At 44.7% G+C, this 115343-nt stretch carries 84 protein-coding genes; 41 read left to right on the forward strand and 43 right to left on the reverse strand.

The features are described 5' to 3' along the window. Window positions 1-475 precede the first annotated feature (475 nt). Complete coding sequence (locus tag B0I21_RS13385; protein WP_133640986.1) at window positions 476-1141, reverse strand: response regulator; 666 nt, start codon at window positions 1139-1141, stop codon at window positions 476-478. Window positions 1142-1154: 13 nt separating this feature from the next. Further along, window positions 1155-2819, reverse strand: a complete 1665-nt coding sequence (locus tag B0I21_RS13390; protein WP_133640987.1) for a tetratricopeptide repeat-containing sensor histidine kinase — start codon at window positions 2817-2819, stop codon at window positions 1155-1157. Between the two features lie 661 nt (window positions 2820-3480). On the opposite strand from B0I21_RS13390, the gene B0I21_RS13395 reads away from it, so the two are divergent. The 3 genes from B0I21_RS13395 (at window position 3481) to B0I21_RS13405 (ending at window position 8529) form a co-directional block, all read left to right on the forward strand. Beyond that, window positions 3481-4488, forward strand: a complete 1008-nt coding sequence (locus B0I21_RS13395; RefSeq protein ID WP_133640988.1) for a hypothetical protein — start codon at window positions 3481-3483, stop codon at window positions 4486-4488. 409 nt (window positions 4489-4897) lie between these two features. After that, window positions 4898-8179: a CheR family methyltransferase gene (locus B0I21_RS13400; protein WP_133640989.1), complete on the forward strand. Its 3282-nt coding sequence runs from the start codon at window positions 4898-4900 to the stop codon at window positions 8177-8179. Further along, on the forward strand, window positions 8176-8529 hold the full coding sequence (locus B0I21_RS13405; protein ID WP_133640990.1) for a response regulator transcription factor: 354 nt from the start codon (window positions 8176-8178) through the stop codon (window positions 8527-8529). Before B0I21_RS13400 ends, B0I21_RS13405 begins: the two co-directional genes overlap by 4 nt. Before the next feature lie 185 nt (window positions 8530-8714). Here the strand turns inward: B0I21_RS13405 and B0I21_RS13410 are convergent, their stop codons facing one another. After that, a complete protein-coding gene (locus tag B0I21_RS13410; RefSeq protein ID WP_133640991.1) occupies window positions 8715-10178 on the reverse strand; it encodes a magnesium chelatase in 1464 nt (487 codons plus the stop codon). Window positions 10179-10348: 170 nt separating this feature from the next. Beyond that, window positions 10349-11470 (reverse strand): vWA domain-containing protein, encoded by a 1122-nt coding sequence (locus tag B0I21_RS13415; RefSeq protein ID WP_133640992.1) that lies wholly within the window; start codon window positions 11468-11470, stop codon window positions 10349-10351. A 324-nt stretch (window positions 11471-11794) separates the two neighbouring features. Here B0I21_RS13415 and B0I21_RS13420 point away from each other — a divergent pair, with 324 nt between their 5' ends. Further along, entirely contained in the window at window positions 11795-12181 is a 387-nt protein-coding gene (locus B0I21_RS13420) for a (deoxy)nucleoside triphosphate pyrophosphohydrolase (RefSeq protein ID WP_133640993.1), read from the forward strand. Between the two features lie 1134 nt (window positions 12182-13315). On the opposite strand, the gene B0I21_RS13425 is transcribed toward B0I21_RS13420, so the two are convergent. The 3 genes from B0I21_RS13425 to B0I21_RS13435 form a co-directional block, all read right to left on the reverse strand. Next, window positions 13316-13783, reverse strand: coding sequence for a DUF2721 domain-containing protein (locus B0I21_RS13425; RefSeq protein WP_133640994.1), 468 nt, complete (start codon window positions 13781-13783; stop codon window positions 13316-13318). A 197-nt stretch (window positions 13784-13980) separates the two neighbouring features. Further along, a complete protein-coding gene (locus tag B0I21_RS13430; RefSeq protein ID WP_133640995.1) occupies window positions 13981-15549 on the reverse strand; it encodes a RagB/SusD family nutrient uptake outer membrane protein in 1569 nt (522 codons plus the stop codon). Window positions 15550-15594: 45 nt separating this feature from the next. After that, window positions 15595-18579 (reverse strand): SusC/RagA family TonB-linked outer membrane protein, encoded by a 2985-nt coding sequence (locus B0I21_RS13435; RefSeq protein WP_133640996.1) that lies wholly within the window; start codon window positions 18577-18579, stop codon window positions 15595-15597. A gap of 604 nt (window positions 18580-19183) precedes the next feature. Between B0I21_RS13435 and B0I21_RS13440 the strand changes: the two genes are divergently transcribed. Then, on the forward strand, window positions 19184-20455 hold the full coding sequence (locus B0I21_RS13440; protein ID WP_133640997.1) for a response regulator transcription factor: 1272 nt from the start codon (window positions 19184-19186) through the stop codon (window positions 20453-20455). Between the two features lie 54 nt (window positions 20456-20509). Here B0I21_RS13440 and B0I21_RS13445 read toward each other — a convergent pair whose 3' ends face one another. Together B0I21_RS13445 and B0I21_RS13450 are read right to left on the reverse strand one after the other, a co-directional pair. After that, window positions 20510-20899 (reverse strand): response regulator, encoded by a 390-nt coding sequence (locus B0I21_RS13445; RefSeq protein WP_133640998.1) that lies wholly within the window; start codon window positions 20897-20899, stop codon window positions 20510-20512. 915 nt (window positions 20900-21814) lie between these two features. Further along, the gene (locus tag B0I21_RS13450; RefSeq protein WP_133640999.1) at window positions 21815-22762 is read right to left on the reverse strand and encodes a phytanoyl-CoA dioxygenase family protein; all 948 of its coding nucleotides are present in this window, start codon (window positions 22760-22762) and stop codon (window positions 21815-21817) included. Window positions 22763-22917: 155 nt separating this feature from the next. Here B0I21_RS13450 and B0I21_RS13455 point away from each other — a divergent pair, with 155 nt between their 5' ends. From B0I21_RS13455 to murI, 3 genes are all read left to right on the forward strand, one after another. Beyond that, window positions 22918-23769 carry an AraC family transcriptional regulator gene (locus B0I21_RS13455; RefSeq protein ID WP_133641000.1) on the forward strand — a complete coding sequence of 284 codons (852 nt, stop codon included), beginning with the start codon at window positions 22918-22920 and terminating at the stop codon, window positions 23767-23769. Window positions 23770-24084: 315 nt separating this feature from the next. Then, window positions 24085-26547, forward strand: coding sequence for a glycoside hydrolase family 95 protein (locus B0I21_RS13460; protein ID WP_133641001.1), 2463 nt, complete (start codon window positions 24085-24087; stop codon window positions 26545-26547). A 215-nt stretch (window positions 26548-26762) separates the two neighbouring features. Next, the gene (murI, locus tag B0I21_RS13465; protein WP_133641002.1) at window positions 26763-27581 is read left to right on the forward strand and encodes a glutamate racemase; all 819 of its coding nucleotides are present in this window, start codon (window positions 26763-26765) and stop codon (window positions 27579-27581) included. Window positions 27582-27663: 82 nt separating this feature from the next. On the opposite strand, the gene B0I21_RS13470 is transcribed toward murI, so the two are convergent. Beyond that, on the reverse strand, window positions 27664-28089 hold the full coding sequence (locus B0I21_RS13470) for a SufE family protein (protein ID WP_133641003.1): 426 nt from the start codon (window positions 28087-28089) through the stop codon (window positions 27664-27666). A gap of 6 nt (window positions 28090-28095) precedes the next feature. After that, the gene (locus tag B0I21_RS13475; RefSeq protein ID WP_133641004.1) at window positions 28096-29319 is read right to left on the reverse strand and encodes a cysteine desulfurase; all 1224 of its coding nucleotides are present in this window, start codon (window positions 29317-29319) and stop codon (window positions 28096-28098) included. A gap of 177 nt (window positions 29320-29496) precedes the next feature. Here B0I21_RS13475 and B0I21_RS13480 point away from each other — a divergent pair, with 177 nt between their 5' ends. From B0I21_RS13480 to B0I21_RS13505, 6 genes are all read left to right on the forward strand, one after another. After that, complete coding sequence (locus tag B0I21_RS13480; RefSeq protein WP_133641005.1) at window positions 29497-30492, forward strand: acyl-ACP desaturase; 996 nt, start codon at window positions 29497-29499, stop codon at window positions 30490-30492. 77 nt (window positions 30493-30569) lie between these two features. Further along, the gene (locus B0I21_RS13485; protein WP_133641006.1) at window positions 30570-31010 is read left to right on the forward strand and encodes a MarR family winged helix-turn-helix transcriptional regulator; all 441 of its coding nucleotides are present in this window, start codon (window positions 30570-30572) and stop codon (window positions 31008-31010) included. After that, window positions 31007-32011 carry an NAD(P)/FAD-dependent oxidoreductase gene (locus B0I21_RS13490; protein ID WP_133641007.1) on the forward strand — a complete coding sequence of 335 codons (1005 nt, stop codon included), beginning with the start codon at window positions 31007-31009 and terminating at the stop codon, window positions 32009-32011. Before B0I21_RS13485 ends, B0I21_RS13490 begins: the two co-directional genes overlap by 4 nt. A 2-nt stretch (window positions 32012-32013) precedes the next feature. Beyond that, on the forward strand, window positions 32014-32343 hold the full coding sequence (locus B0I21_RS13495; protein WP_133641008.1) for a 2Fe-2S iron-sulfur cluster-binding protein: 330 nt from the start codon (window positions 32014-32016) through the stop codon (window positions 32341-32343). A 173-nt stretch (window positions 32344-32516) separates the two neighbouring features. Continuing rightward, window positions 32517-33830 (forward strand): NAD(P)/FAD-dependent oxidoreductase, encoded by a 1314-nt coding sequence (locus B0I21_RS13500; RefSeq protein ID WP_133641009.1) that lies wholly within the window; start codon window positions 32517-32519, stop codon window positions 33828-33830. Between the two features lie 5 nt (window positions 33831-33835). Beyond that, window positions 33836-35515, forward strand: a complete 1680-nt coding sequence (locus B0I21_RS13505; RefSeq protein WP_133641010.1) for a DNA polymerase/3'-5' exonuclease PolX — start codon at window positions 33836-33838, stop codon at window positions 35513-35515. 85 nt (window positions 35516-35600) lie between these two features. Here the strand turns inward: B0I21_RS13505 and B0I21_RS13510 are convergent, their stop codons facing one another. The 4 genes from B0I21_RS13510 to B0I21_RS13525 form a co-directional block, all read right to left on the reverse strand. Beyond that, window positions 35601-36404 carry a M48 family metallopeptidase gene (locus B0I21_RS13510; RefSeq protein ID WP_133641011.1) on the reverse strand — a complete coding sequence of 268 codons (804 nt, stop codon included), beginning with the start codon at window positions 36402-36404 and terminating at the stop codon, window positions 35601-35603. A gap of 47 nt (window positions 36405-36451) precedes the next feature. After that, complete coding sequence (plsY, locus tag B0I21_RS13515) at window positions 36452-37099, reverse strand: glycerol-3-phosphate 1-O-acyltransferase PlsY (RefSeq protein WP_133641012.1); 648 nt, start codon at window positions 37097-37099, stop codon at window positions 36452-36454. 26 nt (window positions 37100-37125) lie between these two features. Beyond that, window positions 37126-37980 (reverse strand): carboxylating nicotinate-nucleotide diphosphorylase, encoded by an 855-nt coding sequence (nadC, locus tag B0I21_RS13520; RefSeq protein ID WP_133641013.1) that lies wholly within the window; start codon window positions 37978-37980, stop codon window positions 37126-37128. 82 nt (window positions 37981-38062) lie between these two features. Next, window positions 38063-38458, reverse strand: coding sequence for a DUF4783 domain-containing protein (locus B0I21_RS13525; protein WP_133641014.1), 396 nt, complete (start codon window positions 38456-38458; stop codon window positions 38063-38065). 165 nt (window positions 38459-38623) lie between these two features. On the opposite strand from B0I21_RS13525, the gene gpmI reads away from it, so the two are divergent. Together gpmI and B0I21_RS13535 are read left to right on the forward strand one after the other, a co-directional pair. Further along, entirely contained in the window at window positions 38624-40159 is a 1536-nt protein-coding gene (gene gpmI, locus B0I21_RS13530; RefSeq protein WP_133641015.1) for a 2,3-bisphosphoglycerate-independent phosphoglycerate mutase, read from the forward strand. Next, window positions 40146-40709 carry a hypothetical protein gene (locus tag B0I21_RS13535; RefSeq protein WP_133641016.1) on the forward strand — a complete coding sequence of 188 codons (564 nt, stop codon included), beginning with the start codon at window positions 40146-40148 and terminating at the stop codon, window positions 40707-40709. The genes gpmI and B0I21_RS13535 overlap by 14 nt, the downstream gene beginning before the upstream one ends. A gap of 103 nt (window positions 40710-40812) precedes the next feature. On the opposite strand, the gene B0I21_RS13540 is transcribed toward B0I21_RS13535, so the two are convergent. Genes B0I21_RS13540 through B0I21_RS13555 form a run of 4 tightly spaced genes read right to left on the reverse strand, consistent with a single transcriptional unit; the run spans window position 40813 to window position 44974 of the window. Then, complete coding sequence (locus tag B0I21_RS13540) at window positions 40813-41343, reverse strand: adenine phosphoribosyltransferase (RefSeq protein ID WP_133641017.1); 531 nt, start codon at window positions 41341-41343, stop codon at window positions 40813-40815. A gap of 7 nt (window positions 41344-41350) precedes the next feature. After that, window positions 41351-42250 (reverse strand): helix-hairpin-helix domain-containing protein, encoded by a 900-nt coding sequence (locus tag B0I21_RS13545; protein WP_133641018.1) that lies wholly within the window; start codon window positions 42248-42250, stop codon window positions 41351-41353. Window positions 42251-42277: 27 nt separating this feature from the next. Continuing rightward, window positions 42278-43597, reverse strand: coding sequence for an efflux RND transporter periplasmic adaptor subunit (locus tag B0I21_RS13550; RefSeq protein ID WP_133641019.1), 1320 nt, complete (start codon window positions 43595-43597; stop codon window positions 42278-42280). Between the two features lie 12 nt (window positions 43598-43609). Next, entirely contained in the window at window positions 43610-44974 is a 1365-nt protein-coding gene (locus B0I21_RS13555; protein WP_133641020.1) for a TolC family protein, read from the reverse strand. 58 nt (window positions 44975-45032) lie between these two features. Here B0I21_RS13555 and B0I21_RS13560 point away from each other — a divergent pair, with 58 nt between their 5' ends. After that, the gene (locus B0I21_RS13560; protein ID WP_133641021.1) at window positions 45033-45647 is read left to right on the forward strand and encodes a polysaccharide deacetylase family protein; all 615 of its coding nucleotides are present in this window, start codon (window positions 45033-45035) and stop codon (window positions 45645-45647) included. A gap of 11 nt (window positions 45648-45658) precedes the next feature. Here the strand turns inward: B0I21_RS13560 and B0I21_RS13565 are convergent, their stop codons facing one another. From B0I21_RS13565 to B0I21_RS13580, 4 genes are read right to left on the reverse strand one after another with little or no spacing between them, the layout of a single operon-like run. Beyond that, window positions 45659-46459: a DUF4249 domain-containing protein gene (locus B0I21_RS13565; RefSeq protein WP_133641022.1), complete on the reverse strand. Its 801-nt coding sequence runs from the start codon at window positions 46457-46459 to the stop codon at window positions 45659-45661. 11 nt (window positions 46460-46470) lie between these two features. Beyond that, window positions 46471-48786 carry a TonB-dependent receptor gene (locus tag B0I21_RS13570; protein ID WP_133641023.1) on the reverse strand — a complete coding sequence of 772 codons (2316 nt, stop codon included), beginning with the start codon at window positions 48784-48786 and terminating at the stop codon, window positions 46471-46473. A 10-nt stretch (window positions 48787-48796) separates the two neighbouring features. After that, a complete protein-coding gene (locus tag B0I21_RS13575) occupies window positions 48797-49609 on the reverse strand; it encodes an alpha/beta hydrolase (protein ID WP_133641024.1) in 813 nt (270 codons plus the stop codon). A 26-nt stretch (window positions 49610-49635) separates the two neighbouring features. Further along, on the reverse strand, window positions 49636-50523 hold the full coding sequence (locus tag B0I21_RS13580; RefSeq protein ID WP_133641025.1) for a hypothetical protein: 888 nt from the start codon (window positions 50521-50523) through the stop codon (window positions 49636-49638). A gap of 264 nt (window positions 50524-50787) precedes the next feature. Here B0I21_RS13580 and B0I21_RS20180 point away from each other — a divergent pair, with 264 nt between their 5' ends. Further along, a complete protein-coding gene (locus tag B0I21_RS20180) occupies window positions 50788-50925 on the forward strand; it encodes a hypothetical protein (protein WP_166637853.1) in 138 nt (45 codons plus the stop codon). Between the two features lie 54 nt (window positions 50926-50979). Here the strand turns inward: B0I21_RS20180 and B0I21_RS13585 are convergent, their stop codons facing one another. Further along, complete coding sequence (locus B0I21_RS13585; protein ID WP_133641026.1) at window positions 50980-51618, reverse strand: hypothetical protein; 639 nt, start codon at window positions 51616-51618, stop codon at window positions 50980-50982. Window positions 51619-51664: 46 nt separating this feature from the next. Continuing rightward, window positions 51665-54589 carry an FAD-binding and (Fe-S)-binding domain-containing protein gene (locus tag B0I21_RS13590; protein WP_317130183.1) on the reverse strand — a complete coding sequence of 975 codons (2925 nt, stop codon included), beginning with the start codon at window positions 54587-54589 and terminating at the stop codon, window positions 51665-51667. Between the two features lie 235 nt (window positions 54590-54824). Between B0I21_RS13590 and B0I21_RS13595 the strand changes: the two genes are divergently transcribed. The 4 genes from B0I21_RS13595 to smc all read left to right on the forward strand — a co-directional run bounded on the left by B0I21_RS13595 (window position 54825) and on the right by smc (window position 60967). Beyond that, window positions 54825-55304 carry an Lrp/AsnC family transcriptional regulator gene (locus tag B0I21_RS13595; RefSeq protein WP_133641027.1) on the forward strand — a complete coding sequence of 160 codons (480 nt, stop codon included), beginning with the start codon at window positions 54825-54827 and terminating at the stop codon, window positions 55302-55304. A gap of 1 nt (window position 55305) precedes the next feature. Next, window positions 55306-56406 carry a DMT family transporter gene (locus B0I21_RS13600; protein WP_133641028.1) on the forward strand — a complete coding sequence of 367 codons (1101 nt, stop codon included), beginning with the start codon at window positions 55306-55308 and terminating at the stop codon, window positions 56404-56406. A gap of 94 nt (window positions 56407-56500) precedes the next feature. Then, the gene (locus tag B0I21_RS13605; RefSeq protein WP_133641029.1) at window positions 56501-57208 is read left to right on the forward strand and encodes a DUF4397 domain-containing protein; all 708 of its coding nucleotides are present in this window, start codon (window positions 56501-56503) and stop codon (window positions 57206-57208) included. Between the two features lie 216 nt (window positions 57209-57424). After that, window positions 57425-60967 carry a chromosome segregation protein SMC gene (gene smc, locus B0I21_RS13610; RefSeq protein ID WP_133641030.1) on the forward strand — a complete coding sequence of 1181 codons (3543 nt, stop codon included), beginning with the start codon at window positions 57425-57427 and terminating at the stop codon, window positions 60965-60967. Window positions 60968-61138: 171 nt separating this feature from the next. Here the strand turns inward: smc and B0I21_RS13615 are convergent, their stop codons facing one another. The 7 genes from B0I21_RS13615 to B0I21_RS13645 form a co-directional block, all read right to left on the reverse strand. Next, complete coding sequence (locus tag B0I21_RS13615) at window positions 61139-62395, reverse strand: MFS transporter (protein ID WP_133641031.1); 1257 nt, start codon at window positions 62393-62395, stop codon at window positions 61139-61141. A 395-nt stretch (window positions 62396-62790) separates the two neighbouring features. Next, window positions 62791-65850 (reverse strand): efflux RND transporter permease subunit, encoded by a 3060-nt coding sequence (locus B0I21_RS13620; RefSeq protein ID WP_133641032.1) that lies wholly within the window; start codon window positions 65848-65850, stop codon window positions 62791-62793. Window positions 65851-65859: 9 nt separating this feature from the next. Further along, entirely contained in the window at window positions 65860-66927 is a 1068-nt protein-coding gene (locus B0I21_RS13625) for an efflux RND transporter periplasmic adaptor subunit (RefSeq protein ID WP_133641033.1), read from the reverse strand. Beyond that, a complete protein-coding gene (locus tag B0I21_RS13630) occupies window positions 66927-68285 on the reverse strand; it encodes a TolC family protein (RefSeq protein WP_133641034.1) in 1359 nt (452 codons plus the stop codon). The genes B0I21_RS13625 and B0I21_RS13630 overlap by 1 nt, the downstream gene beginning before the upstream one ends. 34 nt (window positions 68286-68319) lie before the next feature. Continuing rightward, complete coding sequence (locus B0I21_RS13635) at window positions 68320-68958, reverse strand: TetR/AcrR family transcriptional regulator (RefSeq protein WP_133641035.1); 639 nt, start codon at window positions 68956-68958, stop codon at window positions 68320-68322. 102 nt (window positions 68959-69060) lie between these two features. Next, a complete protein-coding gene (locus tag B0I21_RS13640) occupies window positions 69061-69504 on the reverse strand; it encodes an Hsp20/alpha crystallin family protein (protein WP_133641036.1) in 444 nt (147 codons plus the stop codon). Between the two features lie 168 nt (window positions 69505-69672). Further along, complete coding sequence (locus tag B0I21_RS13645) at window positions 69673-70053, reverse strand: dihydroneopterin aldolase (protein ID WP_133641037.1); 381 nt, start codon at window positions 70051-70053, stop codon at window positions 69673-69675. 132 nt (window positions 70054-70185) lie between these two features. Between B0I21_RS13645 and B0I21_RS13650 the strand changes: the two genes are divergently transcribed. Both B0I21_RS13650 and B0I21_RS13655 read left to right on the forward strand, forming a co-directional pair. Next, a complete protein-coding gene (locus B0I21_RS13650; RefSeq protein ID WP_133641038.1) occupies window positions 70186-70923 on the forward strand; it encodes a 3-keto-disaccharide hydrolase in 738 nt (245 codons plus the stop codon). Window positions 70924-71004: 81 nt separating this feature from the next. Continuing rightward, window positions 71005-73176, forward strand: a complete 2172-nt coding sequence (locus B0I21_RS13655; protein ID WP_133641039.1) for a S9 family peptidase — start codon at window positions 71005-71007, stop codon at window positions 73174-73176. A gap of 186 nt (window positions 73177-73362) precedes the next feature. On the opposite strand, the gene asnB is transcribed toward B0I21_RS13655, so the two are convergent. The 3 genes from asnB to B0I21_RS13670 all read right to left on the reverse strand — a co-directional run bounded on the left by asnB (window position 73363) and on the right by B0I21_RS13670 (window position 78130). Then, window positions 73363-75051, reverse strand: coding sequence for an asparagine synthase B (asnB, locus tag B0I21_RS13660; protein ID WP_133641040.1), 1689 nt, complete (start codon window positions 75049-75051; stop codon window positions 73363-73365). A 235-nt stretch (window positions 75052-75286) separates the two neighbouring features. Continuing rightward, complete coding sequence (locus tag B0I21_RS13665; RefSeq protein ID WP_133641041.1) at window positions 75287-77125, reverse strand: UbiD family decarboxylase; 1839 nt, start codon at window positions 77123-77125, stop codon at window positions 75287-75289. 141 nt (window positions 77126-77266) lie between these two features. Then, on the reverse strand, window positions 77267-78130 hold the full coding sequence (locus tag B0I21_RS13670; protein ID WP_133641042.1) for a Rossmann-fold NAD(P)-binding domain-containing protein: 864 nt from the start codon (window positions 78128-78130) through the stop codon (window positions 77267-77269). 233 nt (window positions 78131-78363) lie between these two features. Here B0I21_RS13670 and B0I21_RS13675 point away from each other — a divergent pair, with 233 nt between their 5' ends. The 5 genes from B0I21_RS13675 to B0I21_RS13695 all read left to right on the forward strand — a co-directional run bounded on the left by B0I21_RS13675 (window position 78364) and on the right by B0I21_RS13695 (window position 86363). After that, window positions 78364-79605: a deoxyribodipyrimidine photo-lyase gene (locus tag B0I21_RS13675; RefSeq protein ID WP_133641043.1), complete on the forward strand. Its 1242-nt coding sequence runs from the start codon at window positions 78364-78366 to the stop codon at window positions 79603-79605. Window positions 79606-79777: 172 nt separating this feature from the next. After that, on the forward strand, window positions 79778-82507 hold the full coding sequence (locus B0I21_RS13680) for a 2-oxoglutarate dehydrogenase E1 component (RefSeq protein ID WP_133641044.1): 2730 nt from the start codon (window positions 79778-79780) through the stop codon (window positions 82505-82507). Between the two features lie 48 nt (window positions 82508-82555). Beyond that, window positions 82556-83800: a 2-oxoglutarate dehydrogenase complex dihydrolipoyllysine-residue succinyltransferase gene (gene odhB / locus B0I21_RS13685; RefSeq protein WP_133641045.1), complete on the forward strand. Its 1245-nt coding sequence runs from the start codon at window positions 82556-82558 to the stop codon at window positions 83798-83800. A 76-nt stretch (window positions 83801-83876) separates the two neighbouring features. Then, window positions 83877-84905 (forward strand): hypothetical protein, encoded by a 1029-nt coding sequence (locus B0I21_RS13690; protein WP_133641046.1) that lies wholly within the window; start codon window positions 83877-83879, stop codon window positions 84903-84905. A gap of 348 nt (window positions 84906-85253) precedes the next feature. Further along, window positions 85254-86363 (forward strand): type 1 glutamine amidotransferase domain-containing protein, encoded by a 1110-nt coding sequence (locus tag B0I21_RS13695; protein ID WP_166637854.1) that lies wholly within the window; start codon window positions 85254-85256, stop codon window positions 86361-86363. An 87-nt stretch (window positions 86364-86450) separates the two neighbouring features. Here B0I21_RS13695 and B0I21_RS13700 read toward each other — a convergent pair whose 3' ends face one another. Further along, window positions 86451-88325, reverse strand: a complete 1875-nt coding sequence (locus B0I21_RS13700) for an LTA synthase family protein (protein ID WP_133641048.1) — start codon at window positions 88323-88325, stop codon at window positions 86451-86453. A 169-nt stretch (window positions 88326-88494) separates the two neighbouring features. Here B0I21_RS13700 and B0I21_RS13705 point away from each other — a divergent pair, with 169 nt between their 5' ends. From B0I21_RS13705 to B0I21_RS13720, 4 genes are all read left to right on the forward strand, one after another. Then, window positions 88495-91110 (forward strand): valine--tRNA ligase, encoded by a 2616-nt coding sequence (locus tag B0I21_RS13705; protein WP_133641049.1) that lies wholly within the window; start codon window positions 88495-88497, stop codon window positions 91108-91110. Between the two features lie 252 nt (window positions 91111-91362). Further along, complete coding sequence (locus B0I21_RS13710) at window positions 91363-91647, forward strand: DUF4342 domain-containing protein (protein ID WP_133641050.1); 285 nt, start codon at window positions 91363-91365, stop codon at window positions 91645-91647. 34 nt (window positions 91648-91681) lie between these two features. Continuing rightward, the gene (locus B0I21_RS13715) at window positions 91682-91879 is read left to right on the forward strand and encodes a YqaE/Pmp3 family membrane protein (protein ID WP_133641051.1); all 198 of its coding nucleotides are present in this window, start codon (window positions 91682-91684) and stop codon (window positions 91877-91879) included. A gap of 473 nt (window positions 91880-92352) precedes the next feature. After that, window positions 92353-92646: a peptide chain release factor family protein gene (locus tag B0I21_RS13720; RefSeq protein ID WP_166637855.1), complete on the forward strand. Its 294-nt coding sequence runs from the start codon at window positions 92353-92355 to the stop codon at window positions 92644-92646. A 25-nt stretch (window positions 92647-92671) separates the two neighbouring features. Here B0I21_RS13720 and B0I21_RS13725 read toward each other — a convergent pair whose 3' ends face one another. Then, the gene (locus B0I21_RS13725; RefSeq protein WP_133641053.1) at window positions 92672-93088 is read right to left on the reverse strand and encodes a Dabb family protein; all 417 of its coding nucleotides are present in this window, start codon (window positions 93086-93088) and stop codon (window positions 92672-92674) included. 170 nt (window positions 93089-93258) lie between these two features. Between B0I21_RS13725 and B0I21_RS13730 the strand changes: the two genes are divergently transcribed. Beyond that, entirely contained in the window at window positions 93259-95163 is a 1905-nt protein-coding gene (locus B0I21_RS13730; RefSeq protein ID WP_133641054.1) for a DUF3857 domain-containing protein, read from the forward strand. Window positions 95164-95203: 40 nt separating this feature from the next. Here the strand turns inward: B0I21_RS13730 and B0I21_RS13735 are convergent, their stop codons facing one another. From B0I21_RS13735 to B0I21_RS13755, 5 genes are all read right to left on the reverse strand, one after another. Continuing rightward, on the reverse strand, window positions 95204-97183 hold the full coding sequence (locus tag B0I21_RS13735) for a DUF3857 domain-containing protein (RefSeq protein WP_166637856.1): 1980 nt from the start codon (window positions 97181-97183) through the stop codon (window positions 95204-95206). 156 nt (window positions 97184-97339) lie between these two features. Then, window positions 97340-97774 (reverse strand): PepSY-like domain-containing protein, encoded by a 435-nt coding sequence (locus B0I21_RS13740; RefSeq protein ID WP_133641056.1) that lies wholly within the window; start codon window positions 97772-97774, stop codon window positions 97340-97342. Between the two features lie 27 nt (window positions 97775-97801). Next, window positions 97802-98245 (reverse strand): PepSY-like domain-containing protein, encoded by a 444-nt coding sequence (locus tag B0I21_RS13745; RefSeq protein ID WP_133641057.1) that lies wholly within the window; start codon window positions 98243-98245, stop codon window positions 97802-97804. A gap of 81 nt (window positions 98246-98326) precedes the next feature. Further along, window positions 98327-99625 carry a sensor histidine kinase gene (locus B0I21_RS13750; RefSeq protein ID WP_133641058.1) on the reverse strand — a complete coding sequence of 433 codons (1299 nt, stop codon included), beginning with the start codon at window positions 99623-99625 and terminating at the stop codon, window positions 98327-98329. Between the two features lie 2 nt (window positions 99626-99627). Beyond that, window positions 99628-100305, reverse strand: coding sequence for a response regulator transcription factor (locus B0I21_RS13755; protein ID WP_133641059.1), 678 nt, complete (start codon window positions 100303-100305; stop codon window positions 99628-99630). Window positions 100306-100547: 242 nt separating this feature from the next. Between B0I21_RS13755 and B0I21_RS13760 the strand changes: the two genes are divergently transcribed. The 4 genes from B0I21_RS13760 to B0I21_RS13775 all read left to right on the forward strand — a co-directional run bounded on the left by B0I21_RS13760 (window position 100548) and on the right by B0I21_RS13775 (window position 109838). Next, window positions 100548-105869 (forward strand): translocation/assembly module TamB domain-containing protein, encoded by a 5322-nt coding sequence (locus tag B0I21_RS13760; protein WP_133641060.1) that lies wholly within the window; start codon window positions 100548-100550, stop codon window positions 105867-105869. After that, entirely contained in the window at window positions 105859-108144 is a 2286-nt protein-coding gene (gene tamL / locus B0I21_RS13765) for a translocation and assembly module lipoprotein TamL (protein WP_243836134.1), read from the forward strand. The genes B0I21_RS13760 and tamL overlap by 11 nt, the downstream gene beginning before the upstream one ends. Before the next feature lie 205 nt (window positions 108145-108349). Continuing rightward, window positions 108350-109288: a malate dehydrogenase gene (locus tag B0I21_RS13770; protein WP_133641062.1), complete on the forward strand. Its 939-nt coding sequence runs from the start codon at window positions 108350-108352 to the stop codon at window positions 109286-109288. Between the two features lie 106 nt (window positions 109289-109394). Then, a complete protein-coding gene (locus B0I21_RS13775) occupies window positions 109395-109838 on the forward strand; it encodes a retropepsin-like aspartic protease (protein ID WP_133641063.1) in 444 nt (147 codons plus the stop codon). Here the strand turns inward: B0I21_RS13775 and B0I21_RS13780 are convergent. Then, the gene (locus B0I21_RS13780; RefSeq protein WP_133641064.1) at window positions 109794-111044 is read right to left on the reverse strand and encodes an MFS transporter; all 1251 of its coding nucleotides are present in this window, start codon (window positions 111042-111044) and stop codon (window positions 109794-109796) included. The genes B0I21_RS13775 and B0I21_RS13780 overlap by 45 nt on opposite strands. 122 nt (window positions 111045-111166) lie before the next feature. Between B0I21_RS13780 and fsa the strand changes: the two genes are divergently transcribed. From fsa to rnr, 3 genes are all read left to right on the forward strand, one after another. Next, window positions 111167-111826, forward strand: a complete 660-nt coding sequence (gene fsa, locus B0I21_RS13785; protein ID WP_133641065.1) for a fructose-6-phosphate aldolase — start codon at window positions 111167-111169, stop codon at window positions 111824-111826. Between the two features lie 354 nt (window positions 111827-112180). Further along, window positions 112181-112627 carry a Fur family transcriptional regulator gene (locus B0I21_RS13790; protein ID WP_133641066.1) on the forward strand — a complete coding sequence of 149 codons (447 nt, stop codon included), beginning with the start codon at window positions 112181-112183 and terminating at the stop codon, window positions 112625-112627. Window positions 112628-113129: 502 nt separating this feature from the next. Continuing rightward, window positions 113130-115259: a ribonuclease R gene (gene rnr / locus B0I21_RS13795; RefSeq protein ID WP_133641067.1), complete on the forward strand. Its 2130-nt coding sequence runs from the start codon at window positions 113130-113132 to the stop codon at window positions 115257-115259. The last annotated feature ends 84 nt before the right edge of the window (window positions 115260-115343 follow it).

Raw genomic sequence — 115343 nt, forward strand, 5'->3', positions numbered from 1 at the left:
AATCGTTAATTCCTAGCAGTTGATACAAAAGTAGGTGATGGATATCGTGCTTCTTTACGGGAACCCGTAAATGAAAAAAAGTCAACAAGCACCCAATACCTTGGTTATCAAACAAAAAAAGGGGACTGCCCGAAGACAGCCCCCAACCATGCGCACTATTAGGTTAACAACGGAACACTAAACTCTTGCTAGCGGGAATGACACTCACGGGTACAGGTTTTGCATCCATCCACGCTATGGTAATATTTTTCAGCGGCGCGTATAGCTTCCTGGCAACATTCGAAACTTCCAATACTAATCCTATTTTGCTCTTTTGGCAAATAGATACAGTATTCATGGTGAAGTTCATGTTCTCCATTTAGCTGTGCACGCGTATGTATGTAGTATTGCTTCATCAATATCTTTGCGATGCTACAAAGTAAGGTAATAATACACATCAACCCTTACGGGAAACCGTAAGATGCTACAGCGTTTATTACAAGAGACCGATATCTTTGCAATAGGCAACCAGCTGCTCATTTTTTGAGAAGTCAAGCACTTCCCGCATCAGGTTTAATCGTTTCTCTACGCTGCTGAGCCCTGAAGGTTTGATATTTTTCTGCTGCAGGTAATAAGGAATATTTTTTTGCTGCACCCCCTGTGCGAGTAGAGAGATGATGTGCATATCGAATGTGGTAAATTCATGGCTATTTTTTACGCGAGAGCTATCCGCAGAGTCGGGGGATTTGTAAGTTTTGTTCGCGTACACCGATTTTACAGCCTCACTCAGGTATTGTGCGTCGCGACGCGCCTTGCGGACGTAGCCATCGATGGCGTGTGTTTTAAAAAGATCGTCGACAACTCCAGAACGGCTCTCGGCAGAAAGAACGATAGTCTTGATGTCCGGCTGAATTTGTTTAACGGCCTGAACGAGCTGCACACCATTGCTAATCTGCTGTGGCGTATGATCGTCCTCAAAAATCAGATCGGTTATCAAAAGATCATAAGGATCGCCATCACGCTGTGCATTTTTGATCCAAGTGACGGCATGGTCGCAATAGTAGACGTATTTCGCGTCGCGTATACCTAAATCCTGTAAGGTCTTTTGGACGGAGATGTTTGCAATCTCGTGATCCTCAGCAATCAGTACTTTTTTAAACATATGTTTCGTCTTGTTAAAGTGTAGGGATAATGACTTCTACCCGAAGCCCCTTTCCTGGTTCACTGGCAAATGTAATGTCGCCGCATATGTTTTTTATACGGTTTCCCGTACTGACCAGCCCATTCCCCCGCTTCATCTCCACAGGAAGCCCCACGCCATCGTCTTTATAGTGAATATGTAAATCATGATGTACCATAGAGAAACGTATGACTACATTTTCGGCTTGGCTGTGTTTTTTCATATTGACCAGCAACTCTTGCAAGACATGCTTTATCTCCTGCTGCACGTTAGCCTTTACGGATTGCCAAAGCTCCGGATCGTTGCCCGCGATAATGATTTTTTGATGGCGCCCCGCGAAAGATTGTAGCAGATTCGTGATTTCCTGATTGAAAGGCTGATCTACACGCTCAATCTTCTCCGCTTCGTAAGATATGTCGCGCGATTTATGGTACATATCTTCGAGCCGATCAAGAATACCGTTTCGGTCTATATCATCTTTATGCTCGATTTCGGTCATGACGCGATAGATGCCATTTGCAACCACATCATGCACCTTGCGCGATGTTTTCAGGTGGCTCGCCTTAATCTTGTTCTGCGTTTCCAGTTCTAGGCGTTGCTTTCTTTTTTTATACCAAAGAATGCTGCCCGCTCCCAGGAGCGCAAAAGTGATGGAGAGACCGATAAGACGGTTTGTTGTTTCCGCATTATCTTTTTGTAGCTTTAAGTTCTCGGACTTATTTTTCTCAACTTCGTAGCGGATCAGTGCAAATTGATTTCTAGCGGCGGCACGCGCCTGTTGGATACTATCTGACAATTGCTGATAGGTGGCAAAATAAGTTGGAATTGAATCTACAGGATTTAAACGAATGAGTCTTTTTAGTGCCTTCACTTGATCCTTAGGGCTGTCAATCTCTTTCGCCAAAGCATACTGCCGCTTAGCGAAATACAAGGAAGAATCGGGATTTATCTTTGCGTAATAGTCAGCGAGATGCGCGTAGCTGGAGTTCTGTCCCCACATATCTTTTTCTTTCTTCCGGATATCAAGTGCATATTTTAATTCAGGTATTGGATTATAATTCGCTCTATACTGCCACATCGCCGTCGCATAATTGGTTAGCACCCGCGCAAATTCAACGGAGTCCAAATCGGGGCTTTTCAATATGGATTCATAAATAGAAATGGCTCGTGGATAATCTTCTTTATCTTGATAGAGCAGGGCTATATTGTTCAAATATGTTCTCACATTATTCGAATCTGCCGAAAATTTAATAGCCTCATTATAGAAGGTAATTGCTTTATCCATTTCGCCGAGCTCGCCTGTCGCCGATCCCAAATTATTAAAATTATTACTCAGCGTCTCGAAATGATCGGGATCTTGCGTACTTAGGTAATTGAGCGCCTCGAGCGCTGTTTCCTGTGCCCCGAAATAATCCGCTTGTTGGTTTTGGATGATGGCCATAATAACCAAAGAATTGGCAACGCCAGTACTATCCTTATTGTCTTTAAACACCTCCTCGGCACGACTGAAGTTTAAAAATGCGCTATCTCTTACGTGTTCAGCGTAGAAATCATAAGCACGATAGTAATATGGATTTTCAATTTTAGAAATTTCTTCTGCCTTTTTCTTAGAACAAGAAAAGAACGCAATACTAATTAGGTATATGTGTAGGTATTTCAAACTGGTTTGTTTTTCCCAAAATTACTCAAAGTGTGAAGTTAAATCAAAAAAATAATAAAAAAAGGGCAACTCACGCTGCCCTTTCGTTATGAAAAGCTCATTCTATTTTTTTGGTGGACGTGGAGGAGGAATAGGTAAGCCTGTATCCCCGCCATCTCCATCATCTCCGTCACCCGGATCAGTATTGGTTTGCACCGTTGATTGTCCTGGATTGATAGCACCTGTTTGTCCGCCTTGCCCAAATAAAAGAGCTAAAATTAAATACCACATTTTGTCAAAAAATTAAAAGTCAAAAACTTGCTAGGTCCGCGTGCTCCGTGCACGGGATTGCTATAAATTTTTCAGAAGGCCTTCTGAATTTTTTGGGAAGTGGGAGTGTCACTCGCGGGAGGCCGAAGCTGCTTCCCAAACCGGCTAAAGACTACCGCGAGATCTTCTCATTGTGAAATCTGTTTTGTATATTAGCCTCATAAACTAATCGACTATCATCTGACTTCGGAAACAAAGTTATAGCAGCTAAAAACCTTTTTATCAAGTCGTTCCGATAATTCCGAAAAGTCTGATAAAATTCCAGTCATTCTGAAAATTCCGATGTATTGACTGATTATTCGTTTACGGGATTCCGTAAATTCCGATTTAGAATTAGTTTATTTTTGACGCCATGCCTGAGTTTAAAGATTTCAAAGTAGAGGTGCTTGCCCTTTATGAAGCCAAGAAAAGTAGAAATGAATTGGATGATTTACTTGCAAATCCTTCCCCTGCAAATTTGCGGGACTACTGCTTAATTAAGCTATCGGAAGAACCGCCGCCTACGGATATTGAGGTCTTTCAAAAATTCTTCAACCCTTTTAAGAAAAAGGAGAATATCGAGGTCGCAATCAAAACTTTCAATACTGGTTCGCTTAGAGCGCTACAGAAATTCATCCTTGGTCAAACACAGAAGCCAGACGATCTCTTGGTAAAACTACTTTCGATATTGGTAGACTATCAACCTAGGCCTTTTCAATACGGCAAAGAAAACACGCAAACCAAACCTGAAGAGCTTGACGACAAGGGAATAAGAGCAGTTGAAGGTGATCAAAAAGACGAGGACGACTTACGATCAGAGGAAACAAACCAAGAGGGAAGTGAAATAAGTATTATAGAAGATTTTTCAAAGGAAGAGGAAGAAACGAAAGGAAACTCATCAGGTGGAGACATTCCGAAACCTAAAGACCCAGAAACAGGAGATATTGATCTACTGGATGAAGAAAATAGATCTACAAAGAAGCGGAAAGTTGCGCTGGGCGGTCTAACCATTGTGATTATCACCTCTTTCGTAGGGCTTATTTATCCGAAAAAAAACTGTATGTGTTGGGACGGCGATAAATTTGTTGCCGTATATTGTCAAGACAAGACGCAACGTAACCAAATCGTCGGGTTGGATAAAGATAAACTAGCGTTTTTTCGCAGAATCACACAGCCTGATACATTAGGTCTAAAAGATGTCGGTCATGTATGGTACTCCAAGATTGACAATGAGGTCGAGTTTTTCACCCAGCCAGGCCTGCATCCTATAAAAGTTGATCGATCGTTAAAAATTGCTACCGAACATATTATTGAAAATCATGCTGGACCAAAGAAAAAGGCCACAAAACAAATAATCGAAACCCTAGCCGACGTGGAATAGCAATGATTAAAAAAAATTGTTTATAAATTTTTTTAAGAACCTTAAAGCATTACTGTAACTGCACTCTCCTTTATGAAACGCTATGTCGCATCGAAAGCTTTGCAATATGTATCCGTTCGCCTTCGCACAGCCCCTCCCTGCAAAGGTTTCAAGCGACGGACTTTTGCTACCTTTTGGTCTTCAAAAGTAGTGTCCTGCCGCGGCATGTGGCGGAGGGAATGAGGGTTGGAAAAAGCTTCAACAGCATGCAAAAAACTCCGACGTACAAACGTTATACCTGCCGTGGCAGACAACTTGAAACGCCATGAAGTCACATCGTGCTCCACGAATTAAACAGCTTCAAACAGATTGCGCTAAATATTGTTACCTTTACGAGATACGGCCTGCTGGAATGGGGCTGTAATTCTATATGACTTTAAACAAAGACTTACCCCCCGATAAAGGCAACAATTTCCCGGTAATAGGTGTCGGCGCATCTGCAGGTGGACTGGATGCTTTTAAGGCGATGCTGAAAGGTATCCCCGAAAGCTCAGGAATGGCATTTGTACTGGTGCAGCACTTACTGCCTGGTAAAAACAGTCTTTTGCCGGAGCTGCTTCAAAAGATAACGAATATACCCGTGGTATCCATTACGGAGCACCTCCCGCTAGAGCCCAACCATATATACGTGATTCCACCCAATAAATTGGTAACCGTGGCAGATGGTTTCTTGAAGCTTGACCTTCGCCCTGTAAAGGAAAAAAGCAACAGGGCCGTCGATGTACTGTTCCACTCCCTAGCCACGGCCTATGAGGCCAGCTCCGCTGCGGTGATCTTATCAGGAAGTGGTGAGGATGGTACGGACGGACTGATGGCTATTCGCGAATGTGGCGGACTAACGATCGCGCAGGATAAAAGCGCTGAATTTCCAGCCATGCCGAACCACGCGGTAGACGCCAACATCATTGATTTCGTGCTTCCTCCTGAGCAGATAGGCGAAAAGCTTGCTACATTCTTTGGTTTCGTACGCGAAGATTGGGCGTTGAACATGGAAGATCGCGAAGGAGACGAGGAGAATACTTACCGAAAGATCTTGGTAGAGGTACAAAACCGTATGGGCGCCGATTTTAGCCTATATAAACAAACAACGATTAGACGGCGGATCGTGCGGCGAATGTTGATGTTAAAGTTGGCCGACATCCACGCTTACCAAGGCTACTTGGCAGAGAACCCAGCCGAACAGGAGTTGCTGTTTTATGACTTACTCATACCGGTGACAAGCTTCTTTCGAGATCTTTCGGCATTTGAAGCCTTGACCCGCAAGATTCTGCCCCAACTTATGCAAAGTAAAAAGACAGATGAACCAATCCGCATCTGGGTAACAGGGTGTTCTACGGGGCAAGAGCCCTACTCGATCGCCATGGCGTTGGAAGAGCATTTTGGCGAACGCCTATCACAACAGCGTGTGCAGATCTTTGCCACGGATATCTCAGAAAAATCTGTTAAAAAAGCACGGAGCGGCAGCTACTCGAAGAAAGAGCTGACAGGATTGAGCGCGCAACACCTCTCCCGCTATTTCGAAAAATCCAACGATCAATATATTGTTAAAAAGCGGATCCGTGATCTGTGCGTTTTTGCGGTGCATAGCTTTCTCAAAGATCCGCCATTTGCACGCATGGACTTGATTTCCTGCAGAAATGTAATGATCTACTTTAAACCATTCTTGCAGAAGAAAGCACTTACGACCTTTCACTACGCCCTGCGCGACAAAGGACTATTGTGGCTGGGGAAATCAGAAACTGCAGGAACCGCATCGGACTTTTTCCAAGCACTAGACAAAAAGAATAAATTCTACACGCGTAAATCAGTTACCCGAAAATATATCACAGTAATGGGTGAACGCAAGGAATCAGCTTACAAAGAAAACAATGACATTCTCCGCAAAAACGATATGAAAGTAGAGGATTACCAAAAAAGTGCGGATGAGCTGATGCTGAACAAGTATATGCCTGTAAGCGTAGTCGTAAACGAGCAGTTTGACATCGTGCAGTTTCGTGGTTCGTCTGCAAAATTTTTAGAACCACCCTCTGGCAAAGCAACTTTTAACCTGATGAAAATGGCCAAAGAGGGCTTATCCTTCGAACTTCGTAACGCCCTGCACCGCGTAAAAAGTTCGCGAGAGCCTTTCGCGAAAGATAACATCTCTTTCGACATGGGCGAATCATTAGTTTCTATAGAGGTGTTGCCCCTGCTGAACACTATCGACCTGTACTACCTTGTGGTATTTAAAGAGCCCGCCCTGACATCTCCTCGAAAGCGTCTTAGCGCCAAGCTTAAACGATCTGCCGATGAGGAGCGGATTATACAATTGGAGTATGAACTGGCTCAGGCGCGCGAAGATATGCGCACGATTACCGAAGACCAAGAAATGACCAATGAAGAACTCCAAAGTTCTAACGAGGAGTTGGTAAGCGGAAGCGAGGAGTTACAGAGCTTGAACGAGGAACTGGAAACCAGCAAGGAGGAACTACAGAGCACGAACGAGGAGCTGCTCACGGTGAACCAAGAACTGTTTGACAGCAATGAGGAGTTAACCTCGAGTAGAAAGCTATCAGACGCTACCATTGCAGTGCTACATGAGCCCCTACTGATGCTTGATAAGGACATGATCATACAGTTAGCCAACCATGCTTTTTGTCGCACGTTTAAGATCAAGGAATCGGCTGCCGTTGGTACAAGCCTTTACCAATTGCAAGATGGGGCATGGAATATACCGGGACTGACCAAAGAATTTACCAAGATTCAGGCGCTGGATGAAACAATGATCGAGAAAGAGATTGCGTTTACATTCCCATCCATAGGCGAACGCATCATAAAATTTAATATACAGCCGATCAGTAAACCCAACGGCGAGCAACTGATCTTATTGGCCCTAGACGACATTACGGCACGAAAAGCCGATATCCATGAGCAAAAGGTATTTGCCGAGGAGCTGCAGAAACAGATTAGCGAGAAGATAAAACTGGAACGCCAAAAGAATGATTTCATCAGCATGGCTTCGCACGAATTAAAAACGCCGGTAACGAGCATCAAAGGATATACGCAGGCGCTACAACGCCGTTTTAGCAAGGCGGGGAATACAGAGGCGGAGACTTTCCTGATCAAGATGGATAACCAGATCAACAAGTTGACATCCCTGATCGGTGACCTGCTGGATGCTACAAAAGTGACGGCCGGGCAGCTGCAGTACAATATCGAAGATTTTGATTTTAATGAGCTGATCCAAGAGATTACCGAGGAGATGCAGCAGACATCCCGCAAGCATCAAATAAAATTGACACTGGACAGTAACGTCCTCGTCTCCGGCGATCGGAACCGCATTGGCCAAGTAGTGACGAACCTGCTCTCCAACGCCATCAAATATTCGCCCAAAGCAAACGAGGTATTGATCCACACCAAGGTGTCGGCCCGGCAAGTCACCGTAACGGTGGAAGACCATGGAATCGGTATATCGCAAAAAAACCAACAAAATGTATTTGAACAATTCTTTCGCGCCAGCGGATCATCGGACAATACTTTTGCTGGCTTGGGACTAGGGCTGTTTATCGCTTCAGAGATTATTAAACGCCATAGCGGCGAAATTTCGGTGAGCAGCGAGGAAGGTAAGGGATCTTCCTTTACGATTACACTTCCGATAGAACGCTTGCTATGAAAAAGATATTTGTAGCTGACGATAACGACGGCATATTAGATATGCTGCGTGTAGTCTTGGAAGCTGAAGGTTTTGAGGTAATCGTGTCGGAAGAGCCAGAAGACATATTCGCGTGGCCTGCGGAACTTCCTGATCTTATTATACTGGATATATGGATGTCTGGCGTAGATGGACGCGATATATGCAAACAATTGAAGAACGGCCCCCGTACAAAGAAGGTTCCCGTCTTGCTGATGTCGGCGAACAATGAAGTTGAGCAGATGGCTAACGACGCTGGCGCAGACGGTTTTATCGCAAAGCCTTTTGAAATAAGTGACTTCTTAGAAAAATGTGTTGCCTTAATCGGTTAATAGGATTTAAAAACAAAAACACGGGAATCAATACCGGTGGAATCATCAGCATTAAACGACATCTCGCATCGAAAGATTTGTGATGCAAAGTATTTGGTAGTGCATGTTAAAAAGCAATAAGAATGTTAAGAAAAGCGGCCGCCTACGATCCAATCACACAGGCGGCCGATTAACAAATCAATTTATTACAAATTATTTCTCAAATAGCCCTGAAAGTTATCTTGGAACTGCAGGCCATTATCGACACGGTATTTGCTGAGTTTATTAAACAGCGTCAATCCCCACAACACGAACTCGCTGAGGAAGTAGCGATCTTCTTCGCGCGTATCGGGTTGGTACTTTTGAATCAGCTTCTGCAATACATCGATATTGTCCAACGCTTGTTGGTATGCTTGATCCGACAACTCGTCCGCCAGTTGAATGCCCTCTGAATTGAGGAACCAGCGAACAATATCATCATAGGGATATTGTTCGTTTTCGCGCTCTAGCTTTTCAATTTTTGGAAAAAACGTCGGGAACAACGTCTTTATCGCATGTTCGATCAGCATGATAGCCACATTGGAAGCCCCCTCTTGCTCGCCTTCATAAAGCAGCTCAACTTTGCCCGTAATGGCAGGCACGATCCCCATAAAGTCGCTCAGCCGCACAGCTGTTGCCGTTTCGCCATTTTTCAACATCCGAAGTTCGGCGGTGCTCAATAGATTTTGAAAGGCCGTAATCCCGATACGTGCGCTGACACCGCTCTTGGCGTCGATAAACTCACTTTCGCGCGCTTCAAAGCTGATCTGCTCCAGGATGTCACGCGCCAGCTCCGGAACATAGATCTGCTCCTGCCCGGCTTCCAAGACAGCCTCTTGCTTGGTGATTGTTTTCGCTACAGCCACGGAACTCGGATAGTGCGTCAGGATCTGCGAGCCAATACGGTCTTTCAGTGGTGTAACGATACTTCCCCTGTTGGTATAGTCTTCCGGATTAGCGGTAAACACAAATTGCAAATCCAACGGCAGGCGAAGCTTAAACCCACGGATCTGTATATCGCCCTCCTGTAAAATATTGAAAAGTGCTACCTGTATACGCGCCTGTAGATCGGGCAACTCATTGATCACAAAAATAGATCGGTTAGCACGTGGAATCATACCGAAATGGATAACCCTATCATCGGCATAACTCAACCGTAAATTAGCGGCTTTGATAGGATCCACATCACCGATGAGATCGGCTACGGTTACATCGGGCGTAGCCAGTTTTTCTGAAAAACGCTCGCTGCGATGCAACCAGCTGATGGGCGTTGCATCGCCCCGCTCCTGCAGCAGCTCCAAGGCATAGCGCGATATGGGCTTAAATGGATCGTCATTGATTTCAGAGCCATCCACTACAGGAATATATTCATCCAGCAAGTTCACCATAAGCCGCGCCAAGCGTGTTTTCGCCTGTCCGCGAAGGCCCAAGAGGTTGATATTGTGCTTGGAGAGGATGGCCCGCTCCAGTTCTGGAATCACGGTATCCTCATAGCCATGCACGCCTTCAAAAACCGTTTCGCCTTGACGAATTTTTTCTACAAGATTCTGACGCAGTTCTTCTTTTACGCTCTTCGGCGTATAACCTGCCGCTTTAAGCTCACCAAATGTTTTAATCGTTTGATAATCCATGTTGTTTTTTTATGCTTTTATTATATATACACCCGGCAGCCCCAACCAGCTGATCATCCGCAAAGCGTCACCAGTTGGTATTGGCTCCATTCTTGATGGCCGAATAAACAGCTTGAAAATTGTGTTTGCAGGGTGCAAATTCATCTCTTTTTTCTTTTCATTACTTGTGTCTAGCGAATACGCTTCTTTCGGTTATCCTCGTAGTCCGTAAAGATCATTTCGCCTAAATTACCCAAACCGGTATAATAGGCTTTGCCACGATTGGAAGCCGTAAACTCGTCGACAAACTCCTGCAGATACGGATCGGAGGTGATCATAAATGTCGTAATAGGAATACCCAGTTTACGCGCCTGCGCAGCCATGCTGTAGCATTTGCTGGTGATGAAGGGGTCCAAACCCATCGGGTTTTTGTAGTAACTTCCATCCGGCATATTTAAGCAGCTAGGCTTGCCGTCTGTGATCATAAAAATCTGTTTGTTGGCATGGCGCTTACGCCGCAGAATATCCAAGGCCAATTGCACACCAGCCACTGTATTCGTATGAAACGGCCCTACCTGCAAATACGGCAAATCCTTGACTTCTATAGGCCAAGCATCGTTTCCAAAAACAATGACATCTAACGAATCTTTCGGATAGCGTGTAAGAATAAGTTCTGATAGCGCCATCGCAACTTTTTTGGCCGGCGTAATCCGATCTTCGCCATACAAAATCATGCTGTGGCTAATATCGATCATCAAGACCGTGCTCATTTGCGATTTGAACTGGGTATCTTCAACGACCAAGTCGTTTTCAGACAGGCTAAAATCGCCGATACCGTGGTTAACCTGTGCATTTTTTAAGCTTTCGGTGACGGATATTTTCTCTACACTATCGCCATACTGGTAGCTTCGCAGATCACCACTACTATCATCACTGCGCCCGCTATGCTGGGTTTTATGATCTCCCGACTTACCTTTTCGCATGTTGCCGAAGATCTGATCCAGCGCGTTTTGCCGCAAGGCTTTCTCCATCTTCGAACTGATATCCACGCCTCCACTACCATCGCCATCGACCCGCTCAACGATATACCCTTTGTTTTTTAGATCTTCTATAAAATCATCAACAGTATACGCTGGGGTCGTCAGCTTAAATTCTTTGTCTAGCTGGCGCAACCAATCGATAGCCTCATCAAAATCGCCGGAAGTATGGGTGATAAGTTCTTTGAAAATCTCGAACAATTTATCAAAAGGCGTTTCAAAGGGCGCTTCGTACTGCTTAAAGACGAAACCTTTGTTTCTGTTCGCTTCTCTCATCGTATTTTTGTTTTTCTTGGAAACCGTTCGCAACAGTCAAAAGACCTGAATTCGGATTGCTGCCGAATTGAATGGCGAATTGGAATCTTGCACGCCACAACTTCAATGGATTGCATCGCGGTTTCATACGTTAAATGTACAATATTATAATCCGTATTTCGTCGGCAGAAAGCAATAATATCAGTGCAAAAAGACATGCCGATGGATTTGACGGTTCAATAGCGTGCCGCTTTTGTCGATATGCAGCGTCTGTCAAAGCCTCAAGATGCAAAACGCGATGACCGTTCTCGTAGCTATTTGTGCCGCATTTGCTATCTTTACTGCATGCTAGAAGTAACTTGTGCCCTGATCGAACATCAGGGAAAAATCTTGATATGCCAACGGGCGGCAACGATGAAGCTCCCGCTGAAATGGGAATTTCCGGGTGGTAAAAGAGAGGTGGGTGAGACACTGTCGGCATGCCTGGTTCGAGAGATAAAAGAAGAACTCGGTCTAGACATTGTTTTGGGACGAGAGCTCCCCGCTGTGCAGCACAGGTACGACGATTTTAGCATAACACTGTTCCCATTTTTGGCTACGAGGACGGGCGGCACACTTACCCTTGCGGAACATGTGCAAGCCCTGTGGGTTGATCCGAGTTCGCTGCAAGGATACGATTGGGCGGCAGCTGATGTGCCGGTGGTAAATGCCTATTTGGCACTACGGCAATAAGACAATGTGTACCGCAAAATGTCAAAGCTGCCTAGTTGAATAGTATGTCCGCGCAAACACAGCAACATTCCTGTTATCATCTTCCTAAATCGTAAGCGTTTCCGCTGTTTGGCATAGCATTTGTTACGATATTAGTATTCATAATTTAGGTTAATAATTGGTTAGTTAGTAAAAATCCTGAGGCTCCCCGCTTCAGGATTTTTTGTTTCTGTATTGTTTAATATTGCGTAGTGAGTAATTCGAATTGAGATATTGCGTGTGATAAAAGCTTCGTCCTTGTGAGGAGGAGACACGCCGACGCGGCAATCTGTTAGTATTGCGTAGTGTGTAATGAGCTATGAACAGGGAGTATTTAGATTTTAGTATTTAGTATGTAGAATGGACTGCCGTGTCGTGCCTATTGAATAATATGCCACACAAAGTAATCGCACTTCCCTTAATTAGCCGAAATGTCGCCTCAGTTTTGTTGCGTCTGTAGCCATTTGCCTTTGCACTATCCAACGGGGATGCAACAAAAATAAGCGACGGACTTTTGCTACTTTTGGTCTTCAAAAGTAGTGCACTGCCGCGGCATGCGGCGGAAAGGGTTGTGGGAGGATTGTTGGTAAAAGGTATTGCGTAGTGAGTAATGCGAATTGAGATTTTGCGTGTGATAAAAGCTTCGTCCTTGCGAGCCGGAGGTACGACGGCGCGGCAATCTGTTCGTATTAAGCAGTGTGTAGTGCGTAATGAGCTATAAACAGGGAGTATTTAGATTTTAGTATGTGGAATGGACTGCCGTCTCGTGCGTATTCAATAATATGCCACACAAAGTAATCGCACTTCCCTTAATTAGACGAAATGTCGCCTCAGTTTTGTTGCGTCTGTAGCCATTTGCCTCTGCACTATCCAACGGGGATGCAACAAAAATAAGCGACGGACTTTTGCTACTTTTGGTCTTCAAAAGTAGTGCACTGCCGCGGCATGCGGCGGAAAGGGTTGTGGGAGGATTGTTGGTAAAAGGTATTGCGTAGTGAGTAATGCGAATTGAGATTTTGCGTGTGATAAAAGCTTCGTCCTTGCGAGCCGGAGGTACGACGGCGCGGCAATCTGTTAGTATTGAGTTGTGTGTAGTGCGCACCATGATAACCTGAATTACTTTTTACGTGCATCCGTAGATCGTTTTCGTTGATCAAATGTTTTCTTGATATACTTTACCAATGATGGATCACCATCGTTCTCCATGTCACTTAGCTCCAGTTCCAAAGCCTTATTGCTTAACTGGATTTCCACAAAGGAGATCAGCAATGAAACGGCAAAGAACAACAAGCTGAGTGCAAAACATATTTCGGCGAGCAGCGCATTTTCGAGGTATATAAAATACATACACACGATACAGGTGATAAAGCTTAACACACCCATCCCTTGCATATGACGGAGAAGCTGCAAACGATAGCGCAGATTACCGATTTGCCCATGCAATACCCCCTCTTTATTATGTTCCAAGTACTTGGCATGCAGACTACGCACCAACGCCGCCAGTGCTAGAAAACGGTTGGTGTAAGCCAGCATGATCAAACTGATCGCGGGAAAAAGTAAAGCTGCGGTATTGTATGTTATCATAAGCCAAACAAGGTCTTGATGTATATTGCATAGCAATTAAGCTACTACCAAACTTACAAAAAATAGAGCAGCAAACACAATCAACTTCCTCGCTTTATAGATCGCGTGCATATGCCTCCCGTATCATCTCGGTCCCATACAAAACAGTCTCCAAACCGTTAAGGCTGGAGACTGTGATAGATTGATGTAAGGCAACCTTAGTAACCTGGATTTTGGGTGAGGTTAGGGTTTACGGCAATTTGTTGACTTGGGATCGGGTACACCAGCGTTCGCGGACTTGGATCTGCCTCTTTTTCCTGCCATGGCTCCAGGAATTTGCCAAAGCGGATGAGATCCTGCCGGCGCCAGCCTTCCCAATACAGCTCACGGGCGCGCTCATCCAGTAGATTATCCAACGTAAGGCTAGTCATCGCCGGTACACCGCGATTGGTACGAATGCTATTTACCAGCGTCAGTGCATCTGCCGCGGAGCCAGTACCACCACGCAACGCAGCCTCGGCCTGCATCAACAGTACATCGGCATAGCGAAATACGACCCAGTCGTTGTTGCGTTGGCCGGTAACAGCATAGTCAAACGCATATTTAACGGGGCGTATACCCGCTACCTCTAGTGTCGCGCCCGATGTACGGATAGTAACTTCGCGGGTAAATGATAAAGGTGCATTGGCCGGATTACGTGCCATAAGCGGCTGGTTAGTGCTCCAGTTATATTGTTGACCTACAAAGAAACCGACGTTTTGCCGACGATAACCACGACGTCTGTTACCCGTCGTGTCGGCGGGGTAATCGTAGTATATCCCACGACGTTCATCGCTCTCCGAAAATTTATCGTAATAGTCTGATAACGTACACCAACCGTTCCAGCCGCTTGGTCTCATGTTATAGTGGGCTATAGTAAACCATGTACGGTCGATGGCTCCACCCCGTTCTCCGTTTCTATTGAATAGGGTAAAGATATTTTCTGTCGAGCGCACATCGTTATCCGGCGCGAAGTTGTCAAAATAGCGGCCCGCAGGCGAAACGCTATAGCGCCCGGATGCTGTAATCTGGCCCGCAAGCGCAATCACTTGGTTCATATCCTCGACCGGGAATGTTGGCGACTCCCTATTGATAAAGGTTCCCTTGTTCAGGTAGATCTTCATCAGCAGCGTGCGCGCCGCATTTTGGTTAGCCACATAAGCGGCACCTTCCGCCGGTAAGCTGTCGATGATGGCTCGCAGGTCGTTGACCATATAGTCAATCGCTTGTTGCGGTTGCAACACTTCTGGCGGGATGCGGAAATCTTCCAGCGACTCCCCTTCCCGGATCGGCACAACGCCGTAAAGATCGAGCAGGTCAAACATCGTCAGTGCGCGAATAAACCTAGCTTCCGCCTCTTGCTGTGCACTTGGGCTGAAACGAAGCACGTTGATGGCATTGTACATGGCCGTACCCAGGCTAACGAAGGTGTTATTCATGTATCCGTTATCTGCATTCCAAGTGTGTAGGTGGATGGCGCGGTGCATACCGTTATCATCCCAGTCACCGCCACGCGTAGGTGCCATCGCCGCATCGGTGGAAATTTCCTGCATGACCCAGCGTTGCTCTTGCTGGTAAGGCACATTGAGGGAACTATAGGCATTGATCAGCAAAGCTGCCGGATCGACATTACCCGATTCTGCCTCTTCCAGTTCGCTTCGAAACTCTTCGTTCAACTTGGTACAGGAAGACATGCTTGCTGAAAAGCTTCCCAGTAATGCTATATATATAAGTGATTTTAATTTCATCTGTCTATCTAATTTAAATATTATCCATGATCTGCTGCTGTGTCACTACAGGGCGAAATTGACTCCCAGTAAAAAGTTCCGCGATGGTGGGTAAGGCAAATATTCTATACCCAGCGACGGAATCCCGTTGCTCGAGCCGTCCGTATTGACCTCGGGGTCAAATCCGGTGTACTTCGTAATGATAAAAAGATTCTGCCCGGTAAGGGATACGCTGAGGTTCTTGAAGGTTTTTCCTACATCGCCCACGGCGTAGCTCAGCGTCAGGTTTGCCAATTTCAGGTAATCACCCTTTTCGAGGTAACGCGTCGATGGCGCCGAAGAATTGGATGTGCTCTCGCGCACCGAGGTATCAAAGAAAGCAGAACCTATATTACGGGAAGATAGATTGCTTAGTCCAAGTACGGTAGCTGCAGAGTTATTAAACAAATAGTGTCCCATCGCACCGTTCATATTGGCCGCTAGTGCGAATTTCTTGTAGTTTACATTGGTACTGATACCCAGCAACGTCGTTGGGTTGGGGCTATTGGCGTAAACCTTGTTTTCGGCGGGGTCGTTGGCGCTGCTGATGCTTCCATCCAAGCCGCGGTACATGCTTAGGCCGGTTTGTGGATCGATGCCTTCATACTGTGCGAGATACCACACGTTCAATGGCTGTCCATTGACCATTCGTTGCCCTAATACGCCAGAGAACCCCTGTCCACGCAGGGCACCCGTTTCATAGTAGCCCACGAGGCCGCTCACACTGTTTTTCAGGAAGGTCGCATTGGCCGTAAGATCCCAGGTCCAGTTCGTATTTTTTATGATAGTACCCGTCAGGGCAATCTCCACGCCTTTGTTTTCGATCTCACCATCCAGGTTTACCCAGATACGCCCCGCTGGTGCTGGCTGCGCCAGTGTTTGCTCGAACAGGGCATCGGTAGTCTTTTTATTGAAAAAGTCAATCGATCCGTACAGGCGGTTGTTGAGCACCGCGAAATCGATACCCGCATTGATAGTTGTCGATGTTTCCCATCGCAAGTCCGGGTTCCCGTAGTTAACCTGGTTTGCACTTTGGTTGTCGAAGACAATTCTGTCCAAGGACGCTCCCGAGGTAAACTCCTGGTTACCGGTGCTTCCATATCCGACCCGCACCTTCAGTTGGCTAAACAAATTGCTGGACTTCAGGAACTCTTCCTCGGCAACGTTCCAAGCGACAGCCACCGATGGAAACATCGCATATTTGTTGTTCTGTCCGAATTTGGTCGACCCATCCCGGCGTATAGTAGCTGTCAGGAGATAGCGGTTGAGATAGTTTACACCACCCCGTGCAAAAAAGGATTGCAATTGGTTGGTCGGGCTTCTGTAGGAGGAAACCTGACGGGTATTGACCGCAGAATATTGCAGGTAATCGAAGTAATCAAGACCGATGTACCGAAAAGCGCCACCGAAGGATATATTGTTGCGGAAATCGTAGTTCAGGTATTCGTAACCAACGAGCGCATTGACATTCCAGTCTTCATTAATTTGCTTATTATAAGATAGGGTATGCGTCATCTGGATATTGGTCTCGCCGTTGTTGGAGATGAACGCTTCTTCGTTTTCCACCGCAGAGGGATCGATCAGGCCCGCGCGGTACATCCCCTGCCGACTACCTGTTTGGCGCATGGCGCTGTAGATCATGCGGTACTCCAGGTCATCCGTTATCTTATAGTACGGCGCCACATTCACCACCATGGTATTGGTCGTTGCCAGATCCTTGAACGCATCGATACTTGTTAGAGGATTGCGGGTTGTGGTACTTACAAAAGTATGGTTGCCATTCGCATCGCGCAAAGGAAGGGTTGGATTCCACTGCATGGCTTGGGAAATAATGTTTCCCTCGGAGCCCACGGTCGCATTTATCGGAGCATACCGATTATCCAATTGCGTGACGAAGAGTGAAAAATCGAGGCCTAGGCGCTTGTTTTCCAAAAACCGAAAGTTCCCGGTGAAGTTTCCGGTGTATTTTTTGAGCTGCGAGCCGATGATAACGCCGTTCTGGTTCAGGTAACCTCCTGACAGGCGGTATTTTCCGTTTTCCGTGCCTCCTGATACATCACCGTAATAATTCTGAGTGACGGCCTGTCGCGTGATCGCGCGAAATGCATCTTCATTCCCGCCAAAGTCGGCATTGGCAATTTCACCCGGGGTATAGTAATTGAGCGCCTCTCTGAAGCGTGCAGCGTCCAACACATCTGGGTATTCACGCATGCCCGAAAGACCTGCCGAGGCACCCAGGGAAATTTTTGGCTCGCCGGGCGTTCCCTTTTTTGTCGTGATGATAACGACCCCGTTCGCGCCGCGCGATCCATAGATGGCGGTGGCAGATGCATCTTTCAGGATATCCATGCTGGCGATATCACCCGGGTTCAGATAGGTAAGCGGATTTCCCCGATCGGATGAAAAGCCGCCCCGCCCTTCGGGAAGCGGCGAATTACCGGACATCGGCACACCATCCAATACAAAAAGTGGGTTATTGCTGGCCCGGATAGACGAGTTACCGCGGATCCGAACCGTGACCGAGCCCCCCGGTTGTCCGGTGTTGTTGATCACCATCACGCCGGGCGTCTTGCCCTGGATCAACTGGTCCGGACTCGTCATGATTCCCTTATTGAAATTCTTTTCGGCAATCGTGACCATAGCACCCGTCAGATCCTTTTTACGGGCTGTTCCATAGCCCACCACAACGACCTCCTCCAGATCTTGGTCGGCATTGGGTGCAAGCTGTATATTCAGCTCGGTACCCACGATCGGTGCGTCCTTTGTGCTGTAACCGATAAAGGATACTTCCAGGGTTTGTGCCGTAGTGGGCACCTCGAGGCTAAAGGCACCGATCTGGTCCGTAGTGGTTGCTGCAGTGCCGCCTTTTACCTTTACCGTGGCACCAACGAGTGGACTCCCCGCCTCATCCACCACACGACCTGTCAAGGTCTTTTGCTGGGCGAAGAGAAATTGCGATACAAGTAATAGCGCGAGCGTCATGACGCTTTGTACAAGTAATTTTTGTTTCATACCGTTTAAAATTGATGATTGAATTGATTATTAATCATGTGCGACACAAGCGAAATGGTTAAATCATAAAATTCGTTGTGCTGCTGTTTAGTTTATGTGCTTAGTTATACGGCAAACGCACGCTACCGCGTCTTGCTCCTGAACGTTGAATGCCTATCCAACACGTTTTTAAAAAAAAGGAAACGTTCCCGGAAAAGGGGTAATTGACGGCACAGTATATTGCTGATCGAGACATACGTTTATAGTTGGTGAATTGTACACCCTAAAAATCAATAAATATCAGCGCCCCATTCAATCATAGCGTCTCATTTTTATATCACAGCGTCTCAAAATCTAAACACTGTCGTCGTGTATGTATAAAAAACAAGGCTAGAAGTCAGGCTTCCCGACTTCGCCATCGGCGTCAAATGCACATAGACAGCTGTGTAGAACGTATTTATAAATTCAAACTAATTTGGCATAGGAATAGCTAGACTTCGTGTGCATGGTACACCTCGCTATTACAATATGCTGGGGTAAGGAAAATGCTAACCTGAAGTAAATCGTAGTGATGCACGATGTACAACAATGACTAAACTAAACATGATACTCAAATACGCCTACCATGGACTTAATGTTTGTAAAAACGGATATAAACCAGCTGCTTGCAGAAGCCTGCCATGATTTAAAAGCACTCATGAACGAACGCGCCATAGCATGCGAACTTTTGTTGCCGCCTATGCACCTCAGTACCCCCATCGACTCTGCGCTCATCAAACAAATGTTCATCGAACTCATGCGGCATACCGTATACTCCGCAAGCCATACGGTTCGTTTTAAATTCCTGACTTTTACGAGTGATGATACCGTATTTCGCATACAGTTTTTTAAAGATCCGCAGACTGATACCATGGTGACAAACTCACCCCCTCCGCGTGGCCTAGCAGAGCAAGCCTTTCCCGATCTCCATGCCATACAAAAACGAGCCGCTTGTTCAGGCATAACCTTTAGTACGGCAGAAAACGGTATCATCGTTTCCATACCCATTATGTATGCCAGCGGTTCCGAAGTGGCGACAAGTTCAGGTGACACAACCGGCATTCATGACCCATATACATTGGAGTCTTCCGAGAACCCCGCCCTGTTACTTGTGGAAAGTGATCGAGAAATATTCGCTTATCTCAATAAGGAGCTCAAAGGTTCATATCGTATTTTGTGCGCCGGCAATGCTACTGAAGCCTTGGAGCTGTTGGCCAACAATACGGTGCAACTCGTATTGACAGCACACCTAACACCAACCTTGGACGGCATTGGTCTGTGTAGGCATATTAAAGCAAGTAGAGACTATGGGCATATACCTGTACTTTTCTTAACTCCAGCACAGGCTGTAGAACCAAAGATACAAGCTTTGATGAGCGGCGCAGATGCTTGTGTGGAGAAACCTTTCGCAGCGGATTTTTTACTTGCTCAAATTAACAACATTTTGGTTAACAGACGAATAATACAAAAGCATGCCTTCCATAGTCCAAAAAGCAGCGACGTTAATGTATTTAACGAAGCGCCTACAGACAACTTTATCGCGCGCTTGCATGCTATTATACAAGAACACATTGCCGATATTGATTTGACAGTAGATGAACTGGCCAAACGCATGAACATGAGCCGACCCACATTTTACCGAAGAGTTAAGCAGTGCTCTGCGCTCACGCCCAATGAAATCATCCATATTTCAAAACTTCAGAAAGCCGCCGAGTTGTTGGCCGAGCGTAAATACACCATTGCCCAAATAGCCGCCATAGTAGGTTATAGCGTGCAATCTAATTTTTCGAGAGACTTTCATAAGCATTTTGGCACACCGCCCAGTATCTATCCAAGCAGAAAGATTGATGTTGCTTAAGATGTTGGATACAGTATCCATACCGGGGCGTTTTGTTCGAACAAACGCCCTGCTCTATCCAACTGTACTTTTTGGAAATTTTGTTTTGAGCACATTTTCCACGATCGCAATAATGTCATCCATATCAAAAGGCTTGGGCAAAATCATATTTGCTCCGGCTTCCAATGCGACATCACGCCCATCGTCTGTGGCGGAGATGCAAAGAATAAATGTCTTTTTTAACTGCGGTGTCTTCCGGATCATCTTGATCAATTCCTTACCCGAAACCACGGGCATGTTTAGATCCACAATAACGATCTCCGGCTTTAGCGAAACGATCCGATCGTAAGCCCGAGCGCTATCGGTCTCGATAATCGTCTCAGAATCCACCATTTTAAAAATTAGATCTAACGTACTGGCGATGCCAATATCGTCGTCACATATAAAGACTTTGTTTTTAACCATTGTTTGTATTACCTTAATCAACCCGCCTTGTCCCTACAAAGCAATGAGATTTGCGAAAGCATTCTACGCATCTCCTCTATAACAAATACAGTTCCATTTTATCCCATACACAAACGCTTCCCCGACCTAGCGACGAGATCTGTATCCTGCTATTTTCACGCTACAATCGACATACCAACATGGCGAGCTTCTTATCTACCTATCTATCAACCTATCTGGAGCACACACACCTTCACGCATTCAAGCCAAAATCGGCAACCGTGGAAATCTCCACCGCTGCCATTTTGCTAGTGACGCTGCCAACAGGTTGACTGCATGATCATCAATCTGTATATCTCTTCCTTTGCGTAACAATTTGCAGGAGAATAAGCATAATATGGAGCCTTTCGCAGCAATTCACGCGAGCAGGAGAAGCTATGGCACGGTATTTGATCATTAGACAGTATTCATAATTTAGGTTAATAATTGGTTAGTTAGTAAAAATCCTGAAGCTCCCAGCTTCAGGATTTTTTGTTTTATCACCGAAATCTATTTTTAAAAGCAGCCCTGTTGACAATAGGTGCGTAAACTCCAGCATGCATCGCTAGGCTCATGTGGTTGATGATAACAGGACGCATAGGCTATGGTGATTATTGAGCTGTTCGCATTTTTGTAACATCCTAAATACATATAGAAGGTATTCGATTTTTTTAAAGAATTGGCACAGCATTTGCGAATAAGCTAGTATTCATAATTTAGGTTAATAATTGGTTAGTTAGTAAAAATCCTGAGGCTCCCCGCTTCAGGATTTTTTATTTCATTTGCTCAGGCTATCCTAGATTATAACTCCCAAAGAAAAAGCCGAAACTCCCTTTTTGACAAGCTAAAGCTCGCACAGAACAAGCCGACACCCTGGATGTTTCTCTTGCTAGTACCTTACCACTTTTGCAGGCCCAACAATTTCTTTCCCAACGCCGAGAGCTCCGCAATCGGGTATTTTCGTTCCCGTTGTAAGGGATCGCCCGGGTATGCGTCGTCATCTGGCGCCAACCGATCATGCCAGGCATTGATTCGCCAAGACCGCAGTTCTTCGTTCTCTTCATCTGCAGGAACCATGGTGATATATTGTGCCACACGCACCTTATCGCTATGATTCGGGCGGATGCCGTGGGGTTGCGAACTGTTGAAGATCAATAAATCGCCAGCTTCCATTTTTACTTTCGTGGTGGTAAATCCTGTCGTATCCGGTTTGAAACGATTTCTATCCGCCGGTTGACTCAATTTCCAAGTGTCATAGGTGCGGTATAGCTCCGGTATACATTGAAAGCCGCCCATATGCTCATCCGTTTGATCAACCAATGCTAATACACCCTGAACGTATTGCGGCTTGGTTTCTGGATCATAGTCCCAATGAATAAACCCTGTATATTCGTAGCCAGGCTTGACAGGAAAATTGAGGTTTACCCGATCGATACTTACCCAAAGTTTATCTGTGCCCCAAACATCCGCAAAGGCCTGATGTATCCTTTCGCTCTGCCGATTATTCCAGAGGACCTGGTTGTTATACACCTCCACCATACCGGAATTATTTAACTCCAGCATTTTGTGATGCGTATCCGCAACCTTATACCAGGTTTGTTGATCTTCGGGGTCTTTGCCTTCGAAATCCCATACAAAGGCAGCGCTATCGGCGGCCTGCTGTTTTGAGATCGCATTTTTAATGATGACATAACCGTTATCCAACCAAAACTGCCAATCTGCCTCTGACAACACACGCAGTGCTTCACCATTAGCTCGCGTAGATAAGCGCGGATTGTTTTTTGTTCTCATCGAAGGATCGCCCGGCATCACCTGGGTTTTTCCATTTTTCATTGCTTCCATCATATCTATTGATTTTAAAATTAGTTATGCTTTTATGCTATGTACCTTACAAAATTGACCAGAAACAGGCACACAACTTTTAACACTAATGACCAATACTTGCTCTGTATTGATGTTTTTTTTCATATATTTACATCAACCCATTATAATAAAGGCTTATGAAAATTGTGAAAGAAGAAATAGCAATTGATAGCAACCGGTCCTTCAAAGTTTTCTCTCCGAGACTAAAAAACTATTTTTACTGGCATTACCACCCCGAGATCGAGTTGGTATTCGTCGAAGCAATCAATGGGATTAGGCATGTTGGTAAAAGTATTTCGGGGTTTGTCGAAAGTGACCTGATCCTTATCGGCCCTAATGTGCCGCATCTCAATTTCGATTACGGGATAGAAACTGATTACCAGCAGATCGTCGTACAATTCAACAATAAGTTTATAGAAAACAACATCGCAGCCGTACCCGAATTTCACGCGATCAAAAAACTGCTGGACAAAAGTTACCTAGGCCTCTCTTTTTTTGGCGAGACGAAGTTGAAAGTGGCGAAAAAACTGAAAGAAAATGATCATCACCATACGTTTTCATCGCTCATCACGCTTATGGAGATCTTACAGATCCTTGCTTTATCTAACGAATATGAAACACTCAACAAAGATGACACGCGGATAAGGTTCTTCCTACATGATAAGATACGCATGGGAACGATATACGATTACATCCATGAGCATTTCGATAAAAATCCCGATGTCAATGAAATTGCTACAATCGTGCATCTCAGTACCGCAGCATTTTGCCGATACTTTAAAAAGCAAACCGACATGACATTCACCGATTTCGTGAACGGTTTTCGTATCAATCAAGCGAAAACCTTTTTATTGCAAGAGGCTTCGATAGCGGAAGTGTGTTATCGCGTTGGCTACAACAGCATCTCCTATTTCAATAAACTTTTCAAACGGCAAGTCGGCGAAACGCCCTCAGCATTTAAAAAAAGATATGCGCCGATAACTTCATAGCATTTTGCTAACTACTTCGCGGCGTTACCCATCCGCTGCTTCCTAAAACAGCGAACCAGCGACAAAATTTATTCGGCAAAACGGCCCACCCCCATATTCTACCATTAACTTTCTTTCATAAATATATTTTTATCGATATATTTGAATTGCATTATCAGCAGTTACAATTCATGCAAAGCGAAAGATGCTAACCACAAGTCAATACAATCGAATGCGTAGTAAATAACCTCGACACGTGCAGTAGATAATGGTCAAAAAAATGCAGAATATTCTTTTACATACACACATACAGGAAAAACTATTAAAACGAATTCTATGGACGACATTGTAAATGACATGCAAAACGCTGCGCATGGGAAATCTAACATGGGATGCCCTGAAAAACACCATGGCTGGACAAAAAAGACGCCACCCCTAACGAACAAACACATCAGGTTTTGGTTAGGAATTATGTTTATCGTCCTCACGGCAACGCTAAGGGGGCAACATCAAGACCACGTATTGTGGTACGATTCGCCTTCTAAAATATGGGAAGATGCCCTCCCGGTCGGTAACGGACGCTTGGGCGCTATGGTATTTGGGACCTTAAATACGGAAATCATCCAGCTGAACGAAGAGAGCCTTTGGGCTGGTTCCAAGAAAGGAGCCGATGCCGACGCGGCGCCGCAGATGCCGGAAATAAAACGTTTATTGTTAGCGGGAGAAATTGCAAAGGCAGCGGAACTTTCAGAAACAGCATTGAAAAGCGATCCTATGCGTATTCGTTCTTACCAACCGTTTGGCGAGTTCCGCATCGACTTCGGCGGCGAAAACCATACAGCGGAGCACGTGACGAACTATCGGCGGGCCTTGGATTTACAAACCGGGATAGCAACCGTCGTGTACGAAGTTGCCGGCGTACAATACAAACGGGAAGTTTTCGCCTCTGCACCAGACAATATGCTCGTCATTCGGCTCTCGGCAAGTAAACCTGGGCAACTTACATTCAAGCTTTCTTACACGCGACAGCAAGATGCGACCGCCTTCCCTGCCGGAGAAAAGGAGTTGATCATCCATGGCCAAGTAGCCGACCTGCCATTGGATGGTGCCGGTGAATCCGGATTGCATATGAAATTTGCAGGGCTGCTACGTGGCACGCACGATGCTGGAAGCATGGTGACCAATGCCAACTCATTCTTCGTCGAAAATGCCAGCGAAGTCGTGTTCTATTTCACCGCTGCAACAGACTATAATTTTTCAAAACTTGATTACGACCGTACGATCAATCCGCTGAAACGATGCCGTGAAATATTGGACGCTACGCAAGGCCTTCCGTTTGAGCAAGCGAAAATCCGCCACACGGCAGATCACCGCAAAATGTTTGATCGTGTGGTGCTCAACATGGGAAGTCCAGAAAATCTGCCTACAGACCAGCGTTTAGAGAAGGTAAAAGCCGGAGATATTGACCTGGCTTTGATTAGCCTTTACTTTCAATACGGCCGTTATCTCTTGATGGGATCATCCCGTACCCCCGGTGTGCTGCCCGCCAATTTGCAAGGCATCTGGAATAAAGATATGCAAGCTGCTTGGAATTCGGATTTTCACACCAACATCAACATACAGATGAATTACTGGCCGGCAGAAGTCTGTAACCTCCCAGAAACCGTAATCCCCTATTCGCATTTGATTACAGCCTTGCGCGAACCTGGACGCATTACCGCGCGCAAAACCTACAATTCCGCCGGCTGGACAATGAACCACCTAACGGATGTTTTCGGAAGAACAGCAATAACCGATGGCGTAGGCTGGGGAACATTTCCCATTGCCGGGGCATGGCTGGTCCTGCACCAATGGGAGCATTATCTCTTCACGAAAGATTTAGACTATCTTAAAAATGAAGCTTGGCCATCCATGCGTGAGGCCGCAGATTTTATCCTGGACTATGTAGTTGAAGACAAGAATGGCAATTTGGTCACGGCTCCTTCCAATTCGCCAGAAAACAACTACCGCCTACCAGATGGCAGCACCTTTATGCTGACTTACGGCGCTACGATGGATACGCAAATCATCAGGGAGTTGTTCCGAGCATGCATGCAAGCAGCCAAACTCACCGGAGAGAAGCCCGACTTTACGCGTAAGCTAAAAACAGCGATAGACAAATTGCCGCCAACTAAAATCAGCAAGCGGTATAATACCATTCAGGAATGGATTGAAGACTACGAAGAAGTGGAGCCTGGCCATCGGCATATTTCACACCTTTTTGGTCTGTATCCCGGCACGTCGATCACGCCTAAGCAAAAAGAAATTTTTGCAGCCGCTAAACGGACCATTGAACGCCGTCGCCAATACAATGAGCATGAAGACAATAGAATGGGAACCTACACCGGATGGAGCCGGGCCTGGATGATCAATTTCTATGCTCGTTTGTTAGACGGCGAAGAGGCTGGAGCCAACGTGCAGGAGCTCCTTGCCAAAACCACACTCCGCAACCTATTCAACACGCACCCGCCATATCAAATCGATGGTAATTTTGGCGGCACAGCGGGCATAGCCGAGATGCTGATCCAAAGCCATAACGAGGAGATCCACCTATTGCCTGCGCTCCCATCCTCATGGAAAACCGGAGAGATCAAAGGCCTTCGTGCGCGTGGCGGACTGACAACGGATATAAAATGGGAAGACGGCAAATTGGTATCGGCGATACTATACGCTGACGAAGACAGCCACCTGACTATACGCTACCAAGATCAGACGAAGCAGGTCAAGGTAACGGCCAAGGATTCGGTATCTTGGTATTAAAACTGCAGGTAGCGTCCAGCATGCCCTGCCGGCAGTCAGCAGGCAACATTTTTACCAAGCATAAGGATGGGAAGCTATGCTTATCTTGTATAAAAACGCTTCTACTTGCAAAACATACAAAGAAAAGCCATCTTTGTTGCGTAAAAGACGATTGGACCGAAAAATCAGAAAAGGTCAATATCCCGCGTTTTTACATTGACTAGGATATATTAGCTATGCAACAAGGCCCTATTGGCATATTTGACTCCGGTTTCGGCGGCTTGACTGTCTTTCGAGAAATCAAAGATCATTTGCCGCAGTATGACTATATCTATTTGGGTGATAATGCCCGTGTACCCTATGGCACACGTTCGTTTGAAACCGTGTATGAGTTTACGAAAGAATGCGTATTCAAACTATTCGAACTGGGCTGCAACTTGGTTATCTTGGCCTGCAATACCGCATCGGCCAAGGCCCTACGTAGCATACAGCAAAACGATTTGCCACCGGGCAAAAAGGTATTGGGTGTAATCCGGCCTACCACAGAGTCTATCCATCGTTTCACGACCTCGAAGGAGATTGGTGTACTGGCTACGCCAGGGACGGTCTTATCCGAATCTTACAAAATCGAAATCAACAAATTTCATCCTGAAATCAAGGTATTTCAACAAGCCTGCCCCCTTTGGGTGCCCCTGGTCGAAAACAACGAGATCGATACGCCCGCAGCCGATTACCTGGTGCAAAAAGACATTAATCAATTGCTGTCGCAAAGTCCTCATATCGATACACTGGTGTTGGCCTGCACACATTATCCGTTGCTGCTGCCCATTATCAGGAGGCACGTGCCGTCCGCGATACATATACTACCGCAAGGGAAACTTATTGCTCAAAGCTTGACGAACTACCTGCAACGCCATCAGGAAGTAGAAATGTTTTGCTCGCGCCACGGCGGGATGACATTCTACACAACGGACGACAATACGGACTTTGAAAACAAGGCAAAGATATTTTTTAAGGAGCGCGTGCAGGCCACGCACATCCGGGTAGCCTATTAACGTGCTACCGCACGTTAGCCATAAAAAAACCTCCCACGTCTAAGATCACGTAGAAGGTTTTTTTTGCTACAGTGCAACAAGACTAGAGCTGACCTTTGGCTTTCAGCGCAATAGCATACAGCTTCATCTGTTTGACCATCGATAACAGGCCATTTGCCCGCGTTGGCGAAAGATGCTCTTTCAGCCCTATTTGATCGATAAAGTACAGATCCGCGGCCGCAATCTCCTCCGGTGTGTGCCCTGAAAGCACCTTCACCATCAAACTCACCAAGCCTTTTGTAATGATAGCATCACTATCTGCAGTAAAGGTAACTTTCCCCTCTTCAAGTTTCGGGTAAAGCCACACTTTAGATTGACAGCCTTTAATGATGTAATCATCCGTTTTATAGTCTTCCTGTATAAGGGGCACTTCTTTCCCCAATTGAATGATGTACTCATACTTTTCCATCCAGTCTTGATAGAAAGCAAAGTCATCGATCAGTTCATCCTGTATTTCGTTAATCGTCATGTCTACTTATTTAAGCATCGCAACCGCGCGTTCCAATCCCGCGATCAAGATATCTACTTCTTCTTTTGTGTTGTACATGGCTAAAGACACCCGTACCGTTCCTGGAATACTAAACTGGCTCATCACGGGTTGAGCGCAATGGTGTCCTGTGCGCACGGCGATACCCAACTTATCTAAGATAACACCGATGTCGTACGGATGAATTCCATCCACGACAAATGAAATGACAGAAGATTTATGCGCTGCCGTACCAATGAAACGTATGCCATCTATCTTCGCCAATTCCTGGGTGGCATAATCTAAAAGGTCGTCTTCATACGCCTTGATCGCATCCAGTCCGATGTCCTGAATATAGTCTATAGCTTGTGTCAGGCAGATGCCTGCTTCTATGTTGGGTGTGCCCGCCTCAAATTTGAAAGGAAGATCATTGTACGTGGTCTTCTCGAAGGTGACATCCCGAATCATATCGCCGCCACCCTGATAAGGCGGCATCTTATTCAATAACGCTTCTTTTCCGTAAAGTACGCCGACCCCTGTTGGGCCATACATCTTATGTCCGGAAAATGCGAAGAAATCGACATCCAGTTCCTGAACATCTATGGCAATGTGCTGAATGGCTTGTGCAGCATCAATCAATACCGGTACATCATGTTTATGCGCTATGTCAATCATTTCTTTCACCGGATTGATCGTTCCAAGCGCATTCGATACATAAGTAAAAGAGACGATTTTTGTACGTTCTGAGAATAATGCCTGATATGCCGCGATATCCAGTTCCCCTTTTTCATCCATTGGTATTACACGAAGAACGCATCCCTTTTCATCACAAAGCATTTGCCAGGGAACGATATTGGAATGGTGTTCCATAGCAGAGATGATAATTTCATCGCCCGCACCAATGAACGGCCGCCCATAGCAACTGGCAATGATGTTGATGGATTCCGTCGTCCCTTTTGTAATAATTATTTCATGCTCATGCTTCGCGTGGATAAAAGCTTGTACTTTCCGCCGGGTTACCTCAAACGCATCGGTGGATATCTGACTAAGATAATGCACGCCCCGATGAATATTGCTATTCATTTGTGCATAATAATCGACAATGCCGTCGATTACCTGTTTCGGTTTATGCGTGGTCGCCCCATTATCGAAATAGATCAAAGGTTTGCCATTCACTTCACGTTTTAAAATCGGGAAGTCTGCCCGTACTTTTTGTATATCAAAATTTCCCAAAAGTATTCTCCTTAAATGATGTACAAAGGTACTACAATTACGTTTTAAATAGGTCAATGCTGTGTATTCTTTTCATTCATATAAGAGGATTTTCTCGATCAGATTTAATCACCGCAGTGTATTTTATCAAAATATAGCGTCGTAATTTATTGGCAATTGGTTAACTTTGCAACATATATGCAAGAATTACCATTAAATATACCAGAGGGATCGAGAAAAGAGGTCATGGCTTATTTAGAACCGTTCATGTTAAACGAAATGAGCGACTACCTCAAGCCTGTCGAAGAGATGTGGCAACCGGCAGATTTTTTGCCTGATTCTTCACGCGATACGTTTTTCGAAGAGGTGAGAGATCTGCAAGAAAGTGCGAAAGAACTGCCTTACGACTTGGTGGCTGTATTAATAGGTGATACGATTACCGAAGAGGCTTTACCGACCTACGAATCTTGGTTGACCATGGTAGAAGACGTGGAAAAGAATGAACAAGGCGGATGGATGAAGTGGGTTAGAGCATGGACTGCAGAGGAAAATCGCCATGGTGACTTGTTAAACAAATACCTGTACTTATCTGGCCGTATTGACATGCGTCAGTTTGAAATGTCTACCCAATACCTTATCCAGGATGGGTTTGATATCGGCACGGGTGCGGATCCTTACCGAAACTTTATATACACTTCTTTTCAGGAGCTAGCCACCAATGTTTCGCATAGACGTGTGGCCGGTATCTCGAAAAAATCTGGAGATAAGCTATTGGCAAAAATGTGCGGTGTTATCGCAGCGGATGAGGCTAGACATGCGAAAGCCTATATGTCTTTCATCTCGCATGCCTTAGTCGTCGATCCAAGCGAAGTTATGATTGCTTTTGAAGATATGATGCGTAAAAAAATAGTCATGCCTGCACACTTCATGCGAGAGGCCGGCGAGCCGCAGGGTGAAGCCTTCGCGCATTTCTCGGATGCGGCCCAACGCCTAGAAGTGTACACTGCGCTGGATTACGTGGAAATCTTGAACACCTTAAACCAGGATTGGCAAATTGATAAGGTCGGTGGACTCAATGAAAAAGGTGAAAAAGCACGGGATTACCTGATGAAACTACCAGATCGCCTAACACGACTTGCAGATCGGATCAAAGTTCCCGAGATACAATATAAATTTAAGTGGATACACGGATAGGGCTTGCGTTAAAAACGCAAGCTTTTTTGTTTGTTAGTAAACTTTTTACGAAATTAGTTGTCACACTAATAATTGATATGCTAAAGGAAAAATATAACCAGTACTCTTTTATCTTGGACCGAACGGCGCGACGTGTAAAACAGTTTGCACAAAGTTCATTTTCGCAAGGTGCTTTCGACGTCACTATCGACCAATGGAGCATCCTAAAGATTTTATATAAGGAAGATGCTATGACACAAAAGGAGATCGCAGAGAAATCTGGAAAAGATCAGCCCACGCTGACGCGCATTGTGGATATTCTTATCAAGAAAAGGCTCGCCCAGCGGGTAGAACACCCGCAAGATAGGCGCTGCTTACAGCTCAAACTCACGCCAGAAGGGAAACAGAAGGTCGAAGAACTATCTCCTGCAGTAAAGGAAATACGCATGAAGGCTTGGGAAAATTTGTCTGAGGATGATTTCGAAAACTTCACGCGGATACTAAATACCATTTATACGAATTTAAATCAGCAAGTATGATACAGACAGATATATGCATTATAGGCGCCGGACCAGTCGGCCTGTTCGCGGTTTTTGAAGCAGGCCTTTTAAAAATGCGCTGCCATTTGATTGATGTATTGCCCCAAGTTGGAGGGCAGCTTTCAGAGATATATCCGCACAAGCCCATTTACGATATCCCTGGCTATCCAACGATAAAAGCGCAAGAACTTATTGACAACCAGATGCTGCAGATCGCACCTTTCAAACCTACGTTTAGTTTAGGCGAACGCGTGGAGCATCTGGAAAAACAAGAGGATGGCTCTTACCTCGTTACGGGTTCAGATGGAACGGCGATCCACTGCCAGGTTGTTGTGATCGCTGGCGGGCTGGGCTGTTTTGAGCCGCGCAAACCGGATGTCTTCAACCTGTCTCTATTCGAAAAAGCACATGTGCACTATATGGTTAAAGATCCTGAAAAATTCCGCGACAAAACCATCGTTATTGCTGGTGGCGGGGACTCTGCGCTCGACTGGACTGTATTTCTTGCTAATGTTGCCAAGCAGGTTACGCTCGTCCACCGCAGCGATTCTTTCCGCGGTGCACCAGACTCTGCCGAGAAGGTTTATGAACTCGCACAGCAGGGCAAAATAAACCTCTTGCTGTCACACAACTTGATGGCTCTGGAGGGTACTTCTGCCCTGCAACAGATTCGATTGATCAACAAAGCGAAAGAAGAAGTTTTTGCGCCTGCCGATCACTTTATCCCGCTTTATGGGTTAAGTCCGAAATTAGGTCCTATTGCAGAATGGGGATTGACGATTGATAAAAATGCCATCGAAGTAAACACGTTTGACTATTCCACGAATATAGAACGCATTTACGCAATTGGCGATATCAACACCTATCCGGGGAAACTAAAGCTGATATTATCGGGTTATCACGAAGCAGCCTTGATGTGTCAAAGTGCGTTCAAGTATGTATATCCGGAACAAAAACTAAGTTTTAAATACACAACCGTAAACGGTGTAAATGCTTTTTAGCTATGGAAAATATAATCAGTATTACGATTGAAGACAGAGACGGTACTGTACAGGATATTGAAATCCCGACCGATGTGAATCTAAGCTTAATGGAAATACTAAAGGCTTCGGCGTATGATATTCTGGCCACCTGCGGCGGCATGGCACTATGTGCGACCTGCCATGTGCAGATTACCGAAGGCTTGGATTTGCTTAATGAGCCGTCTGATCAGGAACTCGATATGTTGGATACGTTGCCAGATGCCAGCGACGAGAGCCGGTTGGCCTGCCAGCTTCGTTTAGGAAATAAAAATCAAGGCCTTAAACTTGCCATAAAAGGTGCATTGCAATGATCCTATTATAAAGTGTACAAATCACACTAAGTTTTCGTATTTTTGCGTGTAGAGAAGAGATAGTAGCGTAAGCATCAAGTTTACATAAATAGGAGAAAAAGTTCATATTATCCTAACTAAACTATGCGGATATTTACGGCCTATCTCAAGTATTGGAACAAAATTAGTTTATTATGTTATTAGATCGTTCTGAAAGAAGTTTTCCGAGAGTTATCATCATTGGCGGTGGTTTCGGAGGCGTTGAGGCGGCCAAACAGTTCAAGGACAAGGAAGTTGAAGTTTTATTAATCGATAGAAACAATTTCCATACGTTCCAGCCCCTCATGTACCAAGTTGCTACAGGTACGCTGGCTGCCGATGCAATTTCTTTTCCCATCCGCAAGATGTTTAAATCGCAGCAAAATTTCAGATTCAGAATGGCCGAAGTGTTAGAAATTAATTCCCAACAAAAGATCGTCAAAACATCTGTCGGGGATTACGACTACGACTATTTGATCATCGCGACAGGTGCCACGTCAAACTTTTTCGGCAACAAGCAAGTGGAGAAATATGCGCTTCCGATGAAAAGCATCCATGAAGCGCTAAACATACGAAGCTATGTGCTTCAAAATTTTGAAGAAGCGGTATTGCGTAAGAATGCGCACGATAGGGAGCGATTCCTAAACTTTGTGGTAGTCGGTGGCGGCCCCACAGGCGTCGAACTATCCGGCGCCATTGCCGAGATTCAATTGCATATGCTAAAGAAAGACTATCCAGAGCTTTCTAAAAGCGAAATGACCGTATACCTTGTCGAGGGTATGGGAAAAATCTTAGGTGCACTTTCCGAAAAATCGTCGAGAGATGCCGAGCGCTATCTTAAAGAACTGGGTGTAAAAGTTATGCTAAACACGCAGGTGACAGGATATGATGGCAACACAATCACGCTTTCAAACGGAGAGAGTATCCCGACAAGAACCGTTATTTGGGGAGCAGGTGTGATGGGTCAATTTCCAGAAGGCATTCACCCTGAAATCATCCAACGTGGAAATCGGATCAAAACGGATGGCCAATGCCGCATTGAGGGTATGGACGGCGTTTACGCGATTGGCGATGTTGCAGCCATGATTACAGAGCAAACACCACGTGGTTTGCCAGGCGTAGCACCCGCAGCCCAGCAGCAAGGAAAATACGTAAGCAAGCATATTTTAAATAGCATGAATGGGCAAGGCTCACCAGACTTCAGCTATTTCGACAAGGGGTCTATGGCCACCGTCGGCCGGAATCGCGCCGTCGTCGATATGGGTAATTTTCATATGAAAGGATTTTTAGCCTGGATGACTTGGATGTTTGTGCATTTACTTTCTATCTTTGGTTTCCGCAATAAATTGGTCACCTTTGTAAACTGGACCATAAAGTTTTTTACTAAAAATAGCGGCATTCGCCTTATCATCAATAAAGCACAGCGACCGGAAGCTAAAAAAGACGAAGAACTGGCCTATCAAGACTAATCACCATGGAAAATAAAGCAATAGCCAAAGCATTTAAATTGTGCAGCCAATTGATGGAGCTGTTCAACGAAAATCCGTTTCGAACCAAAGCGATGGCGTCTGCTTCCTTCAAAATTGATAAGCTCCCCTTCCCCGCCGTAGACGCTAGCTTAGAAGAACTTAGCGAGCAGCCGGGCATTGGAAAAAGCACAGCAGACAAAGTATTGTCATTGATCCATAATGGCTCTTTCCCTGAGCTTGACAAACTGATCGCTAAAACCCCGACCGGGATTATGGAGATGCTGTCCATAAAGGGATTAGGGCCAAAAAAGATACAGATTATCTGGCATGATCTGGGTATAGAAACTGTGGGAGAATTGTTATATGCTTGCAATGAAAACAGATTGGTAGAAGCCAAGGGCTTTGGTTTGAAGACGCAAGAGGAGATTAGAAAGGCGATTGAATTTGCCAATGCAGCGCAGGGCCTTTTTCTTTATGCAAAAGCAGAAAAGGTAGCCATGCCGTTTATGCAACGTTTAGCCACGACATTTCCAGACGCCATGCATACCTTCACAGGTGAATTTAGGCGTAAATGCGAAATCATCTCCAGCGTTGATATATTGACCAGCGCACCGATCGCGGAAGTTGCCCAAATGTTGGCAAACGACGACAGCTATACGCTGCTAGAACAATTTGATGCTTCCATACAGTTTACCGATGTATACGCCGGCAAATACCAATTACTTTTCACGTCTGCAAAGGAATTTGCGATTGACCTTTTGATAAGTACGGGTAGCGACGCACATCTGCAGCAGCTTAAAGCGTTGCAGGATCCATTACCCAACGGCCAGACAGAAACAGAAATCTACCAAGCGTTGGGCTTAAAGTATATTGCACCCGAACTGCGGGAAGGGTTGCGGGAAGTACAGTGGGCGAAGGAAGATAAACTGCCAGAACTTATAAATTTTGCTGACCTGAAAGGCACGTTGCATAACCACTCTACCTACAGCGATGGCGTCCATTCGCTAGCGCAAATGGCTAGCTATTGTAAAGATCAACTTGGATTGGAATACCTCGGCATATGCGACCATTCGAAAACTGCCGTCTATGCAAATGGGCTAAGCATCGAACGTTTGGCCGAACAATGGAAAGAGATCGACCTCCTTAACGAGCAATTAGCCCCATTTAAGATTTTTAAAGGCATTGAGTCGGATATTCTTGCTGATGGATCGTTGGATTATCCAGACGAAATTCTGCAACAATTTGATTTTGTTGTTGCGTCGGTACACAGTAACCTGCGCATGGATGAGGAAAAAGCGACGCAACGTCTTATAAAAGCAATCGAAAACCCTTATACCACTATGTTGGGCCATCCCACTGGGCGTTTGCTTCTGAGCCGGGCCGGTTATCCGCTCGATTTTAAAAAAGTAATTGATGCGTGTGCTGCGCATGCTGTCGTCATTGAAATTAATGCCAATCCACTCCGTTTGGACTTAGACTGGCGCTGGCAACAATATGCATTGGAAAAAGGGGTTATCCTGTCAGTCAACCCGGATGCCCATCGCACCGAAGGCTTACTAGACATGCATTATGGCATTTATGCGGCCAGAAAAGGTGGTCTTTCTGCCCCGCATTGTTTGAATGCCTTAACGAAAGATGAAATCGAAACCTATTTTAGTAATCGTAGAAAAAACAATACGAAATAGACCAGGCTTGTTCGAGTCGATAAGCGCCCATAAAAAAGTCGGAAACATGAATATGTTTCCGACTTTTTTATACTGTTATATCCTATTACTTCTTGTAATACTGCATAGCTTTAGGAATTAATTTTTGAATATCATTGATACGGCGTGCATCACTGGGGTGGGTACTCAAAAATTCCGGTGTGGAATTTGCCGCTTTCGCAGAAGCCATCCGTTCCCAAAAGGCAACCGCGCTTTCCGGGTTGTATCCCGCCATCGCCATAAACACCAAACCCAGTTGATCTGCCTCCGACTCGTTACTGCGCGAATATTTCAACATGGCCAATTGCCCGCCAATACCATACGCGTTGTTAACCAATCCCTGGATCAGCGTATTCTTTCCCGCAGTGGCTACACCAAGAACTTGCGCGCCCACCTGCACGGCATACTGATTTGACATCTGCTCCATAGAATGGCGTGCAATAGCGTGCGCAATTTCATGTCCCATAACGGTCGCCAAACCTGCTTCATTTGCCGTGAAAGGCAAAATACCTGTGTAAACCGCAACCTTACCGCCCGGCATACACCACGCGTTCACGTCGGAACTTTCCACCAAATTAAATTCCCAATTGAAATTATACTGCTGTGCCAAGCCTTGACTAGCCAGATATTGATTAACCGCTGCCGCGATTTTATTCCCCACATTCTTTACCTGAGCCGCGCTGGATGTTCCAGTGATGACTTTAGTCGATGATGCATTTAAAAACTCCTTGTAGGCGACCGAGGCCTGCTGTTGGATTTGGTCATCGCTTACTAAGGAAAGCTGTCTGCGCCCGGAAACGGGTACTGTAGAACAAGACGCTAATGTCGCAGCTAACAACGCCAACGCCGTATATCTAAAAATCTTTTTCATGGTTAAATTGCTTTTGGCATAATGTTGCAAATCCTATGCCTAAACGCCTAACCCTTGCGTTTCTTGAACAAATAAATTTTAGACTCATGCCCCTTTAATAGTCTTTCGATGTTTTTTTGATGGGTCACAAGAATCAACGCGCAAATAGCAATACCATACAGCACCACCGCGGGAACAGAGGTTTGAAAGATGAAAGCAACCGTGAATGGGAAAGTAAAACCAGCTAATATAGAACCTAAAGAAACGTAGTGCGTGATCAAAAGCGTTAGCAAAAAAACACTCACACAACACAGCGCTGCAGGCGGATGTATAGCAATAACCATCCCGAAAAGGGTAGCTACGCCCTTCCCCCCTCTAAATCCGGCAAAAATAGGAAAGAGATGCCCTAGCACGGCTATCACACCTAAGGCTAATTGAAAATTTACGAACTGCACAGAATTCGGAATACCAACGATCGTGGAATCGAGTAAATGAGGCAGGTTTGTTGCTGTCCAGCCCTTTAAAATATCGACAAACATAACGATAGAGCCGGCTTTTTTACCGAGAACGCGGAAGGTGTTTGTTGCACCGGCATTCCCGCTACCATATTCCCTTACATCAACTCCGTAAAAAGCACCGCCAAACCAAACTGCCGAAGGGATAGATCCAAAAAGATAAGCTAATATGACTATCCCCACTAAATATATTGAAATCATATATGTTTATACCTTCTGAATAACCATTATAGAACTGTAGCTTTCAAGCTTAAATCCATGCTTTTAACAGAGTGTGTTAGCGCCCCCACCGATATATAGTCGACGCCAGCTCGGCCGTAGTCGGCAATGGTTGCCAGGGTTATCCCGCCAGATGCTTCGGTGACTAGTCGTCCGTTAACGAGCTCCACCGCTTTACGCACATCATCGGCTGTAAAATTATCAAACATCACCCTATCCACCGCTTCATTTGCCAAGACCTCCTCAAGCTCAGCAAAGTTACGTACTTCTATCTCGATCGCTACATCCAAGTTGTTTTCCGTACGGTATGCATGTGCTTTCTGTATCGCTTGACTGATGCCTCCAGCATAGTCTACATGGTTATCCTTGATCAGGATCATATCATAAAGGCCAAAGCGGTGGTTCGCCCCTCCACCGATCAATACCGCATCTTTCTCCAAAAAGCGCAATAATGGTGTCGTTTTCCGAGTATCCAGCACCTGGGCATCTGTGCCCTCTAGTTGCTGGCTATATTCTTTGGTGCGTGTAGCAATGCCCGACATGCGCTGCATCACGTTTAATACCAATCGTTCGGCTTTTAAAATACTGTGAATACTTCCGTGAACATAGAAGGCAATGTCGCCTGGCTGAACCGCCTGCCCATCATGAAGCCGCACGTCTACCGACAAGGTCGGATCAATCAAACGAAAAATTTCCTCTGCAACCGCCACTCCCGCCAAAACGCCCGCATCCTTAACCAAAAGCTTCGCATCACCTTGCGCCCGCTCCGATATGGTTGATAATGACGTATAATCACCCCCCTTAACATCTTCTTCCAGCGCTAACTCAACAAATTTTTTAAGTTTATCCAACTCAACTGCCATGTATCCTATGTAAATATTTAAGCGAAGATGCTCAAAATAAATTTTATTATAAAATATTAAGCTATTTTTTACGACAAGCTAGCTATTCGATTCGCATTTCCACAACTTGGAATTGCTTGTTATTATTGGAAAGCTTTATAAACACCCGATACGTAGACTTGTTTGTTTTTAAAGAGAAAACAATGTATGAATTTGATGAGTTATTGACGCGCTGCAGCTCTTTGAGGTGTTCGACTTTATTGGATCGAAAAAAATCTTCCAGCAAGAGCTCCGCTTGAAATTTTGTGTAGGTGCCATCCTCCCTTTTTACCGATAGGGTCAAGCTATTTGCAAAGGTGTTGCTCAATTTCTTCGCATGGCCAACCTTCAATGCGGAAGCTACCTCTTCCACGAGCTCGTCAAAGCCAACAAACCAAGGGGCAGAGGCGTGTACCAATAAGGATACGCAACACAAAATAACGGTCAAAGTTCGCTTCATCTTCTTCAATACTAACCCTTTTTTACACGCATTTAATATATTATCGTTTTGTTCAAGACTTACAGTGCCAAAATTATGCCAATTACGATAGGTAGCCGGTGCGCAATTTTACACAAATAACGCATTGAAATTTAGATATTTTTCCATAAATGGATATATTTGCGTGTGAGTAATTCAGAAAACAAAAGAGTAGCGCTATTAATCCTGGATGGTTTAGGATATGGCAAAGACGATAGTTCAAATGCGGTGCGTGCCGCAAAAACCCCGTTTTTAGATCACTTGTTAAGCACCTATCCGCACGCCAAGGTCGAAGCCTCGGGTGAGGCTGTAGGGCTTCCTGCTGGGCAAATGGGAAACTCCGAAGTGGGGCATATGAATCTTGGAGCTGGCCGCGTGGTGTATCAAGAATTAGGACGCATCAACAAAGCAGCAGCCGACGGCGTGTTTAATGAGAACACCGTGATTCAACAGGCGTTTGATTATGCTAAATCGAATAACAAGAAGGTGCATTTCATCGGTTTACTCTCCGACGGCGGAGTCCACGCACACATTACCCATGTAAAAGCGTTGTGTGATGCCGCGCAACAGGCCAATCTGAAAAATGATCAAGTATTTATTCACGCTTTTATGGACGGGCGTGATACCGATCCAAACGGCGGGCTAGGTTATGTCCGTGATCTAGAGGCACACCTCACCCACTCGACAGGTCAAATTGCTTCTGCAATAGGCCGCTATTATGCTATGGATAGAGATAATAGATGGGAACGTGTAAAGGAAGCCTACGATTTATTGACAAAAGCGGTTGGAACATCCACAAATAACCTGCAGCAGGCTATCGAAGACTCCTATGCCGATGGTGTAACCGATGAGTTTATAAAGCCGATCGTAGTGGTCGATGATGCTGGACAACCGGTAGCTAAAGTTGAGGAAGGTGATGTTGTTTTCTGTTTCAACTTCCGGACGGATCGCGGTCGCGAGATCACGATTGCGCTTACGCAGGAAGCTTTCCCAGCGTACGACATGACGCCACTACCGCTCTATTACGTGACCATGACATCCTATGACGATACGTTTAAGAATGTACATGTAGTTTTCCAAAAAGATAATTTAACCAATACCTTGGGCGAGGCCCTGAGTGATCAGCAAAAAACGCAGGTGCGTATTGCAGAGACCGAAAAATATCCGCACGTAACGTTCTTCTTTTCGGGCGGGCGGGAAGATGAGTTCGCTGGGGAACGTCGCTTGCTAATCCCTTCACCGAAAGTAGCCACCTACGATTTGCAGCCCGAGATGAGCGCATTCGGTATCACAGAAGCTATTTGCAAGGATATCACAGAAAATAAACCCGACTTTATTTGTCTGAACTTTGCAAATCCCGATATGGTTGGACATACCGGGGTTTTTGAAGCCGTTGTACAGGCTGTGGAAACAGTAGATAGCTGCACGAAAAAGGTCGTCGAAGTAGGCTTAGCAAACGGCTACTCGTTTATCATCTTGGCAGACCATGGCAACTCAGAATTCATGGTCAATGATGACGGCACACCGAATACAGCGCATACCACAAACCTAGTACCTTGTGTGTTAATAGACGATACGTATACGCATATTAAGGATGGTAAACTTGGCGATATAGCGCCTACCGTATTACGCTTACTTGGGGCTACGATCCCTTCAGAAATGACTGGAAATGTCTTGGTATAAAAGAGATTTAACTCCGTATAAAGCAGCAATGGCCAGTGCCCTTGCTGCTTTGTTCTTTTCGTGCGCAGAGACGCCGCCTTCTGCTGCGCGAAAGCAAGATACAAGGTTTGATATCCCCGGCTACTTTAAAGCGGAGATTGCGCGCTTGAATCAATCCCTCCCAACAGTCAACAAAACGGTGGTAAAAGATAGCCTTTCGGAAAGCAAAACACTAAAGATCAGCAATTGGACAGATGAGCTGGCAAGCTTTTCGACGGTTGACCTGAACAAGCCGGCCTATTCAGGCTTGTTGAAAAAGGATAGTACGGCCAACAAAATTGTATACACAGCCACCGACCCGAAAATAGACATATCGAAAGTAGAAATTACCTTTACGTCAGAGAATAAGCCAAAGGCTTTTGTTATTGAACGCACCATTAAAAATTCGCTGTACCAAACAAAAGAAGTACTGAAATACCAGGCGGATAGCGCATACAGTTTAAACAAAAGTCAATCCGTTTTACTGTTGGGCGATAGGCAATATCAAATTGAAAGCGCCTTTGTCCATTAAGCGGACGACCCAGAGAGAGAGAGCAATCTTCTTCATGTAAAGAATACTGCCCTTTCTCCAGGTTTTTGCAGGCGATTATCCTGCCCTTACAATCCCTACCAACCTACTCGTATCTGGCAAGCGCAATAATGTTATCACTGAAGCGGGTCAACCTACCCAGGCTTTGTAAAAAGTCCAAGCTGATGACAAACGCATAGCCAACAACCACACCTTCCAATTTTTCAATAAGCTTGGAGGCCGCAACAACGGTGCCGCCTGTCGCCAATAAGTCGTCATGAATTAAAATGCGACTCCCCGCCGTAAAGGCATCTTCATGCATTTCAATCGTGGCCTGTCCGTACTCCAACTTATACGATTCGCCAATGGTTTTGGAAGGAAGCTTACCTTGCTTGCGGATCGGAATGAAAGGGATGTTTAATTTGTTTGCCAACATCATCCCGAATAGGAACCCTCGGCTCTCCACCCCCGCAATGGCGTCTATTTCCAATCCGTTTAAACGATCGACGAATTCTTCTACGATTGCCGTGCAAAGTTCCTGATTTTGTAAAACGGGAGTAATATCTTTAAAAACTATTCCAGGTTTGGGGAAATCTGGAATATCCCGAATCACTGCCTTCAGTTCATCTATTACCATACTGTTTTCAATTGAATTTTAAATACGGTTCAATTTTACGCAAAAAAACGCTATCCAGCGTATAAATTTGCGCAAGATCTTCCAGTGATGTAAATGGGCCGTGCTGGCCTCTGTAGCGAATGATACGGCTCGCATGGCGCTTGCTAATATAGGGATGGGCGGCCAGCTCTGTTTCTGTCGCCAAATTTACAGCTAGCTGCTGAACGCCGTTGCCGCCGACGGATAGCAAGCCCTTGAGCTTCTCTAGCGTTTCGGCGGGCAATCCATAAACCTCTTGAAGCTGCTGTAAGCTATGGAAACCTCCGAGACTATTGCGGTATTTAATCATTCGGGTGGATAATACAGGACCTATGCCCGGTAGAGCGACAAGAGCAGCAGAATCCGCGCTATTGATATCGACGACCGTACGTGCTACGGTGGCTTTCGGAGGCGATGAAGAAGCTGCCGGGCGCTGTGGAGCATCCAGCACGTCAAAACGCAGAAACGGAGCTATCCGCTGGAATTCCGCCGCCGATATCGAATACATCTTCCGCACATCTTCGGCCTTATAAAAGCGTCCACCTTTACTTTCATAATTTTTGATGACTCGAATTTGCTTATCCGAAAAACCCATCGCCCGCCATTGGGAATCAGGAAGATTATTCGGGTTAAAGGGCGTGAGCGTAAAAGATTTGCTGGCAACGTCTCGCCCTTGCTCCGGCCTTTGCAAATCTTCCGAAGGAGAGATCGACAAGCCTTGCGGATCGGCATCTACCCACGAGATTAAAGGTTCAGCTGGATTTGCATTATAAAATAAGTAACGGTAGAGAAATGGCGTATAGTAAACCAGGACAACAAGGAGTAACAAAACCAGAAAACCCCGGCGTTCATTATGCGTTAAACGGAAGAATGCGCTTAGTTTTTTCATACGTCATCATTACGCCCTGTAGGTGTATCACTTCAGTTCATTTGCGGTCACTTTTTTTACTTTTGTCCCATCCTGTAAAATTTTGGAGATGGCGTTGAACGGCCTAGAAACTACCTCTTCCCCAGCTTTCAGGCCCGCTTTCACGATGATGTTACTATCATCTTGTATTCCTGTTTTTACCTCGACCATTTTCACGGTTTCTCCCTGCAAGACAAAAACGTATTCCTTTACTTCTTCCGCATTGCTGGTAGAATCTGCACCATTCTTATCGGCCCGCACAGTCACGGCTTGAATCGGTACAATAAGCCCTTTATCCGACTTCGTGTGTATCTGCACCGTGGCGGACAGGCCCGGCTTGAAAGGCGAGGCACTTTCGTTATGTTCGTTTCGCAAATCTGCGTACGATGCGGGTTCAATGCGCACCTTGACGTTAAAGTTCGTTACTTGTTCTGCCGTACTGGTCGTTGTCGCTGTCGCCCCTGTTGAGGTCGACGAGCTGGAGATCTCGGTCACTTCTCCTTTAAATTTGCGCCCCTGGAAGGCGTCCACTTCTATGCTAGCGGTGTTACCTACCCGCACCCTGTTAATGTCATTTTCGTTCACTTCCACATTCACTTCCATGGTTGCCATATTGGCGATCCGCATGATTTCGGTTCCGGCCATCTGCGCTGTTCCCACTACGCGCTCGCCCAATTCGATGGAAAGAAGCGAAATGATGCCATCTGCAGGTGCATAAATGGTCGTACGCGACAAGCTATTCCCTGCCTCTTGTAGCTGCGCTTGCGATTGGTTTACGCCAAAACGTGCAGCAACCACCTGCTGACGTTGAGACTCCAGCGTTGCACTTGCACCTTCGTAGTCAGCCCGCGCCTTATCCATCTCCGACGCCGATATCACGCGTTTATTGAACAGCTCCAAGCTTCGCTTATACGTTGCTTCGGTATTCACAAAGTTAGCTTCTTGCTGCTTGAGCACCTGCTGAGATACCGCGAGGTTGGCTTGTTGTTGGCTAACCATAGCGGCGACTTGATCGTAACCAGATTGTAACAGGTCTGGCCTCACCCGGCACAGCACCTGTCCTTTTTTCACAACATCACCTTCCCGAACATTTAACTCTATAATCTCTCCTGATACTTCCGAACTTAACTTCACTTCAAACTCGGGTTGCACCTTTCCACTTGCTGAAACGAGCTCAGATATTGTTTTTTCGACAACAGCATCTACAGCCACTGGCTGGGCAGCACCGTCGCCAAACCAACCTAACGTACTGCCCGCTATAACGATAATAAGGATCGCTACCGCAGAGAAGGTCAATAGTGTAGGAAGTTTACTTTTCTTTTTTGTCATGGATAATTAGGGTTAGAATGTAATTGGATTGCCGATGTAATAATCAATCACTTTACCACGGAAAACCATTTCATATTTTCTGCGGATCATATCAAATTCAGCTCTGTTCATATTTGTCTGCGCCGTAAACATCTCGATAGAATTTGCCATCCCGACATCATACCGCTCCTTGATAGCCTCGAATGCCACGCGCGATGTGTTAAAGGCGACCTGCGACGTAAAATATTGCTTATTCGCAAACTTAAGATCTAAAATGGCTTGACCAATAGTCCTTTCCAGGTTTCTACGCTCGATTGCATCCGCTGTTTGCGCCTGCAGATAGCTCAGTTTCGCTCGGTTTATGTCGGCTTTAATTCTACCATTATTAAATATGGGTACGGTCAGGCCTATTCCCCCACGAAAAGATTTATTTGCATCCACTTGGTCGAAAAAAGGCCTTAAAACGAATGTTCCAGGCAACTCTCCAGCCGTAAGTGCCCGCGATGAATAATTTGTTCCGTAGGAGCCAGATAAACTTAACGTGGGGTAATATCCTCCTTTAGCGATATCGATATTTTTCTTTGCCAAGGCAATGTTGTAGCCAGCTTGTTCAATGTTTGGTTGTGTCTTTAGCGCCTTTTGAAATACATCGTCGAAGGATAATACCGCGTATTCAGCCATGATTTCGGCAATATTGGGCTTTTCTAGTTCAAATGTGGTATCGGGCGACATCTCCATCAGTTGCTTGAGATTGAGCATCGAAAGCTCATAGGCATTTTCGGATGTCATGATACTCAGTTCATCTGTAGCCACTTGGTTTTCAGACTGTGATATATCAGCTATCGTTTTGTTTCCCACTGCAAACTGGATACTGTCTTGTCTCAATTGTTCACTGGACAAGCGTACCTGCTGTTTTGCTGCTTCATAAAGCTCATGGTTCGTAATAGCTTCCAAATAATTAGTGATCACAGATAGTGTCAGGTCGTTTTTCACTTTATCTACCTCGGAGGCATCGATAGCCAGCTGAATTTTGTTAGCCCGTATCTGGTTCACTTTTTGAAAACCTCTGAAAATCTCTACGCTAGAAATAACTTGCGCATTCGCATAGCTTGTCCACGCGTCGCCCTGAATCAACTGCCCGGATGTTTGGTCAAAAGTTAATCCATATATATTGGTATTATCAGCACCAAAAGATAGACTCGGATAAAGCTCTTTTTTCGATTGTATTAAATTCTGTTCGCTGATATCATAACCGAATTGCGCTTGGCGAATCTGCATATTACGCTCGAGCATAGTCTGGATAGCCTGTTGCAAGCTCACTTGCGCGCGAACGCTTAGCGCCCCGTTACAGAACAGAATCAGCCAAAGAAAGATAGCGGATGATAATTTTCGTATCATTTCGTAATTTAAGTGTAAATGATTCCTAAATTTGGTACAAAAATCTGAGATTATCAATATGTATTTTGTCAATGCACCGTTTTTTTTGCGCTGGTTTTATCCTCAAGTGACCTTCAACAGGTCTCGAAAGGAAAAGAAAATATACCTGACGTTTGATGACGGACCCATTCCAGAAGTCACACCATTTATTTTGGACACGCTCAAAAAGCACAACATTAAAGCAACTTTTTTCTGTGTGGGCGAAAACATCATAAAACATCGCGATATTTTTGAACGACTACTTGCGGAGGGACATGCTATTGGAAATCACACACACAATCATTTAAAAGGTTGGGAAACAGAAGAAGAGCATTACTTACGGAATGTGGAACAGTGCCAACAGCTAACGAAAGCATCGCTATTTCGCCCTCCCTATGCACGGGCCAAAAAATCGCAACTCAAGCAGCTTTATCCAAAATTTGAAGTGGTGTTTTGGGATGTACTCTCGGGTGATTTTGACCAAACATTGCCTCCTGAAAAATGTTATCAAAACGTTGTTCGACATAGCAAAAATGGATCAATAATTGTTTTTCACGACAACCTCAAAGCCATCCCGCGTGTCACCTATGCACTCCCCCGGGTGATCGAATATTTACTGAAGAAGGGGTTTTCTTTTGAAAAACTGACCGCATAGCAGCAGCACGTCTAATCCTCTGGAAGTATGCCCACGGGTATGCGAAGACCAAATTCTTTCACGGAAGCAACGGAAAAATAGCCAAGCGCATTATTCGAGATGTTGGATGTGGGGTTTCCCGGGGCCGCAGTTCCAGGGTTCGTAGACTGAAATTCGTTCCAATATTCATACACCCTCCTATCCACGCAATACCGGCGCACCACGATGCTATCGCCGGGAGCCATATCTGTATTCAGATCGGATACTTGGTGGGTTACGTAAAGTCCATCGTTAAATTTATCGCTGAAGGTACTTGCAAAGCGAAAAGCGGCATTATTGATGGACAGGTCATACTTGTAATAATTTGCCACATTGGCGGGATCCTGAAACTTAAAGGTTGCAAAATAATAGTTATCGCCAAAAACCGTTTCTTCCAATACGCCTACCGAATCAACCTCAACATAAGGAGGCATCACGCACGAGGCTTCATACCGCTCCCCTTCCACATCCACCAGGAGATCATAACTGCGGCTGGCCACAGGTCGAAAGCTTCGGTTTACATAGTACCCATTTTCCTCATAGCTGAATTCGAATACCCGCCCCCGGTTATCGGTAATACGTACTGCGGCGCCCTCTACGGGCCGGGAGTTAATGGATTCGGTAAATGCCACTGTTTTTGATACCCGAATACGCTGCTCAGCTCCCAAGTCGGATATTTGCGCCTCAATCACCACCCGTGGATCGGCCTCGTTAAGATCAATATCAATAACCTCCTCGCAAGAGGCGAAGAGGGTGCAAAGGGCTATTATATAGCGATAAAGGTATATTTTCATCTTTTCTTGATCTAAAATTTAAAGTTCCACGTAACCGACGGGATAATTCCAAAAAGTGCAACTTGATAGGCCTCGGTTGCGTTGGGCGTTGTTTCACTATCTCGGAAGTCAATGATGTAGGCATTACGTCGGTTGTAGGCATTGTAAACACCGAAGGTCCAGCTCGAATTAAATCGCTTATGCGTTTTGTTCGGTTCGTATGTAGCCGATAGATCTAGGCGATGATAGTTCGGCATACGATAGCCGTTACGTTCCGTGTAATAAAACATGGATTTTCCATCCACCTCATACTTGCCACTTGGAAAAGTAACCGCATTTCCGGTATTGAAAACAAATGTGGCACCTAAGGTCCAGCTTTTCGATAATTCATACATCCCAACAACCGATAAGTCATGCGTGCGGTCTTGCCGTGCGCTAAACCAATTGCCATTATCGATCTCTGCAAATTTGCGTTCGCTTTTTGCTAGGGTGTAGCTGATCCAACCATTCAGCTTGCCTACATTCTTCCGAAAATACCACTCGAGTCCATACGCGCGACCAATCCCAAAGAGCAACTCGCCTTCTAATAAACGGTTTGCCTGCAAATCTGCACCATTTCTAAAATCGATTTGATTTTGCATGTATTTGTAGTACGCTTCCATCGAAAACTCGTAGCCATTATCCAAGAAATTCCGAAAATAACCTACCGCCGCCTGATTGGCAATTTGAGGTTTTATATTCAAGCTACTTACCACGTATTGATCCGTCGGCAAGCTCGATGTCGTGTTAGTAAGCTGGTGTAGGTTTTGTGCTATACGGTTATACGATGCCTTCACGCTGCTTCGCTCATCAAGCAGGAAACTCGCAGAGAGCCGCGGTTCAATATTGAGGTAGTGTTTCACGACCTGATTGCCATATTCCGCCTCACCGGTAGATTCCCCATCGGTATCAAAATCGTAAAACGTTCCAGGCCCCATAACCATGAAGTCGTTTAACCGGACACCATAGATCAACGATAGACGGTCGGAAGGTTTCCATTCGTGGGACACATATCCGGAGATATCAATGCCCTGCCGCGTATCAACGACTATAGAATTGACATTCGAGCTTTCCGACGCATTTAACGCTGCCGGATGAATCGATTGCCGCAGCACATTAAGACCAAAACGCAAGGTGCTATTTGATCGTGCGTAATAAGAAAAATCTTGTTTAAGGTCAAAATTGCGAATCTTGGAAGCAATGCTAAAATCCGTATCATCGCTAGATACATTAACGTTGTAAGTAAAGTCACTGTAGATTAACGAGGTATTACTAAATAGTTTATCGTTAAAGATATGGTTCCAGCGCACAGTAGCGGTAGTATTCCCCCAATCAAAACTAAACAGATCCGAGTAACCAAGATCATCCTTTCCGAAATAACCAGAAAGGTATAAGGTGTTGCGATCGTTCAACTTAAAATTGAGCTTGGCGTTTAAATCATAAAAGTAGAGCTTACTTTGCTTGACATCCTCGTCATTCGATAATTTAAGAAACATGTCGGCATACGTTCTTCTTCCGCTAAGCATGAAGGAGCTTTTGTCTTTCACGATGGGGGCTTCTACTTTTAGCCGGGAAGCAATTAGGCCAATGCCGCCCTCCGTGGAGAATCGCTTTTGATTTCCATCCATCATAGAAATATCCAATACCGAAGAGATGCGTCCCCCATATTGCGCGGGAATACCGCCCTTGTACAATTGGACATCCTTGATAGCATCAGAATTGAAGGTCGAGAAAAAGCCTAACAAGTGCGATGCGTTATACACGGTAGCTTCATCGAGCAGAATAAGGTTTTGATCAGATCCACCTCCTCGGACGTAAAAGTTAGACGTACCCTCGCCACCACTTTGTACGCCCGGTAACAGCTGTATGGTTTTCAGTAAGTCTTTCTCCCCGAATAGCACGGGGACATTTTTTATTTCCTCCATGGTCATGTTAAACGCACCCATCTGTGCATCGCGCACGTTACCATCTTTTCGCTTTGCTGAAACCACCACTTCGTCCAGTACGTTATCAAGGGGGGTAAGTTCGGCATTGAGGCGCTTACTACTAGACAGATCCAGCTCTTCGACGCGCGTCTTATAGCCCACATAGCTTAGCAATAGCCGATGTTTACCCGCTGGTAACGTTAAGGAGTAAAATCCGTACGCATTCGTACTTGTTGCCGGTTCGCCGTTTTCTACGGAAACAACCGCTCCTATCAAGGTCTCGCCGGTATTGCTATCACGCAGCACACCACTCACGACAAATTGCTGTGCGAAAACCTGCATGCTGCACAGGAGCCCCATCGCAGCTAGAACTATTTTGATCATCCCTCCCAACTTATTTTGTCTTAGATGTAGCTTGAAAACACTGATTAAAAAAGGCCATCTGGTAATCTATAGATCGCGACCAATACTTCCAGTCGTGCTTACCCGGTAGCGTCAGGTAGTGATGGGGTACATTCAGGTAACTTAACTTTTCATGCAGCTTGTTATTCACGCCAAAGAAAAAATCTTCTGTACCACAATCAATAAACAGCTGTAGATTGCCGGGTTCGATAAGGTTGGTTAATTCCATGACGGTATGTTCATTCCACGCTTTTTCATGATCATGATAAGCCCCGATGCGCCCCTTAATATTCCAGTTATTGGGGAACGGCCGAATGTCTACACCGCCCGATGTACTTCCTGCAAACGCAAAAAGATCCTGATGCCGAAAAGCAAGATAAAGTGCACCATGCCCGCCCATACTCAAGCCGGTAATTCCGCGATTTGTTCGTTCGCTCGCTATACCATATTTGGCTTCTACAAACGGAATCAACTCGGTGGTAATAAACGTTTCGTATTGATACTCTTTATCCGCCGTGTCCCAGTACCAGCTGTCGAAGCCGCCGTCTGGACAAACCACTACATAGCCATAACGATCTACCAAATCCTTAATATGCGGCACATTGTTGACCCAGTTTGCGTAGTTTCCGGAATAGCCATGCAGCAGATATAAAGTCGAGGTCGGCTTATTGCCTTCCGGCAGGATCACCACCGTTTTAATGTTCTTGTCCATCCGTTTGCTAAATACGGATAACGTATCGACCTGCGCAGCATCAAGCGTTGAGCAGATGAAGAAGGTTGCGACTAGGAAAAGAATAGACTTCATAAGTACGATTTAAGTGTGAGTAACATTTAGTGTAACGAGGGTGAGGTCTGCATTTGATAGCGGTATAGGTATGCTTCTAGCCCAAGCGGGCGCTCGCTAACCGTGTAGAAAACGTAATCGTTGGCGCCAAAGCATATGGCCTCTCCTTGGGGCTCGGGCCGATAATATAGCGAGCGAGGTGGCTGAACGAGAGTTTCGTGAATAGACATGCCTTTTGTTCGTTGCCAAAGAAACACCTGCCCGATATTTTTAATAATAATATGGCTCCCATCCGTTGATATATCGGCCGCCGTAATAAACGTCATGGGTAGGGTTAAGCTGCGCTTCAAGCTTAGGCTGCTACCCGAGGGTGCATGTTGAAAATCGATCGGGTAAACGCCTACCCGCAGGTCGCGCTTAGCGATCAAGTACGCTTTCTTATCCGTTGGATCCACAAACAATGCTTCGGCGTCACGGGCCTTATCTTCGTACCGCATGTTTATGCGCTTGATTGCCTGTTGCGGAATAGTGACATAGGCCTCGCCCTCACGGCATGCCGGCTCTTCGAAATGATACAGTTGGATGTCTTGGCGTACCCCGCGATTGTCGCCGATATCAGCGAGCAACAAGTACGATTTTCCATCCTGCTCATACCAGGCGATATCTTCCACATCGACAGCATCTACACCTTCCAACGAAACTATACAACGCAACTTGGCTTGGCTATCGATCAAAAAAATGCGAGCACTATCACCGCTGTCATTATGTGTCCAGAACATATTCGGCATTTTTCGAGAGGCGACAATACCGGATAATTCATTCAATCTACTGTCTTTAATCTTTCCTAAAACCTCCCGATGTACCATCTGATCCTGTCCCAGAACAGACAACGTAATGATGCAAAAGAAAACGATGCTCAAAAAACGATTAATCATGCGATGAAGATAATTAAAAACTCTCGGAGTTCGCATGTAAGAGCTGACCTTGTTTGAAAAATTTAGGAAAGAGATGTTAAAAGGTAATAGGGTATTAACGTAAACGTAACAAAGGTTTGTATCGTAAACGCATTGAGCATTCGCTTACCGAGAAAAATGGCTCTTTTGCCGATGGATAGGGATTACTGGCCTAAAGAGACTTTATATGCACCCTCCATCCCTATAACTTCACGTCTAAAATAAACAGCACATATTCATCACATCATGCCAAAATTCATTATTTCGTTAGTTGCTGGTTTCGCTTTAGCGCTGTCTAGTTACTGTTTTTCGGAAGAGTCCTCGCCTACCTATACGGTAAGCGAAAGCACAGCCGAGCAAAAGGAGCCAGAAAACTCCAACTAAAAAGTCGACCCATTCTTGGTGTCGACTTTGTTTACATCTTGCATCACCGCGCGGCTATTTATCTTGAAATGCGGATAATACACGCTCAAATTGGGTAGTATCGCGAGCTTTCAATTCAAATAAACGACGGTAAAGATCCAGAATAGCGAAGACTTCGGCCTCTGCACCGGCCTTATTTTCCATAAACAGCTTGAAAGAATAGGTACCATTCTTAGCAAGGTCTACGGCTTGTTTGTTTGATGAAAAAACCAATGGCGCGATGGGCATTGTTGTCATAGTGCCTTCAGCTGGCTTTCCATAGACCTTACCTAAAGCCTGTACAAAAGCATCAGATTCCTTCCCTAACGAAGAAAATGTAATAACCCCTTTTTTGAAGCCTTCCTTTTCGTCTGGATTTCCATCTGCGCTTACGCCAGCCTGAATATTTTTTGATACTTCAATCTGCATCCCTACCGTATCATTTTCATACAGCGATTTGGCGGTATACAGCATAGAGGAATCCGTCTCTTGGGTATCTCCGAGGTAAAAATAAACCGAAGGATTTTCCGTATCCGTGTTAACCATCTTCCCGAGTTCAGTTTTTGCCGAAGCCGTTCCTTCTTTCTTTGTATCGTTGCCGGATTGGTTTCCGCAGCCCATGGAAACGATAGATAGTACCGCGACAACCGCTGCGTAACTGTATATTCTTTTCATGCCTTAAGCCTTTTTTATAAATAACAACGTAGCTATACAATTGTTTTTATTGCGCAAGTAGTGCATCGTAGATAATCTCCACCGGATGGTAGGATGTACGCTGAGCACCATCTTTAATTTGGTGCCTGCACGAGGTTCCTGCGGCCGCGATAAGTGTGTCCTGATCTGTCTTGCGGACGGCCGGAAGCAGCACTAATTCTGCGACCTGCATAGATACTGTGTAATGCTCCTTCTCATAACCAAAAGAACCCGCCATACCGCAACATCCCGACGGAATGACCTCGACTTGATAATACTGTGGAAAGGAAAGCAGTCGCTCCGTGTAGCCAACCAAATGAAACGCTTTTTGGTAGCAATGCCCATGCAGTTTGATGTGCTTTTTTGCCGTCGTAAACTGTTCTTGCCGTATATGTCCGGCTTCTATCTCGCGAATCAAAAACTCATCAATCATCAGGGCGTTTTCGGCCAGCTGTTGTGCTTGCTCTCGTTTCGATGCGTCCACCAAATCGACATATTCATCGCGAAACGTCATGATCGCTGAGGGCTCAATGCCCAGCAGCGGACGCTCAGTAGAAACCAAGCCGTGAAGCAAATCAACATTGCTATTTGCAATCTGTTTTGCCTTCTTAACAAAGCCTTTTGACAGGTAGGTACGGCCGCTTTCCACATGTTTCGGAACAATAACCTCGTACCCGAGCTGGCTTAAAAGTTTGTATGCCGTAATCCCAACGGCCGTGTCATTGTATTCGGTAAATTCGTCGCTAAACAGATACACCTTTCTTTTGCTTGGCTTCGATGGTTGTTTACGGATCCAGCGCGACAGTGTGGTAAATTGCACCGTAGGCAAAGACCGTTTCGGAGCAAAACCCGCTATGCGTTTTACCATACTGGAAAATACGGGCGACGCGACGATAAAATTGTACAACGGCGCCACATAGGAGCCCAATCGCTGGCTTTTGGTGAAATTGGCAATCAGCGAAGATCGGAAAGATGCGCCGTGAACATCATAGTAATGCTGCAGAAATTCGGCTTTCATCTTGGCCACGTCAACACTCGACGGGCACTCGCTTTTACAGGCTTTGCAACTCAGGCATAAATCCATCACCTCCTTGATTTCCTCATGGTCAAAGCGGTTCTTTTTGGTGGAGTTTGTTAAAAACTGCCGAAGCATATTGGCTCTTGCGCGCGTGCTGTCCTTCTCGTCGCGAGTAGCCATAAAGGATGGACACATCGTGCCACCCGTAATTTCGCTCTTGCGGCAATCACCAGACCCGGAACACTTCTCCGCTAACCGCAGCACACTTTCCTCTTTAGAAAAGTCAAAATACGTGGGAATAGCGCCCCCATCGGTCACCGTGTCATAGCGCAGCGCCGTATCCATTGGCGGTGTATCGACAATCTTATGCGCATTGAATACTCCCTTAGGATCAAAGAGCATTTTCGTCTGCTGCAGCAATGCATAAACCTGTTCACCCAGCACTTTGCCAATAAATTCGCCCCGTAATCGCCCGTCACCATGCTCGCCGCTCAACGAACCATTATATTTCAATACCAGATCAGTCGTGCGATCCAAAATCCTTCGGAACTTACGCTTCCCCTCGGCTGTTTTTAAATTAATAAAGGGCTCAATGTGCAGTTCGCCGGCCCCGGCATGCGCGTAGTAAGACGCGTGCACACCTTCTTCCTGAAGCAGCAACTGGACATCGGCCACATAGGCCGGCAAATCTTCAGGAGAGACAGCGCAGTCCTCGATCAAATTGACCGGCTGCTCATCTCCCGGCAAATTCCGGATCAGCCCTAAACCGGCTTTTCGTACATCCCAAACCAAGTTTGTTTCCGTGCTGCCGGTAACAAAAGGATACGCATATCCAAGTCCCTGCGCTTGCAGATCGCGCTGCAACGCATCGGCTTTGTGCTGCAAAGTTTCGCGATCATGCGCCCTGAATTCAACGATTAATAGCGCCTGCGGGTCGCCGGCAATAAAAAAGCGATTATGCTGATACGTAGGATGACCTACCGTGAAATCTAAAATATATTTATCAACCAGCTCCGAGGCCTCCGGCCGGTGCGTCAGCGCAACAACATTGCCCCGCATACATTCCACCATATCCAAAAAATGAACACAAAGCAGCCCTACCTCTTGCGGAGGCAATGGCATCAACCGTAATTTCGCTTCCGTTACGAGTGCGAGCGTGCCCTCCGACCCCGCCAAAAGTTGGCAAAAATTAAAGGGCCGATCGTTCTCGGCCAATAAATCCAGTGCATAGCCGGTATTGCGCCGGGTTAGTGTCTTTTTCGGATAACCCGCGTGTATAGCCGCTCTATTTTCAGGCTTATGCAGTAGTTGGTTTACGGCCCGGTACAGGTCTCCTTCCCGCGATTTGGCCGATAGCTTCTGAAATAACTGCTGCTCGTCGAGTTCCTCAAACGTAGTCTCAGTCCCGTCATCCAGCAATACGGTCGCTGCCAAAAGATTTTGGCGCGTATCGCCCCAAACGATAGAATGCAACCCTGAAGAATTATTCCCGATCATTCCGCCGATCATCGCCCGGCTTGCGGTACTTGTTTCTGGCCCGAACATCAACCCAAAAGGTTTGAGATAACTATTCAAATCATCGCGGATTACGCCCGGTTCCACCCTTACCCAAGCCTCTTCCATGTTGAGTTCCAAAATACGATTGAACGATCGAGATACATCCACCACGATGCCGGCACCTACCACTTGTCCAGCTAATGATGTGCCCGCCGTACGCGGAATCAGCGTTACGGCTAAGTCGCGCGCAAATTGGATCAGCTTCTTTAAATCATCCTTATTTTTGGGGATGGCCACCGCTAAGGGTATTTCCTGATATACTGATGCGTCCGTAGCATACGCCAAACGCATTGTTTGGTGTTTGGGCAGCGTTGGATCATAAAATAATTCACCGTCTAGTCCCAAGGAAAATTGACGAAGCTTCTCGATTATGTGCACGTTTTAGTATTTTTATAGCTAACAAAGCTACCTAATTGTTGGTTTATTCCACAACAGTTTAAGCCTTTATTCAAACATTGTGTTAAAAAACGCATAAACAGGCATAAACAACAACTTCTTATCAATCAATTCAATAGAGCTGATTATTCTATAATAATGTCATAATTATGAATATTATTCAAATAATAACATAATATTTTGAACATAATTCTTTTGTGATTACCTTTGCACCATTATGGCAAAACTTGAATATACTTTAGACCAAATCGACTATCAGATTCTGCGTATTATGCAAGATAACGCGCGCACCAACAATGCCGATATTGCGCGTGAGTTGGGCATGGCACCTTCCGCTATTTTGGAGCGCGTCAAAAAGCTGGAGCAGAAGGACATCATCTTGCAATACAATGCCAAGATCAATCCAGATGCCCTAGACCAAAAGATGCTGTCTTTTATATTTATAAAAGCTCAGGATATCATAGGTGTACAGAAGGTCGGGCTTTTACTTGCCGAAATTCCTGAGGTGCAAGAGGTGCATGATATCGCCGGAGACGACGGCTATCTTATCAAAGTACGCACCAACGATGCCGCAGGACTTGTGGATCTTATGCGTAATTCGCTAGGAAAAATAGAGGGTATTATTTCTACCCGCACAACCATTGTATTAGAAACAGTAAAAGAGGAACAAAAACTGGTTATTCCAACCAAAAAATAACATGACAAGAGAAAGCCAAGGCACACCGGCAGTAGCAAGCATCGTATTTGCCTACCTGGTGGTTTACATTGTTTGGGGATCTACCTTTTTCTTTATTGAAAAGGCGTTGCGGAGCTTTAGCCCATTCGTATTGGGCTCTATACGTTTTTTCATTGCCGGATCGATGTTAATGAGCTTTTGCTGGATTCGCGGCTACAGATTGTATATCAAGTCTGCCGTCAAAGATGCGCTATTTATCGGATTTCTTTTGCTTTTTGTCGATATGGCCGCTATCATATGGTCTGAGCAATACATATCCAGTGCCATTGTTACTATTTTATCATCTGCCGCAGCGATTTGGTTTATCATTTTCGACAAACCAAGATGGAAACAGAACTTTTCAAGTCCTCCTATTGTCATCGGTTTAATCTTTGGTTTTATCGGCGTCATTATGTTGTTTGCCGAACAGCTCTTTAACGATGAAGCTACCGGGCAGCATAAGGACATGAAATTGATCGCGATGATTGTTCTTATGCTAGGCACTATAGGCTGGACAGTGGGGTCGTTGATATCCAAGTATAGCAAAGAAAAGCAGGACCGGGAACGGGTTGGCGAACAAGAGGATCTACATGTGATGGTGAAAACGGCTTGGCAAATGGTGTCTGCGGGCGTCGCCTTTACGCTTGTAGCTCTTCTCAGCGGTGAGTATGCGCGTTTCGATATCGCAGCTGTAGTTCCAGCAGACTGGGGAGCCATGGCCTATCTGGCTAGCATGGGGTCTATCTTGGCTTTTGGCAGCTACATCTGGTTATTGCAACATCGGCCTGCCACCGAGGTGAGCACCTACGCCTATATCAATCCAATAGTTGCTTTGGTACTCGCACATTACTTCACCAGTCACCATGTTACTAGATTGCAGATTATGGGGCTTGTTGTGGTGTTGTGTAGCGTTCTACTGATGAATTGGAATCTGTATCGTGACAACAAACGATTCAAGGTCTACAAGCGGGCGAAACGCATCAAAAGGCTTCGCGAAATGGCTCCTAAAAGTAGCATTCCCCGTATTATGGAAATTGTAAACTTCAACGATAAACACGAAAAAAAAGAAAATCGCAAAGGATAAGCTTGGCAGGCTTCACTCTTTTTATGCAGATTTTTTTTTCTTTCCTGTAGCAATTCCCTACCATGCAGCGTATTACTTTCAAAACACACGAAGCATGAAAAAGTTATCTTTACAATCATTCATTTATCTCTTTTTTGGCCTATTTATTTTTAGCAGTTGTTTGAAAGATAATGATGGGTATTACGATGGTCCTTTACAGCCTGCGGCGTATATGACCTTCATCAACGCTTATCCGGAAAACGACTTCTTATCATTTGATCTACACGCGCAGAATAGCCCGTTTCCGCTACAGTACAAATCGTACCATCGGCCGCAATTTGGCGTATTTACGGGCGAGAGAAAATTGACCATCAAAGCGCCCACAGGAAGCGCAGCACTTATCGACACGGTATTTACGGTGCGCGACAGCTCGGCCTACTCTACCTTTATATATGGTACAGCTTCCAATCCACGATTTGCACTAACGCAGGATCGCACCATTCAGAATTTGGGGGACAACACCGGAATCCGCTTTTTTAATTTAGCGAATATCGATGGCAACGTCAACCTTGTCGTGGGCAATGCCGATACGGCAGCCTTCGCCAATCGGCCTATGGAGACTGGTGCCACCGCCGTGCAGCACCAAGTTTTTCAGCCAACAGCCAGCGGCTCGATTAATCTGCAGGTAACCGATGCAAGCGGCAACGTCTTAGCCAGAAGAGATAACTACGAATTGAGGAAAGGCTACTACTACAGTGTCTTTTTGACTGGCAACGCAAGTGGCGGAAATTACCCACTTTATTTGGGTGTTGTGTATCATTAAATAGACGCTACACACATCGCAAAAAGCTCGGACACGCTCGTGTCGGAGCTTTTTGGTTTATACCGTTTTACCTCCCTGCATCGAATGCTCTGTATGAAACAGCGGCTTGGGCAAAATCGCCGCTGTAAAAACAGCAAAGTTTAGCGCATATAATTTCAGTTCTGTTTAAAAATCTGTATTTTCGTCCTTCAATTTTTTTGAGTAATTAGGCTCTATATGCAATTAACAAAATTAGAGATCAAAGGCTTTAAAAGCTTTGGCGATAAGATCACCATCAATTTCAATGAAGGGGTCACCGCCATTGTGGGGCCAAATGGTTGTGGAAAATCTAATGTCGTAGACGCTATCCGTTGGGTGTTAGGCGAACAAAGCACCCGGATGTTGCGGTCAGAAAAGATGGAAAACATCATCTTCAACGGAACGGCAAATCGCAAGCCGGCGAACCTTGCGGAGGTTTCGCTAACTTTCGAAAACAATAACAACCTATTGCCTACTGAATTTTCTACGGTAACCATTACGCGTAAGCTATACCGCAATGGCGACAGCGAGTATCGGCTGAACGATGTAAAATGCCGTCTAAAAGATATTACCGATCTCTTTTTGGATACGGGCTTAGGTGCCGATTCGTATGCCATTATCGAGCTCAAGATGATTGACGAGATCATCAACAACAAAGAAAATTCACGGCGCAACCTCTTTGAAGAAGCCTCAGGCATATCGAAATATAAGGTTCGCAAAAAGCAAACGCTGGCCAAGCTAAAAGATACTGAAGGCGACCTGTCTCGTGTAGACGACCTTCTCTATGAAATCAATAAGAACCTGAAGCAGCTTGAAACGCAGGCAAAAAAAGCGGACAAATACTTTCAATTGAAGGACGAGTATCGCGAGGCAAGTGTCGGACTGGCCTACCACAGGCTGGATGGCTTTAGCAATGATCTGGAGCGCATCACCGAACAAGAACAAACGCAGCAAAGGCTGATCCAAGAGAATAGCGATACTATCGAGAGCAGCGAGAAGCAACTAAAGGCACTGCGCGAAGACATTTTATCAAAAGAAAAGAATCTGGCTACCCAGCAAAAAAGCACAAACGAATATGTCAATAAGATCCGCGCTTATGAGTCGGATAAAAAAATAAAAAACGAGCAGCTGCGTCACCTGCAAGACAAAGAAGCGCGTTTGACGGCTGAGCTGAACCATGATAAAGCACAGCTCGAGCACGTTACCCAAACATTAAAAAGGCTGAACGAAGAATTGTTTCAAGAGCAATCGACATTGGACGTTTGCCAAAGCGACATCGAAAAAAATAAAAGCGAGGTCGAGGAGCTTCGTGCGCAGCAGCTGTCCTCACGGAGTAAGCTAGACGCCTTTAATGCGAAAACGGCAGCCATGCAAAACGATATCTACAAACTGGAAAAGGATATTGCGGTGTTAAACATCCAGAAAGACGCCTTGCAGCAGGAGTCCATGCGCACCATATCGGATGCCAGCAGCAAAGAAGAAGAGCTATCGCAGTTTAATGGCGCCGTTACGGATCTTGAAGACCGTGTAGAACAGCAACAAGCACAATACGACGAGGCGCTTCAGACGGAAGAGGAATTGCAACGCAATGTACAATCGGTAGAAGTTGAGCTCCAGGAAACGCGAAACCAGATCAACCGTGAATCCCGTTTGGTAGATGCGAAGCAAAATGAATATAACCTGACCAAATCCCTAGTCGATAACCTGGAAGGTTTTCCCGAATCTATCAAATTTCTACGGAAAAATGCCGGATGGAAAAAATCTTACCCGCTATTCTCTGATATTCTGTTTTGCCAAGAGGAATACCGGGTGGCAATAGAAAATTACCTGGAGCCTATCATGAATCATTATGTGGTAGAAAACCAGCAGGAAGCGGTGCAAGCCATTCAATTACTGAGCGATGCTTCCCGGGGACGGGCAAACTTCTTTGTACTGGATGCTATCCAGCGCCTCGACACGAAAAGAACGGTAGCCACATCGGATCGAATGATACCTGCCTTAGCGGTTATTAAAGTCGATAAAAAATATGCGGAGCTCTGTCAGCACTTGTTGCAGCATGTTTTTTTATTGAAGCCAGATGCCGCTGATTCACTTCAGCAGGAACTGCCTGCTGACGATATTGTCGTTCTACATCCGGAAGGCAAGTTTGCTAAGAATGTATTGGGCTTGAGCGGCGGATCGGTCGGCTTGTTTGAAGGAAAACGTATCGGTCGTGCTAAAAATTTAGAAAATCTAAGTAAAGAAATTAAGGAGCTCAACCAACAGATCGAGATACTGCAACAGCGCGAAGCGGATGCTGTGGATCAATTGGCCACACTGCGCATATCCTCTCGGAAAGACGTGATTGATGAATTGCGTAACATGCTCAACCGGCTGCACAACGAGTTAATATCGGTTAAGACGAAACAAGAGCAATATCAAGCATTTATCACCAATAGCAAGAACCGAAAAGAAGATATCGAAAACAGAATCGCAACGATAAACACGGATCTGCAACGTGCAGAACCGCAACTGCAAGAACTAAAAGCCGAACAGCAAAGCCACCAACAGCAATTGTTGGAACTGCAAGAGGCGCATAGCGAAATATCCGACGTCCTGAACGAAAAATCGACTGTTTTTAATCAAGAAAACATCCGGTACCATCAGCAACAAAACAAAGTTTCTAGTTTGCAAAAAGATGTGGAATACCGGGAGAGCCAACAAGAGACGTTTGACATCCGGATTCAAAAAAACAATGAAGAATACGATCAGGTAAAAATTGACATGAAGTCGGCGGCTACCTTTACCGATAACAACGACGAGGATTTAGTTGCCATGTATACGCAAAAAGAATCGTTGGAAAAAGGTCTTCAAGAAATTGAAGAGGATTTCTACACAGCACGTAAGGTCGTGATTGATTTGGAAGAAGAAATTGTACAATCTCGCCGAAATAAAGACCAGAATGATTTTTTGTTGACTCAATTGAAAGACAAGAAAACCGCATTGCAGATCGAGCTAAACAGTTTGAAAGAACGACTGTCGGTGGAGTTCAATATTGATTTGCAGTCGCTTTTAGAGGCTGATGCTCCCGAGATACACCTGTCACAGGAAGAACTTGTTGCCTTGTGCGACAAATTAAAAAAACAGTTGGATGCTTACGGCTCGATCAATCCGATGGCTAAGGAGGCATACGACGAAATGAGCGCGCGGCACACCTTTATAACCAAAGAAAAGGACGATCTTTTGGAAGCAAAAGCCTCATTAATGGCGACGATCAACGAAATCGATCAGACGGCTAACGATAAGTTTATGCATGCGTTTAATACGGTGCGTGAAAACTTTATCCATGTGTTCCGCTCGCTCTTTAATCAAGAAGATTCCTGTGATATGATTTTAACGGATCCAAATAATCCGTTGGAATCTGATATTGATATTATCGCGCGCCCGAAAGGAAAACGCCCCCTATCGATCAACCAGCTATCAGGAGGTGAAAAAACACTCACCGCAACGGCCCTGTTGTTTTCCTTATACCTATTGAAACCAGCGCCGTTCTGTATTTTTGATGAAGTGGATGCCCCACTCGATGATACCAACATCGATAAATTCAATAACATCATCCGTGATTTCTCTGCAAACTCGCAGTTCATCATCGTATCGCATAACAAGCGCACGATTGCCAGTACCGATATTATTTACGGGGTAACTATGGTCGAGCAGGGCGTTTCACGTGTTGTTGCTGTAGACTTGCGGGACGTCGCGTAACGATAGAATAACGCGGAAAATAGACTTTCTATTAAATAAGATTGCTTCGTCATCGCAAGAAAGAGGAACGATGATGAAGCGATCTACCGTTGTAAAAATGCAGACGGGTTGTTCATCTGAACGAAACGCGAGACGCAATCAAGAGCATCTGTTACCGTTCTGCCCCTTCCCTTACAGTCCCTCGTCCGAGAAAGGTACTTTTGATTTCTTTTTACCTATGCCTAGTTTAACTAACGAACGGCTAAAGAATGAACATATCCCAATCAAAACAATGATGCCCCCTAACGCAATAAAAAGGCGATTTACACCAAAGGCATCTGCTGCCCAACCTGTACCCAGCAACCCCAAGACCGTAGGAATGATCGCAATACTGAAATAGAGAGAGAACACCCTTCCCATCAGTTCGGGCCGCACCTCTTCTTGCAGCACGGTCATAAAACAAGCGTTGTATACGGCTGCTGCGATGCCGCCGATAATCGTCAATCCGACGAAGATGTAAAACGCACTGCCTGGAAGGTAGCCGGACAAGCCCAAAGAACATCCCAGAACAATATAGGTGCAGTTGATCAGCACCACTTTCGAAAAAGAGGGTTTAAAAATACCGATCATTCCGCCCCCAACAAGCATCCCTACACCCCACATCATCTCGATCACGCTCATTTCCCATTTCCCACCGTGAAAATGATTTAGGGTAAGCAATGGAAAGAGTACCGCAATAGGCAGGATGCAGAAGGTCACAACCGTGGAAAACAGAAAAAGCCACATCAGACCTTTATTACGCATGATTTCGAAAAATCCACCGCGCAGATCGTTCCATACCTGCGCAAAACTTGCTTTTGCTTTTTCAGCAAGCTGCGGGTTAGGAATATGCACCAGCAACAAGGAGCCCACCGCGATAATAGCCCCAGCAATATCCAGCAAGAGTACATTGCCGATCGACATAAACGAAATTGCCAAGGCACCCAACGCAGGGCCAGCAATGGCGGATATCGATTGTATAGTTTGGTTGATGCCTGCAATGCGCAATAACTCCGATTCTGGAGCAATCATTGGAATGGCGGCCTGCATGGCCGGCATATGGAAGGCAGATCCTACCGACCGCAAGCCCAGCATCAAATAAATAAGAGCTAAACTTTCATAACCCATATAAAAACTGATGGACATCACCAGGGTGCAGGCGGCCACGAATGAATCGGCCAGCATCATCGTCTTTTTACGATCCCAACGGTCAATGTAGACGCCGGCAAAAGGCCCAATGATAGCTGCCGGAAGCATACCGGCTATCGCGCTAAATGCCAAAACCTCAGCCGACTTATGCGCTATACTCAGCCAAATAATAATGGCAAAATTTACCGCGGAACTGCTAATAAGGGATACAAATTGGCCGACCCATATCAATAGGAATTTCTTTTTCCAATTCTCTTTCATATAATACGTTGTTAGCGCCTTTTACAAACGCTTCTTTAAATAAAACTACTATAATTAGGAATAAACGAGAAACCGCTTACTCATCACCGGAACGCTAGGTCTGGAACCTAAGCACTACGCTATTCTGATGCGAATAGTTAAAATCCTGTATAGTGATATGAACTTCATGATACACAAAGGTATAAGAAAATTTCAGGAATGCAAGGGCCGAACTGATCATGCTGAACCACAACAAAGTCTTTTTCAAAAGCCTTGACACATTACAAACCATAATGCGACACATCAGGATGCGTAATCAAAAAAAGCTTGTCGCTATAACAAAGCATGCCTCGCCTCAGCTATAGCAACAAGCCAATTTAGTATCCCCAATCTCTGCCCTAAGAAACAACTCGATTTTACGCCTCGTCTTCCTTCTCGATCGTTGGCGGGATCAATTTGTACACGACTGGCGTAACGATGCGGGATAACAAAGTCGAGCTAATTAAGCCGCCAATCATCACGATGGCCAATGGCGATATAAGCGGGTTGCTGGACCATGCTATGGGTAAAAGCCCACCGATGGCGGTGAAAGATGTTAAGATAATCGGCAAAAATCGTATCTCCCCAGCCTTTTCGATCGCTTCATTAAGTTCCATCCCCTCTCGTCGCAATTGGTTGGTAAAATCAACGAGTAGAATGGTATTTTTCACTTCGATTCCGGCCAAGGCGACTAAACCAATCGTGGCGACGAATGATAATGTGTTGCCCGTCATCAAGAGCGCCAATACCGCACCCACAATGCCTAACGGTATCACGGACAATACAATTAACGTACTTTTGAACGTCTTAAATTCCAATACCAACACGGCGATAAATAAAAATACCGTCACCATAATAATGGTTCCAAAGCCACCGAAGGCCGTCTGCCGACTCTCCACCTCGCCCCCCATTTCATAAGAATATCCGGTAGGAAAGTCAAACTTATCCATTTTCTCGATAACGGCGTGGATAACCTCATCGTTCGTATATCCCTTGGCAACCGAGGAATTTACAGAGACCATGCGTTGCTTATTTTGGTGGTAAACGTTAGAAGGTGATGTCTCGAACGTCAGCGTCGCAAGTTGGCTCAGCGGGATCGCGGTCCCTTCGACATTGTTGACGAAAATAGCATCGAATACATGAATGTCTGGACTGTTTCCGCGCGGCACGGTAACGGTAATCCGGTAATCGTTATCATCCACATCGGGATCGGTATAAACGCCAGCGACATAGCCAGCCAGCGCTACACGGATGGTCTGATCGATACGTGCAGTTGGCACCCCAAGCGCCATCGCTTTCTCGCGGTTTATTTGGACCCTTAGATCCGTCTTTTTGTTCTTTAATGGGTTATTGACGTATACATTTCCAGCGGTCGCTTGTAACATTTCTTCCACATCGGCAGCAAGCCTTTGCAATGTGTCCAAGTTGTCGCCAAACAAACGCACCTCCACGGGTGACAGCACAGGGACACCCTGTTCAAAATTTTTGACTTCAACTTTAGCGCCCAGATAAGAAGACCACCTACTGCGCAGTTCATCAATAAGCTTTTCCTTTTCTTTGGCCTTGACATCGGCATGTAATTGGACGAAAATATCCGCATAGGCGACATTCTCACTACCTTGCGTCATGTTATAGTAAATCCGCGGATTTCCCTTTCCTACATTACTCGTAAAATACTTTACGGATGCAATCGTATGGAGCTGCCCTTCAATCTCACGCGTAATACTATCCGTTGTCTGGATATTGCCTTGCAACGGACTGGCAATATGAATCATGAACTGCGGCTTCTCGGAGGGCGGAAAAAGAGAGAAGCCCACAAGCGGTATGAGTCCGGCTGCACCCGCGAAGATCAACAAGGCAATTACTCCCGTGCGCTTCGGATGCTGCAGCGCCTTGTCTAACCATACGGCATAGGTGCTGTGAATAATCTTCTGTAATCCGCGCAAGATAAAATTACCCTCTTCCGAAGCATGGGGCTTCAGCAATTTGCTCGCTAAAAAAGGAACCACCAAAAGCGCCACAAACATAGACCCCACGACAGAAGCAATCACCGCGGTCGGCATACTCCGAATAAAGTCACCCGCCATCTCTGGCATAAACATCAAGGGTAGAAAAGCGATAACAAGGGTTACCGTACATCCTACTACGGCTAGCGCAATCTGGCTCGTCCCCTTGATCGCGGCCTCCACGCGGGAGTAGCCGTCACGCATCCATCGCTCAATATTTTCGACAACGACAATACTATCATCCACAACCAACCCCAATGCCACCACAAACCCGACAATACTCAATTGATTAAGCGAATAACCGATAATATTTAAGGTGACCAATCCTAAACCCAAAGATAGTGGAATGGCTATCATAACGATTAAGGAAGCCCTTGTTCCCAAAGGCAGCAGGGTGAACAGCACCAAGGTAATGGCGATTACAAAATCTACGCCTAATCCACCTAGTCGCGTGTTTACTTGATCCGCTTGATCGAAGCTCACTACAAAGTCCACGTTCGCTGGTAAGGTTTTACGAAATTCCTCCAATATTTGTTTGTATTCTTTTTGCGTCTCGGTAATATTCATACCGCTTTTTTGCGCGGCATTGACCAACACTGCCTGGTAGCCGTTTAGACGCGTGATATGGTTTTTTTCCGCAAAGGTAGGATATACATCAGCAATATCGCTCAGCCTGATATTACGCCCTTGCGCGCTGCCGACAATCGTTTGTTGAATTTCTTCAATACTTTGGTAGGCACCGCTGGTCTTTACGCTGAATGTTCTTCCACCCGCGACGACGCTACCGCCAGGCACGTTCTGGTTCTCGCTTTGTATGGATTGTACCACCCGATCCATCGGTATCTTCAGGTTAGCCATCCGCGGAAGATCCAAGTCTACACGTACCAGCTGATCTGGAAGCCCATTGATCTCCACATCTTTCAACGCACGCACTTTCTCCAATCGACTTTTCAGATCGTCGGCCAAGCGCTTCATGGTAGAGAGCGATGCATTCTCTGAAACCAAGGCCGATTGAATAACACTGACGCCCGTAGGGTCTATCTTCCGCACCTCCGCGCTATAGATATTTTCCGGCAATTCTGGTCGTACGGCACTCAGCTCGCGTACCAACTCTTGGTATTTGGCATCGTAATCCTCTCCATACACATACTCAACAAACAATAGCGCAATGCCATTTCCGATGGTGGTTTTGATACGCTTGATACCGTCTAGCGCATAGAAACGACTCTCTAAAGGCTTGACGACAAGTTGCTCCATATCCTTGGGGCTAGTGCCCGGATAAATAACGGTCACCGGAAAATTTACAGGTTTCATTTCCGGATCCTCGGCCCGCGGCATGGTCAACACTGTGCTGAATGCCACTACAATAACCATCAGCACCATAATAAGGGTGAACTGATAATTTCTAATTGGATATTTGATCAGACTCATAACAAAAGATTATTTTTTGCTGACCACTTTTATAGGGGCACCATCAACCAAATATGGACTGCCTGATACTATTAAAGCTCCTGCGCCATCTAACCCGCTTAGGACTGTCACTTGATCCGCGGCTATGGCTCCCAAACTTACCTTAACGCGCTTGGCGGTTTTATGATCATCCGTAACAAACACGTAGCCTTCCTTGCCGTTGCCATCAAGCAACGCCTCATACGGGATATTCCAGACCGCATCTTGCTTCGCACGTTTGCGAATTTCTGCCCGCGCAAACACGCCAGACGCCAATTTATTCTTAGGTACCTGCTCGAGGCGCAAAAATATGCTGAATGTCCCGGTGTTCGGATCCAAACCTTCTGATTTACGGCTCACAAAAGCACGAAATACTTGATCGCCAAACACATCGGCGCGAACGCTCGCTGTATCACCAATCGCTAGCATGGACCATTGCCGGTCCGATACGCCCACTTTCAGCTCCCAATTTCCTTCATTGGCACCGTTAATTTGGAACACCGGCGTTCCTGGGCCGACGACTTGTCCTTCCTGCGCCAAGCGAGCCAGTACATAGCCATTGCTGGTCGAGCGTATCTCTGCATATTGCTTATTAAACTGGATGGATTTTAAATCTTGCTGGGCTACACGGAGTGCCGTTTCCGCATTTTGCATCTGCTCCAACGTTGTTACGCTATCGCGATAAAGCTTGCTGGCCCTATCGTAATCACGCTTTGCTTTCTCTACGGCTAAACGAGCCTGCGATGCATGCGCATCTATTTCATCCTGATGCACACGCGCTAATAGTTGGCCTGGACGCACCGCATCCCCTTCGCGTACAAACATCTTTTCGATAACGCCCCCACTTTTAAAGCTCAGCAAGGTTTCATCATCCGTACTGAAGGTACCGGTGGCTTCTACGGTAATCGCTGAAGCAGCGTTGTGCAAAGAGAGCAGTGCGACAGGGATCGTATCCGTATGCGGAATTTCCGTGGATCGATCGGGCTGATGGCAGGATTGTAGGGTTGCGGCACCGACAAGTGCGACAAGCATAAAATAGGTGCGAATAGATATTTTCATTACTGGACGATTTGGAAGGTTGCAGATTCACGTTCTAAAGAAGCTAAAGCCATTAAAATCTGTAATTTACTAACGGTTTCTGAAAGCTTAGCGGTCGTATATTGGCTGCGCGCATCGATGGTTTCCATATAGGTATTGACACCGGCGGCAAACCCCTTTTGAATTAAGCGTTGATAGGAAGAAGCGGTTTCCAACTGCACCTTGGCTTTCTCAAAGTTTTTAAAGGACGAAAGGACTTCATTTCTTGCCATCTCAATCGCCATAGCCAATTGTTGCTCGGCTTGAGCCTTTTTATTTTTGGATACAGCAAGGTCAACTTTTGCTTCTTGTATTTTCAATCGATTTCTATTGCCCTGAAAAATGGGCATTTTCATCGTTAATCCAACCATAAAATAGCGGGAGTTGTCGTTAAACTTTAACCCCTCTGCTTGAGAACCTAGATCGAAAAAGCCGCTTATTTTTGGGATAAGGTATTGCTTATTCATCTTAACGACCGACTCTTGTATGGCGATCCCGGTCGTTAACGATTTCAACTCTTCGCGATTGGAAACGTCAACATCTTCCCATTGCGCTAAGGACCACACGCTCTCCTGTGCCAAAAGGTCGTCCTCCAGAATGGCAGAACCCGCCTCTCGATTCAACAACATATTAAAATAGAGCGCCGCGTTTTTGATATTTTTTTCCGCGTCGGCCAATTGTGCTTCGACAGCGGCAATTTCAGAATTTGCGCGGATGACGTATGCAGGTAAACCTTTCCCGGCGTCGAGTAATTTTTGGTTGACGCGCAGTCCCTCTTGGGCAAGGCTTAGCGACGAGTTATATACCGCCTTGATTTGTACAGCTGTCAAGTATTTGTAGTACGCGTTCTTAATTTCTTTGATGAGCTCCCGCTTATAAATTTCCACTTCATTTTCTTGAAGCGTCACAGTGGCTGCTTTGATCCGCTCGTTGTAACCTATGTCGGTATTCAACAAAGGCATCGTCGTGCGAATCTTGGCGTCGTAATAATTTTGAGGTAGGAAATTGATTGTTTCATTACCAATTTGTGGAAAAGCTTGTGATTGCGTTAGCGCATTCAAGGTATTGTAAACCGGATTCAAAAGGTCGCCGATGGGCAAATCTATCGAACGACCACCTTTGGCATGTGAATAGGCTACATCCAAGTCTACGGCTGGTAAGTACATTGACTTTGCCACCTGCATCGCATGTAATGCCCGCTGCAAGGAAAGGTTTTTTTCTTGCAGCACCAAATTGTTGTCCAAGCCTTCATCAAGATACCTGTCCAATGCCTTGGATTGCGCATGGACAACGGAGACGCTGATCGCCATCACCATCAAGGCTATAAATAGTGTTCTCATTATTAACAGCGTTAAGTATATACCTAAATTTTTTTTATTTTGTCAGTTCCAGATAGTGTACGAATACGCGGAAGGCTTTTTCAACCATCGCCTCCTGCTCATTGGTATCCAACACCACCTCCATCATATTCCGCAAATGGCCAGAAACATACAATGAGCAAAGCCCATGCACCGAAGACCAAGCCTGTACGGCTACCTCTATCGTGTCAAGCCCCTTAAAATAGCCATCCTGTTGGCAGTCGCGAATCGTTTGCAGCAGCAAATCAAAAACACGTTCGCCCTCTGCCCACTCGCCATCCACGCAGTGTATCTCCAAATATTTCATCGGATCTTTCATCATGAACATCACCTCATAAAAATCTGGATGCGTCATCCCAAAACGCAGATAGCATTTACCTATAGCTTTTAAGCGCTCGTAAGGCGATTCGACCTGCATAAGCGGCTGAAAGTCTTGACGAAGCATCAGAAAACCTTCTTGATGCAAGGCGTAAATGATGTCGCTCTTATCCTTATAGTACAAATAAATCGTTGTGGGACTGAATTCAATTTCCTGTGCGATTTTACGAATAGACGTTGCTTCGTAGCCAGCCGTAACAAAAAGTTTTTTTGCCGCTTCCAAAATCCGCTTACGTAAATCTTCTTTATGCCGTGTCTTTCTCTCTTGAATTCCCATTACACCGCAAATTTAAAGAACAGTGTTAACCTGTGCAAATATTATTTCATAAAAAAGAGCCCCTACGTATGTAGAGGCTCTCCAACCTTAAAACTTAAACACTTACTTTACTTCAATAAGTCTCTTTGCAACAATCGCATCTTCCTTCTTCCCCACAGAGACATTCAATACACCGTCGGTATACGTTGCATCGATGCTATTGTAATTGACCGATTCGGGCAGCGAAAACGAGCGCGTAAATGAGCTATAGCTAAATTCTTTTTTGCTATACAACTTGTCTTCAGTAACGCTTTCTTCTTTTTTCTCTACCGAAATGGTTATTAAATTCTTATCAACGTTTATTTTAAAATCTGATTTTTGTAATCCTGGCGCAGCCAACTCTATAGTATACGAGTCCTGCGTTTCAGCAATATTTACGGCTGGAACGCGGGTTACCAAGCGATCAGTGATAAATGAATCGTTGAATAAGTTGTCGAAAATGCTGTTTACATAAGGGTTAACAACATCAGAATTAACAGTTTTTGTCGGAAATTTGATTAATGCCATTTTTATGTCCTCCTAAATTTTTTTTGTTTTAATGATGTTAACTCATTTACAAACTGCGTACCGAACGCTTTTCACCACAAAACAAGCGACATTATGTCGGTTAACAAATAAATTAAGTGACAAATTGACTTAAAACAAATAAAACAGCGTCCGAATTGACCTGCACTATCAGAAACCGATAGACTCCGCAGAGTAGGTTAACGAAACACGAGTATGGATGTGATCGACGCCAAATGGTGGGGTTGTCTTGCGGATGGAGACCATAATCTTATTGGCAAATGCATAGCGACTGCGGGAAATATCCATAATCTCCTTTGCTGCAGACTCCAGCAGTTTACGCTCTTTTTGCATGACGTCGCGGAGAATAGCATATAGCTCTTCATAATTTAAAGTCTGCGTCAACGCTTCGGCGTCGCCCTCTTCATAAGGAAAAGTTACGCAGAAATCGACAAAAAATTCATTGCCGAGCAATCGCTCTTCGGCATAATAGCCAATAGGAGAAAAAAAACGAACCTCCTGTAAGGCGACGTCTTGTGTGATGATACCCATACTACAAACATAGCAAAATAGCGCGAGAGAAATTCGAGGGTGAATGTCGACCTGATGCTTGCGTAAAAATTTTGTATCATGCCACGTTAGTGATGATAAATCTGTATACTTGTTATGCTAAAATAGGATACGATGAGACATATCAATCTATTACATACTGCCCTTTTCCTGGCTCTTTCTTCAGCCTGTATGGCCCAAACGAAATTTAAACCGGAAGACACTGAATTTTACGAACCGAAGCCACGCGTTGTGATGAACAATGCACAAGTACCCAATGATGCCATCGTACTTTTCGATGGCAAAAATTTAGATAAATGGGAAAGCAAAAACAATCCTTCACAAGCGGTCCCCTGGACGATCAAAGATGCTGTATTGACAGTAAAACCGTCTACCGGCGACATCCAAACAAAAGATAAATTTGAAGACTTTCAGCTGCATATAGAGTGGAAAAGCCCAGAAACGATCAAAGGCGAAGGCCAAGGTCGCGGCAATAGCGGTATATTTTTGCAAGGAATGTATGAGGTGCAGGTGTTGGATAATGATGACAATCCTACCTACGTAAACGGACAGGCCGGGAGTATCTATAAGCAGCGCCCACCTCTTGTGGAAGTACGCAGCGATAAGGATAAATGGCATCGCTATGATATCATCTACAAAGCACCACGATTTAATATAGATGGTATGCTGATCAGTAAAGCCACGGTAACCATATTGCACAATGGCGTTTTAGTACAAAATAATACCCAAATTGAGGGAACGACAGAATATATTGGACTGCCGAAGCTGCAGGCACATGGCCCTGGCCCCATTGTTCTGCAGGATCATGGAGACTTGGTGCACTTCCGCAATATTTGGATAAGACCCCTGTAACATTACTTCTGTGATTATGGAAGAAATTTTAGATTGCCATTCATTTTCCTATTTTAGCAACCTTTAACTTTTTTCCATAACATGAAGAAACTTCTGATACTGTTCCTTCTCGGATCGTCCCTTGCCTATGGGCAACGTAATTTTACGATTGAGGAGACTGTGCTTGGCCCTAGGCAATTTGCCGCACAAAATTTTGCACGCACACAATGGGTGCCTAGCGCCGACGCTTTCACACACCTGGACAGCAAATTCCAAAACCTGCAGGTTCGGGAGGCGACAAACAACTGGCAGCCGAAAAATATCCTATCAGCAAACGAACTTACGGAAGCGTTAAAAATAGCCATCGGTCAAGCAGCGAAATTATCCAATTTCCCTGTGGACTACCATTGGGTTGACAGCACTACGCTGAGCTTTTCTTATCAAACCTTGGAAAAGCTATACCTACTCCAATACGATCTACGCACGAAGAAAGCTAACATACTTGCGGAAACACCGGCCGCCGGCCGCAATGTGGAACGCAGCAATGACTATAGCAAAGCCGCCTATCTAATGGGAAACAATATCGAGATCATTGATGCGGCTGGCAACGTGACGCAAGTAACCAATGATACGGTTGACGGCATTGTCAATGGTAGCGATTACACCCATCGTCAGGAATTTGGGATCAACAAAGGGATGTGGTGGAGTCCGGATAATGAGCAATTATTATACTACCGTAAAGACGAAAGCATGGTTAGCAACTATCCCTTGGTGCAATGGTCGGATCGCGTGGCTACCGTGAAAAATATTCGTTATCCGATGGCCGGCATGAAAAGCGAAGAAGTAAGTCTTGTCGTGTACAACACCCGCAGCCAACGAAAAACGACGTTAAAAACAGAAGGACCCAAAGAGCAATACCTCACGCTGTGTACGTGGGATCCATCCGGTAAGTTTGTTTACGTCGGGATCCTTAACAGAGAACAGAATCACCTCAAGCTGAATCAATATGATGCTGCAAGTGGCGTTCTGGTGAAAACACTCTTTGAAGAGCAATCCTCATCATGGGTAGAACCGTTACATGCGCTGACTTTTGTCCCAACCACAAATGATCAATTTCTTTACCAGACCGACAAAGATGGGTATAACCAACTTTACCTCTATAATACCGCAGGCAAACTGATCCGTCGGTTAGGCGATAAAGATGTCATTGTAGAATCGCTGGGTGATTTTTCAGCAGATGGCAAGAAAATAAGCTACACAGGAATTACCCATAATGGTCTTGATCGGCATCTGTTCCAAGTAGACATCCACTCGGGCAAAACGCAACAGTTAACGAGTGAATCAGGTACACACGCGGCTAGCCTAAGCTACAATGGCAAGTATCTGTACGACCAGTACAGCAGCATCACCACAGTGAACGACATCTCAATTCGCGAAATTCGCAGTAACCGAAGGACGGCATTACTAGAAGCAGCCAATCCTTTCGAAGGAAAGATTGATCTACCGAAGATAGAAGCAGTGGCACTGATCTCTGCCGATGGCAAAACACCGCTAAATGGACGGATTATTTATCCGCCAGATTTCGATGCAACGAAACAATACCCCGTACTCTATTATTTGTATGGCGGCTCGCACGCACAGTTGGTTCAAAACAAATGGCTATATGGAGCAGGTTACTTCGATTTATACATGGCACAACAGGGCTACGTAGTGTTCACGATGGATAACCGGGGCTCGGACGCACGTGGTCGTGATTTTACACGCGTAACACACCGCCAGCTAGGCAAAGCAGAAATGGCAGATCAGCTGCAAGGAATCGCCTACCTCGAGAGCAAACCTTTTGTCGACAGCAAACATATGGGTATCTTCGGATGGAGTTTCGGTGGTTTTATGACAACTTCGTTTATGGTACAGCAGCCCGACATCTTTCATACAGGCGTTGCGGGCGGACCGGTTATCGACTGGAAGTTTTATGAAGTGATGTATGGCGAGCGCTATATGGATAGCCCACAAGAAAATCCCGAAGGCTATGCAAGCACCTCATTGCTGGATAAAGCGGATCAGCTTAAAGGAAATCTTATGATTATCCATGGTGCCCAAGATCCGGTGGTCGTCCAGCAGCACAGTATGGAATTTATACAAGCATGTATTAAAGCCGGAAAGCAGGTTGACTATTTTCTCTACCCTACGCACGAACACAATGTCTTGGGCAAGGATCGTATCCACCTATATGAGAAAATTGCCAACTATTTCGATATGCACTTGAAGAAGTAAAAAGGAGAAAGATCTTCCAAAAAATTAACCGCTGTACAGGAAAGCATCATAGCATGAAAATAGGACGGAGCAATCTTATGTGAGTAACATAGTGATTGCTCCGTCATTATGGTTCTACCTCAGTACGAGGATCAGATTTATTTTTTCGGACGTTAGACCGTCCATCTTTCAAGTCCGCGACGCCTTTTACGCAATTTGCGTAGCCTTCCCGTAACTTTCATTATGCACATTCGCAACGGCGCGACCCGATGGATCGTTCAAGTTTTGGAATGATGCGTCCCATGCCAAGGCCTCCGGTGTACTGCAAGCGACAGATTTTACGGAAGGAACCGTTTTTGCGGCAGCCTCTGAAGGGAAATGCGATTCAAAAATCGTGCGATACAAAAACTCTTCCTTGTTCTTCGGCGTATTTACTGGAAAGCGAGATGCTGCTGTTTCAAACTCGACGTCCGTCACTTTCAATTCCGCCTGTTCCTTCAAGGTATCAATCCAGCTGTAGCCTACCCCGTCAGAAAACTGCTCTTTCTGTCTCCAGGCAATGCTCTCAGGCAGATAGTCTTCAAATGCTTTTCGAACAACCCATTTCTCCATGCGACCGTCTTTAATCATCTTATCGGCAGGATTCAATGTCATGGCCACATCCATAAATTCCTTATCCAGGAACGGAACACGTCCTTCTACACCCCACGCAGCCAACGACTTATTGGCTCGCAAACAGTCGTATAGATAGAGTTTCTTTAGCTTGCGTACCGTCTCCTCATGAAATTCCTGCGCGTTGGGCGCTTTATGAAAATACAAATATCCGCCAAACAACTCATCAGATCCCTCCCCGGAAAGCACCATTTTTATACCCATAGACTTGATGACACGTGCCAACAAGTACATCGGTGTCGACGCTCTGATAGTTGTCACATCGTACGTTTCTAAATGGTAGATAACATCACGAATAGCATCTAAGCCTTCCTGAATAGTAAAGTTAATTTCGTGGTGAATCGTGCCGATATGATCCGCAGCTTTCTGTGCCGCGATTAAATCTGGTGCCCCTTGTAATCCTACGGCGAAGGAATGCAGTTGTGGATACCATGCCTCTTCCGTTCCCCCTGTTTCAATCCTTTTCGAAGCAAACTTTTTCGTTACCGCCGCAATAACCGATGAGTCTAGACCTCCTGATAGCAATACGCCATAGGGCACATCCGACATCAATTGCCGCTGCACTGCTTCTTCAAGCGCTGAACGTAACTTCGCGATGTCCGTCTCGTTATCTTTAACATTTTCGAAAGCCTCCCATTCGCGCAGGTACCACTTTTTAGGCTCAGCCCCCTCTTTACTATATAGATAATGACCTGGAGGAAACTGCTCGATGATTTCACAAAAACCTTCTAGGGATTTTAGTTCGGAGGCAACAAAAATCTGCCCATCTTGATCCTTACCGTAATAAAGTGGAATAATCCCCATATGGTCGCGCGCTACTAAAAATGAATCGTCACGACCATCATACAAAGCAAAACCAAAAATACCGTTCAGGTCCTCAATAAAGGAAGCACCTTTTTCCAAGTATAGCGCCAAAATCACTTCCGAATCCGAGTGTGTGGAAAAATCGTAATTCGGCAATGTATCGCGTAATTGTTTGTGATTATAAATCTCGCCATTAACCGCTAAAACGACGTTTCCGTCTGGGCTGAATAAGGGCTGACTGCCCGATTTCGGATCGACGATCGCTAGGCGCTCGTGCGCCAAAATTGCTTTCTCACTGCTAAAAATACCTGACCAATCTGGTCCGCGGTGTCTGATGCGCTTAGACATCTCCAAAACCTGCGGCCTCAGCTCTTCCGATGAGGAAGACTTTAAATCAAAAGCTCCAACAATTCCACACATAAAATAATTTTTTAATACTGTTCTCTACGTTAAATCTTAATTTCTATACAAAGGAAAGTATTAAAAAACTAAATTCATAATGTTTTATCATTTTTATTGAAAAAAGAATAACGAATATGTTATATGATTATAAATTCGACATGTAAATTATATTTCTATTAATACAACGCACATTCTCTCTTCGACAATTAAAAAAGCCACGTTAAGATCTCTTCTAACGTGGCTTTTTTTGCCTTTAAATAATGCCATGCAGCGAATGACCGCGTGCCCCCAATGCATCGACACGCCGTTCTACCGATTCATCTTTAATTAATGCCGGGGCATGATGCGGCTTACTTCTGGCATCAATAAGCAGTGGACCCTGACATCCCCAATGCTTGAAACGCGTGAAGCTGTCCACGCCATAGATATCAAATGCCGGATTGCTTCGCGTAAAAGTCACCCAAACGAAATTATTAACCGAGGCTGCTGCGAAAGAAGCATCGTCAACCAAAACAAGAAGCTGCACGCCTGGCATGGGTAGATCGGCTAAAAGCTCGCACCAATGGTTCAGCGCAAGGCTCTCTTCTGTATAGCTTGTAAATGCTTTCCCATCCAGAACCAACACCCCGGGCAAGGCCAACTTTGCGCTGTTGAATGGCCTTGGAAAGGTTAAGCCTGAAGGGATCTCTGTCGCCAGATCACGTTTTTTTTTGCCTACGGCGGCGAAAGTCACTTTTGAGCCTGCGTTCAACCCGTCACCTGTATAATCTAGCGTATCGATGGTCGTATTGGTTTGAAAATGCACATCCCGAGAAAAATCGATCCGCTCCAACATATGGGTCATAAATTGCTCAACATGATGAATATCTAGGGAAGTATTGTCGGCATGGGCGGATATAAAAAGATATTTTGCTAGGCTCAATTGGTTGGTTCCTAAGATTTGGTTGGCGATGGTAAGCAGCTCTTGCGGCCTATCGATCTCCTGGTAAGGGGTATAGCGTTCGCTACCTATAGCAAACAACAGCGGGTGCACCCCTGCGGCGTCCACCGCGTGAACAGCGTGCAAGCCGGCAATCTGCTGGGGTATCGCTTTCCCGGTAATCTCGTGGATCAGCGCACCAAAACTGGTATCTTCCTGCGGCGGTCGCCCCACTACCGTAAATGACCAAATTGGATTTTTGCGGTGGTAGACGCGGTGTACCTTCATCAGAGGAAAAGGATGCGTCAAGCTATAATAGCCGATATGATCACCAAAAGGTCCTTCCGGCTTGTTTTCCTGTGGGTAAACTGTACCTGTGATCACAAAATCAGCATCCGAAGAAATACAAAAGCCTTCCTCATCGTAAAAATAACGAAACCTACGGTTGCCCAAGGCGCCTGCAAAGATCATCTCCGACAGGCCTTCTGGCAGCGGCATAACGGCAGAGAGCGGATGCGAAGGCGGACCGCCTACAAAAACGCTAACCTTTAACGGCCTACCAAGCGCATTTGCTTTCGTTTGGTGCACGCCAATGCCCCGGTGCAGTTGATAGTGTAAACCAATTTCCGCATCTTGCACATACGCGTTCCCGGAGAGCTGTATGCGGTACATACCGAGATTGGCTTGCATAATTCCCGGACGGTCGACATCTTCCGAATACACCTGCGGCATGGTCACAAAAGCCCCTCCATCCATCGGCCAATTTACGATCTGCGGTAGCTCGGAAATTTTGGTCTTCCCATACAAAATAGGTGATCCTGTTTTTTTTCGCCAAGGCAAGGCGCCAAGCGCAACCATCGATGAGCCTACGTAGTCCAGCGGCTTTTTCAACACCGACATCGGATTCATCTTTACATCCACCAACTTCTTGACATGATCTAAGCTGTCCCGAAACATAAACTTTGAGCGATCCAGGGTGCCAAATAAATTAGAAACAGCCGGAAATTTCGACCCCTTAATATTTTCAAACAAGAGAGCCGGACCTTCGACATCGAACACCCGCATATGGATAGCGGCCATCTCCAAATAAGGATCCACCTCTTCTCTGATCCGTATCAAGTGCCCATGCTGCTCCAAATCGGCCACACATTCCGCTAAACTTTTATAACCCATAGCTGCTTTTTATGTACACAAAAATAGAAGAATAGTTGAGTTTACTGAAATTAAACATGCCTTGTAGAAGGAAAACATGGGCACAAGATATAGCTTAGCGCTCCGCTACCACGATTCCAATTATGTGCCACTTTCAACAAATTATCTATCCAATTGCAGAATATCGCTTACTTTCGAAAATTCAAACGTCATATCGGCTTTCCAGTTATTATCCGCTCTATTATCAGACTGGATTATTCTACTAAGCTCCGCATAATCGGTGCTACTGATATCAAGCTTATATTGATACATAAATTTCACCAACCAACGCGGCACATTCACTATCCGTTGTCCAGATGGAATAAGCTGAAGCTGCTTATAGTGCGTAAACATCGTCATAAAAGAAAACTCTTCCTCCCCGCCCACTTCCAGCACCTGATAGTGGAACGCTGGCACTTCCAATATACGCTTCAACCAGCGTATTAAATCGTGTGCACCCAGAGGTTGAAAAACGCGGTTTGCATAACCTTTCGAATAGTATATAAATCTTCTTTTGGCGATATTCTTAAACACGCGATCAATTAGCGAGCCATTACCCACAACACTATTTTTTAGCACCACGGTATAATCCATGTTGAATTCCTTTAATAGATCCAGCACCATTTGGATACAAATCTTATCCATCAACCGTACCACATACACCAAACGGTTACAATTTTTCTTTTTTAAAATATGGATGAAATTGCGCAGGCATAGCAATTCCAATTTGAGGTTCACAACATCGCACAAGGTAGGGACTTGCGTAAAATAAAAAGCGGCGTTAATATCTGGAATAGGCAGGTCCTTGTCCAGCTCTGCTTTAAGCAAATCCAGCTCATACAGCTTGGCGCGGATGGGCTCAAACGGACGCTTTTCGAATAGCTTTATGTTTCTCGTGATGGCATACACATTGGTTTTTTCGTCAGCCATCAGGCTGACACTTCTTTGTCCGACGTAGTTATTTAACCCACTAATCAATATATCCATAGGCTCCCTTCACAAAGTATCAGTTATTAATTTCATTAACAAAACAGTGAAGCCGCGTTTATGTTCGGCAAAAATGCAATTGTTACAATCGCCAATTCCAACACACAATTGCCGCAGATCTATTGTCTACGCTTTGTCATAAGAGCCTCCATATTTAAAATCGATCTAAATGGAATAGATTCTTTGCGTTATATTTGCACTATCTATACTATCTCAGCAAAAGGATTTCCTGTATGACGAAAAAGGTGATTTTAATATGGTTTCGAAATGATCTACGCATTCACGACAACGAAATTTTGTTTGAGGCAGTAGAAAGAGGCGATATTGTGATCCCGGTCTATTTTTTCGACCCACGATATTTTAGAGCGAGCGACAGCGGCTTCAGAAACACGGGCATATCAAGAGCAATTTTTCTACGAGAAACCGTCGTGAGTTTTAAGCAAAGCTTGCAGGATATGGGTGGCGATCTATTGGTTTTTCACGGCAAACCCGAAGATATTTTGGGCACACTCTGTGCAAAATATGATGTGACAGAAGTATATCACCACCGCGAAGTAGCTCAGCGAGAAACGAAGATTTCTGAATTGGTGGAAGTTGCTTTATGGAAGGAAAAGATCAATCTTAAACATTTCATCGGGCACACCCTCTACCATAAAGAGGACTTGCCTATTCCTATCAAAGACATCCCCGATTCCTTCAGTGCGTTTAAGAAAAAGGTAGAAAAGGAAAGCTTTGTTCGACCCATTCTCCCGCCCATCAACACCATGACAACGCATCCGCATTTGGAGGAAACAGCCGTCCCCTCCTTGGAAGACCTTGGCTTTTCGGAGGCAGAACTAACTCGTCATTCTTCTGATGAAACAACATTGCGTGGCGGAGAAAAGCACGCGCTCGATATGATCGAGATGACGCTGACAGCGCATTACGATGAACCGGATGATTACAACCTGGTTTCTCCTTACATCGCACATGGAGCGATATCACCTGCATTGTACTACCACAAAATTAAAGCCGCGGGCAGTCAACTCAATAAAAAGCGATATGACCGGCTAATCTCGCGGCTGTTATGGCGCGATTATTTCCGGTTTATGCTTAAAAAATACCCAAATGTTTTTTTCAAAAACCACAGCCCAGAAACCGATGTTGTAGCATCGGCAGAAAAGATTCATGACATGGTGCGAAACGGAGCGAATGAACCCGTTATCCAACAGCTCTTGGAACAGTTCGTACATGAGGGGAATTTACCTTACGAACACAGGGAGATTTTAGCAGCTTATCTTTTGCAAGAGCTACACATCAACCACTTGGCCGGCGCTCAATTTTTCGAAGAATACAGTATAGATTACGCTCCGGCAACAACATACGGTTATTGGCTGCATTGGGCAGGTTTTGGAACCAGCACGAAGGACAATTTAAAGGCCGACTGGCGAGAAATATGCAAAAAATCGCATCCCTTGCGCCCGGCTGTAAAATGACCCCTTTAGCCATAATCTGCAAGGCTGAATACGAGCTATTTCCAAAATTTGTCACAAAAGATCTAAATCTTTAAAATTATCGGTTTTCAGGCGTTTTTTTGTTCATTTTAAGGGTGCCAAGTATATATTATTTGCTAACTTTGAGCAAAATTTTTATACGTAAGATTTCCTCATGGACAAATTATCATATTTGAGTAACGCAGATTCAGGCTATATTGACTCGTTATATCAAGCATACAAGGAAGACCCTAACGCAGTAGATGTAAGTTGGCAGAAATTTTTCGAAGGATTCGAATTTGGCCGAACAAGCGGAGATGGCGGTGCAGCTGCCGAAACTCCAGAACAAGCACTTAAAGAGATCAATGTTTTAAACATGATCAATGGATACCGCGACCGCGGTCACCTGTTCACCGAAACAAACCCCGTTCGCGAACGCCGTAAGTATTTCCCAGGAAAAGAATTGGAAACTTTTGGCCTTTCGGAAGCTGATTTGGACAGCGTATTTAACGCTGGTGTGGAAGTTGGTTTAGGTCCCGCGAAACTTAAAGATATCCGCCAACTTATCGAAGATACTTACTGTCGCTCTATAGGAGCAGAATTCCGATATATTCGTCATCCCGAGAAAATCAAATTCTTGCAAGACAAGATGGAGTCTGACCGTAACACGCCAAACTTCTCGTTGGACGGCAAAAAACGTATTCTAAAAAAGTTGAATGAGGCTGTCATTTTCGAGAGCTTTCTCGGTACTAAATTTTTAGGCCAAAAGCGCTTCTCTCTAGAAGGGGCCGAATCGTTAATTCCTGCATTGGATTCCGTTATCCAGAAGGGTTCTTCTTTGGGCATTGAGGAGTTTGTAATCGGGATGGCACACCGTGGCCGCCTTAACGTCTTAACCAACGTGATGGGCAAATCATACAAAACAATCTTCTCCGAGTTTGAAGGTAAGATGTATGAGGCTGATCCAGAAATCCAATTTGGAGGTGATGTAAAATACCACTTAGGTTTTTCATCCGATATCACCAGCCAAGATGGCAAGAATATTCATTTGAGCCTAGCCCCCAACCCATCACACTTAGAAACGGTAGATGGTGTTGCAGAAGGTATGGTGCGGTCAAAAATTGATCTAAAGTACGAGGGTGACTCGTCGAAGATTGCTCCCATTTTAATCCATGGCGATGCGGCTGTTGCCGCGCAAGGTATCGTATACGAAACGATCCAAATGTCCAAGTTAGATGGCTATAAGACTGGTGGGACCATTCATATCGTCATTAACAACCAAGTTGGTTTTACGACGAACTATAAAGATGCACGTTCATCCACCTATTGTACAGACATTGCGAAAGTAACCCTATCGCCCGTTTTCCACGTGAATGGCGACGATGTAGAGGCACTTGTTTACGCGGTTAATTTAGCATTAGAGTACCGTCAAAAGTACAAGACCGATGTTTTCATCGATCTATTGGGCTACAGACGTTATGGACATAATGAAGCTGATGAACCGAAGTTCACACAACCATCGCTTTACAAGTTGATCGAGAAACATCCGAACACCTTGGCGCTGTATGTTAAAAAACTGGTTGATCAAGGAAGCATAGATATTGACTTTGCCAAATTGCTGGAGAAAGATTTCCGTGCGGTTCTTCAGGAACGTTTGGACGAAGCGAAGAAAGTGGAAGAGATCAGTGAAGAGCGTCCGATGTTCGCCGGTGCCTGGAAAGGTTTAAGAGCTGCAAGAGGAGCAGATATTTCCAAAACTACAGAAACAAAGGTAAGCAAAGAGCAGTTCTTGGCGTTGGCCAAAGAAATGAATAGCCTACCGAAAGACAAGAAGTTTTTCCGGAAAATCACCAAAGTATTCGAAGATCGATTGAAAATGATCGATACCGATAAATACGATTGGGCGATGGGCGAATTAATGGCATATGCTACACTATTGAATGAAGATTTCCGCGTACGGATTTCCGGACAGGATGTGCAGCGCGGTACGTTTTCGCATCGCCATGCTGTTGTAACACTGGAAGATTCTGATGAGACCTTTACACCTCTTTCGAAAGTCAAGGGTGGCGAAAAATTCAATATTTACAATTCCCTTTTATCGGAATATGCCGTCTTAGCTTTTGAATATGGATATGCATCGGTCAATCCAAATTCACTGACGATTTGGGAAGCACAGTTCGGCGACTTCGCTAACGGTGCGCAAATTGTATTTGACCAATATATATCCGCTGGTGAAACAAAATGGAGACGCTCAAATGGTTTGGTGATGTTGCTGCCGCATGGTATGGAAGGTCAAGGACCGGAGCACTCTTCTTGCCGCATTGAACGCTATTTAGAGCTGTGTGGGAACAACAATATGATTGTTGCAAACTGCACCACGCCGGCAAACTATTTCCACCTTTTGCGCCGTCAACTGCACCGGGAATTCCGAAAACCGCTTATCGTAGCCACACCGAAAAGTTTGTTACGCCATCCAAAAGCGGTATCGCCGCTTAAAGATTTTACGGAAGCTGCATTTCAAGAAATCATCGATGATAAAAACGCATCGGCAAAATCGGTGAAGCGCGTGCTGTTGTGTTCCGGAAAGATTTATTATGACCTGCTTGAGAAACAGGAAGCGGATAAGCGAAAAGATGTGGCTATTGTTCGTGTAGAACAATTGTATCCTATCGTGTACGATCAAATTGAAGCCCTACAGAAGAAATATGCGAAAGCAGAATTTGTGTGGGTACAGGAAGAAAACGAAAACATGGGGGCTTGGCCGTACTATAGTCGCAAATTCCGTGGCAGCAGCCTTGACTTGAAGGTTATCGCTCGCCCGGAAAGCGGATCGCCTGCTACAGGATACATGAAGCACCACGTAGCGCAACAAACACAGATCATTAACAACGCATTTGAAATTTAAAACATATCAACGGCTTCACATGTTGTTGGTATAACATAAAACAAAAATATGAGCTTAGAAATTAAAGTACCTGCCGTAGGTGAATCCATCACAGAGGTTACCTTGGCGCAATGGCTAAAACAAGATGGTGATTACGTCGAAATGGACGAAAATATCGCTGAATTGGAATCCGACAAAGCTACGTTCGAGTTGCCTGCCGAAAAAGCTGGTATCTTGCGAATTATTGCTCAAGAAGGTGATACTTTAGAAATTGGTGCAGTAGTATGTTCTATCGAAGATGGTGATGCTCCTGCTGCTGGCGGTGCAGACAAGAAAGAAGAAGCTCCTGCCGAAAAAGAGGAAACGCCAGCTACCACTCCGGCAAAAGATGATCCGGAGAATCCAGACTCCTATGCTGCTGGGACAGCCTCGCCCGCTGCCGCTAAAATTTTGAGAGAGAAAGGTATCGATGCTTCCACCATTAAAGGTACAGGCAAAGAGGGGCGCATCACCAAAGAAGATGCAGAAAAAGCACAGGCAAAACCTGCGGCGCCTAAATCTGAGAGCAAGCCTGCAGCTACAGCTGCGGCATCAGCACCTGCCGTAGCCGGTGCGCGCAATGAGCGTCGTGAAAAAATGACTTCATTACGTAAGACGATAGCAAAACGCTTGGTCAGCGTGAAGAACGAAACCGCCATGTTAACGACATTCAACGAGGTTAACATGCAGCCGATCATGGATCTTCGCTCAAAATATAAAGATACGTTTAAGGAGAAACACGGTGTTGGCCTAGGTTTTATGTCATTCTTCACCAAAGCTGTAACAACTGCATTGAAAGAATGGCCTGCCGTGAACGCGCGTATTGAAGAAAATGAGATTGTATTTTCTGACTTCGCCGATGTTTCTATAGCTGTATCTGCTCCTAAAGGACTCGTTGTTCCAGTGATCCGGAATGCTGAATCCATGAGCCTTTACCAAATTGAAAAGGAAATCATCACGCTTGCTACTAAAGCGCGTGATAACAAGTTAACGATAGACGAAATGACAGGTGGTACGTTCACTATCACAAATGGTGGCGTATTTGGTTCCATGATGTCTACACCAATCATCAATGCGCCACAATCGGCAATATTGGGTATGCACAATATTGTGCAACGTCCTGTCGCAGAAAATGGTCAGGTCGTTATCCGACCGATGATGTATATTGCTCTTTCTTACGACCACCGCGTAATCGATGGTCGGGAGTCAGTAAGCTTCTTGGTACGCGTTAAGCAGTTATTGGAAGATCCAGCACGTCTATTACTAGAAGTGTAAACTCCGTTAGAATTTTGATTAAAAGGTCGCCTTGATAGCATAAGGCGACCTTTTTAATGAGCATCTCCCTTTAACCATGAGACATTTTTTACGCAGGCTATCCATTGTTTTTTTCGTTGTGTGTTGCTCCATCCTAACGACATATGCGCAGCAGCGTATAGGCTTTGGTATAGATTTTTTCGGCTACGCTGATAACCGGGAATATAAATCGATGTACACGGAACCCAAAACAATTTTTGGAACCTTGGTATCCCCCAACGCCTATTTTGCTATTGACAGTAACCACCGCATTATTGGGGGCCTGCATTATAACCAAGATTTTGGGCGACACCCGGAAAACAAAAATCGTCTTGCGCCGATAGCCTATTATCAATACCGGAATAAAAGCTTTGACTTTGCGCTCGGGCATATGCCCCGTTACGACAGGTTGAAAGACGTCCCCCGTATTGTTTTGGCCGATACCTTCCTATATGACCGTCCAAACATCGAAGGGATGTATCTCTCTTTCCAAAAAAGCGGCTTAAAGCAAGCCCTTTATATCGACTGGCTGAGTAAGCAGAGTTTCAACCACAGGGAACGTTTTATCGTAGGCCTCACGGGTAAATATGCGATAGGAAATTTTTATATCAAGGATGATGCGCTACTCTATCACAATGCCCTAACCAGCAATGACAGTATCGACGAGCATATTCAGGACAATGGCTTGGTGATGCTGCGTGCGGGTGTCGATTTCAGCCGAAAAACCTTTTTAGATTCGCTGACTGTTGAGGTCGGCGGTGTTGTTGGTTTTGATCGCGTTCGGTCGGAATATGAGCTAAGAACGGCAAAAGGTCTTATCGCAACCGCTTTTCTGGGCTACAGACGGTTTTTTGTGGAAAACACAATATACGTTGGTGACCCTCAAAACCTGCCTAATGGCGACTCTTTTTATCATCGCAATCGCTATAATCGATTAGACCTCGGATGGGTACCTTTTCGCAAAGGAAATTTAGATGGAAAGTTTATCGCCTCCTTTCACTTTGCGCCAGATGGATCCAGCAATCAACAGGCTTTCACCCTTCGCTACCGATTTGGTGCCGATATTTGGAAAAAACGCGATCGGTAATCTAAACGACAGCTATGTTACGTCGCTACATAAGAAACGAGAAGTGATTATATCTTCAATTCCCAGAAGACAAACACAGGGATAAGCCAATATTCCACGCCATGATCATTCGTTTATTTACTCGACAAATTGTTGATATTACCATTATTTATGCGATATTTAACCAAAACTAACAATAAAATATAAACGTATTTAGGTTTTGGGATGTTTCCATTTTCTTTTCATAAACAAGAGACCGATGGCAAACGAACAACCACACCGTCAATTGGGATCGCATAGACAGTTTTGGTTTATGCGCGTTGGATGGATCGAGTGAATAAAATAGACCTATACGCTATAGCCGAAAATATGATGAAGAACGCAATTAAACTATTTTTTATTATTTCGCTATTTGCGATCTTCTGTCCGGCTCATGCACAGGACAAAGCCAAAAGCGTGTTAATGGTAGTCAGTAGCTATGGAGAGGAAGATCCTAAGTTCAGCTTCGAGATGGATGAATTCTCACAGGCCTATTTAATATTTGAAGCCAACGGACTGACTATTTCTGTGGCGAGTCCTAAAGGAGGAAACGTAGAAGCCGGGCAGTTCAATAAAGACAAAGAATATAACAGTGCGCTGCTTGCGCATCCTAAAGCAATTGAACAGTTAAAAAACACATTAAAGATATCCGATTTAAAGGCAAATGATTTTCAGGCCATATATATCGTTGGAGGTAAGGGCCCTCTTTTTGACTTGTACAGGGAGCCCTCACTTGAAAAACTGATTTTAGAGATGACTAAAAATAGATCTGTCATTTCTGCAATATGCCATGGAAGTATTGCACTCGCTGGTATTAAAGAAGGTAAGGATTATTTAATTAAAGGAATAAAACTGACTGGTTTCAGTGAACAAGAGGATATCATGTTTGGCAAATCTTCGAATAAATTGCCTGTATTATTGGAAAGTGCGTTAAAAGCAAATGAGGCGGTGTATCTTAAAGCTGAACCCATGTTGCCTTTTCTGGTAGTGGATGGACGTTTTGTAACAGGACAAAACCCATATTCTACCACATTGGTAGCCGAAGTGGTAGTAAAGGAACTAGATCTTGATCCTGTCACGAGGACACCTTACCGGGATGAAATGAGCATGCGGTTGGTTAGTAAAGTGCTAAAAGGGGATCTGGAGTGGGGCAAGGCAGAACTGAAGAAAAACATGGATATGTATGATTTGGAGCTTATTGCTGTATACGGTTACTACAGAGCAATGCACGCTAATGAAGATAAGCAATCTTTAGGAACAGCAGTGTCTATTGTTGAACTGGTTACGCCCTATTATTTTCAGGAAGACCTATACCATGCACTGGCTACACATTACATAAAACTCAACAACATAGAAAGGGCTAAAGAAGTCCTTAATACGACTTTACTCCAGGTTCCTGAGCATAAGGCGTCAGTGGATCTTCTGAAGCAAATAAATTGATTACAGTGGCGAGGGTGCCACGCATATCAGCACCGCTATAATGACTCCTTATCGGTGTCCATCAATATAATGACATGTTTTACGCTTCTAATACCGCAAAAAATCGCTGAAGACTTGCTGATAATATCCTTTTGCCATGTGCAATAGGCTGTCGCGTTCTGGCACATGTGTGGACGGCACCGTACTATAGCCCACGTTTCTTTTTAGCATATCATAGCTCACCGTGTAGTTATCAGTAATAATCCCAAATGTGCTATTGGAGTTGTAAAAGGCGACATGCTTTCGCCGATGCGCAAATAAATCCCTTCCATACGTAAAGCGCGTGGCATCCGCCTTCACAAAGTGCGCCAAAGTTGTGGCAACATCCAATTGGCTAACAACTTCATCGACTTTTCGGCCCTTAAACTCGTTTTTTAGCGCACCGCCAAATACAAACAGTGGAATATGATAACGTTCAGGCCGTTCCAGTCCAAATTTCTCTGTTGGATAAATGTGCCCGTGATCTGAGGTGACAACAATAATCGTATTGTTGTACCATGCTTGCTGTTTTGCTTGCTCGACAAAATTGAAAAGCATGGAATCGGTATAAAAGCTTGTGCTTCGGTAAGCATTCGCCTTCGTCTCATGACCAAACTTATACGAGGGTTGCAAGTGAAAGGGTTCATGGTTCACCAGGGCATAAAAGACGCTAAAGAACGGCTTTTTTTCCTGACTTAAATCCTCTAACATTTGTTTAGTAACAACATGGTCATACACGCCCCATGAATTCCGCATCTCTTGCAAAGGAAAATCGTCATTGTCGACCACCCGTTCAATTCCGTGCGTAAACATATACGACTTAAAGTTATAGAATTCGCTTTGCCCACCATGATAAAATGATGTAGCATACCCGAGCGAATCAAAGATTTGCCCTATTGCAGGCAGCTTCTCATGTTTAGGAATGTATTTAATGATACTTTCTGGTCCCTGCGCTGGAAAACCGCTCATAACGGCAACCATTCCTTTGTCTGAACGATCTGCGGCAGCATACGCCCGCCGGAACGATACGCCTTCGTCCATGAGCATTTTCATACGCGGTGTCACATCTTTTTCACCACCTAAATCCTCAAACACCTGCGCCACCATGCCTTCTAAAATGACCAAAATGACATTAGGCCGATCCGTGGTTAACGTGTTTTCAGATTGTTGTTCCAAAGGTCCGAGAGCTGATAGCACAAGCGATGCAGCCTCTTTACTTTCCATAAATTTATAGGGCGAATTTTTCGTGCTTTTGGTTAGGTCTCTAAGCAACGACCAATAGGTATTTACGGCAGCATGATTAGCCGTATTGTCGTCGGAGAAATAGACCGCACTTTGGTTGAGGGTAGCGCGGCCGTAGCCACCACGAATAAAGGTGAACAGGCAAATGGACAATAAAAGAAACGATAGTCCGGCTAAACGCTTTGATAGCGCATGATAACGCGCATAACGCAATACTATCCAATGATAAAAATAATGCGCACACGCAAAGAAAACCAGCAGCACTACCCCTGTCTGCCATAGAACAGAAAGATCAATAGAACTCGTTACACCACCTACAGTGTCTAATCCCAATACAATGGCTCGTTTGCTTATCTTTTCTCCCCAAGCTTCATACAAAGGAAGATTGCTCACCGTAATTGCTGCAAAAATAAAAGTAGGGATCATCACGTAGATCCGTAACCACCAACGGGAGACCGGCCTGCGGATAAGCAACTGTTGTATGGCGAAAAATAAACATGGAATAACAATAAGGTAAGCGCTTAAGGACATATCCAAAACTAGACCATGTAAAAAGGCATAAAATACATCCGATTTATCATCAAAACGCTCCCACACACTTGCGGTAAAGACTACTCTGTCAATAAAACTTAATAACAGCCAATAGCTGAGTAAAGACGCGAAGAACACTAAATTAGATCGCCAAGCGGGCCATCGTCTCATAAATCACAATAATTAACGGTATGTTAAAATAAAATTAACGGCAAAAATACAGAAATTCTGGAAAATTAAATCGAGTTCCATGTCATCGCAGAAACATTTTATTGCTTATGGTTAACCGTTAAATGTCGGCAATTGCCTATTTTTGCTTTTCGAATTTTGAAAATTTATAATGAGCATAGCAAAAACATACAGTCCCAAAGAAGCTGAAGAAAAATGGTATTCGTATTGGATGGAAAATGGTTTTTTCCGATCCACGCCGGATGAACGTGAACCTTACACCATTGTGATGCCACCGCCAAATGTTACGGGTGTGCTCCATATGGGACACATGTTGAACAACACCATTCAGGATGTGCTGATCCGCAGGGCTCGCATGCAGGGTAAAAATGCCTGTTGGGTTCCTGGAACAGATCATGCGTCTATTGCAACGGAAGCAAAGGTTGTTGCTATGCTGAAAGAGCAAGGGATAGATAAGAAATCACTCTCTAGAGAAGATTTCTTAAGCCATGCCTGGGAATGGAAGGAAAAATATGGTGGGATTATTTTAAAACAGCTTGAAAAGCTGGGTGCTTCCTGCGATTGGGAGCGCACAAAATTTACGATGGATCCTGATCTTTCTGATTCCGTAATTGATACGTTTATCAAATTTTACAACGAAGGTTATATTTACCGGGGCGTGCGCATGGTCAATTGGGATCCTCAAGGAAGAACCGCACTTTCCGATGAGGAAGTGATCCGGAAAGAGGTAAACCAAAAACTGTATTATATACGCTATAACATTAAGGAAAGTGACGCATATGTTGTTATTGCGACGACGCGTCCTGAAACGATAATGGCCGACACAGCGATATGTATCAATCCACATGACGAGCGCTACACACATCTCAAAGGAAAAACGGTGCTTGTGCCGCTTATCAATAGAGAGATCCCCATAATAGAAGATGACTATGTAGAGATGGAATTCGGAACCGGATGTCTGAAGGTTACGCCTGCGCATGATTTGAATGACTATGAACTTGGTCAGAAGCACAACCTTGAGGTGATTGATATCCTGCAAGACGATGGCACACTAAACGAAAAAGCAGAAATCCTTGTCGGTGAAGATCGCTTTATTGCTCGAAAAAAAGTAGTGAAACTGCTGGAAGAAGTTGGGCAGATTGAAAAGATTGAAGATTACAAGTCGCAGGTAGGCTTTTCAGAACGTACGGATGCTGCCATCGAACCCAAATTGTCTATGCAATGGTTTTGCAAAATGGATAAATTAGCGCGGCCGGCACTTGAATACGTCGAAAACGGGACGATAAAATTGATCCCGGAAAAGTTTTTTGCTTCGTACAAACACTGGATGGAAAATGTTAAAGATTGGTGTATTTCCAGACAGCTGTGGTGGGGGCAACGCATTCCGGCGTGGTATAATGACCGCAACGAGTGGGTTGTTGCTAAAACCGAGGCGGAAGCCGTAACGGCTTTTGAATCGCAAGGTAAATCCATATCGGGCCTACGTCAGGAAGACGATGTGTTGGATACTTGGTTTTCTTCGGGCTTATGGCCGATGTCCGTTTTTGACGGTGTGCGGAATCCCGATAATCCAGAATTTCAATACTATTACCCGACTAATGATTTAGTCACCGCACCAGAAATCTTATTTTTCTGGGTGGCTCGCATGATTATAATGGGGCACAATTATACCGAGAAACCCCCGTTTCGAAATGTGTATTTAACGGGCATTGTGCGCGACAAACTGGGTCGTAAAATGTCTAAATCACTCGGAAATTCCCCAGACCCTATCGAGCTGATGGAACAGTACGGCACAGACGGTGTTCGCGTAGGTATGCTGCTGTCTTCACCGGCCGGAAATGATTTGATGTTTGACGTGTCCTACTGTGAGCAAGGTCGTAACTTTGCCAACAAAATATGGAACGCTTTCCGCTTGGTAAAGGGCTGGGAAACAACGGAGAACGTTGCTACCGATGCACAGAAAACAGCTGCGAAATGGTTTGAGAGCCGTTTTAACCAAGCTGTAGCGGAAATAGAGGAACACTTTGCAAACTATCGCCTATCCGACGCGTTGATGGCAACATACAAATTGGTGTGGGACGATTTTTGCGCTTGGTATTTAGAGTTGGTTAAACCGGCATACCAGGCACCGATCGAAAAGGAGACCTTGGAAACGGTTAAAGCATTTTTTGCAAAAATCCTGACACTTACGCACCCCTTCATGCCATTTTTAACGGAAGAGTTGTGGCACGATGATCTTTTTGGCGTGCGTGAGGCCAACGACTGTGTTATTGTTGCCTCTTACCCTAGTGTGCAGTCTTTTGATGAAAACCTGATCAAGGAATTTGAAATTGTACAACAAGTGATCTCCGAAGTGCGGAGCATAAGAAATAGTAAGGGTATATCACCCAAAGTTGCTTTACCTCTGTCGATAAATGCATCGGTGATCGATTTCAGCACCTATCAGGAAAGCATTATCAAGCTGGCCAACATTGCGGAGTTTAGCCTGGTAAAAGAAAAGGTGCAGGGCGCCGTAAGCTTTTTGGCAGGTAAAAACGAATGCTACGTAGCCTTAGAAGATAATCTTGATGTGGATGCAGAGAAAGAACGGATCAGTAAGGAGATAGCCTATCTGGAGGGATTTTTAGTCTCTGTAGATAAAAAGCTCTCCAACGAGCGATTTGTTCAAAATGCCAAACCAGAAGTCGTGCAGAATGAGCAAAACAAAAGAGCAGACGCACAAGCAAAGATCAACATCTTGAAGGAAAGCCTAATTAGTTTAGGATAAACCACCTTCAGTACAATTTAGATTATACACATAGCGCTCCGTATCGAGCGCTATGTGTATACTATGCCTACCCAATTGCCGAAAAAGCCTACGGCGATAAAAAAATCCTTTCCGTAAAAAACATTCACCGAAAAACAATCGGCACTTACCGAGAACTCTATTAAACTCACCTATTTCTTATGGTGCAGCAAGCCCGTTCCACCTACCTTTGGAGTATACAAAAAGAGATAAACAATTTAAAAATAGAAAATCATGAAAACGAACAACACCTTTAACTTGAACAGCGAAAACATCAGCAATGCCTTTCAAAAAGCTTTCGATACGACTCAACAAACCAAACTGTGCGTAAGCGCAAAAACGGGAAAAGAATACATGAACCTTCCCCTGCTGATTGCGGTTATTATTGCTGTTATCGTTCCTTTTGCGGCGGTTGTTACCGTAGTCTTGGGATTGGCATTTGGCGTCAACTTTGCCTTTCAAAAGGATAGTAAAGAAGCAGCAAGCAAAGTGCCCGGTGATGTCATTCAGGTCAAATAACAGCATCCATTCATCTACTAAACAACATAAAAAAATGACACTAATCGCAGTACTATTCCCTTGGCTTTCCTTTTTCTTACGTGGAAAGATTCTCATTGGATTCCTTTGCCTGATCTTACAGATAACCCTTATAGGCTGGCTTCCGGCGGCCATATGGGCTGTGGCAGACCGCGTTGACGGCAAAAACAAAGCGCGTATTCGCCAGCTGGAACGGAGCATGTATCGCTCCTAGCCCGGGACATGGAAACAACCTCGCTGAAAAAAATTCAAAAATTGTTGCAAGATAGAAAAAGCTTGCTTATTTTTATCGCGATAATAATGATTTAACCCTTTAAAAGACGAAGAAGATGTTTGTAATGACAACAGTCCGCCTTAAGTCGATAGCAAATAAATTTGCTGCGGCTCCTCTTCGTGCTTTATTCCTTTCATAAGAACATTTCCAACTTGAAATATAATAAAGCTCGAAGAACATTCGGGCTTTTATTTTTTGGACGAAATCTCCAAAGCGAAAATAGCTGTTGTAACCCACTACTTCTTATAAACCAGCATCACGCTTCCTCGGAAAAATAATCCAGTAAAACAGTTCCCGAATTTTGTAAATAAAAGTACATCTGACGCTGCGCGGATGTGTCAAAATGAACAGAAATAATTGGGGAAATGATACCCCGCAAAAATTGTCCGCACGGACAAAAAACATGTCTAGCGATGGAAGAACACCTGTATACCCTCTTATGCGAACGCGATATTCTTTACCAAACACGACGTAGCTGCCATTCGAGCGGCCGAAAAGTAGGCCAAATAAACAATACGTTCCGGGCCTTGCACATTCCGACAGGAATAACAGTGCAGGTAGTTGATAGCGGATCAGCACTGCTGAACAGACAAACAGCAAATAAAAAACTGATGGAAAAGATGCAACAGCGGCAATTTGACGCCTCTGCTTCTACAAGCGAAAACGCGAAGAAAGGGTCTGAGAAATACAATGCTGAGGAACTGTAGGGCTGCTGCCCTACAGCCTATGTGCCTAGAGCAGTTCGGTATCCCTTACTGCAACCTTCGTCCAATATTTGCTATACTGATCGATCGCTGAAAGATGATCAGGATGCTTTTCGTAGGTGTTGACATCTGCTAAACTTTTGAAGGTCACGATAATGTTGTACTGAAAAGAGTTATCAACCACCTCACGGGCTGTGGTGGCCGCTGGTTTGCCTACATGGAAACTATGTATACTTGCTATCGTTTTCAGTATCTCGAAAAAGTTTAAAAAATCCTTTTCCTCTTCGTCGGATATCCCCTCCTTCAGCCAAAAATAAACCGAATGAACAATGTGTCCGGAGGCAAACTCATTTCCAGCCGCTTGGTTGGCAGATGTGCACGACGTAAGCACACTTGCTGATGTTCCTGCTACAGCGACGGATTTTAAAAAATTTCTTCTTTCCATATGGATATCAAGTAATTGTGAACAGTATTAAAGTACCTCAATATACGAAAATATCTTCCTCCCCTCTAATTTTTGCACGCTGCTATTTGGAAATAAAACGAACTTACCATGAACGAGGAAATAACCGATAAATATTTTATCTTTATTGGCAGAAATACAAGCCAATTGTTATGAAATATATCGTTATAAGCTTTTTAGCCTGTTGCCTGCATACCGTTACAGCGCAAACCATTTACGACATTCAAAAAATTCCAAAAGAATTAAAAGCGAGAGCAGCGGCAACTATTCGTGATGAATCAATCAATATTGAAATGCGATCCGAAAATGATGTTGTTGAAAAAGTGAAACGAGCCATTACCGTGCACAACAAAAGCGGCGATTACTACGCTGCAATCCCGCTTTATTATAACAAAAGTGCCGCTATAAAGTCTATCAAAGGCGCGGTTTACAATGAGTTTGGGATAGCGATACAAAAAATCGCACCGAAGAATTTTGTTGATATTAGTGCCGTTGATGGCTTCTCGATGTTTTCGGACACCCGCTTAAAGTTATATCAATTTGAGGCTATTCAATATCCATACACCGTTGAAATTGAATACGAGGTGCAGCACAAACAAAACCTTTCTATTCCCAGCTGGCAGCCAAACTTCAGCCCAAACATCGCCGTACAGAACAGCACATACACTTTTGCTGCGCCCAGCGATGTCGCCATACGATCGCATGTACAAAACGCTGCGGCCGAGCCGCAAGTCGAAAGAAAAGATAAGCTCACGCTGCGTACTTGGAAAGTTAGCAACATTCCAGCCGTTAAGGAAGAGCCATTTACGAAAAATTTCCGCGACGAGTCTATCGAAGTTTTCATTGTGCCAGAAAAGGTTTCTTACTACGGCAAGACAGGGGCGTTTAACACCTGGAAAGAGTTTGGAAAATGGAAATACGACAACTTGCTACAAGGAAAACAAAATCTAAATACAGCTGTGCGGGATAAGGTCATAGCACTGACCAAGGACTGTGTGACAGACAAAGATAAAGCGAAGGTATTATATAGGTATTTACAAGAGAAAACGCGGTATGTAAGCATACAAGTCGGGATCGGCGGTTTGGAGCCTTTCCCAGCCAGTGATGTCGAAAAATATGGCTACGGCGACTGCAAGGCATTGGTCAACTACATGCAAAACCTGCTCAGTTTTGTTGATATCCCATCATATTACTGTGTGGTGCAGGCAGGTAATAAAAAAGAAGACCTGCGACTTGATTTTGCAAACGCACGCGATGGCAACCACATCATTCTCTGCATCCCGTTCGAAAATGACACAACCTGGCTAGAATGCACCAGCCAACAGATGCCTTTTGGATTCTTGGGCGACTTCACCGATGACAGACTCGTCTTGGCCTGCACGGCGGAGGGTGGTCAAGTACTGCGGACTCCCCATTATGCTGAAGCACAAAATAGTCAGGTGCGGAGGGCAAAGTTGAAATTACATAACTTTACCGATCTGGAAGGAACAATAGAAACAACCTTCTCTGGAACCCAATACGACAACCACATCGATGTGTTTCGCTCAAACAACGCAGAGAAACCCAAACTGCTTGCCAAGCACTACGATATCAACAACATCCGTTTTGAAAACATAGCGTACACCAAACTGGAAGATGGTGTGATGCCCGGCATCCGTGAAGCAATAGGGATTCAGATTCCCGGTATAGTCACGAAAGCAGGTCAAAAAATAATTATTCCCTCCACCCTATTTAACAACTATCCCACCATTCCTCGAAATGATAGCAGACAGCAACCCATATACATCAACAGAGGCTTTACGGATGAAGATTTGGTCGAAATTCAATTGCCTGCAGATGTTAAGCAATTGACCATTCCGCTGGAAAAGAGTTTTGCATGTGAGATAGGGAGCTACATGTTTACAGCGCATATGGAAGGAGACACGCTGGTGAGCAGCAGAAAACTTACCATCAAGCAAGGGATTTATGATGCCAGCAAGTATGCCGAGTTTCACGATTTCCTAAGGTCGGTAAGCCAAACGGATAAGGGCAGATTTACATTAGAAATTCGGCAATAGCTGCCGAATTTCTCGTTACGCGACTAAACGTATACCTCCGCTAACCTTTGTGCTGCAATACGCAACTGCCCTTTTGTCGTTGAATAATACGGCTGAAAAATTCCTTCAGATCTAAATACTCTTCGGGAAGGAAAACGGGCTTATTGACCTGGGTTAATATCTGTATCGATACTTGCGTTCCATTCTGTGTGATCGAATAGATAAAGCGCGCATCGCGATTTGGAAGCGATAGGCTTTCCTTCATCTTTAGCGATTCTTCCGTTAACACAAATCCCTCGGGCACCTCGATGAGAAACGTTAAATTTTCTTGAATCTTAGATCCGAGATCCACCGGGTATGTTCGTGACGACAGGTTAAACGGGTTTTTATCCGTTCTTCCATACACAATGGGATTAAAATGTATTTCCTGTTTATCAATCGTCGCAAAATTCATGATATCGATATCCATTTCCTCCTTGAGCAGCATTTCGCAGTTTCCCTGGTTTTCTACCTTCGCGTCTGCGACGACCATATGGGTCATCTTATTTTGCCAATCTTCGAAATATTCCTCTATGGACGTGAAGCCATCCATAACGGTTCGTTTGGTCGAGGCGCCATAGCCGCCACGCGTCATGGTTAGCTTTCCTTTCAAGGATCCTTCTTCGTCGATTTTGCCGTTGAAATAAACGTTGAAGCTCGATACCAAATTAGCCTGTAGTGGTACCCAATCCGATACGCCCTCCAGCGGAATATTACGCCCCTGATAGTTTATACATTTCATCGGAAGGTTTCCAAAGGGCTCATAGCGGGCGCTGGCATCAAGGTAAAAATACGCATCATCAACCTTTGCCCTAGCGACCACGTAGTTGAACTCGGAAAGGCCCGCATTGTAGACACCCGGGTAGCCATTGTCACGGGTCGACAGAATAACGGCTTCTGCCGGAATGCCGACGTAATTCAGCGCACTGATTAACGCCAGGTTGATGTCTGCACTGTTGCCACTTCTTGATTCCAAAGCTTTTTTTATGCCGACGTCGGCAAGCATACTATGCCGACCATTCCACTTGATCTGCTGTTTGATATAGTCGTAAATCTGTGTTGCTTTTTCGTGATTGCCCAATTCGCTAACACCCAACGGATCGATAAACTCTTTCAATGCAGATTTGCGTTTTAATTGTCCACCAAATTTTTCATCGTCCAGCAAATAGCGTTGCACGTCATCCCAAGTCAGCGAAAATGTTTTGTTTGGCCCGAAGGGAATAGCATACCGCGAGAGTTCAAAAGTTAGGATGGATTTAAAATTTTTGGAGGCCGTCATATAATCTTCAGCAACAAACGCCGGGATATTCGTCATCAGATAAGCTATTTTTTCGCCTTTTACCTCGCCTACCTCCGTTGAAAGCTGCGTGTTGTATTGCTCCACTTTGCGTTGTCCTAGTGGGATGCCCCCTTTGAGGTTGACACGGTATGTACAGATGTCAGGAATGCGGGTGACAAATTCACTACGTAGCTTCGGAATTTCCGTTTGAAAGGTCCAGGCGTTTAGGCTAAACAGAAATGGAGACCTCGTTTTGTACCGCAACTCAACGATGGATCCTTCCTTAACTTGCGGGAAGGCGATTTTAACCAAATGATGGTTCTTGCTCGTTTTCTCCGTGATGATATTTTCCTTCCCCAAAGCGGTTTTGTTTATTCCGCCAGATTCCAGATTGTACGTAAACCCTTTGAGGTCAACCACCGCTTCCTTTTCGGTATTATCCAAATAGAGGGGAATGGTAAAGTTTGCCTGATCGTATCCCTCTTTGTTAAGAATTTTGATCAACACATGGTAGTAATAATCTATTTCAAAGCCTTTGCCCGCTATTGAACTAAGTTCAATATTAGCGTAACCGTACTCGTTTAACACCACCCCGCTCGAACTGGAGTCCAACAAGCTGCTTTGTATTTTAAAATCTGCTTCTTTAATTTTTCCGAAAGAAAAATCTTGCGCGTTTGTTCGGCACGCGAATAAGGCGATCAGGCTAATAACGATATATTTCATACATCTAAAAAACAATTGGTTCCCAAATATACCATTTATCCTTAAACGATGAAATTTATTTTTATAAAAAAAACGTCGCAGTAACATCGTTTGAAGTGCAATCGCTCTTTTAAACGCATTACCACGACGGGACGCTATAGATTATGTTTGAAAAATTTACGGATCTACGCGGACAAAGCCGCCATCTGGGCCGAAAACAAGATCGATATCTTGTCTTACCAAATCGACATCAAAACCTGCACGTACCTTCTCTATACCGTTGATGGGATTGCCAGAATAATTATCTTCCACATAGGCCACGATCTGTGGTAGAATATAGCCTGTAGGAATGGCAACGCCATCCTCCCCGTCCACTTCCGTCCATTCTCCGCTGTTGTTAAAATCGATTTCTATTCTGTTCGATAGATATACAGAATAGCTGTCTCTTTCTTTTTCAATACGTGTTACGTTTACGCCGGCAAAATGTGTAGCTAAGAAGTCACGAGAAGCTTGTGGCAGATCAGTCTCGCCAACCATTTTGTCGTCATCGCATGACATAGCCGTAAAAGATACTGCCGCTAGAAATGCCAGTTTTAAAATTTGAGTTTTCATTTTATGTGTAATATAGTGTTATATGATTTAATCGTCGAATCTTAAAAATTCCCCCTGTCTGCTAAATTCCAATTCAAGGGCGTTCGATATTTTGACCTTATAGAGCGCTCCCTTCTTCTTCATACTGGTGACGAATGTGTCTGGAAAACTTTTCTTCACATACAGTATGATGGTTTTGGGGATAATGGCTAGCGGAACAGCTTTATTTTTCATTTTTACTTCCATCCATTCGCCTTGCGATGCAAACTCAATTTTAGATCCATCTCTCAGCACAACTTCATATTCCGTACCAAAAAAATAGGGATTATCAACGCTGACCTCTACAATATCATCTTTTGAGAAATATGCTTCAAAAAACTGTTTCGCTTTCTGGGGCAGCTTATCAAACGGGATAGGTTTATCTGCCGCACAAACGGTTCCGATAGCGGGCAACATCATCAGTATCACGATTAAAATTCTTCTGGCATCCATCCTTTTATGTGTTTATCTGATGACAAAAATAAGCTGTCATTTAGGAAACATTTGGGAATGCCCACCTACATGGAAAAATAGTTATACCGTCTTTTCGAGGTTTCCACTACTGATCGTAAAAACATGTTTCCCGACCGAAAATTCGTATGCTATAGCTAGTGAAGCATAACTATCAATTATGGATTTGACGATAGCAAGTCCCAATCCATTGGACCTACCATCTTGGGTGCCTTTGTAAAAGCGCTGGAATACCTTTGCGTTATCCAATGGCTGCGGAAAGCCTGTATTGGCAATGGAAAGACGTTGCGATTGGAAAACCAAGGAAATGCTCCCCCCCTCGTGATTATGGCGAATAGCATTACGCAGCAAATTGGATATCAGTACCACAGCCAGCCCCTTATTCATCATGGCTTCAAAGACACCTTGCTCCACATATTCCACGTGGATATTTTTAAACGTAAAAAGATCGGACAGGTCGTCTACAAGATCTTTGCTAAGCGTATTGAAGTTTACAAGCTCCATCTCCGCATATTGTCTGTTTTCGATACGCGACAACATAAGCAACGCTTTGTTTAAGTTCACCAGCCGTCTTAATGATCGTTTAGTATCTTCCAACTGGGTAAGTTGGCTTTCCGAAAGCAGCTCATCTTCCATGAGCAGTTCCAACTTATTGATGGTTATAGCGAGTGGCGTTTGCAATTCATGAGCCGCATTTTCTATGAAGCGTTTCTGCTCCATAAAAACATCTTCATTACGCTTCCACATGCGCTGGATTTCATCATCTAGTTTATTAAACTCCAGTACGTTCGTGTGCACGACCTGGAGGTTTTCCTTTTTGCCGAAACGATAGTGCTTTAGATTATCCAATATGGTACCAAATGGCTTCCAGGCCTTTCGCAATACAGATTCATTAATCAGGTACATCCCTAGCACTAGTACCAGATACAAAACCAGCAAAGCGCTTGTCAGATCATAGATTAAATCATCTTCCTCCACAGTGGATGTTCTTATTTCCAAGTGGTATGGTTTTCTATCCGCAGCATAAAATCCCGTGCGCAACAGCCGATAAGGCTCTTGTTCATCATCATAAGGCATATAAAAAAATACGCTGGAGAGCCTATTGTCCTCAAAAAATTTAGTACTATCCGTTACGGGAAGGATCCGAAATTGCGCAATCCCAAATGTAGATGTGTTCAGGAGTTCCGGATATTTGTATACCTCCCGCAAGATCTCAATCTTTTGGTTCTTCAGACCATCATCCACGTTATCATAAACCTCATCCAAGATATAGGCGTAAAAGCATGCGGCCCAAATGGAGATAATGACAAAAAAGGTAATGCTCAAATAGCGTAGCGTATAGTTTTTTAGAGATACCTGCATCGTTAGATCAGTTTGTAACCAACACCATATACCGCTTGAAAATCAATAGCTGCTTGACTATCCTTCAGCTTTTTTCGCAAATTTTTAATCTGCGAATAAATGAAATCCAGGCTATCCGATTGGTCGGCATCATCTCCCCACACAGCCTCTGCTAACGACGTTTTTGGAACAAGCTTTTCAGGACGGATCATAAAATAATACAGCAAATCGTATTCCTTACGATTCAGGAACACCTCGGTTTCGTTGACAAGAAGCTTGCGATCTTCAGGATAAAGACGCACATTCTTAAATACGAGCGCTGCATCTTGCACGCTATGTCGGCTATTTCTCCTTATAATCGTTTTTATGCGCGCCAGCAGCTCCGACAAATGAAAAGGTTTTGCCAGATAATCATCGGCGCCAAGTTCCAAGCCTTGCACTTTGTCTTCTACCGAATCCTTTGCGGATACGATAATGACCGAATCCCCTTTGTTGAGTTCACGCAGTTTTCGTAACAGCTTCATCCCGGAGCCGCCTGGAAGCATGACGTCAAGCAGTATGCAGTCATAACTGTAACTGGCGATCTTGGCGAGGCCACTTTCGTAATCAGTAGCCACTTCCACCACATAGAGCTCCCGCTCCAGGAATGAGGTCATCACATCCCGTAAATCTTGCTCGTCTTCAACAATCAGTATTTTCATGTTCCTCGCTAAACTACAATATTAGCAGTAAATTCTGGAAAGATTTTGGAGAAGCCTTTTTCAGAAAAAATCGATATCTTACATTTACGGCACAAAACATGCTAGTACATGTCTGAAATTTAGCTTTGTTAACCGCGAATATGAAGTAAATAATTTATGCCCACTTAAACATTTACGCTTATTTTACGTTTCTTAGTTAGGATTTTATTTATCGAATACCGTCATTTTATAAAGAATTTGCTTTGAATCGATTCGGAAGAATAGCACTTAAAACCATATTGTGGATTGTCGGCAGTATAATTGCCCTTTTATTATTAATCATTTTTCTCATCCGGATACCTGCCGTTCAGAATTACGTAGTAGGTAAGGTTACCAACTATTTGGAGAATAAAATAGGCACTCCTGTTGACATCGGTTATGTAAACATCACCTTTCCCAAGAAGCTAGTGTTGGAAAATGTCTATTTTGAAGATAAAAGTAAAGACACATTAATCGCTGGGGAAAAGCTTCTGGTAGACATCAATATGTTGAAACTTCTCAAAAACACCGTAGAAATTGAGGAGCTAGAGCTAGAAGGTATCACCGCAAAAATCAGACGTACCCTGCCAGACAGTAGCTTCAATTTTGACTACATCATGCAGGCGTTTACCTCCGAAAAAGAAAGCACGGCAACCTCCGATACCTCCTCCGCCTTGGTGTTTAATATCGAAGACGTTTTATTTAAACGCATCCATTTTGTGTACGACGATCAAGTGATTGGCACAAGTGCAGATATCCGTTTGAATCACTTCGATACGCGCGTCAAAAAGTTTGAGCTAAGCAATAATATGGCTTTTTCCATGCCGGATATGAAGATCGATGGGCTAACGGCCTTAGTTAAGCAGTGGCAACCCGTATCAGACGCGGAGGCACCAAGCGTAGCCGACCTCGGCATAGCTGATTCTTCTGCACAGACATCGTCCCTCCTCCCTGATCTTGACATTAAAAATATAGACCTCTCCAACATCTTGGTACAATATGCCGATGAATCCTCGAAAATGGATACCAAGTTTGATATCAAACGACTGCATGCAAGTATTAAAGAACTGGACCTGAATAAGGAAATTGTACGTCTTGAAGAAGTAGCCTTGGATGAATCAGACTCACAAATTCTATTTGGCAAAACCAATGCTGTAGCGCCCGCGCCTACAGCAGCAACGGCAACAGATACAACTGCAGCGGCGGCAAGCAGCATGAATTGGGTAGTTTCTGCAGATCGACTGATCATTAACAAAACCAATGTTTGGTTTAAAGATGATAACCAACCCCGAATGAAGGGCTTCGATTACGGAAACATCAAGATTACCAATTTCCTTGGTGATCTGGAAGATCTTTATTATTCGGCCGATTCGATCTCGGGCTCGCTGCAAAGCTTAAGCATGAAAGACCATTCTGGTTTTACTATCAAAAAACTGGAAGCAGATTTTGTATATGGAAATAAAGGCGCTGAGATCAAAAATTTAATTGCCCAGACGCCGTATACAACGATACGCGACTACGTAAAAATAAGTTATCCTTCATTAGATGCCATTTCCAGCAATCCTAATTTAGTCGACATCGATGCCAGAATCCGAAAAACAACGATAGATATGCGGGATATCCGCTACTTTGTGCCCGATCTGGACACGATGCAAGTGATGAAGCCGCTATTGGCAAGATCGTTTTACATCGACGGAAGCGTGCGCGGAAAAATGGATAATCTCAGCATTCCCAACATCGAATTCAAAACCTTAGATCGCACGCATTTACTAGCAAGCGCCACCATAAAGGGATTGCCGGATGTAGAGAAACTCGATGTCGATTTAAAACTAAGGAAGTTCACGACAGGCCGCGCCGATATTGAACGTCTGGTTGCTAAATCGATGTTACCTGATAGTATACAACTGCCCAATGCGATTAGCTTATCGGGGACGTTTAAAGGTGGCATGAAGGGTTTTGACACCAACTTGAGCTTGGTCACGGAGAAAGGAAATGCTACGGTAAACGGGAAGATGGCTATGGGAAGGGACACCACCTATGACGCTTACGTATCGGTGGATAACTTTAATATTGGAAACATTCTAAATCAAGATTCTGTCTTGGGTATTATTTCCGTAGACGCTAAGGTACAAGGCCGCGGTATCGATCCGAAAACGATGAATGCAACTGTCGAGGGTAATCTTAACCAGTTGGATGCCATGGGCTACACCTATAGAAACATCAAGCTCGATGCGCAGGCCAACGCTGGCGATATTGCTGGGCGATTAGTGAGCCCCGATCCAAATATCCAAATGAATATGGACTTTGCTGCCGACATGCGCGGTAAGTACCCTAAAGTACAGGCAACGCTCATGGTCGATAGTATCAATCTGCAGAATCTGAAATTGATGGATCAGGATTTCCGTTATCATGGTAAGATTGTGGCAGATTTTGAGACTGCTGATCCCGATTTTTTAAATGGATCGCTTACCGTATCAAACTCTTCAATTGCCTACGAGAACGATCGATATACGTTAGATACTATCGCATTGCGGGCCATGGCCGACACGAACAGGAACACGATTTTGCTGCGTTCGGAATTTTTAAATGCCCATTTGGTCGGGAAATATAGGTTAACAGAGCTTGGGGCTTCGATACAGGACATCGTTCGCATGTATTATAATCCTACCGGTCAGCAACCTACAACCTTGGCCTACGACCCACAAAGTTTCGAGTTTAGTGCCACATTAAACAACTCGCGGTTTATACGAGAATTCCTGCCTGAGCTGGAAGAAATGCGTGACGTGACCCTTGACGGAACATTTAACAGCGCTTCGAAAAGCCTGATGGCCAAGCTGATTGCGCCAAAGATTTTGTATGGCGGGACGCTGGTCGAAAACGTAGGTGTAGACCTTATCACTGCTGACAGTACGCTCTACTACTCGGCCCTCATCAACCGAATAAAGGTGGGCACCATAGAATTGACCAACACGGTATTAAGCGGAAGCGTTATCGAAAACAACATTGATTTCGGCCTTTGGATAAAAGATAAAGCTGGTAAAGAACAATATCATTTGGGTGCAGGCGTGCAAGTCGCCGACAATAATTTCATGTTGCGTCTAAAAGAAGATGGGCTTAAATTACACTACGAGGATTGGCAAATCGAACCCGCTAATCAAATCAGTTTTGGCACACGAGGCCTTCGCGCCGAAAACTTCCGTTTGTCTCACGATGGTCAGGAGTTCCTTATTCAGTCCAAAGACAGTACAACGAATGCGCCTATAGATCTTACATTTAATAACTTCAAAATTGAGACGCTGACAGAGATTGTCGAATCTGAATCTTTGAATTTAGGTGGTAAGATTAATGGTGCGGCGACTGTTTCTCGGTTAGAAAGTAGTCCTGTATTTGTATCAGACTTGACAATCGAGAAGTTCCACTTTGGAAAAGATACAGTCGGCAACATAGCTATCCATGTCAACAATGTGCAGGAAAACACCTTTGCGGCAGACGTCAAGATCAGCGAAAATGGCAACGACGTACAGTTGACAGGTAACTTTATCAGCCCGCCAGATGGTCCTTCTTCTATTGATGCCAAGCTATCATTAAAGCCAATGAAGATGACGACCATCCAAGCATTTAGCTTAGGCTATATTGAAGACGCTGCTGGCGATCTAGTAGGCGATATCAACATCAGCGGTACGCTTGATGCACCAAAAATTAATGGAGCAATTACATTCCAGCAAGCGAAAATGAACATTGCTATGCTCAACGCGGATCTCATGATGGATAACCAATCTATTCGCTTCAATGAACAAGGTATACAGTTCCGGCAATTTGAAATTCGTGATGCAAGAAATAACACCGCGCGCATAAATGGCGCGGTACGCACGACGGATTACAGCGACTTTGCATTCAACCTCAACTTGGTTATGAATGACTTTGAAGCGATGAATTCTACGATGGAAGATAATGATATGTTTTACGGAAAGATGTACCTCACTACAAATCTACGCGTAACCGGCGACATGAACAGTCCACGGGTGGACGGAAGCATTCGCACGAATGATAAAACAGATTTTTACTTCGTGGTGCCAAATGAAAATCCAGGCGTAGCCGAACGGGATGGCGTAGTCAAGTTTGTGGATCGTAGCGATACCTCCAGCAGGAATATTTTTGCTCGATTAGATTCATTGACGACAGCGCCTGCAGCGCTTACAGGCATGGATATTAGCTTAAAATTGCAAACCGATCGTGAGGCTCGTTTTACTGTAGTCTTGGATCCAGGCACAAAAGACGAATTACATATTCAAGGTGTGGCAGAATTAACAGCGGCAATTGATGCCAGTGAGAAGATCACGATGTCTGGTACATACACCATTGAAAAAGGAGATTACACCGTTCCATTAGGTCCGCTATCTCGACGATTCACGTTTCAAAAAGGTAGTGTGATTACTTGGGCTGGCGATCCGCTGGATGCCAACATGAATATTACGGCTGTGTACACCAACCGATTCCCGACCTTGGAATTGGTGCAATCTCAGGTTAATCCGCAGGCGCAAAATTTATATCGGCAGCGTATTCCATTCAACGTATTATTAAAATTATCAGGAGCACTCTTTACACCGGATCTAAGTTTCGACATCCAATTGGATGAAAATAGTTCTATGGTACCGCAAGACGTGACCAACAACGTCAATATCGCCTTAGCAAACATGCGTAATGATCCTGCTGAACTCAACAAACAAGTATTTTCTTTGATCGCTTTAGGCAGATTTATGTCAGCCAATCCTTTTGAAAGTTTATCTGGAGGAGGCGGTGTGGAGGGCGCGGCGCGGAGCACGCTTAGTAACTTCCTGACCGGCCAGTTGAACAACCTGACGTCTGATTTGATTCGTGGGGTAGACATTGACTTCAATTTACAGTCCGAGCAAGACTATCTTACGGGAAGTGCGCAAAATCGTACTGACTTAAACGTCGGTGTATCTAGAGCATTGTTCGATGATCGTCTAAAGGTAACCGTAGGGTCAAACTTTGAAGTTGAGGGTAATGCTCGTCCGGGCGAGAAAACCTCCAATATTGCGGGTGATGTGTCTTTAGAATACCGCTTATCTCCGGATGGCAGATATATTGGTCGCGTGTACCGAAATAATCAGTATCAACCTACCCTACAAGGACAGTTCATCGAGACAGGAATCGGGTTGGTTGCCAACCTGACGTACGATAAGTTCCGCGAAATCTTTATGAGCTCGCGCGCTATCGACAGATATTATAATAGCGATAGCCCAAATTTCCGTAGACGATTTGATGTAGACCGATTGGAAGTTGATTCGGCATACAGGGATAGCGTAAGAACCTTGATACAGGATAGTCTCGAACGTCGCCAAAATAAAAGTGGTCGTCGTGACACTGCTTTTCGAAGACAACCAGCACGACAAGACAGCGTTCAAGGCAACGGAGTAACCAACTTCAGTAAGCGTCCACGCAGCAAACAAGATACACTAAGAAGAAAAGACAATACTGCTATTAGAAATGAGGAAGAAGAAAGGGAGTCCAATGAAAAGTAATCATCTCGTATTTGCAAACGCACTACTGCTCTTATTAGCGAGTTGTAATGCGACGAAGCATATAGCCGATGGGGAGCACCTTTTCGAAGAAGCTACTGTAAATATTCAAAATGACACGCTTGACAAGGACCGTAAAGAGCTATTTGAAAGTCGCTTACAAAGCTTTGTACGTCCAGAGCCCACATCAAAACTTAAAGTAGCTTTGTGGAATATGGGAGGTGGGCCCGACACCACTGTAGGATTTATCAAACGATGGATTAAGCGCCAAGGGAAAGCGCCTGTATTGCTTCGTGAGGTTAATCAGGAATACAATGAAAACCTGCTGCGCAACCGACTGGAAAACTTCGGTTTTTTTCAGGCGCGAGTAACGTCTGACACGATTATCGATGGTAAAAAAGCGACGGTACAATTTGATGCATTCCCCGGACCCGGATATAAAATAAGGAATGTAGAATATGATGTCGACTCTACGAAACAATGGGGTAGAGACATGGCAGAAGCCAAAAATGAATCGCTTTTGCGCCGAGGCAATAATTACAACCTCGATGCCGTAATTAATGAAAGGGAGCGTATTGACGTCGTCATGAAAAATAAGGGCTACTATTATTTTAACGCGGACCACATGCTCTTGGACGTGGATAGTACGGTAGGTACCCATCAGGTAGATATGTACATGACGGTGAAGCCTGAAACCCCAGAACGAGCCAAACAGCCACAACGTATCGGAAAAATCGTTGTTTTCCCCGATTACACGCAATCTGCCCGTGGCTACTCCCGCGAAATACCTGCGGGGACAGAAGCCTATCAGGGACAATACTATATTTATGATCCGAATAATAAGTTTCGGAACAAAGTGCTAGCGAACCATCTCTTTTTTCACAAGGGTGAAATGTACAATCGGGAAGATCACAATATGACCATCAATCACCTGGTTAATATGAATACATTTCAATTTGTAAAAAACGACTTTGTAGATAGTCCGGATTCTGCGAATACCATGGATGTATACTATTACCTTACGCCAATGAAACCAAGGACTTTGCGTACGGAATTGATTGCCAAAACGGCTACGGTATATGATGGTATCGAAGGTAACGTCAACTGGAGCCTTAAGAATGCCTTTAAAGGATTTGAAACGCTCACGCTAACCGCTTTTGCAGGATTTGAAACGCAATCTGGCGGCGGGGTCGCGCTAAACTCCAATTTTATACGCTACGGTGCGGAAGCTTCTATCAGCTGGCCGAGACTACTTTCTCCTTATAAATGGGCTCCATCTCGTCGGTTTATTCCACGGACCTTTGCTAGCTTACGGTATGAGTTTCTGGATCGTCGGACGGCCTACACGTTGAACTCTATGACCTTTAATTTTGGCTACTCGTGGAAGGAGAATGAGCGTAAAGTGCACGATCTAACGGTGGCAGAAATTATTTATGCACAGCCAAGAAATGTAACCGAAGCCTATCAAGAGCAAATTCGAAATTTTCCGACACTCGGCCACATTATTGAGCCGCAGTTCTCTTTCGGACCTAATTATGTGTATACCTTCCAAAACAATATGGAAGATCGTACGCACACCTATTTTGTCCGTAGTGCGCTGAATACCTCAGGTAATGTGTTGGGACTGATACAAGGAGCTGACGCTTCTTCTGACAATCCGGAATTTTTGTTTGGCACGCGATACGCTCAATTTGTTCGTGGTGAGGCAGACTTCCGCCATTACTGGAAACTTTCTCGTAATACGATGTTCGTCACGCGTGCGATGATTGGTGTTAGTCATTCTTATGGCAACTCCATTCAACTTCCATATTTAAAACAGTTCTTTTCTGGCGGACCAAATGGTATGCGCGCCTTCCGCGCTCGTTCTGTAGGGCCTGGCCTTACGAATGTCGCAGATCTAGGGATTGATGAGTTTTTCGCAGATCAAACGGGTGATTTTAAGTTAGAGTTGAACGCAGAGTATCGCGCACCTATATCAGGTATTTTTAAATGGGCTGCATTTGTGGACGCGGGTAACGTGTGGTTGCAACGCAAGGATGAAAACAGACCCGGCGCAGAAATAACTAGCCGTTTCTATGAGCAACTCGCCGTAGGCGGTGGTTTAGGCTTACGGGTTGACATTGATTTTTTAGTCATTCGTACCGATTTAGCTATACCATTCCGCGTACCGCATGTACGCACGAACAATGGATGGGTGTTTAACGCTATAGACTTCGGTGACCGCGAATGGAGAAGTCGAAACCTGGTTTTCAATTTAGCTATTGGTTATCCGTTCTAAGGAGCCGAGCGATACCAGATCTAAAAACACCTTCCTTGCTACCTTGCAGGAAGGTGTTTTTTTATGCATCAGGTTGCTGGCGACAGCTCCTACCCTTGCGAAGCCCATCGTAAATATGTGAAACATCTTCCAGCAGTCCTTAATTTTATACCAAATTTTAGTATATTTAACTACATATCAGTTCTTACCACAAAATCCAGAAAACATGAAAATTACAGTCATAGGAGCGGGTGCTGTTGGCGCAACCACGGCAGACAATTTAGTAAGGAGAAACATTGCCGAAGAGATTATTCTTTTGGATATCAAAGAGGGCGTTGCCGAAGGAAAAGCGCAGGATATGATGCAGACATCGGCCCTCTTGGGATTCGATAGCCAGATAAAAGGCGTTACCAATGACTACCTTCAAACGGCGGGATCTAGCGTGGCCGTAATAACCTCTGGCATTCCGCGCAAACCCGGAATGACACGCGAGGAGCTTATCGGCACCAATGCCGGCATTGTAAAGACTGTCGTCGAGAATTTATTGAAATATTCACCCGATATTATCATATTGGTGGTCTCTAACCCGATGGATACCATGACCTATCTCGCGCTGAAGTCGAGTGGTTTACCGAAGAATAGAATTATAGGTATGGGCGGAGCGCTGGATTCAGCTCGCTTCAAGTATCAGCTTTCCGAAAAGCTGAATGCCTCCGCGAATGATCTGAACGCTATTGTTATCGGCGGCCATGGCGATACCACCATGATTCCACTCATCAAGCACGCCACGTGGAACAGCATTCCGGTAAGCAGTTTTCTAACGGAAGAGGAACAGGATGACATCGTCAAAAAAACAATGATAGGGGGTGCAACCCTGACCTCATTGATCGGGACCTCTGCTTGGTATGCACCAGGCGCAGCCGCGGCAGCCATGGTCGAAAGTATTGTACGCGATCAAAATCGCCTGTTTACCGCCTCTGTCTATCTGGAAGGCGAACTGGGTGAGGAAGACATCACTATCGGAGTGCCCGTCATTATCAATAAAAACGGTTGGGATCGGATTATCCCGATTGCATTGTCCAGCGAAGAGCAGCAGGCTTTTAAAAAGAGTGCCGAAGCTGTGCGAACGATGAATCAGGTATTAAAGGATAATCAAATCATATAAGTTCTACGAAGCAAGTGCTTCTTATGGGGTGTGCTGGATACGCTATCAAATAAGCTTTTTTAAGGCAAAGGCGGGGATACAACTGAAATTTTGAGTAGTTTAGGGCATGCAAAAAATTCCTTTGGAAATCCTCGAACTTCAGGGTGATGGATATCATCTGCTCGTGCATGTAGAACTATTTGATCAACCATTTAAAATGGTGCTGGATACCGGCGCCTCCAAAACCGTATTGGACAAAAACACCCTGCTCCACTCGGGCATTTCGGAAGACAAATTTCACAACACAGACATCCTATCCACAGGCTTGGGGACGAATTCCATGCAAAGCTTTATGCTGGAAATTCCGCTATTCAAAATCAACAATTGGCAACACAAAAATTTTACCACTGCCGTTCTTGACCTCAGTTCGATCAACTTCGCTTATGAACAAATGAATTTTGAACCTGTAATTGGTGTACTAGGTGGCGATATTTTGCGGCCCTTTGGCGCTAAAATTGATTACGCATCAAACATCCTTACCTTGCGGTCCAGGAAGCTGAAATTTAAATAACCGTCGGTGAATGTGCAGACGGATGTATGTATAGTACGCCAAGGAAAGCACGATCCCCGCACCCCCCATAATATATAGGGTGTTTTTTATACCAAAGTATTCTGCGGTAGCGCCAACAAAAAGGGCGCCGATAGGCGCTACACCTTGGAAGGCCATCACATAGTAGCTTATTGCCCGCGCGCGATAGCTGGGTACGGCATGCGTTTGGATATAGGTATTGATGGATGAATTTTGCATCATCATAGCCATGGAAACCATCATGGTAAAGATCAGTGCAGTCGGCAAGAAATGCGCGAAGGCAAGCAAGCACAAAGAGATACCCATTAAAAATGCTGAAAAGAGTACGCGGTACCGAAGGTTCTCCCCAGTTTTTAATCGCGCCATACTGATTGCACCTATCATGGCTCCGAATCCAGCCGCACTTTCAAACCACGAAAAAGTAGATTCATCGCCGCTGAACAAATCTTTTGCAACCGCAGGCAAAAGCGAAGTGTAGGGAATAACCAGCAAGCTGGAAAAAGTAAGTACCACGATAAGGGAAGAAATATGCGGTGAGCGTCTCAGATAACTGAAACCTTCGGTTAGCCCACGCCAATTACTTTCCTTCGTTAACTTGGAAGGATCTTCCTGTACACGCATCAGCATAAGACAAATAATAACGGGCACAAAGCTCACGAAATTCACCCCGAAACAAACAAACTCCCCGTACTTCGTTAGCAATATACCCCCGATAGCGGGGCCTACCATACGCGCAGCGTTAAAGATAGATGAATTCAGCGCTATCGCATTTGGCAAATCGCGGCGGTTTTCGACGAGAGAAACAATTAACGACTGCCGCCCCATCACATCAAATGCATTGATAATACCCTGGATAAACCCGAGTAAAGAAAGCAAAAAAACCGTCTCCCAACGCATACCTACTACCAGCGTGAGCACAGCAGCTTGAATCATCAAGCCAACTTGCGTAATAAATACCAGTTTATATTTCTTATGTCGATCGACAAATGAACCGATAAAAGGAGATAAAATAAGTGATGGCAGAAGGGAGACAAATTGCACAAAACCTAGCCAAAAAACAGAGTTTGTCATCTCGTATACCAACCAGCTGATGGCTACGCGTTGCATCCAAGTACCTAACAAAGAAATAGCCTGACCCAGCACATGCAATCGGAAATTGGGGTAGGAAAGGGATCGAAAAATATCCATCAAGGGCAAAAAAATGTTTTGATCAAACCTGTCGAGATTGAAAAATAATATAGCTATTTTTGTAACGCGTAGGAATACGTTATGTTTTAAATCTTTTTATTTTAGTATAAATCCCCCATTACATGAAATTTTTTATTGATACCGCGAACTTAGCGCAAATCAAGGAAGCTCAAGACCTTGGTGTTTTGGACGGCGTAACCACCAACCCTAGCCTAATGGCAAAAGAGGGAATCAGTGGTGAAGAAAATGTTATCAATCATTACAAAGCCATTTGCGATATCGTTGAAGGAGATGTCAGTGCGGAAGTCATATCGACAGACTATGAAAACATGGTCAAGGAAGGTGAAATTCTTGCCGCGCTTAACCCCAAGATTGTCGTTAAGGTTCCGATGATCAAAGATGGCGTAAAGGCGATCAAATATTTTAGCCAAAAAGGAATCAAGACAAACTGTACGTTGGTTTTTTCGGCTGGCCAGGCACTCTTGGCTGCAAAAGCTGGAGCAACTTATGTATCTCCCTTTATTGGCCGCTTAGACGATATCTCGGTAGACGGTCTAGCTCTTATTGAAGAGATCCGTTTGATATATGATAACTACGGTTTCACCACACAAATTTTGGCTGCATCAGTACGCCACAGCGCGCATATTCTAGGATGTGCAAAGATCGGAGCTGACGTTATGACAGGACCTTTATCAGCGATTGTATCCTTGCTAAAACATCCATTAACCGATAGCGGACTAGCACAATTCTTAGCCGATCACGCGAAAGCTGCCGGACAATAAGCGACGACTCCTATCGTATTTGTATAGACTAAAGCAGGCCCTTTCTTGACAAAGAAGGGGCCTGCTTTTTGCTTTCCACTGCTGAAACTTGCCCTCCCCATCTCCCTTAAACATGAAAAATTCCCGCGTCTATGTAGGACGTTAACCCACAGAAATTCGGAAAAAGCATATGCGATGAGAGAATCCATACGCCTGCCGCCTCCCTCTTCAAGTCAATATCATCCTGTACTTTTTACCCCCTATGATCACGGAAAATCGCCTTCCAAAAAATCCATATGTCGGGAACACTCCATGCATGTGCCTCCAAAAAGATAATTCCGTTTTCGTGTAAAAATGTGTAAATTTACAGGTATCATGACAAGTGTAAGAACCGAGAAAGAGCAGCATTTTATCAAGCTGCTGAAACATAATGCGCTTAAAGTTACACCGCATAGATTGCGTGTTTTGGAAGAAATAACGCAAAAAGACGCAGCTATATCGCAGCCCGATTTGGAAAAAATCGTAGGCAAGGAGATTGACCGTGTGACCTTGTATCGTATACTTTCAAGCTTTGAAGAAAAGGGCATCGTACATAAAATATTTGATCTGAACGGAACGGCCACCTATGCGATTTGCAGTGCAGATTGCAGCGCTGATCATCACCACGACCAGCACATACATTTCATCTGCTCGGTATGTAACAGTGTGTTTTGTTTAGAGGAAATTTCCCTTCCCAAAATTCCTATTCCACCAAATTTCACCCTACATGGGCTTGCACTGAACGCCGTGGGCCTCTGCGATAATTGTCAAAAAGAGGTGTAAAAGCCCCACACAGCACCCTATAATATCAAGCGTGATTTCGAAAGAAGTCACGCTTTTTTCTTGATAAAACCACACAAAATAATCGCGAAATTATTTTATCAGATTTTACATAAAACACTGATAATTAAACTATTAAAGATGATAAAATATAACACAACTATAAGTATGTACATTTTAGCAAACTCATAAAATGCAGCAATTTTTACGCAGTATGCCGTAAAAACGCGCCAGACAAACCTCCCCATAATGACGATTTAGCATTTTAAATATTAACAATTTAATAATCAGCAGATTATATCAGCTAAAATAAACCTATTATAAACAAATGATTAATACACGCGTTGGAGGGGGATTTTAAAGCCAGAGATAGAACATTTTTTACGTATCTTAGTTTATAGATTAATGCCACGATTGCAACGCTGTGCATCAATCTATCCACCCCTCCCCTACGCTCGAAAAAAAATAGATACGAACGTGCGAAGTGGGATAAATTTTAAAACGCATGAAGCAGAGAAAAGATAACCCCTACAAAGAAGTATTAACCCAACTTATTGTAGACATATTTGAGAAATCCAACAACAGCCCGTTAAACTATAAGCAGCTTGCAGCAAAGCTAAACCTTGGTGATGCCGACTCTAAAGTCGCAATCGCCGACATCCTATCCGACGCCTCTCGATCCGGCAAATTCCTGCAAATTGAGCGAGGTAGGTTTAAGCTTCGCCAATTGAATGTATACGTACAGGGAAAGGTCGACATGACGGCAGACGGATCGGCCTATATCGTACCCGATGATGAATTTGAAAGCGACATCTATGTAGCCCCTCGAAAACTCAGACAAGCACTCCATAATGATATCGTGAAGGTACATGTTTACGAGCGGAGCAAAGGTAGAAAACGCGAGGGTGAGGTTGTCGAAATTTTGAAGCGCGCCAAAACCGATTTTACGGGCACGATCGACCGCACCGATACGTTCGCCTTTTTTCTACCGGACGACAGAAAGATGATCCATGATATTTTCATTCCATTGGACAATCTCAATGGCGCAGCCAACGGAGAAAAAGTGGTGGTGTCAATCCTGGAGTGGCCTAAGAATGCAAAAAATCCTATCGGAAAGGTGAAGAGCATTCTCGGAAAAAAAGGAGAGAACAACACGGAGATGAATGCCATCTTGGCAGACTTTGGATTTCCGCTAAGCTTCCCCAAGGAAGTAGAGGTAGAGGCCGACCAAATACCCGACACCATCTCCGCTGAGGAGATAACGAAGAGGCGGGATTTCCGTGATATCTCTACCTTCACGATCGATCCTTTTGATGCGAAAGATTTTGATGACGCGATCTCTTTTCGAACTTTAGAAAATGGCAACTACGAAATCGGCGTCCACATTGCCGACGTCTCACACTATGTCATTCCCGACACCCCTTTGGATAAAGAAGCCTATCAACGCGGAACATCGGTTTACTTAGTCGATCGGGTAATCCCCATGCTTCCTGAACGACTCTCTAATGGCGTATGTTCATTACGCCCCCATGAAGCGAAGCTTTGCTTTTCCGCAGTATTTGAAATGGATGATAAAGCAACGGTCATCGATCAATGGTTTGGACGAACCGTTATTAATTCGGATCGTCGCTTCACCTATGAAGAAGCGCAGGAGGTAATTGAAACGAAGGCTGGTGATTTTGCAGCAGAGATTTTAAAGCTGAACGAGCTAGCCTACATTTTGCGTGAACGCAAATTTAAGAACGGAGCAATTAGCTTTGAGAGCGAGGAAGTGAAATTTCATTTGGACGAACATGGCAAACCGCTTGGCGTATATACGAAAGTGCGAAAAGACGCCCACAAGCTTATCGAAGACTTTATGCTGCTGGCCAACAGAAAGGTCGCCGAATTTATCGGCAAGCAAGGGCGTGGCAAAAACAAATTGACGTTTGTATATCGCTTTCACGACACCCCGAACCCAGAAACGCTAACGACCTTTTCGCAATTTGCCTCCCGCTTTGGTCATAAGTTAGCTATTAAAAGCGATAAGGAGACCGCCAAATCACTGAATGCCTTAATGACGAAGATTGAGGGCAGCAAAGAACAAAACCTATTGACATCACTCGCTGTGCGCTCTATGGCAAAAGCGGTATATACCACGAAGAGCACGAGCCATTACGGGTTGGCATTCGACTATTATACACATTTCACCTCCCCTATCCGGCGTTACCCTGACGTCATGGTGCATAGACTCTTGCAATTCTACCTAGACGGCGGGCAAAAGGCGAATGCCGAACACTACGAGAAGATGGCGGAACATGCTTCGCAAATGGAAAAGAAAGCGGCAGAAGCCGAACGTGCATCCATTAAATACAAACAGGCGGAGTTCCTTCATGATCAAATCGGCGTTGAATATACAGGTATTGTATCTGGTGTTACCGAATGGGGGATGTATGTGGAGATCGAAGAAAACAAATGTGAGGGTATGGTGCGCCTACGCGACATCACAGATGATTTTTACACGCTGGATGAAAAAAACTACGCCATCATTGGTCAGCGCAAGAAGAAGAAATACCAGCTCGGCGATGAAGTACAAATCAAGGTCAAAAAGGTTGATCTGGAAAAACGGCAAATAGACTTCACGCTGTTAAGCTAACAAAATACTATTGTCTTTCCTGAGCTGTGTATGCGCAGGAAGGACAATAGCAACTCCAAAAGAGCTACCTAAGTTCTTGAAAAA

The sequence above is a fragment of the Sphingobacterium paludis genome, assembly GCF_004364125.1.
GTDB lineage: Bacteria > Bacteroidota > Bacteroidia > Sphingobacteriales > Sphingobacteriaceae > Sphingobacterium > Sphingobacterium paludis.

Excerpts from the sequence above, each read along its gene's own strand:
- B0I21_RS13385 (WP_133640986.1), bottom strand. The coding sequence starts at position 1,141 with ATGTTTAAAAAAGTACTGATTGCTGAGGATCACGAGATTGCAAACATC.
- B0I21_RS13395 (WP_133640988.1), top strand. The coding sequence starts at position 3,481 with ATGCCTGAGTTTAAAGATTTCAAAGTAGAGGTGCTTGCCCTTTATGAA.
- B0I21_RS13400 (WP_133640989.1), top strand. The coding sequence starts at position 4,898 with ATGACTTTAAACAAAGACTTACCCCCCGATAAAGGCAACAATTTCCCG.
- B0I21_RS13405 (WP_133640990.1), top strand. The coding sequence starts at position 8,176 with ATGAAAAAGATATTTGTAGCTGACGATAACGACGGCATATTAGATATG.
- B0I21_RS13410 (WP_133640991.1), bottom strand. The coding sequence starts at position 10,178 with ATGGATTATCAAACGATTAAAACATTTGGTGAGCTTAAAGCGGCAGGT.
- B0I21_RS13415 (WP_133640992.1), bottom strand. The coding sequence starts at position 11,470 with ATGAGAGAAGCGAACAGAAACAAAGGTTTCGTCTTTAAGCAGTACGAA.
- B0I21_RS13420 (WP_133640993.1), top strand. The coding sequence starts at position 11,795 with ATGCTAGAAGTAACTTGTGCCCTGATCGAACATCAGGGAAAAATCTTG.
- B0I21_RS13425 (WP_133640994.1), bottom strand. The coding sequence starts at position 13,783 with ATGATAACATACAATACCGCAGCTTTACTTTTTCCCGCGATCAGTTTG.
- B0I21_RS13430 (WP_133640995.1), bottom strand. The coding sequence starts at position 15,549 with ATGAAATTAAAATCACTTATATATATAGCATTACTGGGAAGCTTTTCA.
- B0I21_RS13435 (WP_133640996.1), bottom strand. The coding sequence starts at position 18,579 with ATGAAACAAAAATTACTTGTACAAAGCGTCATGACGCTCGCGCTATTA.
- B0I21_RS13440 (WP_133640997.1), top strand. The coding sequence starts at position 19,184 with ATGGACTTAATGTTTGTAAAAACGGATATAAACCAGCTGCTTGCAGAA.
- B0I21_RS13445 (WP_133640998.1), bottom strand. The coding sequence starts at position 20,899 with ATGGTTAAAAACAAAGTCTTTATATGTGACGACGATATTGGCATCGCC.
- B0I21_RS13450 (WP_133640999.1), bottom strand. The coding sequence starts at position 22,762 with ATGATGGAAGCAATGAAAAATGGAAAAACCCAGGTGATGCCGGGCGAT.
- B0I21_RS13455 (WP_133641000.1), top strand. The coding sequence starts at position 22,918 with ATGAAAATTGTGAAAGAAGAAATAGCAATTGATAGCAACCGGTCCTTC.
- B0I21_RS13460 (WP_133641001.1), top strand. The coding sequence starts at position 24,085 with ATGGACGACATTGTAAATGACATGCAAAACGCTGCGCATGGGAAATCT.
- murI (WP_133641002.1), top strand. The coding sequence starts at position 26,763 with ATGCAACAAGGCCCTATTGGCATATTTGACTCCGGTTTCGGCGGCTTG.
- B0I21_RS13470 (WP_133641003.1), bottom strand. The coding sequence starts at position 28,089 with ATGACGATTAACGAAATACAGGATGAACTGATCGATGACTTTGCTTTC.
- B0I21_RS13480 (WP_133641005.1), top strand. The coding sequence starts at position 29,497 with ATGCAAGAATTACCATTAAATATACCAGAGGGATCGAGAAAAGAGGTC.
- B0I21_RS13485 (WP_133641006.1), top strand. The coding sequence starts at position 30,570 with ATGCTAAAGGAAAAATATAACCAGTACTCTTTTATCTTGGACCGAACG.
- B0I21_RS13490 (WP_133641007.1), top strand. The coding sequence starts at position 31,007 with ATGATACAGACAGATATATGCATTATAGGCGCCGGACCAGTCGGCCTG.
- B0I21_RS13495 (WP_133641008.1), top strand. The coding sequence starts at position 32,014 with ATGGAAAATATAATCAGTATTACGATTGAAGACAGAGACGGTACTGTA.
- B0I21_RS13500 (WP_133641009.1), top strand. The coding sequence starts at position 32,517 with ATGTTATTAGATCGTTCTGAAAGAAGTTTTCCGAGAGTTATCATCATT.
- B0I21_RS13505 (WP_133641010.1), top strand. The coding sequence starts at position 33,836 with ATGGAAAATAAAGCAATAGCCAAAGCATTTAAATTGTGCAGCCAATTG.
- B0I21_RS13510 (WP_133641011.1), bottom strand. The coding sequence starts at position 36,404 with ATGAAAAAGATTTTTAGATATACGGCGTTGGCGTTGTTAGCTGCGACA.
- plsY (WP_133641012.1), bottom strand. The coding sequence starts at position 37,099 with ATGATTTCAATATATTTAGTGGGGATAGTCATATTAGCTTATCTTTTT.
- nadC (WP_133641013.1), bottom strand. The coding sequence starts at position 37,980 with ATGGCAGTTGAGTTGGATAAACTTAAAAAATTTGTTGAGTTAGCGCTG.
- B0I21_RS13525 (WP_133641014.1), bottom strand. The coding sequence starts at position 38,458 with ATGAAGCGAACTTTGACCGTTATTTTGTGTTGCGTATCCTTATTGGTA.
- B0I21_RS13535 (WP_133641016.1), top strand. The coding sequence starts at position 40,146 with ATGTCTTGGTATAAAAGAGATTTAACTCCGTATAAAGCAGCAATGGCC.
- B0I21_RS13540 (WP_133641017.1), bottom strand. The coding sequence starts at position 41,343 with ATGGTAATAGATGAACTGAAGGCAGTGATTCGGGATATTCCAGATTTC.
- B0I21_RS13545 (WP_133641018.1), bottom strand. The coding sequence starts at position 42,250 with ATGAAAAAACTAAGCGCATTCTTCCGTTTAACGCATAATGAACGCCGG.
- B0I21_RS13550 (WP_133641019.1), bottom strand. The coding sequence starts at position 43,597 with ATGACAAAAAAGAAAAGTAAACTTCCTACACTATTGACCTTCTCTGCG.
- B0I21_RS13555 (WP_133641020.1), bottom strand. The coding sequence starts at position 44,974 with ATGATACGAAAATTATCATCCGCTATCTTTCTTTGGCTGATTCTGTTC.
- B0I21_RS13560 (WP_133641021.1), top strand. The coding sequence starts at position 45,033 with ATGTATTTTGTCAATGCACCGTTTTTTTTGCGCTGGTTTTATCCTCAA.
- B0I21_RS13565 (WP_133641022.1), bottom strand. The coding sequence starts at position 46,459 with ATGAAAATATACCTTTATCGCTATATAATAGCCCTTTGCACCCTCTTC.
- B0I21_RS13570 (WP_133641023.1), bottom strand. The coding sequence starts at position 48,786 with ATGATCAAAATAGTTCTAGCTGCGATGGGGCTCCTGTGCAGCATGCAG.
- B0I21_RS13575 (WP_133641024.1), bottom strand. The coding sequence starts at position 49,609 with ATGAAGTCTATTCTTTTCCTAGTCGCAACCTTCTTCATCTGCTCAACG.
- B0I21_RS13580 (WP_133641025.1), bottom strand. The coding sequence starts at position 50,523 with ATGATTAATCGTTTTTTGAGCATCGTTTTCTTTTGCATCATTACGTTG.
- B0I21_RS20180 (WP_166637853.1), top strand. The coding sequence starts at position 50,788 with ATGCCAAAATTCATTATTTCGTTAGTTGCTGGTTTCGCTTTAGCGCTG.
- B0I21_RS13585 (WP_133641026.1), bottom strand. The coding sequence starts at position 51,618 with ATGAAAAGAATATACAGTTACGCAGCGGTTGTCGCGGTACTATCTATC.
- B0I21_RS13595 (WP_133641027.1), top strand. The coding sequence starts at position 54,825 with ATGGCAAAACTTGAATATACTTTAGACCAAATCGACTATCAGATTCTG.
- B0I21_RS13600 (WP_133641028.1), top strand. The coding sequence starts at position 55,306 with ATGACAAGAGAAAGCCAAGGCACACCGGCAGTAGCAAGCATCGTATTT.
- B0I21_RS13605 (WP_133641029.1), top strand. The coding sequence starts at position 56,501 with ATGAAAAAGTTATCTTTACAATCATTCATTTATCTCTTTTTTGGCCTA.
- smc (WP_133641030.1), top strand. The coding sequence starts at position 57,425 with ATGCAATTAACAAAATTAGAGATCAAAGGCTTTAAAAGCTTTGGCGAT.
- B0I21_RS13615 (WP_133641031.1), bottom strand. The coding sequence starts at position 62,395 with ATGAAAGAGAATTGGAAAAAGAAATTCCTATTGATATGGGTCGGCCAA.
- B0I21_RS13620 (WP_133641032.1), bottom strand. The coding sequence starts at position 65,850 with ATGAGTCTGATCAAATATCCAATTAGAAATTATCAGTTCACCCTTATT.
- B0I21_RS13625 (WP_133641033.1), bottom strand. The coding sequence starts at position 66,927 with ATGAAAATATCTATTCGCACCTATTTTATGCTTGTCGCACTTGTCGGT.
- B0I21_RS13630 (WP_133641034.1), bottom strand. The coding sequence starts at position 68,285 with ATGAGAACACTATTTATAGCCTTGATGGTGATGGCGATCAGCGTCTCC.
- B0I21_RS13635 (WP_133641035.1), bottom strand. The coding sequence starts at position 68,958 with ATGGGAATTCAAGAGAGAAAGACACGGCATAAAGAAGATTTACGTAAG.
- B0I21_RS13640 (WP_133641036.1), bottom strand. The coding sequence starts at position 69,504 with ATGGCATTAATCAAATTTCCGACAAAAACTGTTAATTCTGATGTTGTT.
- B0I21_RS13645 (WP_133641037.1), bottom strand. The coding sequence starts at position 70,053 with ATGGGTATCATCACACAAGACGTCGCCTTACAGGAGGTTCGTTTTTTT.
- B0I21_RS13650 (WP_133641038.1), top strand. The coding sequence starts at position 70,186 with ATGAGACATATCAATCTATTACATACTGCCCTTTTCCTGGCTCTTTCT.
- B0I21_RS13655 (WP_133641039.1), top strand. The coding sequence starts at position 71,005 with ATGAAGAAACTTCTGATACTGTTCCTTCTCGGATCGTCCCTTGCCTAT.
- asnB (WP_133641040.1), bottom strand. The coding sequence starts at position 75,051 with ATGTGTGGAATTGTTGGAGCTTTTGATTTAAAGTCTTCCTCATCGGAA.
- B0I21_RS13665 (WP_133641041.1), bottom strand. The coding sequence starts at position 77,125 with ATGGGTTATAAAAGTTTAGCGGAATGTGTGGCCGATTTGGAGCAGCAT.
- B0I21_RS13670 (WP_133641042.1), bottom strand. The coding sequence starts at position 78,130 with ATGGATATATTGATTAGTGGGTTAAATAACTACGTCGGACAAAGAAGT.
- B0I21_RS13675 (WP_133641043.1), top strand. The coding sequence starts at position 78,364 with ATGACGAAAAAGGTGATTTTAATATGGTTTCGAAATGATCTACGCATT.
- B0I21_RS13680 (WP_133641044.1), top strand. The coding sequence starts at position 79,778 with ATGGACAAATTATCATATTTGAGTAACGCAGATTCAGGCTATATTGAC.
- odhB (WP_133641045.1), top strand. The coding sequence starts at position 82,556 with ATGAGCTTAGAAATTAAAGTACCTGCCGTAGGTGAATCCATCACAGAG.
- B0I21_RS13690 (WP_133641046.1), top strand. The coding sequence starts at position 83,877 with ATGAGACATTTTTTACGCAGGCTATCCATTGTTTTTTTCGTTGTGTGT.
- B0I21_RS13695 (WP_166637854.1), top strand. The coding sequence starts at position 85,254 with ATGATGAAGAACGCAATTAAACTATTTTTTATTATTTCGCTATTTGCG.
- B0I21_RS13700 (WP_133641048.1), bottom strand. The coding sequence starts at position 88,325 with ATGAGACGATGGCCCGCTTGGCGATCTAATTTAGTGTTCTTCGCGTCT.
- B0I21_RS13705 (WP_133641049.1), top strand. The coding sequence starts at position 88,495 with ATGAGCATAGCAAAAACATACAGTCCCAAAGAAGCTGAAGAAAAATGG.
- B0I21_RS13710 (WP_133641050.1), top strand. The coding sequence starts at position 91,363 with ATGAAAACGAACAACACCTTTAACTTGAACAGCGAAAACATCAGCAAT.
- B0I21_RS13715 (WP_133641051.1), top strand. The coding sequence starts at position 91,682 with ATGACACTAATCGCAGTACTATTCCCTTGGCTTTCCTTTTTCTTACGT.
- B0I21_RS13720 (WP_166637855.1), top strand. The coding sequence starts at position 92,353 with ATGGAAGAACACCTGTATACCCTCTTATGCGAACGCGATATTCTTTAC.
- B0I21_RS13725 (WP_133641053.1), bottom strand. The coding sequence starts at position 93,088 with ATGGAAAGAAGAAATTTTTTAAAATCCGTCGCTGTAGCAGGAACATCA.
- B0I21_RS13730 (WP_133641054.1), top strand. The coding sequence starts at position 93,259 with ATGAAATATATCGTTATAAGCTTTTTAGCCTGTTGCCTGCATACCGTT.
- B0I21_RS13735 (WP_166637856.1), bottom strand. The coding sequence starts at position 97,183 with ATGAAATATATCGTTATTAGCCTGATCGCCTTATTCGCGTGCCGAACA.
- B0I21_RS13740 (WP_133641056.1), bottom strand. The coding sequence starts at position 97,774 with ATGAAAACTCAAATTTTAAAACTGGCATTTCTAGCGGCAGTATCTTTT.
- B0I21_RS13745 (WP_133641057.1), bottom strand. The coding sequence starts at position 98,245 with ATGGATGCCAGAAGAATTTTAATCGTGATACTGATGATGTTGCCCGCT.
- B0I21_RS13750 (WP_133641058.1), bottom strand. The coding sequence starts at position 99,625 with ATGCAGGTATCTCTAAAAAACTATACGCTACGCTATTTGAGCATTACC.
- B0I21_RS13755 (WP_133641059.1), bottom strand. The coding sequence starts at position 100,305 with ATGAAAATACTGATTGTTGAAGACGAGCAAGATTTACGGGATGTGATG.
- tamL (WP_243836134.1), top strand. The coding sequence starts at position 105,859 with ATGAAAAGTAATCATCTCGTATTTGCAAACGCACTACTGCTCTTATTA.
- B0I21_RS13770 (WP_133641062.1), top strand. The coding sequence starts at position 108,350 with ATGAAAATTACAGTCATAGGAGCGGGTGCTGTTGGCGCAACCACGGCA.
- B0I21_RS13775 (WP_133641063.1), top strand. The coding sequence starts at position 109,395 with ATGCAAAAAATTCCTTTGGAAATCCTCGAACTTCAGGGTGATGGATAT.
- B0I21_RS13780 (WP_133641064.1), bottom strand. The coding sequence starts at position 111,044 with ATGGATATTTTTCGATCCCTTTCCTACCCCAATTTCCGATTGCATGTG.
- fsa (WP_133641065.1), top strand. The coding sequence starts at position 111,167 with ATGAAATTTTTTATTGATACCGCGAACTTAGCGCAAATCAAGGAAGCT.
- B0I21_RS13790 (WP_133641066.1), top strand. The coding sequence starts at position 112,181 with ATGACAAGTGTAAGAACCGAGAAAGAGCAGCATTTTATCAAGCTGCTG.
- rnr (WP_133641067.1), top strand. The coding sequence starts at position 113,130 with ATGAAGCAGAGAAAAGATAACCCCTACAAAGAAGTATTAACCCAACTT.